This is a genomic window from Pseudoduganella sp. SL102 (genome assembly GCF_027856995.1).
In the GTDB taxonomy this organism is placed as follows: domain Bacteria; phylum Pseudomonadota; class Gammaproteobacteria; order Burkholderiales; family Burkholderiaceae_D; genus Rugamonas; species Rugamonas albidiflava.
The window spans coordinates 5,454,102-5,569,444 of record NZ_CP115554.1; the positions used below are offsets into that span (position 1 = coordinate 5,454,102).

General features: G+C 66.5%; 96 protein-coding genes and 4 tRNA genes (1 of these 100 only partly in view). 26 read left to right on the top strand and 74 right to left on the bottom strand.

Annotation, left to right across the window (positions count from 1 at the left end):
- From OU994_RS22910 to OU994_RS22920, 3 genes are all read right to left on the bottom strand, one after another.
- Positions 1–369, bottom strand: the 5' portion of a protein-coding gene (locus OU994_RS22910) for a PEP-CTERM sorting domain-containing protein (RefSeq protein ID WP_281607830.1). 222 nt of this gene lie to the left of the window's left edge; 369 of the gene's 591 nt are visible here — the first part of the coding sequence; its start codon is at positions 367–369; its stop codon lies off the left edge, out of view.
- A gap of 89 nt (positions 370–458) precedes the next feature.
- Positions 459–2,936 carry a cellulose binding domain-containing protein gene (locus tag OU994_RS22915; protein WP_281607831.1) on the bottom strand — a complete coding sequence of 826 codons (2,478 nt, stop codon included), beginning with the start codon at positions 2,934–2,936 and terminating at the stop codon, positions 459–461.
- Between the two features lie 238 nt (positions 2,937–3,174).
- The gene (locus tag OU994_RS22920; RefSeq protein ID WP_281607832.1) at positions 3,175–4,392 is read right to left on the bottom strand and encodes an AraC family transcriptional regulator; all 1,218 of its coding nucleotides are present in this window, start codon (positions 4,390–4,392) and stop codon (positions 3,175–3,177) included.
- 209 nt (positions 4,393–4,601) lie between these two features.
- Here OU994_RS22920 and OU994_RS22925 point away from each other — a divergent pair, with 209 nt between their 5' ends.
- Positions 4,602–6,770 (top strand): beta-galactosidase, encoded by a 2,169-nt coding sequence (locus tag OU994_RS22925; protein ID WP_281607833.1) that lies wholly within the window; start codon positions 4,602–4,604, stop codon positions 6,768–6,770.
- 116 nt (positions 6,771–6,886) lie between these two features.
- Here the strand turns inward: OU994_RS22925 and OU994_RS22930 are convergent, their stop codons facing one another.
- Both OU994_RS22930 and OU994_RS22935 read right to left on the bottom strand, forming a co-directional pair.
- On the bottom strand, positions 6,887–7,513 hold the full coding sequence (locus OU994_RS22930) for a TetR/AcrR family transcriptional regulator (RefSeq protein ID WP_281607834.1): 627 nt from the start codon (positions 7,511–7,513) through the stop codon (positions 6,887–6,889).
- Positions 7,510–7,875, bottom strand: coding sequence for a DoxX family protein (locus OU994_RS22935; protein WP_281607835.1), 366 nt, complete (start codon positions 7,873–7,875; stop codon positions 7,510–7,512). The genes OU994_RS22930 and OU994_RS22935 overlap by 4 nt, the downstream gene beginning before the upstream one ends.
- A 461-nt stretch (positions 7,876–8,336) precedes the next feature.
- Between OU994_RS22935 and OU994_RS22940 the strand changes: the two genes are divergently transcribed.
- The 4 genes from OU994_RS22940 (at position 8,337) to OU994_RS22955 (ending at position 16,551) form a co-directional block, all read left to right on the top strand.
- Positions 8,337–11,237 carry a TonB-dependent receptor gene (locus OU994_RS22940; RefSeq protein WP_281607836.1) on the top strand — a complete coding sequence of 967 codons (2,901 nt, stop codon included), beginning with the start codon at positions 8,337–8,339 and terminating at the stop codon, positions 11,235–11,237.
- 87 nt (positions 11,238–11,324) lie between these two features.
- Positions 11,325–12,425 carry an amidohydrolase family protein gene (locus OU994_RS22945; protein ID WP_281607837.1) on the top strand — a complete coding sequence of 367 codons (1,101 nt, stop codon included), beginning with the start codon at positions 11,325–11,327 and terminating at the stop codon, positions 12,423–12,425.
- Positions 12,422–15,121, top strand: coding sequence for an alpha-galactosidase (locus tag OU994_RS22950; RefSeq protein WP_281607838.1), 2,700 nt, complete (start codon positions 12,422–12,424; stop codon positions 15,119–15,121). The genes OU994_RS22945 and OU994_RS22950 overlap by 4 nt, the downstream gene beginning before the upstream one ends.
- On the top strand, positions 15,118–16,551 hold the full coding sequence (locus tag OU994_RS22955; protein ID WP_281607839.1) for a DUF4832 domain-containing protein: 1,434 nt from the start codon (positions 15,118–15,120) through the stop codon (positions 16,549–16,551). Before OU994_RS22950 ends, OU994_RS22955 begins: the two co-directional genes overlap by 4 nt.
- A gap of 25 nt (positions 16,552–16,576) precedes the next feature.
- Here the strand turns inward: OU994_RS22955 and agaR are convergent, their stop codons facing one another.
- The 5 genes from agaR to OU994_RS22980 form a co-directional block, all read right to left on the bottom strand.
- A complete protein-coding gene (gene agaR / locus OU994_RS22960) occupies positions 16,577–17,344 on the bottom strand; it encodes a transcriptional repressor AgaR (RefSeq protein ID WP_281607840.1) in 768 nt (255 codons plus the stop codon).
- Between the two features lie 154 nt (positions 17,345–17,498).
- Entirely contained in the window at positions 17,499–18,467 is a 969-nt protein-coding gene (locus OU994_RS22965; protein ID WP_281607841.1) for an N-acetylglucosamine kinase, read from the bottom strand.
- On the bottom strand, positions 18,451–19,647 hold the full coding sequence (locus OU994_RS22970) for an SIS domain-containing protein (protein WP_281607842.1): 1,197 nt from the start codon (positions 19,645–19,647) through the stop codon (positions 18,451–18,453). The genes OU994_RS22965 and OU994_RS22970 overlap by 17 nt, the downstream gene beginning before the upstream one ends.
- Positions 19,641–21,020, bottom strand: coding sequence for a D-tagatose-bisphosphate aldolase, class II, non-catalytic subunit (locus tag OU994_RS22975; protein ID WP_281607843.1), 1,380 nt, complete (start codon positions 21,018–21,020; stop codon positions 19,641–19,643). Before OU994_RS22975 ends, OU994_RS22970 begins: the two co-directional genes overlap by 7 nt.
- 2 nt (positions 21,021–21,022) lie before the next feature.
- A complete protein-coding gene (locus OU994_RS22980; protein WP_281607844.1) occupies positions 21,023–21,955 on the bottom strand; it encodes a DMT family transporter in 933 nt (310 codons plus the stop codon).
- 495 nt (positions 21,956–22,450) lie between these two features.
- Here OU994_RS22980 and OU994_RS22985 point away from each other — a divergent pair, with 495 nt between their 5' ends.
- The gene (locus OU994_RS22985; protein ID WP_281607845.1) at positions 22,451–24,415 is read left to right on the top strand and encodes an NPCBM/NEW2 domain-containing protein; all 1,965 of its coding nucleotides are present in this window, start codon (positions 22,451–22,453) and stop codon (positions 24,413–24,415) included.
- Between the two features lie 72 nt (positions 24,416–24,487).
- The gene (locus OU994_RS22990; RefSeq protein WP_281607846.1) at positions 24,488–24,952 is read left to right on the top strand and encodes a thioesterase family protein; all 465 of its coding nucleotides are present in this window, start codon (positions 24,488–24,490) and stop codon (positions 24,950–24,952) included.
- A gap of 48 nt (positions 24,953–25,000) precedes the next feature.
- Here the strand turns inward: OU994_RS22990 and OU994_RS22995 are convergent, their stop codons facing one another.
- From OU994_RS22995 to OU994_RS23075, 17 genes are all read right to left on the bottom strand, one after another.
- On the bottom strand, positions 25,001–26,323 hold the full coding sequence (locus OU994_RS22995; protein ID WP_281607847.1) for a sugar porter family MFS transporter: 1,323 nt from the start codon (positions 26,321–26,323) through the stop codon (positions 25,001–25,003).
- Entirely contained in the window at positions 26,320–27,966 is a 1,647-nt protein-coding gene (locus tag OU994_RS23000; protein ID WP_281607848.1) for a glycoside hydrolase family 32 protein, read from the bottom strand. Before OU994_RS23000 ends, OU994_RS22995 begins: the two co-directional genes overlap by 4 nt.
- A gap of 93 nt (positions 27,967–28,059) precedes the next feature.
- A complete protein-coding gene (locus OU994_RS23005; RefSeq protein ID WP_281607849.1) occupies positions 28,060–30,942 on the bottom strand; it encodes a TonB-dependent receptor in 2,883 nt (960 codons plus the stop codon).
- A 341-nt stretch (positions 30,943–31,283) separates the two neighbouring features.
- Positions 31,284–32,372: an ABC transporter ATP-binding protein gene (locus OU994_RS23010; protein WP_281607850.1), complete on the bottom strand. Its 1,089-nt coding sequence runs from the start codon at positions 32,370–32,372 to the stop codon at positions 31,284–31,286.
- Positions 32,373–32,507: 135 nt separating this feature from the next.
- A complete protein-coding gene (locus OU994_RS23015; RefSeq protein WP_281607851.1) occupies positions 32,508–33,470 on the bottom strand; it encodes a family 43 glycosylhydrolase in 963 nt (320 codons plus the stop codon).
- A 19-nt stretch (positions 33,471–33,489) separates the two neighbouring features.
- A complete protein-coding gene (locus tag OU994_RS23020) occupies positions 33,490–34,374 on the bottom strand; it encodes a carbohydrate ABC transporter permease (protein ID WP_281607852.1) in 885 nt (294 codons plus the stop codon).
- Entirely contained in the window at positions 34,371–35,426 is a 1,056-nt protein-coding gene (locus OU994_RS23025) for a carbohydrate ABC transporter permease (protein ID WP_281607853.1), read from the bottom strand. The genes OU994_RS23020 and OU994_RS23025 overlap by 4 nt, the downstream gene beginning before the upstream one ends.
- Complete coding sequence (locus OU994_RS23030) at positions 35,423–36,718, bottom strand: extracellular solute-binding protein (protein ID WP_281607854.1); 1,296 nt, start codon at positions 36,716–36,718, stop codon at positions 35,423–35,425. Before OU994_RS23030 ends, OU994_RS23025 begins: the two co-directional genes overlap by 4 nt.
- Positions 36,719–36,738: 20 nt before the next feature.
- Positions 36,739–37,761 carry a LacI family DNA-binding transcriptional regulator gene (locus OU994_RS23035; RefSeq protein ID WP_281607855.1) on the bottom strand — a complete coding sequence of 341 codons (1,023 nt, stop codon included), beginning with the start codon at positions 37,759–37,761 and terminating at the stop codon, positions 36,739–36,741.
- Between the two features lie 320 nt (positions 37,762–38,081).
- Entirely contained in the window at positions 38,082–39,041 is a 960-nt protein-coding gene (locus OU994_RS23040; RefSeq protein ID WP_281607856.1) for a xanthine dehydrogenase family protein subunit M, read from the bottom strand.
- Positions 39,038–39,697 (bottom strand): aldehyde dehydrogenase iron-sulfur subunit PaoA, encoded by a 660-nt coding sequence (gene paoA, locus OU994_RS23045; protein WP_281607857.1) that lies wholly within the window; start codon positions 39,695–39,697, stop codon positions 39,038–39,040. The genes OU994_RS23040 and paoA overlap by 4 nt, the downstream gene beginning before the upstream one ends.
- 71 nt (positions 39,698–39,768) lie before the next feature.
- A complete protein-coding gene (locus OU994_RS23050) occupies positions 39,769–40,227 on the bottom strand; it encodes a carboxymuconolactone decarboxylase family protein (RefSeq protein ID WP_281607858.1) in 459 nt (152 codons plus the stop codon).
- A gap of 26 nt (positions 40,228–40,253) precedes the next feature.
- Positions 40,254–40,742 (bottom strand): cupin domain-containing protein, encoded by a 489-nt coding sequence (locus tag OU994_RS23055; protein ID WP_373922481.1) that lies wholly within the window; start codon positions 40,740–40,742, stop codon positions 40,254–40,256.
- A gap of 99 nt (positions 40,743–40,841) precedes the next feature.
- On the bottom strand, positions 40,842–43,049 hold the full coding sequence (paoC, locus tag OU994_RS23060; protein ID WP_281607859.1) for an aldehyde oxidoreductase molybdenum-binding subunit PaoC: 2,208 nt from the start codon (positions 43,047–43,049) through the stop codon (positions 40,842–40,844).
- Positions 43,050–43,278: 229 nt separating this feature from the next.
- Positions 43,279–44,289, bottom strand: coding sequence for an alpha/beta hydrolase (locus OU994_RS23065; RefSeq protein WP_281607860.1), 1,011 nt, complete (start codon positions 44,287–44,289; stop codon positions 43,279–43,281).
- Positions 44,290–44,338: 49 nt separating this feature from the next.
- A complete protein-coding gene (locus tag OU994_RS23070) occupies positions 44,339–45,496 on the bottom strand; it encodes an aldo/keto reductase (RefSeq protein ID WP_281607861.1) in 1,158 nt (385 codons plus the stop codon).
- 79 nt (positions 45,497–45,575) lie between these two features.
- Positions 45,576–46,553 (bottom strand): aldo/keto reductase, encoded by a 978-nt coding sequence (locus OU994_RS23075; RefSeq protein WP_281607862.1) that lies wholly within the window; start codon positions 46,551–46,553, stop codon positions 45,576–45,578.
- A 132-nt stretch (positions 46,554–46,685) separates the two neighbouring features.
- Here OU994_RS23075 and OU994_RS23080 point away from each other — a divergent pair, with 132 nt between their 5' ends.
- Together OU994_RS23080 and OU994_RS23085 are read left to right on the top strand one after the other, a co-directional pair.
- Entirely contained in the window at positions 46,686–47,579 is an 894-nt protein-coding gene (locus OU994_RS23080) for a LysR family transcriptional regulator (RefSeq protein WP_281611695.1), read from the top strand.
- 593 nt (positions 47,580–48,172) lie between these two features.
- Positions 48,173–49,234: a hypothetical protein gene (locus OU994_RS23085; protein WP_281607863.1), complete on the top strand. Its 1,062-nt coding sequence runs from the start codon at positions 48,173–48,175 to the stop codon at positions 49,232–49,234.
- Positions 49,235–49,298: 64 nt separating this feature from the next.
- Here OU994_RS23085 and OU994_RS23090 read toward each other — a convergent pair whose 3' ends face one another.
- Positions 49,299–49,502, bottom strand: a complete 204-nt coding sequence (locus OU994_RS23090) for a hypothetical protein (protein WP_281607864.1) — start codon at positions 49,500–49,502, stop codon at positions 49,299–49,301.
- Positions 49,503–49,515: 13 nt separating this feature from the next.
- On the bottom strand, positions 49,516–50,826 hold the full coding sequence (locus OU994_RS23095; RefSeq protein ID WP_281607865.1) for a leucine-rich repeat-containing protein kinase family protein: 1,311 nt from the start codon (positions 50,824–50,826) through the stop codon (positions 49,516–49,518).
- A 149-nt stretch (positions 50,827–50,975) separates the two neighbouring features.
- Between OU994_RS23095 and OU994_RS23100 the strand changes: the two genes are divergently transcribed.
- Together OU994_RS23100 and OU994_RS23105 are read left to right on the top strand one after the other, a co-directional pair.
- Positions 50,976–51,335 carry a hypothetical protein gene (locus OU994_RS23100; protein WP_281607866.1) on the top strand — a complete coding sequence of 120 codons (360 nt, stop codon included), beginning with the start codon at positions 50,976–50,978 and terminating at the stop codon, positions 51,333–51,335.
- Positions 51,332–51,514, top strand: coding sequence for a hypothetical protein (locus OU994_RS23105; RefSeq protein ID WP_281607867.1), 183 nt, complete (start codon positions 51,332–51,334; stop codon positions 51,512–51,514). Before OU994_RS23100 ends, OU994_RS23105 begins: the two co-directional genes overlap by 4 nt.
- An 83-nt stretch (positions 51,515–51,597) precedes the next feature.
- Here OU994_RS23105 and OU994_RS23110 read toward each other — a convergent pair whose 3' ends face one another.
- The 32 genes from OU994_RS23110 to OU994_RS23265 all read right to left on the bottom strand — a co-directional run bounded on the left by OU994_RS23110 (position 51,598) and on the right by OU994_RS23265 (position 75,514).
- Positions 51,598–51,873, bottom strand: coding sequence for a hypothetical protein (locus OU994_RS23110; RefSeq protein ID WP_281607868.1), 276 nt, complete (start codon positions 51,871–51,873; stop codon positions 51,598–51,600).
- 2 nt (positions 51,874–51,875) lie between these two features.
- Positions 51,876–52,187 (bottom strand): hypothetical protein, encoded by a 312-nt coding sequence (locus OU994_RS23115; protein ID WP_281607869.1) that lies wholly within the window; start codon positions 52,185–52,187, stop codon positions 51,876–51,878.
- 510 nt (positions 52,188–52,697) lie between these two features.
- Positions 52,698–52,997 carry a hypothetical protein gene (locus OU994_RS23120; RefSeq protein ID WP_281607870.1) on the bottom strand — a complete coding sequence of 100 codons (300 nt, stop codon included), beginning with the start codon at positions 52,995–52,997 and terminating at the stop codon, positions 52,698–52,700.
- Positions 52,998–53,058: 61 nt separating this feature from the next.
- Positions 53,059–53,274, bottom strand: coding sequence for a hypothetical protein (locus OU994_RS23125; protein WP_281607871.1), 216 nt, complete (start codon positions 53,272–53,274; stop codon positions 53,059–53,061).
- A gap of 263 nt (positions 53,275–53,537) precedes the next feature.
- Positions 53,538–53,611, bottom strand: a tRNA-Cys gene (locus OU994_RS23130).
- Positions 53,612–53,666: 55 nt separating this feature from the next.
- A tRNA-Gly gene (locus OU994_RS23135) sits at positions 53,667–53,742 on the bottom strand.
- A gap of 39 nt (positions 53,743–53,781) precedes the next feature.
- Positions 53,782–53,857 (bottom strand) — tRNA-Gly (locus tag OU994_RS23140).
- Positions 53,858–53,939: 82 nt separating this feature from the next.
- Positions 53,940–54,015 (bottom strand) — tRNA-Gly (locus tag OU994_RS23145).
- Between the two features lie 89 nt (positions 54,016–54,104).
- Entirely contained in the window at positions 54,105–54,689 is a 585-nt protein-coding gene (gene pgsA / locus OU994_RS23150) for a CDP-diacylglycerol--glycerol-3-phosphate 3-phosphatidyltransferase (protein ID WP_281607872.1), read from the bottom strand.
- 145 nt (positions 54,690–54,834) lie between these two features.
- On the bottom strand, positions 54,835–56,679 hold the full coding sequence (gene uvrC / locus OU994_RS23155) for an excinuclease ABC subunit UvrC (RefSeq protein ID WP_281611696.1): 1,845 nt from the start codon (positions 56,677–56,679) through the stop codon (positions 54,835–54,837).
- 46 nt (positions 56,680–56,725) lie between these two features.
- On the bottom strand, positions 56,726–57,124 hold the full coding sequence (acpS, locus tag OU994_RS23160) for a holo-ACP synthase (RefSeq protein ID WP_281607873.1): 399 nt from the start codon (positions 57,122–57,124) through the stop codon (positions 56,726–56,728).
- A complete protein-coding gene (gene pdxJ / locus OU994_RS23165; protein WP_281607874.1) occupies positions 57,121–57,879 on the bottom strand; it encodes a pyridoxine 5'-phosphate synthase in 759 nt (252 codons plus the stop codon). Before pdxJ ends, acpS begins: the two co-directional genes overlap by 4 nt.
- 72 nt (positions 57,880–57,951) lie before the next feature.
- Positions 57,952–58,773: a DNA repair protein RecO gene (gene recO / locus OU994_RS23170; protein ID WP_281611697.1), complete on the bottom strand. Its 822-nt coding sequence runs from the start codon at positions 58,771–58,773 to the stop codon at positions 57,952–57,954.
- A gap of 205 nt (positions 58,774–58,978) precedes the next feature.
- Positions 58,979–59,881, bottom strand: coding sequence for a GTPase Era (era, locus tag OU994_RS23175; RefSeq protein ID WP_131144884.1), 903 nt, complete (start codon positions 59,879–59,881; stop codon positions 58,979–58,981).
- Positions 59,882–59,893: 12 nt separating this feature from the next.
- On the bottom strand, positions 59,894–60,682 hold the full coding sequence (gene rnc, locus OU994_RS23180) for a ribonuclease III (RefSeq protein WP_131144883.1): 789 nt from the start codon (positions 60,680–60,682) through the stop codon (positions 59,894–59,896).
- 26 nt (positions 60,683–60,708) lie between these two features.
- The gene (locus OU994_RS23185; RefSeq protein ID WP_281607875.1) at positions 60,709–61,098 is read right to left on the bottom strand and encodes a DUF4845 domain-containing protein; all 390 of its coding nucleotides are present in this window, start codon (positions 61,096–61,098) and stop codon (positions 60,709–60,711) included.
- A gap of 73 nt (positions 61,099–61,171) precedes the next feature.
- Positions 61,172–62,092: a signal peptidase I gene (lepB, locus tag OU994_RS23190; RefSeq protein ID WP_131144882.1), complete on the bottom strand. Its 921-nt coding sequence runs from the start codon at positions 62,090–62,092 to the stop codon at positions 61,172–61,174.
- Entirely contained in the window at positions 62,089–63,882 is a 1,794-nt protein-coding gene (gene lepA / locus OU994_RS23195) for a translation elongation factor 4 (protein WP_281607876.1), read from the bottom strand. Before lepA ends, lepB begins: the two co-directional genes overlap by 4 nt.
- Before the next feature lie 262 nt (positions 63,883–64,144).
- Positions 64,145–64,390 (bottom strand): glutaredoxin family protein, encoded by a 246-nt coding sequence (locus tag OU994_RS23200; RefSeq protein WP_131144880.1) that lies wholly within the window; start codon positions 64,388–64,390, stop codon positions 64,145–64,147.
- A gap of 144 nt (positions 64,391–64,534) precedes the next feature.
- Positions 64,535–66,043 carry a DegQ family serine endoprotease gene (locus OU994_RS23205; protein WP_281607877.1) on the bottom strand — a complete coding sequence of 503 codons (1,509 nt, stop codon included), beginning with the start codon at positions 66,041–66,043 and terminating at the stop codon, positions 64,535–64,537.
- Positions 66,044–66,276: 233 nt separating this feature from the next.
- Positions 66,277–66,621, bottom strand: a complete 345-nt coding sequence (locus OU994_RS23210) for a sigma-E factor negative regulatory protein (RefSeq protein WP_281607878.1) — start codon at positions 66,619–66,621, stop codon at positions 66,277–66,279.
- Between the two features lie 248 nt (positions 66,622–66,869).
- Positions 66,870–67,472, bottom strand: coding sequence for an RNA polymerase sigma factor RpoE (gene rpoE / locus OU994_RS23215; RefSeq protein ID WP_281607879.1), 603 nt, complete (start codon positions 67,470–67,472; stop codon positions 66,870–66,872).
- 86 nt (positions 67,473–67,558) lie between these two features.
- Positions 67,559–68,191 carry a hypothetical protein gene (locus OU994_RS23220; protein WP_281607880.1) on the bottom strand — a complete coding sequence of 211 codons (633 nt, stop codon included), beginning with the start codon at positions 68,189–68,191 and terminating at the stop codon, positions 67,559–67,561.
- Between the two features lie 53 nt (positions 68,192–68,244).
- A complete protein-coding gene (locus OU994_RS23225) occupies positions 68,245–68,508 on the bottom strand; it encodes a hypothetical protein (protein WP_281607881.1) in 264 nt (87 codons plus the stop codon).
- Positions 68,509–68,591: 83 nt separating this feature from the next.
- Positions 68,592–69,836, bottom strand: a complete 1,245-nt coding sequence (fabF, locus tag OU994_RS23230; protein WP_281607882.1) for a beta-ketoacyl-ACP synthase II — start codon at positions 69,834–69,836, stop codon at positions 68,592–68,594.
- Positions 69,837–69,875: 39 nt separating this feature from the next.
- Positions 69,876–70,115 (bottom strand): acyl carrier protein, encoded by a 240-nt coding sequence (acpP, locus tag OU994_RS23235; protein WP_130188465.1) that lies wholly within the window; start codon positions 70,113–70,115, stop codon positions 69,876–69,878.
- 180 nt (positions 70,116–70,295) lie between these two features.
- Positions 70,296–71,042, bottom strand: a complete 747-nt coding sequence (gene fabG, locus OU994_RS23240) for a 3-oxoacyl-ACP reductase FabG (protein WP_281607883.1) — start codon at positions 71,040–71,042, stop codon at positions 70,296–70,298.
- A gap of 29 nt (positions 71,043–71,071) precedes the next feature.
- Positions 71,072–72,022, bottom strand: coding sequence for an ACP S-malonyltransferase (gene fabD, locus OU994_RS23245; RefSeq protein ID WP_281607884.1), 951 nt, complete (start codon positions 72,020–72,022; stop codon positions 71,072–71,074).
- A gap of 241 nt (positions 72,023–72,263) precedes the next feature.
- Positions 72,264–73,250 carry a beta-ketoacyl-ACP synthase III gene (locus OU994_RS23250; RefSeq protein WP_281607885.1) on the bottom strand — a complete coding sequence of 329 codons (987 nt, stop codon included), beginning with the start codon at positions 73,248–73,250 and terminating at the stop codon, positions 72,264–72,266.
- A 6-nt stretch (positions 73,251–73,256) separates the two neighbouring features.
- Complete coding sequence (gene plsX, locus OU994_RS23255) at positions 73,257–74,300, bottom strand: phosphate acyltransferase PlsX (protein WP_131144871.1); 1,044 nt, start codon at positions 74,298–74,300, stop codon at positions 73,257–73,259.
- 248 nt (positions 74,301–74,548) lie between these two features.
- Complete coding sequence (gene rpmF / locus OU994_RS23260) at positions 74,549–74,731, bottom strand: 50S ribosomal protein L32 (protein ID WP_005666806.1); 183 nt, start codon at positions 74,729–74,731, stop codon at positions 74,549–74,551.
- A gap of 288 nt (positions 74,732–75,019) precedes the next feature.
- Positions 75,020–75,514: a DUF177 domain-containing protein gene (locus tag OU994_RS23265; protein WP_281607886.1), complete on the bottom strand. Its 495-nt coding sequence runs from the start codon at positions 75,512–75,514 to the stop codon at positions 75,020–75,022.
- Positions 75,515–75,745: 231 nt separating this feature from the next.
- Between OU994_RS23265 and OU994_RS23270 the strand changes: the two genes are divergently transcribed.
- Together OU994_RS23270 and OU994_RS23275 are read left to right on the top strand one after the other, a co-directional pair.
- Complete coding sequence (locus tag OU994_RS23270) at positions 75,746–76,351, top strand: Maf-like protein (protein ID WP_281607887.1); 606 nt, start codon at positions 75,746–75,748, stop codon at positions 76,349–76,351.
- Positions 76,352–76,353: 2 nt separating this feature from the next.
- Complete coding sequence (locus OU994_RS23275) at positions 76,354–77,094, top strand: SAM-dependent methyltransferase (protein WP_281607888.1); 741 nt, start codon at positions 76,354–76,356, stop codon at positions 77,092–77,094.
- A gap of 51 nt (positions 77,095–77,145) precedes the next feature.
- On the opposite strand, the gene OU994_RS23280 is transcribed toward OU994_RS23275, so the two are convergent.
- The 4 genes from OU994_RS23280 to OU994_RS23295 all read right to left on the bottom strand — a co-directional run bounded on the left by OU994_RS23280 (position 77,146) and on the right by OU994_RS23295 (position 81,316).
- On the bottom strand, positions 77,146–78,393 hold the full coding sequence (locus OU994_RS23280) for an EAL and HDOD domain-containing protein (RefSeq protein WP_281607889.1): 1,248 nt from the start codon (positions 78,391–78,393) through the stop codon (positions 77,146–77,148).
- Between the two features lie 93 nt (positions 78,394–78,486).
- Positions 78,487–79,419 (bottom strand): 23S rRNA (adenine(2030)-N(6))-methyltransferase RlmJ, encoded by a 933-nt coding sequence (locus tag OU994_RS23285; protein ID WP_131144866.1) that lies wholly within the window; start codon positions 79,417–79,419, stop codon positions 78,487–78,489.
- A 121-nt stretch (positions 79,420–79,540) separates the two neighbouring features.
- Positions 79,541–80,071, bottom strand: a complete 531-nt coding sequence (rraA, locus tag OU994_RS23290) for a ribonuclease E activity regulator RraA (RefSeq protein ID WP_281607890.1) — start codon at positions 80,069–80,071, stop codon at positions 79,541–79,543.
- Between the two features lie 33 nt (positions 80,072–80,104).
- A complete protein-coding gene (locus OU994_RS23295) occupies positions 80,105–81,316 on the bottom strand; it encodes an MFS transporter (RefSeq protein ID WP_281607891.1) in 1,212 nt (403 codons plus the stop codon).
- Positions 81,317–81,401: 85 nt separating this feature from the next.
- Between OU994_RS23295 and OU994_RS23300 the strand changes: the two genes are divergently transcribed.
- Positions 81,402–82,193: a helix-turn-helix domain-containing protein gene (locus OU994_RS23300; protein WP_281607892.1), complete on the top strand. Its 792-nt coding sequence runs from the start codon at positions 81,402–81,404 to the stop codon at positions 82,191–82,193.
- Positions 82,194–82,294: 101 nt separating this feature from the next.
- Here OU994_RS23300 and OU994_RS23305 read toward each other — a convergent pair whose 3' ends face one another.
- Positions 82,295–84,187 carry a methyl-accepting chemotaxis protein gene (locus OU994_RS23305; RefSeq protein ID WP_281607893.1) on the bottom strand — a complete coding sequence of 631 codons (1,893 nt, stop codon included), beginning with the start codon at positions 84,185–84,187 and terminating at the stop codon, positions 82,295–82,297.
- Between the two features lie 355 nt (positions 84,188–84,542).
- Between OU994_RS23305 and OU994_RS23310 the strand changes: the two genes are divergently transcribed.
- Together OU994_RS23310 and OU994_RS23315 are read left to right on the top strand one after the other, a co-directional pair.
- The gene (locus OU994_RS23310) at positions 84,543–85,691 is read left to right on the top strand and encodes an AraC family transcriptional regulator (RefSeq protein ID WP_281607894.1); all 1,149 of its coding nucleotides are present in this window, start codon (positions 84,543–84,545) and stop codon (positions 85,689–85,691) included.
- A gap of 149 nt (positions 85,692–85,840) precedes the next feature.
- Positions 85,841–87,436, top strand: a complete 1,596-nt coding sequence (locus tag OU994_RS23315) for a glycoside hydrolase (RefSeq protein WP_281607895.1) — start codon at positions 85,841–85,843, stop codon at positions 87,434–87,436.
- On the opposite strand, the gene OU994_RS23320 is transcribed toward OU994_RS23315, so the two are convergent.
- Positions 87,399–90,257, bottom strand: coding sequence for a winged helix-turn-helix domain-containing protein (locus OU994_RS23320; protein WP_281607896.1), 2,859 nt, complete (start codon positions 90,255–90,257; stop codon positions 87,399–87,401). The two genes, OU994_RS23315 and OU994_RS23320, sit on opposite strands and share 38 nt — an antisense overlap.
- A gap of 132 nt (positions 90,258–90,389) precedes the next feature.
- Between OU994_RS23320 and OU994_RS23325 the strand changes: the two genes are divergently transcribed.
- The 3 genes from OU994_RS23325 to OU994_RS23335 all read left to right on the top strand — a co-directional run bounded on the left by OU994_RS23325 (position 90,390) and on the right by OU994_RS23335 (position 95,025).
- Entirely contained in the window at positions 90,390–91,517 is a 1,128-nt protein-coding gene (locus OU994_RS23325; RefSeq protein ID WP_281607897.1) for a hypothetical protein, read from the top strand.
- Between the two features lie 10 nt (positions 91,518–91,527).
- The gene (locus tag OU994_RS23330; protein WP_281607898.1) at positions 91,528–91,902 is read left to right on the top strand and encodes a hypothetical protein; all 375 of its coding nucleotides are present in this window, start codon (positions 91,528–91,530) and stop codon (positions 91,900–91,902) included.
- A gap of 324 nt (positions 91,903–92,226) precedes the next feature.
- Entirely contained in the window at positions 92,227–95,025 is a 2,799-nt protein-coding gene (locus OU994_RS23335) for a winged helix-turn-helix domain-containing protein (RefSeq protein WP_281607899.1), read from the top strand.
- Here the strand turns inward: OU994_RS23335 and clpB are convergent.
- The 7 genes from clpB to OU994_RS23365 all read right to left on the bottom strand — a co-directional run bounded on the left by clpB (position 95,015) and on the right by OU994_RS23365 (position 105,432).
- A complete protein-coding gene (gene clpB / locus OU994_RS23340) occupies positions 95,015–97,624 on the bottom strand; it encodes an ATP-dependent chaperone ClpB (RefSeq protein WP_281607900.1) in 2,610 nt (869 codons plus the stop codon). The two genes, OU994_RS23335 and clpB, sit on opposite strands and share 11 nt — an antisense overlap.
- Positions 97,625–97,723: 99 nt before the next feature.
- Complete coding sequence (moaE, locus tag OU994_RS23345; protein ID WP_281607901.1) at positions 97,724–98,206, bottom strand: molybdopterin synthase catalytic subunit MoaE; 483 nt, start codon at positions 98,204–98,206, stop codon at positions 97,724–97,726.
- On the bottom strand, positions 98,203–100,944 hold the full coding sequence (locus tag OU994_RS23350) for a DUF349 domain-containing protein (protein ID WP_281607902.1): 2,742 nt from the start codon (positions 100,942–100,944) through the stop codon (positions 98,203–98,205). The genes moaE and OU994_RS23350 overlap by 4 nt, the downstream gene beginning before the upstream one ends.
- A 108-nt stretch (positions 100,945–101,052) precedes the next feature.
- Entirely contained in the window at positions 101,053–101,730 is a 678-nt protein-coding gene (locus OU994_RS23355) for a hypothetical protein (protein ID WP_281607903.1), read from the bottom strand.
- 264 nt (positions 101,731–101,994) lie between these two features.
- Positions 101,995–102,255: a GNAT family N-acetyltransferase gene (locus OU994_RS31670; protein ID WP_307731734.1), complete on the bottom strand. Its 261-nt coding sequence runs from the start codon at positions 102,253–102,255 to the stop codon at positions 101,995–101,997.
- Positions 102,198–104,435, bottom strand: coding sequence for a CoA-binding protein (locus OU994_RS23360; protein ID WP_307731735.1), 2,238 nt, complete (start codon positions 104,433–104,435; stop codon positions 102,198–102,200). Before OU994_RS23360 ends, OU994_RS31670 begins: the two co-directional genes overlap by 58 nt.
- Before the next feature lie 4 nt (positions 104,436–104,439).
- A complete protein-coding gene (locus OU994_RS23365) occupies positions 104,440–105,432 on the bottom strand; it encodes a DUF2804 domain-containing protein (protein WP_281607904.1) in 993 nt (330 codons plus the stop codon).
- A 310-nt stretch (positions 105,433–105,742) separates the two neighbouring features.
- Here OU994_RS23365 and OU994_RS23370 point away from each other — a divergent pair, with 310 nt between their 5' ends.
- The 7 genes from OU994_RS23370 (at position 105,743) to OU994_RS23400 (ending at position 115,319) form a co-directional block, all read left to right on the top strand.
- On the top strand, positions 105,743–107,986 hold the full coding sequence (locus tag OU994_RS23370) for a diguanylate cyclase domain-containing protein (protein WP_281607905.1): 2,244 nt from the start codon (positions 105,743–105,745) through the stop codon (positions 107,984–107,986).
- Between the two features lie 91 nt (positions 107,987–108,077).
- A complete protein-coding gene (locus OU994_RS23375; protein WP_281607906.1) occupies positions 108,078–108,827 on the top strand; it encodes a PEP-CTERM sorting domain-containing protein in 750 nt (249 codons plus the stop codon).
- A 119-nt stretch (positions 108,828–108,946) separates the two neighbouring features.
- A complete protein-coding gene (locus tag OU994_RS23380; RefSeq protein WP_131144851.1) occupies positions 108,947–110,179 on the top strand; it encodes an exonuclease SbcCD subunit D C-terminal domain-containing protein in 1,233 nt (410 codons plus the stop codon).
- A complete protein-coding gene (locus tag OU994_RS23385) occupies positions 110,176–113,364 on the top strand; it encodes an AAA family ATPase (protein WP_281607907.1) in 3,189 nt (1,062 codons plus the stop codon). The genes OU994_RS23380 and OU994_RS23385 overlap by 4 nt, the downstream gene beginning before the upstream one ends.
- Entirely contained in the window at positions 113,298–113,957 is a 660-nt protein-coding gene (locus OU994_RS23390) for an SbcC/MukB-like Walker B domain-containing protein (protein WP_281607908.1), read from the top strand. Before OU994_RS23385 ends, OU994_RS23390 begins: the two co-directional genes overlap by 67 nt.
- A gap of 45 nt (positions 113,958–114,002) precedes the next feature.
- Positions 114,003–114,212, top strand: a complete 210-nt coding sequence (locus OU994_RS23395) for a hypothetical protein (protein WP_281607909.1) — start codon at positions 114,003–114,005, stop codon at positions 114,210–114,212.
- Positions 114,213–114,272: 60 nt separating this feature from the next.
- Positions 114,273–115,319 carry a hypothetical protein gene (locus tag OU994_RS23400; RefSeq protein WP_281607910.1) on the top strand — a complete coding sequence of 349 codons (1,047 nt, stop codon included), beginning with the start codon at positions 114,273–114,275 and terminating at the stop codon, positions 115,317–115,319.
- The last annotated feature ends 24 nt before the right edge of the window (positions 115,320–115,343 follow it).

Here is a 115,343-nt window from a genome sequence, read left to right on the forward strand (position 1 = left end):
GCCGATCAGGAGGCCGGCGCTGTCATAGGCGCTGATGTTGATCCAGCTGGCGTGGGCGCCGTTGGTGGCGGGCGTGGCGAACCAGCCGCCGCCGAAATCGAAGCCGGTCGTGCTGGCGATGGCCAGGTTGTTGACGCCGTAGCCGTTGGTCAGGAAGTTCGTGCCCGAGTGCGCGCCGTTGCCATAGCCGGCCACGGCGGTGTCGCCCAGGTACCAGCTGGAACTCCACGCCAGGCCGGCATAGGGATTGTGCGGGGCGATGCTGGCCAGCTTGCCGCCGGCCTCCAGGTCGTCGAAATTCAGCACGGTGGCATGCGCCGCCGAAGCCAGCACGATGCTGGCGCCCAGAACGGTCAGGAAGATTTTCATGTTGTCCTTGAGTGCGATGATGCGATGGATGTGATGATGGGATTCATGCGGTTGATCCGATCGAGGCGGGGGCGAGGCGCCCCGCCGGTTCATTTGCAGACGTCGCCGCTGATCACGGGGATCGACGAGCCGGTAACCACCATGCCGAAGCTGACGGTCGCGCCCGGGCCGATGTTCGTGTTCCAGGGCTGGTCCGCCGTGGCGGTCCAGGTCGGCGGCGCGCCCGTCACGGCGGCGTTCCACCAGCTGTCCACCGTCGAGTTGTCGCCGTAGGTCCAGCTGACGGTCCAGCCGTGGATGGTGGCGGAGCGGTTGTTGGTGATGCGCAGGTCGGCAATGTGCCCGCCCTCCCAGGCCGTGGTGATCACGTACTCGCACCGGTTGGGTGGTTCGGCCGGACCGGGACCGCTGGTGTCGATGGGCGCCACGATGACGTCGCCGGCATCGCCCGCGGTGGCACCGTAGACGATGCCGCGGCCCGCCGATGTCATGTACACGGTGCCGTAGGTATTGAGGTCGCCGGCGATGGACTGGGTGCCGCCATACTGGTGCGCGTCATCGTTGATGCGCGACCAGCTGGCGCCCTTGTCGATCGAGCGCAGCATGCCGCGCACGCCGTGCACCGTGCCCCACATGTACAGGGCGGGATACGCGGTGCCCGGCGCGGCCTTGCCCAGGGCGACCGCGGTGCAGCTGTCGACGCCGGCGATGGTCTCGAACGTGGCGCCGGCATCGCTGGTATGCGCCAGGCCGCGGCCAGCCAGGCAGACCCAGACGTCGCCGGCCCGCCCTGGCGCGGCGGCCATCGTCTTCAGGCCTTGCGCCGGCAGCTGGCCCCTGGCGGTGAACGTGGCGCCGCCGTCGTCGCTGACCAGCATGCGTCCGTTGACGTTGTCGTACGCGTAGAAGCGGCGCGGATCGACCGCGTCCGCGATCGGGTGCGCGTCGGCCACGGCCAGCCCCGCCGCCACGCTCCAGCTGGTGCCGAAGTCGGTGGAACGGTAGGTCGTCGATGCGCGTTCAGGGCTGTGCAGCAGCAGCTGGCCATCGGCGGACACGGCCAGCTTGCCGTGGCTGCCGTTGATCGCCGCCGCCTTCGCCCAGCTGGCGCCGGTGTCGGTGGAATAGTAGATGCCGCTGCCGGCGCGCGCCAGCACGCGCCCGTCGGTGCTGCCGGCCAGGCTGGTCGTCGTGCCCATCGCGGGACTGTGCCGCACGCCGTACTGCGCCGGGTCGTCCTGCACGAAGCCATCGTAGTCGCCGATCACCGAAACCAGCGGACCGCCGGGCACGCTGAGCATCGCGAACGCCACGGTTTCTTCCAGGCCGCGCACGTCGAAGCCCCAGCGGGTGGTCGGCGCGTCGATGTCGGTGGTGCGGAACACGCCATTGCCGGAGATGACCCAGGCGGTCTTGCTGTCGAAGGGATCGAACTCGATGTCGCCGGCCCAGTGGATCGAGCTGCCGGTGATCCAGTCGATGCCTTTCGGATCGATCGCGAAGCCCCGCTCCACCACGTCGACCCAGTCCCGGCCGGCATTGCGCGTGGTGTAGATGCGGTCGCCCCAGCCACTGCCCTGCTGGCGCCACGTGTTGACGGTGGACGCCACCAGGTGGCGCGGATCGGCGGGATCGATGCTGATGCCGCCGAACGGTCCGCTGGCGCCGGCCGGCGTGATGTCGGCCCAGTTGCCGCCCACCGCGTCGTATTCCCATACCTGGCCACGGTCCATCGGCTCGCCTTCGGTGGGATGCGGTCCCGCACCGTTGGCGTAGGTGAGGTACAGCCGCCCTTCCGGCGACATCACCGCGCCTTGCGGCATCAGGCCGGCGGGGCCGCCTTCCACCGGTTCGAAGCTGGCGCCGGCGTCATGGCTGACATAGAGGTTGGGGCCGGCCGATTCCTGGCGCGACACGCCGACGAAGATGCGCCGGGCGCTGCCGCCCTCGACGCTGGCCGGGTCGAGCAGCACGAAGCTGATGCCGGCGCCGTTCGGCGTGGTGGTCACCGGCAGGGACGCCAGGCGCTCCCACGTGGTGCCCGCGTCGCCGCTCCTGAACAGGCCATCGTACTGGCTGCCCGCGTACAGCACCCGGCCGTCGCCCGGATCGACCTGCAGGCGCTCGCCGTTCTGGCGGCCGATGGCATTGCCATGCACCTTGAAGCGGGCCGTGACATCGATGACGTCGAATGTCCGGCCATAGTCGCTGGAGCGCAGGATGGCGCTCTTGCCGCCGTTGAAGTAGCTGGTACCGGCCATCAGGTAGATCCGGCCGGCGTCCTTCGGGTCGATCGCCAGCGATGCCACGCCCATCAGCCCGACCTGCGCCTCCGGCACCCAGTCCATCATCGATACCCAGCGCTCATCGTGCGCATTCCAGCGGTAGGCGCCGCCCACGTCGGTGCGCGCATAGACCACGCCACGCTCGCTTTTACTCGGGATAATGCCGGATACAAAACCGCCGCCACCCGTGGCGACCGAATCCCATCGATAAGTTTCCGCCTGGGCGAAACCGGTCAGTAATAATGCGGCGGACAGCAGCGCGCAAACCTGGCTTGATATCAAGGTCTCCTCCTTCTATTGATTTTTTTGAATATCGGGGGTGTCGGGGCCGCGTCGCCGCATGCGCCGCTGACGGCACACCGATTCATGCGCACGGCATCGGCGGCGGCAACGTGGCCATGCCCGGAGCATAGGGCTTCGGCCGGCACGGCTTTAACGCCGGTAGCGGGATTTCTAGCACGGTGCCGAAATTGCGATTACTGGTGCGGAGATTGCAAGAAGTGCGAGGAGTGCAAAGGCGCTACTGCGGCGCATCTGCCGGGGGTGCGGGCTGCCTGGCCGGGGGATGGCCGGCGTCGATCGGGTGTTGCGAAGCGTGGGAGCGGAAGGCTTTCGGCGTGCAGCCGTATTCTTCCTTGAACAGCTTGTTGAAATACGAGACATTGCCATAGCCGACCGAATAGGCTATTTCGGCAATGGTTGCCGCGCTTTTATCGGCCAGTAATCGCGCGGCTTCGGTCAGCCGCAATTTATTCAGGTAAGCGGTAAATGTCATGCCGAGTTCCGCTTTCAGCACTTCATTGACTTTGTTCCGGTTGGCACCGGTTCCCGCCACCACGCGTTCCAGGTCCAGTGCGGTGTCGGTGTAATTGGTGGAAATAAAACGCAAGACCGAGGCCTTTTCCTTGTCCTTGTAGGGTTCCAGCGTCAGCTGGCGGTAGGCGACCAGCGGCAAGTCCTTCTTCATGCGCGAATCGAGGCTCGCGGTCAGGGCACGCGTGTGGGCACGGAAAAACCAGACGCCGAAGGCGGCCCATCCCGCCACCAGCAACACCGCCAGCACGGCGATGTAGCGGTAATCCCGGCCGTGCAGCGTGACCTCGCTGATTTCCGCCTGCGAATCTACGCCGCGGGGACTCCGGGGACTGGTGCCGAAGACGATCTTCGATACCTTGTCCAGGGTATAGCCCAGGTTGGAGGGATCGAGGTTCATCGAGAACAGCCACCATTCGGGGATGACGAGCCGGGTCAGGTCGACCGCCACAGGCATGCCCTGCTCGTTGCAGGAGAAGAAGGTGCCGGGCGACCGGTACGTTTGCGGCTCGCCCCGCCGGGAGATCTTTTCATCGAACGTGGCAACCGCCAGCATCATCGAATTGGCGGGCGCGCACCTGGCCACGAAGGTCACCGTGCCGTACTTCGACCAGTCGGCAAAGGCGGGCCGCCCCTTGCCGTCATCCAGCGACAGCTCCGCGGAAGCAAAGGGATAGCGCGCCTTGTCCGTCAGCCTGAAATCGAAACGCAGGCGTTCGCGCCCGGGATCGTGGATGCGGACGGTGGAGGTGCCGCCTTCCGCCACATCCGAGTAATCGACGTAGTGCCACCGCACGCCATCCCTGTCGGCCGGCAGCAGCGCCAGGGTCAGGTGGCTGCGGTGGACGAGGAACGCCGCGCACAGGGCGTCCGCCAGCACGAGGAAGATCAGCGCAAGCAGCGCCTTCTTGTAGAACTGTTGCATTGTCTCCGATGTAATGGGCTGTCCCGGCGCATCACCCTCTGCGGGGTGTGTTGCCGCGATCATAACAGCTCGATCCGGCTGCGGCTACTTGTGGCGGGCCGTCACAAATCATTCGCCGCGCCGAGCATTTTCACCATTGTGCGGCCACCCGGCGAGACCCGACAATCGGCGGCTACCGGAACAGGTTTCCATCACCAGGAAAATATCGCATGCAGAAGCGGAGCATCCTCGCGTACGCGTTGTCGTCCATGATCGCCGGCGCGTGTGCGCCGGCACTCGCCCAGCCACCTGCCGCCAGCACCCCGCCGGCACTGCCGACCGTGCTGTACGGAGCTGCCTACTACCATGAGTACATGCCCTACGAGCGCCTGGAAAAAGACGTGGCGATGATGAAGGCCGCCGGCTTCAACGTGGTGCGGCTGGGCGAATCGACCTGGAGCCTGTGGGAACCCGAGGATGGCCGCTTCGACTATGCGTGGATGGACCGGGTCATCGACGCGATGGGCAAGGCCGGCATCAAGGTAATCATGGGCACGCCGACGTATTCGATCCCGGCCTGGATGGCCAGGCAGAATCCGGAAATCCTCGCCCGCAAGTTCAACGGTGTACAGAACACCTACGGCATGCGCCAGAACATGAACACCGACTCGGCCGCCTATCGCTTCTACGCCGAGCGCCTGATCCGCAAGATCGTCACGCGCTACCGGGACAACCCGCACGTCATCGGCTGGCAGGTCGACAATGAAACGGGCAGCTATGGCGCAGCCAACGACGACGTGTTCGTGCGCTTCCAGCATTACCTCGAAAAGAAATTCGGCACGCCGGAAAACCTCAGCAAGGCATGGTTCCTCAACTACTGGGGCCAGAACCTGCACAGCTGGGTCGACCTGCCCCGCCCGGATGGCGCGCAGAGCACCGGCTACAAGCTCGAATGGTCGCGCTGGGGACAGATGCGCGTCACCGATTTCCTCACCTGGCAGGCCGGCCTGGTGCGCGAATGCGCGTCGGCGCGCCAGTTCGTCACGCACGATTTCGCCGGCGCCCTGCACAGCGATGTCAACGAGGAAGCCGTGTCGCGCGCGCTCGACATGCCGGCCGTGAACATCTATTACTGGGGCCAGCGCGAGTACTACAACGGCGCGGACCAGACGCTGCAGGCGGACTTCACGCGCTCGCTCAAGCGGGGCAATTTCCTCGTCACGGAAACCAATGCGCAATCCACCGACTGGAGCTCCTCGTTCCAATATCCGCCGTACGACGGGCAATTCCGCCAGGACGTCTACACGCACCTGGCCAACGGCGCCAACATGGTCGAATACTGGCACTGGTCGTCGATCCATGCGAACCAGGAAACCTACTGGAAAGGCGTGCTGTCGCACGACCTGGAACCGAACCGTGCCTACGCCGAGATGAGCCGGACGGGCGCCGAACTGAAGAAGATCGGCCCGCGCCTGGTGAACCTGCGCATCAGGAACGACGTGGCGATCCTGTGGAGCCGCGATTCGCTGAACGCCCTCAACGACATGCCGTTCGCCAAGGAGTCGCAATGGGGCGGCACCGCCACCCGGGCCGACTACGGTTCGCTGGTCCGCCAGATCCACCGCGCACTGTACGACCTGAACGTGGGCGCGGACTTCGTCTTCCCCGACACCGCGGATTTTTCCTCCTACAAGCTGCTGGTCGTGCCATCCCTCTACGTGGCCGACGACGCGCTGCTGCGGCGCATCACCGACTACATCCGCAAGGGTGGCCGCGTGGTGATGACCTTCAAGAGCGGCTTCACCAACGAGCACACGGCGGTGCGCTGGTCGATGGCGCCTGGCCCCCTGCGCGAGGCGCTCGGTTTCCACTACCAGGAATTTTCCAACCTGGCCCAGCCGCTCGCGCTGAAGGATGACCCGTACCAGGTGGGCGCGGCCAACAAGGTGCAGCACTGGGCCGAGTTCCTGCAGCTCGACACGGCCACGGCGCTGGCGTGGTACGACCACCCGTTCTTCGGCCGCTGGCCGGCCATCACGTCGAACCAGTACGGCGCGGGCAAGGTCATCTACCAGGGCACCTACCTGACGGACCAGCTGCAGAAGGCGGTGCTCCAGTCCGCGCTACGGGAGCTCGGGCTGACAGGACAAGACCAGCAGCTGCCGGCCAGCGTCCGCACGCGGACCGGCATCAACGGCTCGAACCGGGCGGTGCACTATTACTTCAATTATTCCGCCGCGCCGGTGAGCTTCGCGTATCCGCGCAAGGCCGGTACCGAACTGCTGGCGGGCCGCAAAGTTTCGCCCGCGGAAAAGCTGACGCTGGCGCCTTGGGATGTGGCGATCATCGAGGAGAATGCAGTCATCGAAAAGGATGCTGCGGACAAAGCGGGGCGGTAAGCGCCCGTGCGCGGGCACGCGGCGCGAAAGTTGCCAAGCTTTTGGATGTCAGTATCAGCTTCCGCCACCGCTGGTAACACGGCGGCATGGCCCGCTGGCCGGGCCATCCACGTGGTTCAGCCATACAGGCGGTACAGCAGGTCGACACCCCGCTCGGCGCGCTGGCGGATTTCGCCGGCGCTCAGCGGGCAGCGGATCTTCAGGTTGACCCGCAGGATCGTGTGCCCGTACCAGATGCCGGCCAGTTCTTCCGCGGCCGCCATGGTATCCGGAATACGGAGCGTGCCGCCTTGCGCGGCTTGCCGGAGGATCTCGGCCAGCATCGTGTAGACACGCCCCGGGCCCGCTTCATACAGCCGCGCCGCCAGCTCGGGATACAGGTCGTTCGCGGACGTGATGACCCGGTCCCACGCGGCCAGGCGGTTCTCGTTGGCGAACGACAGGTAGCGCACGCCGAAGCCGACCAGCACCTCCCGGAGATCGCCGCCGATGGCCGCGCGATATTCCTCGTCGCTCATGGTCCGGGCAGACTCCCGCAGCATCACGGCCTCGATGAACGCCTCCTTGTCCTGGAAGTACGTATAGAAGGTGGTCTTGGCCACCTTGGCACGCAGCGCGACGGCATCGACCGTCATGCGCAGGCCATGGCTCAATAGCAGGTCCCTGCCGGCTTCCAGCAGGGTTTCCCGGCACTCCAGCTTGCGCGGCCGGCCCCGGCCGCGTTTCGGTCCGTTCCCGTTCATGCGCGCTTCAGGTACCAGGCGGCCAGCAGCAGCCCGCCGACCACGGTCAGGTGCTCCAGCGCGATGTGCAGTTCGGCCGTCCGGCGCGGCTCGGGAAAATTCCAGAACGCGTGGCCGAAAGGAATCGTCAGCAAGGTGAAGATCGCCAGTGCCACGGCGCCGGCCCAGCCCAGCTTGCCGGCATTGGCGATGACCAGCAATGAACCACCCAGTTGCAGCAAGATCGTGCCGGCGGCGACCGCGCCCGCGAACGGCAGCCCGACCGCCCGCACTTCCTCGACCACCGCGCCGTAGTTGAACAATCCGAACAGCCCGGCGCTCCAGAACAGCACCGTCAACACCGCGCGAAGAATCATGTCCATCAGTCGTACCTCCAGAAGAAAAATCCCAGAATATCGTACTCCCCAGTATGAAAAAAGCGGCGGGCGGGTCAGCCATACGGCCATGGCGAGCGGCGCGGATAGTGGCTTTTAAAACAGAAATGACAAGCACCCTGATCTTTCGAACGAAAGAAAATGTGCGAAAAACACAAATACAACAGCCAAATCGAAAAAACGTAAGAAGTTTTGTATTGCGTTGAGTTTCGCTATAGACTCGATATCACTGTATCCATAAGCGCGCTACCCAGCGCTTTCGTAAATTCGGAACCGAAAGCTCGTCCAGTGCGGATGAGCATCATACGAAATCAAACGAAAGCGCTCGTGACCTCTGACCAGCCCGTGCGGGCCCTGGCTGGCGGAGCTGCTGATCGCCATCGGACAGCCTTCCCGTTTTACCAGCATGCGCCTGCGCTGCTTTAACAACTTATAAAAGGAAGCGTTTCATGAGTTCTCACCTGCACCGCCGCTCGCACGCCGACCATCATTCGCGCCTTGCGCCGAATCCCGCGCTGAATCCCGCCCTGCATCCCGCCCTGAATCCCGCGCAGAATCCCGTCCTCAAGCCGATCACTTCCGCCTGCCTGCTCGCCCTGGCCACGCTCGCAGTGCCGGCCGGCGCCCAGGAAGCCACCGCCGATGCCGACGGACTGGTGCAGGTCGTCGTGACCGGCACCCGCGCCAGCCTGCAGCAGTCGCTGACGCTCAAGCGCAATTCCGCTGTCGTGCAGGACAGCATCAGCGCGACTGAACTCGGCCGCTTCCCGGACAACAACGTGGCCGACTCCCTCAGCCACATCACCGGTGTCTCTATTTCCCGCACGGCCGGCGGCGAGGGCCAGCGCGTCAGCATCCGCGGCCTGGGCCCCGACTACACGATCACCACCTTCAACGGCCGCCTGCTGGGCACCGACAGCGCGGGGCGCTACTTCGCCTACGACGTGCTGCCGGCGGACGTCATCAGTGGCGCCGACGTCGTCAAGTCGACCCAGGCGCAACTGATCGAAGGCGCCATCGGCGGCCTGGTGAACCTGCGCTCCGCCAGCCCGTTCGAGCAGAAAGGCCAGCGCGGCCTGCTGCGCGTGGAGGCCGACCGCAACCAGATGAGCGACCTGAATGGCAGGAAGCTGTCGGGCACGTACAGCAACACCTTCGGCGACAAGGTCGGCGTGCTGCTCGGCGTGGTCTACGCCAAGCGCGACGTGCGCACCGACACGGCCGGCAACGATGGCGGCTGGTCGCGCAACGCCGTGCCGAGCGATCCGAGCCAGTTCTGGGAGTTCGGCAATACCTGGGGCGGCGCCATCGACCCGAACGGCAACGGCGTGCTCGACGCGGACGAGGAAGGCCTGGTCGGGCCGGGCCAGTTCCGCTTCGGGTCCATCATGGAAAAGAAGGAACGCCTGGCGCTGTCGGGCAAGGTGGAATGGCGGCCCACGCGCGACCTGAAAGTCGTCGTCGACGGTTTCAAGACCCGGCTGGACTCGCCGCAGGTGGGCTACCAGCTGTCGTTCTACCCGCTGTACGCGCCGGGCCGCTGGTCCAGCATGCAGGTCGCCAACGGCGTGGTGAACGACCTGACCTTGTCCAGCGACGATCCCGAACTGCGGCTCAATCCCGAGGTACTGAACAAGACCGAGTTCCGCGTGGTGGATACCACGATGGTGGGCGCCAATGCGGACTGGAAGATTTCGCCGACCTTCAAGGTGACCGGCGATCTCTACGAGTCCACGTCGAAGCGCGATTCCGGCGGCAAGGATACCTACGTGGTGCTGCGCATGAACCAGCCGAACGTGACGCGCATCAGGCTCACCGGCGCCGCCGTGCCCGACGTGACAACCACCTTCGCCGATGGCCGCGACCTGCAGAGTGCACTGGCGCAGGGCCAGATCAACGCCAGCGACTTCAATACCCACTTCTACAGCAGGACCGGCGACAACATCGACGACAACATCCGCGGCGCGAACGCGAACGCGGAATGGAAGGTCGACCGCTTCCACGTCGAGCGCCTGAAGTTCGGCCTGGGCCAGACCAACCGCAAGAAATCGCGCGACATGATCAACAACGCGTTCAATGCCGGCCAGGATCACTACTCCGGCGCGAACGCGATCAACGTGGGGACCCTGGGCGGCAATGTCATCAACCAGACCCTGAGCCCGAGCGGCTTCCTGTCGGGCGTGAGCGGCAACTTCCCGCGCAGCTTCCTGGGCTTCGACGTCGACAACTACGCGCAGGCCCTGAAAGCCTACGACGGCAAGGCCCGCCCGGGCGGCGGCGTGTACAGTTCGACCGTGTCGGCACCGGCCTGGAACCCGCTGGAAAGCTACCGCGTGAGCGAGAAGACCACGGCGGCCTTCGTGCAGGCCGACCTGGCCGGCGAGAACTGGAGCGCGGACGTCGGCGTGCGCCTCGTGCGCACCAAGACCACCGCACAGGCCTGGGACGCGAAGATCATCGACATCGTGGAAAACGGCTCGTTCAACTACACGGCCGTGTACGCCGATCCTTCCGCCGTGCGGCAGGAGGCCAGCTACACGTTCGGGCTGCCGTCCTTCAACTTCACCTACTCGATCACGGACAACCTGCAACTGCGGCTCGGCGCCGCCAAGACGATGGCGCGCCCGTCCGTGGACAAGCTGGCGCCGTCCAGCACCACCGCCAGCATTTCCTGGGGCGACTTCACGCAGATCTTCGGCGGCAACGCGGAGCTCAAGCCGTACAGCGCGCGCCAGGCCGACATCTCGCTGGAGTGGTACTACGCCAAGGACTCGGCGCTGACCTTCGCCGTCTACCAGAAGAACATCCGGAACCAGATCACCAACGAATGGCTGACGGGCCAGGATATCGGCGCCCCCGGCGGCCGGCTGTTCAACGTGCAGCGCCCCATCAACGGCGACAGCGCCAAGGCGCGCGGCATGGAGATCGGCCTGCAGCACCTGTTCGACAACGGCTTCGGCGTGCGCGCGCAGTACACGCGCAACCTGTCGAGCAGCTGGGTCAACGGCGTCGAGCGGCCGCTCGAGGGCATCGCGCCGGCCACCGCGTCGTTCGGCGTGCTGTACGAGCGGGGCCCGTGGAGCATGAGCACCACGGCCGACTACACCGACTCCTTCGTCACCGCCACCAATGTGCTCGGCGCCGGCTGGAACGAGACGGCCAAGTCGATGACGTGGCTGACGGCCCAGCTGGCCTACGAGGTGAACAAGTCGCTGCGCATCAGCATCGAAGGCAACAACCTGACCGATGCGGAGCAGGCGCCCCGGCTGGGCAACGGCACCGTCAGCCTGCCCAACGGCTACTATCGCTATGGCCGCTCGATCACCCTGGGGGCGAGCCTGAAGTTCTGATGCAGGAAGGAGAAGCGGGCGGCGGGCGCCGCCCGCCCCGCGCTACCGATAACCGGAATACCGATGCGACTTTATTCAATGCGAACCTTGCTTTCCACATCACTCTCCTCCTTCGCCGCCCTCCTCTCCGGGGCGGTTCTTTTCTCCGCCCACGCCGCGGACGAAGCCAGCTACACGATGGCCGACTACGCCCGCGTCGTGAAGATCGATGCGCACCTGCACCTGCACGACGCGGCGCCGGCCTTCATGGAAGCGGCCCGGCGCCAGAACTTCAAGGCGCTGACGATCAATGTCGACTACCCCGACTTCCCGCCGCTCGACGACCAGCAGCGCGTGGCCATCGCGCTGAAGAAGCAGTTCCCGCAGGACGTGGCGTGGGTGGCCAGCTTCTCCGTCGACGGCTCCGACAGGCCCGCCTGGCTGCCCGCCACGCGCCAGCGCATCGCCGCGTCGATGCGGGCCGGCGCCGTGGGCGTGAAGGTGTGGAAGAATATCGGCATGAGCCTGCGTGACAGGAACCAGCACCTGGTCATGATCGACGACGCCCGCTTCGCGCCGCTGTTCGAGGACTTCGCCCGGCAGGGCATCCCGCTGCTGGGCCACCAGGGCGAGCCGCACAACTGCTGGCTGCCGCTGGAGCGCATGACGGTCAACAACGACCGCCAATACTACAAGGCCCATCCGCAGTACCACATGCACCTGCACCCGGAGATGCCGAGCTGGGAAGCGCAGATGGCCGCGCGCGACCGCATGGTGGCGGCGCACCCGAAGCTGCGTTTCATCGGCGTGCACCTCGCATCGATGGAGCGCGACGTGGACGAACTGGCCGCGTTCCTCGACCGCTTCCCGGGCGCCGTGGTGGACATCGCCGCGCGCATCGGCCAGGTGCAGTACCAGAGCCAGAAGGACCGCGAGCGCGTGCGCCGCTTCTTCATCCAGTACCAGGACCGCATCCTCTACGGCAGCGACATGGCGCAGGCTCCCGGCCAGGACGGCGCCGCGCTGGGCCGCGAAGCCGAAGAGGTCTGGCGCATGCACTGGCGCTACTTCAACACCGCGGAGTCCTTCCAGGTCGCCGATCTCGACGCACCGGTCCAGGGCCTCGCGCTGCCGCGCCAGGTGGTGGACAAACTCTATCGCACGAACGCCCAGCGTGCGTTCCCCGGTGCCTTTGGAGGCCAGCGATGACCGCGCGCCGTGCCTTCCTCCAGTGGCTGGGCGCCGCGCCGCTGGCCACGCAGCTTCCGTTCGCCCGCGCCGCCGAAGGCAAGGGCCATGTGCGCGTGCAGGACGCCGCCGTGTCGCTGCAGTTCGACGAACGGATGCGTTGCCGCATCGTCAGCCTGGCGGGCAAGCAGCCCGTCGCGCTGACCGGCTTCGACACGAGCGAGCACCTGGTCGCCGGCGGCAAGCCGCTCGGCCGCTTCACCCTGCAGAAGGCGGAGCCGGCCCGGGTAGTGACCCCGTTCGGTGCCGGGCAGGCGCTGCGCCTGGCCGGCCGGTCGCTGGAGGGCATCGAGAAGCGCCTCACCGTCACGCTGCTCGACGAGCATCCCGGCGTTGCCCTGCTGGACGTGAGCTATGTAAACACGGGCGACAAGCCGCTCGCCATCGATGCGTGGGTGAACGCCGCGCACCGCCTGGCTGCCACGCCGCGCCACGCCGGCTGCTACTGGACGTATTCCGGTGCCAGCCACGCCGACCGGCGCGACTGGGTGCAGCCCGTCAAGCGCGGCTTCGAGCAGCGCAACTTCCTGGGCATGAACGCGTCGGACTACGGCGGCGGCACGCCGGTCGCCGATGTCTGGCGCCGCGACGTCGGCCTGGCCGTGGGCCACCTGGCCCTGCAGCCGCTGCTCGTCGCGCTGCCCGTGAAGGCGGTCGGCGACCAGGTCGACATTTCGCTGCGCGGCGACATCCCGCAGACGCTGGCGCCGGGCGCCACGTTCGCCACGCCGCCCACCTTCATCGCCGTGCATCGTGGCGACTTCTACGTGCCGCTGGACCGCTACCGCCGGCTGATGGCCGCGCAGGGCCTGGCCGCCCCCGAGCCACCGCAAAGCGCCTACGAGGCGCAGTGGTGCGCCTGGGGCTACGAGCGCGACTTCTCGCTCGACTACGTGCGCGCCACCCTGCCCAAGGTGCAGGAACTGGGCTTCAAGTGGGCGGTGCTGGACGACGGCTGGCAGGTGAAGACCGGCGACTGGACGCCCGACCTCGCCAAGTTCCCGCGCGGCGCGGCGGACATGAAGGCGCTGGTGGCCGACATCCACGCGCGCGACATGAAGGCGCGGCTGTGGATCGCGCCGCTGGCCGTGGCCCCCGGCAGCGACGAACTGCACGACCACACCGACCTGCTGCTTCTCGACAAGGATGGCGCGCCGCAGGACGTCACGTGGTGGAACTGCTTCTACCTCTGCCCCGCTTATGAGAAAACGCAGGCGCGCCTGGCCGAGACGATCCGGATGATCATCGCCGACTGGGGCTTCGACGGCCTGAAGGTCGACGGCCAGCACCTCAACGGCGTGGCGCCGTGCTTCAATCCGAAGCACCGGCACGAGCGGCCGGAGGAATCGGTCGAGGCGGTGGCGGCCTTCTACAAGGTCATGCACGACGTGGCGCATGACGCCAACCCGGAAGCGGTGGTGGAAGTGTGCCCGTGCGGCACCAGCTACGCCTTCCATAACATGCCGTTCATGGACCAGGCGCCGGCGTCGGACCCGCTGTCGAGCTGGCAGGTGCGGCACAAGGGCAAGACGCTGAAGGCGCTGATGGGCCCATGGTCCGCCTATGCGGGCGACCATGTGGAGCTGAGCAGCGGTGGGCAGGACTTCGCGTCCAGCGTGGGCATCGGCGCCGTCGTCGCCACCAAGTTCACCTGGCCGGTCGATCCCAAGCCGAAGGACTCCTTCCTGCTGACGCCCGAACGCGAGGCGCACTGGCGCCAGTGGGTGGACCTGTACAACCGGCAGCGCCTCGCCGAAGGCCGCTACCGCGGCGACCTGTACGACCTGGGCTTCGACAAGCCGGAGACCCACGTCGTCGAACAGGGAGGCGCCCTGCACTACGCGTTCTACGCGGAGCAATGGGACGGCGTGGTGGCATTGCGCGGCCTCGGCCCGGGCACCTGGACGCTGAGCGATGCGCTCAACGGCAAGGCCCTGGGCAGGGTCACGGCCGACAAACCCACGCTTTCGGTGCGCTTCACCCACAGCCTGCTGATCGAAGCGCGCCCCGACGCCCCCGACGCGCTGCCGGTGGCCTTCGCCGGCAAGATCGCGGCGGTGGCGGCGGACGGCTTCCCGCGCGCATCGCAATGGGCCGATGCGCCCGCGACCTTCTTCCGGCACGACTGGCAAGGCAAGCCGCTGGCCGGCCCGCAATCGACCCGGGTGCAACTGCTGCGGGGCGCCGGCCACCTCTACCTGCGCTTCCTCTGCAAGTTCGAGACGCTGAACACCTTCGACCGCGCCAGGGCGGCGACCGATATCTGGCCGCTGTGGGAGCGCGACGTCGTGGAAGTCTTCCTGCAGGCGCCGGAGCGTGCGGGGCTGAAAAGCTACCGCGAGGTGCAGGTGGCGCCCAACGGGCTGCTGCAGGAAATCGCCGTCGAGGTGTCGGGCAAGAAGCGCATCGTGGGCGAGAGCCGTGCCCGGACCCATGTCGATGTGGAGCACAAGGTCTGGACGGCTGAACTGGCCGTGCCGATGCGCGGTGTGGGCGGTGCCGAGGATGGCTGGCGCCTGAACCTGTTCCGCGTGGAGGGCCAGGAAGGGACCGGCAAGCCGCGCGTCCATTCCGCGTGGAGCCCGACCGGCACCGGCAGCGGTACGCCGGACTTCCATGTGCCGGCCGCCTTCGGTCGCTTGCTCACCGCGGCATGACGATGGGAGGCCTGCGCCCGCTCGCCCTGCTCCTGGCGTTCTCGGCGCAGGCCAGCGCCGGGCCATCGCCGCAGCGTGCCGATACGCCGGTGCCCCTATCGGGCTCGGTGGTCGACACCACGTTCCGTGCAACGGACGAGGAAATCGCCAATCCCGAGCGCGGCATGTACGTGTGGGCGGCGGACAACCTGGCCGCCTGGACGCAAGCGCAGGCCCACGCGCAGTTCGCGGCCGGCTACCGCATCGTCTATGCACCGGTGCGGCTGGGCAATCATGCCGGCGGCCCGCTGCCCGGGAGCGTGCTCGCCGGCTTATCGGAAAACTTTGCGACGGCGCGGCGCGCGGGCCTGAAAGTCATTCCCCGTTTTCTCTACAACTACCCTGCGGGCGAGACCGGGTATCAGGCGGCGCGGGATGCGCCGCTCGGCCGCGTTCTCGGCCACATCGCGCAGCTCGGGCCGGCGCTGGCGGCCAACGCGGATGTGATCACGTACCCGCAGGCCGGATTCGTCGGCGCCTGGGGCGAATGGCATACATCGTCCAACAACCTCACCGAACCGGCACCGCGGACGCGGATCCGCGATGCGCTGCTGGGCGCCCTGCCCCCCGGCCGGTTCCTGCAGGTGCGCTATCCACCCTACCTGATGGCATGGGCGCCAAAGGCACCGCGCTGGCGCGACGGTTCGGCCGCCTCGCGCATTGGTGTCCATAACGACTGTTTCCTGGCCTCGAACACGGATGTCGGCACCTACAGCGAGGATGCGGCGGTGCGCCGGCGAGAGCGCGGCTACGTTGCCGCGCTGTCGGCCGTGGCACCGTTCGGCGGCGAAACCTGCAATCCCGCGGACGCGGTCGATCCGACACCGCGCACGGACTGCGACGACATCCTGCGCGAAGGCCGGCAATTCGGCCTGACTTACCTGAACGACAGCTACTACCGGGGTCTCTTCCACGCGCGCTGGGAAGCGCAGGGCTGCATGGCCGAGGTCAGGCGCCGCATGGGCTACCGCTTCGAGCTGGTGACGCTGCGGCACAGCGCCGCCATCGTGGCCGGCCGGTCGGGCGGGTTCGCGCTGACGGTCCGCAACAGCGGCTGGGCACGCGCCTTCAACCCGCGCGGCGTGCAAGTCGTGCTCAGGCACCGCGCCACCGGCGAAGCCGTGCGGATCACCCTGGCGTCGATCGATCCGCGCACCTGGCTGCCGGGCAGGACGAGCAAGATGGCCGCCAGTCTTGCCATACCGCCCGGCACCCCGGCCGGTACCTACGACGTGCTGCTGGCGTTACCGGATGGCGCCCCTTCCCTTGCGGGCGATGTCCGCTACAGCGTGCGCCCCGCCAATGCCGCGGATGCAACCAGGTCGCAGGGATGGGACGAAAAACTGGGAGCGTTCCGCGCTGGAACGACGCTGGCCATTCTTGCTCCGTGATCCGCCGATCCGCGGCCCTGCCTACCTAGCCGGCGATCAGCAGCTCGATGCCGGCGTCCCGCAGGCCATCGCGGTATTGGGGGCCGATGTCCGCGTCGGTGATGATGGTGCTGACGCGATCCAGCTGGACGATGCGATGCAGGCTGATGAAGCCGAACTTCGAGGCGTCGGCGAGGACGATGACTGTCCTGGCGCGTTCGACCATCTTGTGGTTCAGGCTTGCTTCGGCTTCGTGGTGGGTGGTCACGCCGAACTGCAGGTCGAGGCCGTCGACGCCGAGGAACAGCTTGTCGAAGCTGTAGGCCTGCAGGCATGCCTCGGCCTGCAATCCCTGGATCGACAGCGACTGCTTGCGCAGCAGGCCGCCCGTGAGGATCAGGTCGACGCCGGGCGCGTTGACCAGTTCCCACGCGATGTTCAGGCCATTGGTCATCACCGTCACGTTCTGGGCATCGCACAGGTGGCGCGCCAGCGACAGCGTGGTGGTGCCCGAATCGATGATGATATTCTCGCCCGGCTTCACCAGGCTCGCGGCCAGGGCGCCGATGCGCTCCTTCTGTTCGTGATTGAGCGCGTCTTTCTGCGAGACCGTGTGTTCGGTCGGCGGCATGCGGGCCAGCGTGGCGCCGCCGTGGCTGCGAACGGCAAGACCCTGCGCCTCGAGTGCGGTGAGATCGCTGCGGATCGTCACCGCCGACACGTTCAGCCGCTTCACGAGCTCATTGACTTGTACCGACCCGTGTTCGGCAAGTGCTTGCAGGATGATGTCGCGGCGCTGGCCGGTTTGCCCCATGGTCGGACGAAGAGTGTCAGTAGAAGAGCAGCTTACCAGATTGAGACTGTTTATCAGATCGGGGCTGTTTATTGGATTGCAGGGCCGGCACCACACCGCGCCGGGCGCCGCCGTGGCGTCGCCCGTGCAGCCGGCCCTGGTGCCCGGCGGCTTGTCACTGCGCGCCCGCCAGCCGTTCCAGCGCGGCGGGATCGAGCGGCGTGCCGGCGTTCAGCGCCGCATACAGCGCGGCACCGAGCACCGGCGGCAGGCGTGGCGCCACCAGGCGATACGGGCCCGCGCCGCTGCCGGTCAGCGCCCGCGCGAACGGCGCGCGCAGCGGCCCTTCCGCGCCGAACAGGCCGCCGGAATAGGACACCGCCACTTCCGTACCGGGGCCGGCGCCGAGCTGGCGCCGTACCGCATCGACCAGCGCGGCCACCTCCACGGCGGCCGACTCGAGGATCGTGGCCGCCTGGAAGTCGCCCTGCGCGGCCGCTTCGGAGACGAGCCGCGACAGCGCGGCCACCTTGCTGCGCTCCCCTTTCAGCTCGCCGTAGACCACCTGGCACAGGTCGAGATCGTCGCGCAGCGCCAGGCGCGTGCGCATCAGCGCATGCAGCGGCCCGCGTGGCGCGCGGCCATCGCTCATGCGCGAGAACAGCGCCAGCCCGGCGCGGGCGATCCAGTAGGCCGAGCCTTCGTCGCTGAACAGCTCGCCCCAGCCGCCGGCCCGCGCGCGCTGCCCGTTGAATTCGCCATACGCCATCGAACCGGTGCCGGCGATGACGCTGATGCCATCGGCGCAGGCCAGCGATCCGGCCCAGCTGCACACCATGTCGTTGCCGCACAGGTAGCGCCCGTGGCCCAGTACGGCGCGCGGCAGCGCATCGAGCTGCGGCTGCACGGCGCGGTCCTCGCCGTACGCCGGCAAGCCGAAGAAGGCGAATGCCACATCGCCCGCGGTGACGCCGGCACTGGCGAACAGCGCCGCGCAGCCGCGCGCCAGCACGGCCGCGGCACCGTCCATGCCCACTTCGAGGTAGTAGGCGCTGCTCTCCTCGTGGCGCGCGAGGACGTGCCCGTGCCGGTCCACCAGCGCGAACGCCGTCTTGGTACCGCCGCCGTCAACCCCGAGGAACATGGCCGTCTCCCGTCAGCGGATAGATGGTGACACCGCGCACCACGCGGTTGACGGTGCCCGACACGCTCGGCGTATCCGGGCGCAGGCCCAGCGCCAGTGACTGCAGCAGCGCGAAGGCCTGGCAGAACAGGATGTACGGCAGCGCCAGTGCCAGGTCGGCGGCCAGCCCGGCGCCGTGCAGCGTGACGCAATCGCCGCCCAGTTCCGGTTCGTCGCGCCCGCTCAGCGCCAGCACGCGGCCGGCGCGGCCATCGTTGCGCAGCTCGCGCAGCAGGTCCAGGTCGTAGCGGCGCGCCTGGGCGTCGTTCGACAGCAGCACCACCACGAGGGTGTCGGCATCGACGATGGTCTTGGGGCCGTGGCGGAAGCCCAGCGGAGAATCGAACAATGCGACCACCTGGCCGTCCGTCAGTTCCAGCAGCTTGAGCGAGGCTTCGCGGGCCAGCCCGCGCAAGGCGTTGCTGCCGAGGTAGACCACGCGGCGGAAGCGGCGCTCCACCAATTCTTCCAGCAGCGGCACCATCGTGTCCAGCACGCGCGCTGCCGCGGCCGATGGCTCGGCGGTGGCACCAGGCGGCAGCACGCCGAACGCACTGGCGGCAGCCAGCAGCATCGACGTGAAACTGGTGGTCATCGCGAAGCCGAGGTCGTGCGTGGCGTCCGGCAGCAGGATCGAATAGACGTTGGCGCGGCCTTGCGCCATCTGGCACAAGGCGCCGTCGGCATTGCAGGTGATCACCAGGTGATAGACCTCGTCGACCAGCTGGTCGGCCAGCGCGACTGCGGCCACGCTTTCCGGGCTGCTGCCCGAGCGGCCGAACGACACCAGCAGCGTCGGTACCTTCGGCTGCAGGAACTGCTGCGGGCCGGAGACCAGGTCGGTGGTCGGCACGGCTTCGGCGCGCCAGCCGCCGCCCAGCATGGCCGGCGCCAGGCATTCGCCGATGAAGGCCGAGGTGCCGGCGCCGGTGAGCACGATGCGCAGGTCGCCGCGCGCCAGCAGCGGGCCGAGGAACGCGTCCAGCGCGTCGCGCTGGCCCGTGACCAGCGCCTCGATCTCGGGCCAGATGGCGGGTTGCTGCGCGATTTCCCGCGCGGTGAGGCCGGCGCCGGCGGCATCGAGCCGCTCCGCGCCGATGCCGAGGATCTGCGTGTTCTTGTTGCTGTCTGCGACTAGCATGCTTCCAACTCCCTTGTTGCGGCGCCTGGCGGGCAGGCGTCCTTGTTACCGGCGTCCCTGTTACAAGCTTCCCTGTTACAAGCTTCCCTGTTACAAGCGTCCATATACTGGCGCAGCACCCTGGCCACGCCCTCTTTCAGCAATTCCACCGGGCGATTGCGTACCCGCCCCTCGCGCACCGCTTCGTACTGGGCCGGCAGGTACTGGCTCAGCAGCGTGAGCGGCGGCGCGTCCCGTTCCAGGCTTTCCAGCAGGCGCGCCTGCGCCGCCTGGATGGCCGGATGCGGCCAGTAGTAGCGGATCCGGTCGCTCAGGCTGTACTGCTGGTCGAAGCGCGCGCGGCGCGGATCGCGCGGGTCGTCGCTGTAGTACTTGCGCCAGTATTCCGGCTCGGCGCGCATCACTTCCAGCACCGTGTCCTTGAAGCCCGACCCCTTGCCGTCGCCGGCCATCGCCGCTTCGATATCGGCCAGCGCCCACAGCGTTTCGCGCAACGCAAAGGTGGCGCCGGGGCCGACCTTCAGGATCGCGAAATGGCCGGCCACCAGCGCGGCCAGGTTGGCCGGCGTCTGGTAGTCGGTCGAATGGGCTTCATAGACCAGCGTGGGCACATCCTCGATCATGCGGCTGAGGTCCACCGCGCGCTCGGGACGGAAGTCGATCACCTTGTGGTGGTCGAACTCGACGCCGGGCTGCACCACCAGTCCGATCACGCGCGGCCAAGCCGCATCGAGCCCCGCGGCGACAAACGCACTGCGGTGCGCGGCGATCGTCTGCGCCGCCGCCTCGGGCGTCGTCACGCTCAGTTCCGCCAGGTCCTCGTGCGCGCCGCCGGGCACCGGTACCTCGGTGCCGACCACGTAGACGGGCGCCTCGCCGCCAGCGGCCTGCCATGCCCGTTCGGCGACGGCGCACAGCCGCGCGGCACGCGCGGCCACCACGTCGTCCTGCAGCGGCACCGGGTCGCCGGCGCACGACATCGAGCAATCCAGGTGGATCTTGCGGAATCCCGCGGTGACGTACTGCTCGATCAGCACTTCGGCCTTCGCCAGGGCGGCATCGGCGCTCTCGCCTTGCCAGGCATTCGGCCCCAGGTGGTCGCCGCCGAGCAGCACGCGCTCGCGCGCCAGGCCGACGCGGTCGGCGATGCCGTGCACGAAATCGCGGAAAGCTGCCGGCGTCATGCCGGTATAGCCGCCATCCTGGTTCACCTGGTTCGACGTGGCCTCGATCAGCACCGGCTGATCCGGCCCCGCCGCTGCCGCCACTTCCATCGCCGCCTCGATCACCAGCGGATGCGCCGAGCACACCGCGTGGATGCCGACCGGCTCGCCGGCCTTGTGGCGGCGCACCAGATTCAACATGTATTCCATTGTCAGACTCCTTCGGTTGATTCGGGGGGCGCGGCGCCGTCGTCCGCCTGCAGCGCGAGGAACAGCGCGGCCGCCAGCGACAGGCCGATGCCGGCCAGCCGGTAGCCGCCCGGTACCGTGCCGGCCAGCGCCATCGCGATGACAGTGGTCAGCAGCGGCGCGCCGGCGTTCACCAGCGGCGACACCGTCAGCGCCTTGCCGTGCCGGAAGGCATACACCAGCGTCAGCGCACCGACCGCGTTCAGGACCTGCGTGGCGGCGGCCAGCCACGGACCGGACAGGCCGTAGTTGATCGGCTGCGAAAAATCGGTCATCGCCAGCGCCACCGGAATGCACAGCAGCGCACTCGCGGTCATGTAGAAGAAGATGCTCCCGGCATCCATGCGCGCATTGGCCAGCTTGATGAAGTAGGCCTGCAGGCCCCATGCCACCAGCACCGCCAGCGCCAGCACGAACCACAATCCATACTGCTGCGGCGCGCCGGCCGGGTTGAAGTCGAACAGCGGCAGCGCGCAAATGGCCAGCACGATGCCGGCCAGGCCCATGCGGCCGGTGCGTTCGTGCAGGAACAGGAACGACAGCACGATCGTGATGACCGGCGAAAGGGAAATCAGCGGGAAGATCAGGTAGGCCGGCCCGGCCTTTACCGCGTAGAACAGCACCATCTGCCCGCCGGCGCCGAGCAGGCCGATGGCGAGGCCGTAGGCCAGCGCGGTGCGGTCGCGGCGCACTTTCCAGCCCGAGCGCGCCAGCACGAACAGCGCCGGCGGCACCATGGTCAGCGCCCACACCACGTACACCAGCGTCTCGGGGAAGCCGTGCTGGGTGGGCAGACCGGCAAACGCGCCCCACACGCCCCACAGCAGCGCGGTCGCCAGCGCGTAGCCGAGCCAGCGCGGCCGGCGCGCAGCCGTGGCGCCTCGTTCATGCGGCATCGCGGTCGTCTCCATGGCGGTCGTCGTCTCCGCGGCGGTCGTTGTCTCCAGGCGGCCCATCAGAACGTCACGCTCGCTGGCACAACGCTGACTGGAGCCGTGGCGTCCTGAGGTGCAATGCTGCTGCTTGTCATTCCGGTTTTCCCCTCGATCATGGCGCGGTCGTTGTGGATGTTGCGTTGCAGTTTGCGTTACGAACAGTTTCGATCGTAATTAATTATCGAACGAAATGCAAAGAACTTTCATTTTATTTTCGTTTGCTGGCTTTTTTCTGCCACAGGACGCATCTTCTCTTTTCGAATTCTTTCGCTTATCATCCGCAACCAGGACTTCGGCCCCTTGCGAAGTCCCGCCTTCCTTGCCCTGTCATCCGCCCGCGTACCCGCACTTTCGAATTGTCCCGGCTTGCCAGCGAGAAGATCGCAAGCATCGAAAGCGCCGGCGGACGCGGCACCGGCGATCGAAGCGACCTTTCACGACAAACAGGAGATACGCATGCAAGACCGCTGGTCCAGGATGAGCAAACAACGACAAGGTACCTTCCTCCGCAGCGTTGTCGTTGCAGCGGCCGCCTTGCTGGCCACGCAGGCGCATGGGAGTCCGTCGGCAGATCCGCTGGCCCCGGCAGGTCGATGGGAAGGCAACATGCGCGGCAGCGCCAGCACGCCGCCGATGGGCTGGAACAGCTGGAATGCGTTCCGGACCGAAGTCGACGAAGACAAGGTGATGGGCGCCGCGCGGGTGCTGGTCGACAGCGGGCTCGCGAAACTCGGCTACACGCAGGTCAACCTCGACGACGGCTGGTGGCTGAAGCGCCGCACCGGCGATGGCCGCCTGCAGATCCGCACCGGCATCTTCCCCTCGGCGGCTACCGGCGGGCCGGACGGCACCAGCTTCAAGCCCTTCACCGACAGGCTGCACGCCATGGGCCTGAAGGCCGGCATCTACACGGACATCGGCCGCAACGCCTGTTCGCAAGCCTACGACCTGCATTCGCCCAACCTGCCTCAGGGCACGACCGCCGAGCGCGAGGTGGGGCTGGACGGCCACGTCACGCAGGACATCAACCTGTATTTCAGGGAATGGGGTTTCGACTACATCAAGATCGACGCCTGCGGGCTGGCCGATTTCGTGCCGGGTTCCGAGCTGGTGAAAAAGCAGGATTACCGTGCGATGGCACCGCTGATCGAACGTAATTCGATCAACCGCACCGATATCGCGGCGGTGCGCGCCCGCTACGAAGCCGTGGCCGCGGCGCTGAAGGCGGCCCGGCCGGCCAACGACTACGTGCTGTCGATCTGCGCCTGGGGCATGGCCAATGTACGCACCTGGGGCAAGGACGTCGGCAACCTGTGGCGCACCAGCAGCGACATCACGCCAAGCTGGACCAGCATGCTGCATAACTTCGACAGCGCGGCGAAACGCCCGCTGTACGCGGGCCCCGGCCACTGGAACGATCCGGACATCCTGCACATCGGCCATGGCGACTTCGACGCCGCCCACCCGGTCGAGGTGCGTTCGCATTTCTCCTTGTGGGCGATGATCAATGCGCCGATGCTGGTCAGCTACGACCTGCGCAATGGCCCGGCAGCGTTCCTCGCGGTGCTGGGCAACGCGGACGTGGTACGCCTGAACCAGGACAAGGCGGGACACCAGGGCGTGGTGACCTACGATTCCGACGATGCGCAGATCATCGTCAAGACGCTGGGCGATGGCCAGCGCAAGGCGGTGGCGCTGTTCAACCGCGGCGCATCCCCCGCCCCGGTGACACTGCTGGCCAGGCACCTGAAGCTGTCGGACAGCGCGCCGGTGACGCTGCGCGACCTGTGGTCGAAGCAACGCGTGACGTTCACCGGCGAGAAGGCGTTCACGCTGGCGCCGCGCGAGACGCTGGTATTCGAGGCGACCGGCACGCGGCAGCTGGAGAACGGCGTGTACCTTTCCGAGATTCCCGGATCGATCAACGTCGCCGTCGACGGCACGCGGCAGCCGCAACCCGATCCGACCATCCACCGCATGATCGACCCCTGGTCGAATACCCGCTCGGGCGGCTCGCGGCCGCAATATGCCGGCTGGGGCGGCGCGCAGGCCGATACCACGCCATTCGGCCAGACCTTGCAGGTGGCCGGGCAGGCGTTCGACTCGGGCATCGGCATCCTGGCCAACTCGCGGCTCCAGGTGAAGAACGATGCCGGCCATGCGGTGCTGACGGCCTCGGTCGGCGTGGATGACTCGACCGAGGACACGAAGCAGCCGGTGCGCTTCCACGTGTATGGCGATGGAAAACTGCTGGCCGAAAGCCCGCCGGTGGCCTTCGGCGCCAGGGCGCATCGGTTGAGGGCGGACATCCGGGGCGTGAAAGTCATCGAGCTGGTGGTACGGGGAGCGGCATCGGACGGTGCGGCGCCTGTCGTGGCGACCTGGGGAGATGTGCAGCTGGTGCGTGCCGCAGGCCGCTGAGAAGCCAGGCAGCCCTGGCCGGGCTGCCCTCTCCGGCGGGCGCTACAATGCTGCCTTTGCCGTGGAGCCGCCGTGAACTGGGATTACCCCGAGCCGCATGTTTTTCCCGTCAGCCCCGCCGCCGGCGATATCGACGGGCTGGACCATACCAACAACGCCGTGTACGTGCGCTGGTGCGAGCAGGCCGGCTGGTCGCACTCGGTCGCGCTGGGCCTCGACCTGGGCGACTACCGCCGGCTGAACCGGGCGATGGCGATCGCCAGCGCGGCCTACGACTACCTGCTGCCGACCGGCCTGGGCGACGGGCTGCTGCTGGGCACCTGGCTGGTCGCCACGGATGGCCGCCTGACAATGGAGCGCCGCTTCCAGCTGGTGCGCGCGGCGGATGGCGCCACCGTGATGCGCGGGCGCTGGCAGCTGGTGTGCATCGAGATCGACAGCGGAAAACCAAGGCGCATGCCGCCGGAGTTCTGCGCTGCCTATTTGCCGGCGGTGGTGGGCCAGGGTGAGCAAGGGCCGGCCAAAGGGGATTCTTGAAACCGCAGGCGAGCAAGCGCCTGCGGTGACATCGAACCTGCTGCCAGGCTAGGCGACTTTTGCCGGCGCGTTCGCCATCACGCCCGCCATGTCTTCCAGCTTGACGCCGCGCGTTTCGGTGAAGTACCGCGCCACCACCACGAACTGCAGCACCATCGCGACGGCGAAGAACACGAACGGCAGCCCGCTCGATCCCGCCGCCATCAAGGGGAACACGCCGGCGATGATGGCGTCCATCAGCCAGTGGGTCGAGGCGCCGAGGCTCTGGCCGCGCGCCCGCACCTCGGTCGGAAAGATCTCGGAGATATACACCCACACGACCGCGCCCTGGGAGAAGGCGAACGAAGCGATGAACAGGATGAGCGCCCACAGCAGCAGATCGCGGCCGCTGCCGGACAGCTGGATGGCCGCGGTGGCGGAGAGCGCCGCCACCATCCCGATCGAGCCGATCAGCAGCAGCGTCCTGCGCCCCACCCGGTCGATGACCGTCAGCGCCAGCAGGGTAAAGACCAGGTTGGTGGCCCCGATCATCACCGATTGCAGGTCCGCGGACATCTTGCCGAAGCCGGCCGCGGCGAAGATATCGTTCGAGTAGTAGAGAATCGCGTTGATGCCCGACAGCTGGTTGAACGCGGCGATGGTCACGGCCAGGAGCATCGGCTTGCGGTGCCGCGCCCATGACAGGCGCGCACCGCCCGCGCGCTGGCCTTGCGCATACTGCCTCAGCTCTTCTTCCACGTCCGCCACCCCGATCTGGCGCAGCACGGCGGCCGCTTCGGCGCGCCGCCCTTTCAGCGCCAGCCAGCGCGGGCTGTTCGGAATGATGAACACCAGTGCGAACAGCAGCAGCGACGGCAGCGCGGCGACCCCGAACTTCCAGCGCCATTCGTCCGCCCCCAGCGCCAGCATGCCGACCAGGTAATTGCTCAGGTATGCCAGCAGGATGCCCAGCACGATATTGAACTGGAAGGCGCCGACCATCATGCCGCGCCGGTTCGCCGGCGCGATCTCGGCCAGGTAGATCGGCGCCAGCACCGAGGAGGCGCCGATGGCGATCCCGCCCAGCACGCGCGCGCCGACCAGCACCGCCAGGTTCGGCGCCAGCCAGCAGCCCAGCGCCGACACGACGTACAGCAGCGCGATGGCGCGCAGGCAGTCGCGCGCGCCGAAGCGGTCGCCCGGACGGCCGGCGAACAGTGCCCCCAGCAGGGTGCCCCACAGCGCGCTGGACACGGTCATGCCGAGTGCCGCCGGAGCGAGATCGAATGCGGCGGACAAGCCTTGCGTGGTACCGGCGATGACGGCCGTATCGAAGCCGAACAGCAGGCCCGCCAGGCCGCCGACCAGGATTCCCTTCAGCAGTGTGTTCATCGGCCCGCGCCCTCCGTTGCGTTGGCGGGCTTGAGCTGGACCGGCTTCATCGACCAGGCCGACAGGCCTGTCACGCCGGCCGTGCCGCCTTCGCTGAACAGGGCCATGTCTTTCGAAGTACGGCCGGGGAATACCTGGTCGGTCAGCACGGCCTCGCCCTGGCCGGCGAACACCGTCACCGATCCGCCATCGACCAGGATGCGCAACGGCAGCTGGCCGCTGCGCAGCGCCACGGGCGCATGGTGGCGCGCTGCGAAGTCCGCGTGAAAGCCGGCCTGCCCGGCGCGACTGCGGTCGAGATAGACGGTGCCCTTCTCGCGGTCGTAGCCGACCTCGGTGTACTGGCCGCCGTGCGCCCGCACGCGAATGCCGGAATAGCGGGCGCTGCCGGGCTGCAGGCGCAGCTCGATTTCCAGCGCATCACCCGCCGCGGACGAGGATTGCACCGGCAGCACGCCGGGCGCCACCTGCGCCGAGGCCAATTCGGCCACGCGCTGTGCGCGCTGGCGCTTCAGTTCCGCCAGCGGCTGCTGCACCAGCCTGATCTTGCCATCCACCGTGGCCAGGCTCAGCTCACGCGGCACCGACTGGGCGCCGCGCCAGGGCGTGGTCGGCACTTGCTGGCCGTAGAGCCAGTTGTTCATCCAGCCGACCAGAAGCCGACGCCCGTCCGGCACGCCGTTGTAGGTCACGCCGGCGTAGAAGTCGGCGCCGTAGTCGAGCCACTGGACCTGTCCGTCCGAGGCGGCGCGGTCCCAGGTGAAGCGGGTGCCGTCGAAGTCGCCCACGAAATACTGGGTGCCGGAGCCGCCAGCCGGATGGCCGGGGTTCTGGCTCATGACGAGCACCCACTTGCGGCGCGCCGGGTCGCCGTCGACCGGCAGCTCGAACAGGTCCGGGCACTCCCAGATACCGCTGACCGAACCGGCCGGGCCGAACTCGCTCATCAACTCCCATTTGAGCAGATCGCGCGAGCTGTAGAACAAGGCCTTGTGCAGGTTGGGCAGCACCGCCACCATCACCCACTTCTTCTGCGGCGCATGCCAGAACAGCTTGGGATCACGGAAGTCCCGGTATTCGGCGGCGTAGGGCGCGGGCGGCAGCTCGATCACCGGGTTACCCGGGTACTGGGTCCAGCTGCGCCCGCGGTCCAGGCTGTATGCCAGCGACTGCGCCTGGGTACCGGCCTGGATGGTCTTGCCGGCCAAGGTGCGCGCCTGGGGGAACATCGCGGTGTACAGCGCCACCATGGCCGGCTTGCCGGGCTGTCCCAGGCCGCTGGCATTGGCATGGTCGACCACCGCGCTCCCGGAGAAGAACATCTGCGTGATCGCACCCTTGGCGTCCTTCTCGACCGGCAGCGCTGGCGGCAGCTCGGACCAGTTCAGCAGGTCCGGGCTGACCGCATGGCCCCAGGACATGTCGCCCCAGGCGTTGCCGCTGGGGTTGAACTGATAGAACAGGTGGTATTCGCCGTCGTGGTACACCAGCCCGTTGGGGTCGTTCATCCAGTTGCGCTCGGGGCTGAAGGAAAGCTGGGGACGGTGATGCTCGCGGTAGACGGCATCCGGAGGCGGCGTGGCGCAGCCGCACAGCAGCAAGGCGCCCAGGCCCAGCACGGGCAAAGCGGTTTTGAAAGTCATGACAAGGATCCCTTGATAAATCACAGTGGCGAAACATGGGCGGCGCGCCGGACCGGCCGGGCGCCACCCGAAGGAAAGCAATGCGGGAGCGTCTCAGAAGCGGTAGTTGACGCTGAAGCGGATGGTGCGGCCGAACAGTGGCCGGGCCGCACCGCGGTTACGCGTGCCGTCCGGCGTCAGCAGGTCCGCGACCAGCGCATCGCCTTCGGTGAACGACAGCTGGTTCGTGACGTTGGCCACGAACAGCTGGGTCGACAGGCGCTCGTTCACCTGGTACTGCGCTCCCAGGTTCAGCATGTAATACGCCGGCAGCAGCGTCACGTTGCGGTCGGTGGAATCGGAGAAACGCGAGCCGGTGACCTGGTACTGGCCATACACGGTGAGCGGGATGCCGGTGGCATGCGACAGGTCGTACGACGGCATGAAATTGAGCATGTGCCTGGCCAGGCGGCGCGAACGCCTGCCATCCTCGCTGACCTGCTTGAACTCGTAGCCGCTGATAACGCCCTGCGCATCGCGCACACTGTCCACCACCGTGAAGCGGGCGCCGTTGATCTTGGGGTTCTGCAGCACCACGCTTCCCTTGAGTTCCAGCCCTTCGACGGCGGCCGGACGCCAGCTCAGTTCCACCTCGGCGCCGACGTTTTCCACGCCGCGCTTGTACAGCTGCGCGACCCGCGGGCAGGTCGATATCTGCGGCACCCCGCCCAGCGACACGCACTGCGGCGACTGGAAGTCGTCGTACTGGTTGATCTGGCTCCGCGGCGAGAAGTCGTTGTAGAACACCGCCACCGCCGCGCCGACGCCGCGCGTCAGGTAGCGCAGGCCCGCCTCGTACTGCTTGATCGTTTCCACCGCGTCGACTTCGATGGTGCGCCCCTCCACCACGACCGGCCGGGCCATGGCGAGGTTGTTCAGGTCTTCCACGCTTGGCAGCCGGAACGAATGCGATGCCAGCGCATACACGGCCAGGGGCTTGCCGAGGCTGTAGTTGGCGCCGATCGACCAGCCGAACGCGTGATACTTCTTGTCCAGCAGGTTGGGCTTGCCCGGGAACTGGACAGCATCGTCGGCAACGGTGTCCTCCAGGGAGCCGGGGACCACATTGGCCGGGGTCAGGTTGGTGATGACCTCGCGCTCGCGCCGGTTCGCCTTCCCGTGGACGTTCTGCCAGCGCACGCCGGCGTCCACCTTCAGCCGGCTGCCCATGGTCTCCCAGTGATCGAGCAGATAGGCGGCGCTGCCCGCGGCCTTGACGTCGCTGTTCCAGCCGAACGAGCCCGGCAGCAGTGCCGCGCCGGTGGTCAGGCTCGGGCCAACCCGGTTACCGCTGGCGTCGACCACCGCCAGGTCGACCATGCGCGCATTCTCGGCACTTTCGACGACCAGCAGCGATGACTGGAACTGCGGCGAGAACGCATAGCGGCTCTTGTACAGGCCGAACGTCATGTCGTGGGTACCGGCCAGTACAAAGGTCTTCTGCGCCTTCAGGTCGAGCGACGTGCTGTGCGCCTTGGACTGGGTCACGAACGGCAGCAGGAAATTCAGCAGCGCGTTCGGTTGCACGCGGCTGCCATCGTTGAGGTACGTGCCGACCACGCCGGTGCCCCTGGCGTAGTTCTGGAGGAAGGCGTCGCGGCTGATGCCGGCGAACTGCGCACACGGATTGACCGCCGGGACGTTGAAGTAGCCGATCAGCTTGGCGTTTTTCAGGTCGCAGGCCAGGGCCGCGTTATGCGCCGGCGAGACCACGTCGTTCTGGTAGCGCGCCGCCAGGAAGTTGGTGGCCGAAGTGGTGTCATTGCCCGTGAAGGTCGCATTGAATCCGCTGGTGCCCCAGGTATGGCGCAGGCCCGACGACAGGCGCCAGCCGTTCTGCAGTTCGTGCGACAGCTTCAAGGTCAGCATCCTGAAATTCGGATGGATGCCGTCGGCCTGGTCGATGGTGCGCTGTCCGTACTCACCCAGCATCTGGAACTTGCGGTTGTAGGGCGATGCGGTGGTGCCGTGCGCGAACGGAATGCCGAGCGGCTCGATGCTGTCCTGCTCGAGCACGGTCGGCCTGGCCGGCGTGCCGCTCTCCGTAAAGCGCGGCACCGAGATCGGCAGGTTCTGGTAGAAGGCGGTGCGGTCGTTCAGCAGCAGGGCGTCGACGCGCGCCTGGGTCTTGCGGTCATCGCTGGTCCAGACCAGGTTGCCGCGAATCTGGCCGCCCTTGTCGGCGGTGTAGCCGGTATCGCGGATGCCATCGCTCTTGCGAACGAAGCCGCCCACGGCATAGGTCAGGTTGCTGTTGATTGGACCGGACAGGTAGGCGTCGTGGCGGAAGAAGCCGTAGTCGGCGTACTCGAACTTGTAGCCGCCTTCGAGCTTGTCGCCGCCGGTGCGGGTGACGTAGTTCACGGCCGCGCCCAGGCCGTTCGAATACAGGATGCCGCCGGTGCCGCCCTTGACGACTTCGACGTTCTCGGTCATCAAGTCGGTACGGATGAACACGTCGTTGTTCATGAACGGCACTTCCGGGTCTTCGTACGCCGGCAAGCCGTCGATCAGCTGCGGCGAGAAGCGGTAGCCGCCGATCACCGGCAAGCCGCGCACGGTAATGTTGTTGCTGGCCTCGCCGGCGGTGCTGCCCTCGGCGTAGATGCCGGGAATGTTATTGAGCAGGTCGGCGGTGCTCATCGGCGCGAGCTTGAGGATCTCTTCCGAGCTGAGGGTATTGATCGAGAACGTGGCATTTTTCTTGGTGGTGACACGGGTGACGCCCGTGACGATCACCACGTTCTTCGGCTCGGTGCCCTGATTCCCCGCTTGATCCGTGCCCTGCTCCGCCGGGGCGGCGGCAAGCTGTTCGGCATTCGGCCCGGACCCAGGTTCCTGCGCGGCGGCCTGCTCCTGTGCGAACACGGCGGCCGGAAACAGGCAGATGGCCAGTGCGGCGGAACGTCCCAGATAACGTGCAATCGAATAACGCATAGATGTTGTCTCCTTCATTGTTTTTTGATGTCGCCCTGCGTGGTGGTTTCAGCGCCGGCGTTCCGCCATCCGTCCGAACCTGCCGTGTTGTTGTTTTCCGTTGTGAGCCATCCTCCATATCGAAGCGAACCAAATGTCCACCGTTGTCATCGTAGCCACGGATTCTTGATTTGTCTATCGTTGTCATTTGCCTGGACAATCATGATGTCCAACGTGCGACATTTTCGCAACGCTACCCTGTTCGAGTGGAGTGCGCAACGCCCGGCCGCGCCATGCCGGCGGCCAGGTTGAACGGCGTGCCGCCGATGCGGGCCGGCCGTTCGCCACAGGCGCCAATCAAGCTATTCCTGGCCATCGGCCGGCTGCGTAGCGTCGATGCGCGAGCCCTGTTCATCGAAGACGTGGAGTTCTCCCGCGACCGGGCCGACCGCCCAGGTGCTGTCCACGCGCGGCGGCTCGCCGCGCATCGCCACCACCAGCGGCCGGGCGATGCCGGGCACGCCGATGTGCACATGGGATTCGGCGCCCAGGCGCTCGACCAGCAATACCGTGCCGCGCAGCGGACCGTCCGGATTGGGCGCCAGGTGCTCGGGACGCAGGCCCACCGTGACCTTGCGCCCGCCCGCGCCCGCATGGGGCCATGCCAGCCGGCTTGCCGTGCCGAGTGTCACGCAACCGGCGCCCGCCACGCCATCGATCAGGTTCATCCTGGGGCTGCCGATGAAGCCGGCAACGAACACGTTGGCAGGCCGCTGGTACAGATGCATCGGGCTGCCGACCTGCTGCACGCCGCCGGGACCCAGGACCACGATTCGGTCGGCCAGCGTCATCGCCTCTACCTGGTCGTGCGTCACGTATACCTTGGTCGCCTTCAGTTTCTGGTGCAGGCGTTCTATCTCGACGCGCATTTCGGCGCGCAGGGCCGCATCCAGGTTCGACAGCGGTTCGTCGAACAGGAAGGCGCGCGGCTTTCGCACGATGGCGCGGCCGATCGCCACGCGCTGGCGCTGCCCTCCCGAGAGCTGCGGCGGGCGGCGTTCCAGCAAGTGCTCGAGCTGCAACAGCTTCGCCACCGCGCGCACCGCTGCCTGGATCTCCGCCTTCGGCGTCCTGGCCAGGCGCAGGCCGAACGCGATGTTCTCGAACACGCTCATGTGCGCATACAAGGCGTAGTTCTGGAATACCATCGACAGGCCGCGCCTGGCGGGCGGCGTTTCATTGATGCGTTCCCCATCGATGCGGATCTCGCCGCCGCTGATCTCCTCCAGTCCGGCGATCATGCGCAGCAAGGTGGACTTGCCGCAGCCGGACGGACCGACCAGCACGACGAACTCGCCGTCCTCGATGGTGAAGCTGATGCCTTGGAGGATCGGGGTATTTTCCTGTCCCGGGTATGCCTTGGCAACATCCTGGAGGACGATCGATGCCATGCCTGTCTCCTTGTTTGCAGTGAACCGCGAACGCCGGAACGGTCAGGCCGTGGTCAAGCCGGATGCTGCCATCCGCTCGTTCCAGGGCTGCATGACCGGTCTCCGCCGCGCTCTGTCAATCGTTGTCATTTCAGCTCAAGTCACCAGCGCGTAGCGGCCGTCTTCCAGCGCGAGCGCGATCGGATCGCCGATCCCGCCCACGAAGCCGCCGTCCGGGCCCGTGTCCTCGAAGGCCAGCAGGCAGTCGCTGCCGGTGACGGGGTCGGCCAGGATCTTGCCGGCATAGCGTCGGCATGGTACATCGCCATCCAGGAAGCGCTCGGCGGGACGCCATGGCCCGAGCGGATCGCCGGCCACCAGGTACGAAGTACCGGACACCCCGCCGCCGTGCTGTGCGCGCAGTGCTGGCGCCCAGTGCTCGCGGGCATTGCAGAAAGTGCAGAACCACTGGCCGCCGCGCTCGAATACCTGCGGCACTTCCAGCTGGCCGTAATGCCCGCCGTCATACACCGGCGCGGTGGCTTCCCAGGTGACCAGGTCGTCCGATACCGCATGCCCGATCACGCCGCGTTCGAACTTCCCGCCCTGCCTGCGGCGCGCGGTGAAGAACATGTGGTATTTGCCGTCGATCTTCTCGGCCAGCACGTACGGGTCGCGCAGGGCGCGGTCGTGCCAGCCGCCTTCCTCGTGTTCTTCGTAGAAGCGCTCGTCCAGGTCCAGCGCCAGGCCGTTGCCCACGCGCGTCCAGGGGCCATCGATCGATACCGCGGTGGCGTGCCCGATGCGCTGGCGCAGGCCGTTCTCGGCACGGCAGGTGCCGGTATAGAACAGGTGGTAGCAGCCTTCGGCCTTGATCACCGAACCGGTCCAGGTGGTGTAGTCGTCCCATGCGGGCGTCGCCGCCGGGCCGAACACCCTGCCCTTCACGCTCCAGTTGCGCAGGTCGGTCGAAACGGCGTGCCCGATCGATACATGCCAGTGGCGCAGGTCGGGATTGCCGATGCTCCGGTCGGCCTGCAGGAAGAACAGGTGCTGCATGCCGTCTTCGGCGTAATGCCAGAAGTCCCAGACGTATTTGTCGTCGAGTTTGAGTGCCATGTCGAGGTAGGAGTGAGGGTTAGCCTTTGATGCCGGAGCCTGCCACCGAGGCCACGAACTGCCGCTGGAATGCCAGGAACACCGCGAGTACCGGCAGGGTGATCACCGATGCGTAGGCCATGATCTGCCCCCACGAATTGGTGCGGCCGAAGAATTGCTGGATGCCTGGCTGGACCGGCCGGAACGCTTCCGACTGGATCACCATGATGGGCCACAGGTACTGGTTCCAGGCACCGACGAAGAGAATGATGGCGGCGGTGGCGATCACCGGTCCGCTGTTGGGCATGATGATGCGCAGGTAGACCGTCCAGGGGCCGGCGCCGTCCATCTTGGCGGCTTCGTCCAGCTCGGCCGGGATGTCGCGGAAGAACTGGTAGAACAGGAAGGTGCAGAACGCATTGGCGACGAACGGAATGATCTGCACGTGCAGGCTGTTGAACCAGCCGATCCGGAAGCCCGGCCCGCCCGGCCCGATGACCGGCCAGGGCAAGTGCGCCACCAGCGACAGCAGCGGTATGGCGATCACTTCGAACGGCACGATCACCAGCGCCACCACCACGCCCAGCACGACATGGCGGCCGCCCCAGCGCATGCGCGCAAGGGCGAAGGCGAGCATGCTGTTGAGGAACACGCCGGCGACCACGGTGCACGCCGCAACGATGGTCGAATTGAGCAGGAAGCGCGGCAGGTCGCTCTTCCGGAAAATGGCGCGGTAGTTGTCCAGCGACCAGCCGGGGCCGGGAACATAGGTCGACCAGTGGGCCAGGTTCTCGAATACCGCCGTGTCGCCCTTGAAGGAGGCGGCGAACATGAAGGCCAGCGGCATCGCGAAAACCAGGCCAAGGCCGGCCATGATCGCCAGCAGCAGCGCCTTGCGCAACAGGGTCCGCAGGGGTTGGTTCATCGGGCCGCTCCCTTCACGGCCAGCATGCGCTGGAGCGCCGATACGCCCAGCACGATCATGAAGAACACCAGGGCGATGGTCGAACCGTAGCCGATATCCTGCTCGTGGAAGCCCTTGCGCACCGCGTGGTACACCACGGTCGAGGTGGCATCCAGCGGACCGCCCAGCGTCATCACATCCACCTGGGTAAACAGGCCGAAGGCCAGCAGCGTGGTCGACACCAGCACGAAGACGATGGTGTTGCGCAGGCCCGGCAGCGTGACATGCACGAAGCGCTGCCAGGCGTTCGCGCCCATCAGCGTGGCGGCTTCGTACTGCTCGGGCGGAATCGACTGCAGGCCGGCCAGGAACACCAGCATCTGGAAGCCGGCGCCCTGCCAGGCCGACATCAGCGCGATCGAGGCCAGCGCCAGGCGCGGATCGCCCAGCCAGTCGGGTCCGGCGCCGGGATCGTCCATCAGCGCGCGCAGCAGCTCGTTGACCAGGCCACGGTCGGTGTTGAGGAGGAACGACCAGACGATCGACGCCACCACCATCGAGGTCACCACCGGCGCGAAGTAGACGGTGCGAAAGAACATCCGGCCGCGCAGGCGCTGGTTGACCAGGATCGCCAGCCCGAGCGCGGCACCGCACTGCAGCGGCAGCACCAGCAAGGCGAACAGGAACGTGTTGACCAGCGAACGGACAAACAGCGGATCGCGCGCGGCCAGTACGTAGCGGGTGGCGCCCAGGTCGACATGGAAGGCGGGACGGTAGCCGGCCAGTCCAGGACGCGCCTGCCGGCTCTGGCGCCAGGTCGGAAACCGCGCGCCCTCCTCTCCGGCCTGGCGCTGGCCGGCCTGCACCGTCAGCATTGTCACCGACAGCAGGCGCGCGTAGTTGTCCAGGCCGATGAAGCGTGTCGGCTCCGGGGAGACCAGCCGGTGGTTGGTGAAGGTGGCCCCCGCCGCCAGCAGCAGCGGCAGCAGGATGAAGGCGAAGAACAGCAGTATGGCTGGCGCGGCGAAGGAGCCGGCTGCCCAGATGCTGTCCCGGCCAAGCCTGGCCGTCATCGCGCCGCTCCCACCTGATTGGCTGAAGAGAAACCATAACCGTTGTTGCGCGTGATATCGTGCTCGATCGCTTCGACGGCCTCGTCCAGCGCCTCGGCCGGATCCTTCCCGGCGCGCAGGTCCGACAGGGTTTTCTCGAACACGGCCGACATCGCGGGATAGGCCGGCGTGGCGGGCCGCGGCTGCGCATAGCGTTGGGCAAACTCGAAATAGATGCGGCGCGCACCGCCTTCACGATAATGCCCGGTGAGCGCGGCCGCCTCGCGGCTGACCGGCACGTGGCCGGTGGCGCGCGACATGGCTGCCATCTCTCCGGTGCCGATCAGGTGCGCCAGCACGGCGGCGGCGCCCTCGGGATGCCGGCAATCGCGGGAGATGGCCCATTGCCACGATGCCGCGCCGATGCGCGGACCGCGGCCGAAGTCGGGTGGCGGCATCACCACCAGGTCGGATCCGAACAGGCGGTCGTAGTCGTCGGCCTTCCAGGAGCCCGTGTAGTGGAACAGCGCCCGGCCCTGTTCGAAGGCGCGCTCGTCGGCCGGATTTCGCTCGACCAGGCCTTCCGCGTACAGCGACGCGTAATAGCGCGCCACGCCAAGCGCGGACGGACCATTGAGCACCCCATCCGCCCGCAGGTAGCTGGAACGATCGATCAGGTCGGCCCCGGCGCTTTGCAGCCAGGGCAGGAACGCATAGCTCGGCCACTCGGCGCGCGAGCGGCCGTTCACGTCGAAGGGAAAGCGGGCAATCTTGCTCTGCTTGGCCTTCACCAGGATATCGTGGAACTCGCGGGCACTATAGGGCCGGTCGATGGTGGCGATGCGCACGCCCAGCGCCGCCAGTTGCGCGCGGCGCGAAAACAGCGCCAGCGTCACGTCGAACTGGCCCACGCTGTACAGCTTTCCGCGGTAGGTGCCGCGACCGCCGGGCAACAGGCGCGCCACCGCGTCGCGCGGCAGCAGCGAGTCGAGCGCGCGCACGTGACCGGCCCAGGCGAAATTGGGCACGGTGGGCTGGTCGATCGCGAGCACGCAGGGCAATTGCCTGACCATCGACGCCGCCGTGATGGCGCTGGTGTAGGTCGATTGCGGCATGGCCTCGACCACCACCTTCCATCTGTCCTGGCTGGCGTTGAAGCGCGCCACGGCGGCGCGCCCGGCGGCCATTTCGGCGTCGCCGGTATCGTGGCGCCACATGCGGATCTCGAGCGGCGCGGCGGCGCCCGGCGCGCTGTATATTGCCGTCCATGCCGCCAACGCTGCCAGCAGAGCACCCGGAGCCAGCCGGCTCATGTGCGCTCTCATTTGCGCTCTCATTTGCGCTTCGTCTTGGCTGGCCTGGTGACGGTACCGCGTTCCACGCCAAGGCACGGCACCCGCACCGTGCCCGCGACGGCGTCGCCGGAGAACGCGCAGCGCGCGGCCAGCGCACCCATCTCGCGGTACGGAAGGGACACCGTGCTCAAGCCTGGATCGAGCGCCTCCGAGATGAGACGAAAGTCGTCGAAGCCGACCACCGATACATCGTCCGGCACGCGCAATCCGCGCCGTTGCAGGATGAAGATGGCGCGCATGGCCATCTTGTCATTGCCGCACAAGATGGCGGTGGGCCGATGCGCGCTGGCGAACAGCCGGTCGATGGCGTCTTCCAGGTGGCTGAACTCGGCGTCGGGAATCGGCAGCGCGCCGTGCAGCATCCACTCTTCGCGTGGCGTGACCCCATGCTCGCGCATGGCACGCAGAAAACCCTGGAGGCGCAGCCTGGTCGCCACCATGTCATCGATCAGCTGCAGCAGGGCGATTTTCTTGTGGCCCGCCTTGAGCACCAGCTGGGCGGCCGCGTACCCGCCGCCCTCGTCGTCGGGCACGATCTGCGGAAAGCGCGCCGGGCTCTCGAAGCAGTTGACCAGCACGGTCGGTGTCGCGCCCAGGGCAGGCCCGATCGTCACGTGCGCGTGGTGCGGCGTGGCGAACATGATCGCTTCGACGCGGCGCTCGCGCATGTCGGCCACCAGCCGGCCGGCCGTGCCGGGGTGGCCGCCGGTTTCGCCGATCAGCAGCATCTTGCCGAACTCTTCGCAGACGGACTGGATGCCCTTGATGATCTCGGACGAATCGGGCGTGGTGGTCAGCTGTTCGGCGATCACCGACACCAGATCGGTCGGCCGGCCGCGCAGCATGCGCGCCGCCGCCGACGGTGCGAAGTCGAGCGCCTGCATGGCCTGCTCGATCTTCGCGCGGGTCTTGTCGGACACCGACGAGGCATCGTTGAGCACCCGCGACACCGTCTTGATCGACACCCCGGCCTTCTCGGCCACGTCATGAATTGTTGACACTTGTCTCCCATCCCGGCGGCGAACGACATTCTTGCCGCGCGTTGTCTATCGTTGTCATTTTGGGCATGGTAGAACTTATTAAGGACCTGGTCAATAAGTTCCGTGGAGACCGAGCTGGTTGGCGCTTTAAGCACTGTACCGGCCGTGCGCGAAGGCACAATCGACATCACGCGGCCAGGCACGCTGCCGGGGTTGCCGCGCATCTCATCCGAGAGGAGATGGTGAGACGCGGTCCTACAAGGATCCACCGCCCCAGCCGGCCGGCTTGCCGACAACCAGAAGGCGGTCGATCGGATTGATGGTGGCCGCGACAGTGCATTTCACGCCTTCAAGCCTCCCCGTGCTTCGGCCAATACCGCATCGATCGTGCGCTGCACGAGCACCACCTTGAACGCGTTTTCCTCGGTCGTGCGCGCTCCGGCAAGCAGCTGGTCTGTCACTGCCTTGCCGCCGCGCGGCAGAGCGTGTTCGGCGGCCGGCACGCGCCATGGCCGGTGCGCCACCCCGCCCAGGGCCACGCGGCCACTGCCATCAGGCTGCACCACTGCCGCCACCGAAATCAATGCAAAGGCATACGACGCGCGGTCCCGCACCTTGTGATAGAAGTGCTTGCCGCCGAGTGGCTTGGGCAGCGTCACCGCGGTAATCAGTTCGCCCGGCTGCAGCACGTGCTCGACATGCGGCGTATTGCCCGGCAGACGGTAAAAATCGGCAATCGGAATCGTGCGCACCTTGCCGTCCGGGTTGACGGTTTCGATCCCGGCGTCGAGCAGTTGCATGGCCACGGCCATGTCGCTCGGATGCGTCGCAATGCAGGCATCGCTCTGGCCGACGATCGCATGGCCCCGTGTAAAACCGCCGATCGCCGCGCAACCGCTGCCGGGCGCGCGCTTGTTGCATGCCATGTTGGTGTCGTAGAAGTACGGGCAGCGCGTGCGCTGGAGCAGGTTCCCGGCCGTGGTGGCCTTGTTGCGCAGCTGGGCCGAAGCACCGGCCAGCAGCGCGCGCGACAGCACGCCGTAGAACTTGCGCACGCGGATGTCCGCGGCCAGGTCCGTGTTGCGTACCAGGGCGCCAACGCGCAAGCCGCCCTCCGGCGTGGACTCGATCTGGTCGAGGCCGAGGCCATTGACGTCCACCAGGTGGGCCGGCGTCTCGATCTCGAGCTTCATCAGGTCCAGCAGGTTCGTGCCGCCGGCGATGAAGCGCGTGCCTGGCTTTTGCGCCGCGGCGGCCGCTTCGGCGGGAGTCTTTGCACGCTGGTAAGTAAATGCCTTCATGCCTTGCCCTCCGCTACCTCGGTGATCGCATCGACGATATTGGAATAGGCGCCGCAGCGGCAGATGTTGCCGCTCATGCGCTCGCGGATTTCGGCCGCCGACAGCAGTGGTCTCACGCTCAGATCGGCGCTGGCGTGGCTGGGGATGCCGCGCCGCACCTCGTCGAGTACCGCCACGGCCGAGCAGATCTGGCCCGGCGTGCAGTAGCCGCACTGGTAGCCATCGTGCTTGATGAAGGCGGCCTGCATCGGGTGCAGCTTGCCGGGCTGGCCCAGGCCTTCGATCGTCGTGACGTCGGCCCCTTCGTGCATCACCGCCAGGCTGAGGCAGGAATTGATGCGGCGGCCGTCGGCGATCACGGTGCAGGCACCGCATTGCCCCTGGTCGCAGCCCTTCTTCGTGCCGGTCAGGTGCATGTGCTCGCGCAGCAGGTCGAGCAGCGTGGTGCGCGTATCGACGTCCAGCTCGACGCGCTGGCCGTTGACGCGCAAGGCGACCTTGCTGGTCACCGGTACAGGGGTCGATACCCCCGCAGCCCCGGCGTCGGCCAATGCCTGCGCCTGGCCCGCGGCTGGCAGCACGGCCGCGGTGGCGGACAGGGCTCCCGTGATCAGCACGTCGCGGCGCGTCCGGTTGATGTCATGTGTCTGGTCCATCGGCTTGTTCCTTTGATTCGGGGATTCATGGTGTGCATCGCCATCGCGTGAAGCGGGGCGACCGGACGGCCTCACGGTTCCTTGAAGACTTCCTTGGCAATGAGGATCGCGCCGACGCCGTTTGGCCAGCCCGAGTAAAACGCTAGATGGGTGATGGCTTCCACCAGCTCCGCCTCCGTCAAGCCGTTCTGGCGCGCCAGCCGCAGGTGCGAACGAAGCTGGTCGGGCCGGTTCATCGCCACCAGCGCGCTGACGGTGACGAGGCTGCGGTCCCGCTTGGACAACCCCGGGCGTTCCCACACGTCCCCGAACAGCACCTTGTCCGTCAGGTCCGCCAGTTTCGGCGAGATGTCGCCAAACATCTGCTGCGCCCTGCTTGTTGGGGCACCAGTGGCCGTGGCCCCGGCGGGCGGTGGTTTGAGTGGCGCCGCGGGCGGTGCCAAATTCGTCTGCGCACTTGCGGGCGCAGAGACCGCGACAAGGATGGCCGTCACGGCGACGGCAAGGTTGTTTCTGGCCAGGTGGTTCATAGGGGATTCCTGTCGATGGCGATGCTTCAAGGTTGATACTGCGCGTCGCTGACCTTCTCCATCCAGTCCGTCGATTTGCCGTCCAGCGATTCGGTGATCGCGACGTGGCTCATCCCGGTAGAGGGGGTTGCACCGTGCCAGTGCTTGGCGCCCGGCGGAATCCAGACGACATCGCCGGGGCGGATTTCCTGCTGCGCCCCGCCCCATTGCTGCACGCGCCCGAAGCCGGCGGTCACGATCAGTGTCTGCCCCAGCGGATGGACATGCCATGCCGTGCGCGCACCGGGCTCGAAGGTGACGATGCCCCCGGACACGCGGCCAGGCGCAGAGGCCTGGAACGGCGAATCGACCCGCACCGCACCCGTAAAATTCTGGGCCGGTCCGGCACTGGATGGCTGGGAGCCGGCTCGCGTTACCGTCACATTCACTTGCGCTTGCACTTGCGCCTGGCCCGCAGCGAAGGCGGCGCCAAACGCACACGACAGGGTCATGGTTGCCAGGGCGGTTTTCATCATGGGTGTTCTCTTCGTATGAGCAGTGCAAAGGCCTGAGTATGGGCGCGTGCCGGCGGCAAGCAGCCATGCCGTCCACGCCATTCAGGCCACTCAGGCTATTCAGGCCATGCCTGGCAAGCGGTCCAGCAGCTTGTCCAGGGTGACGGGATAATCGCGCACGCGGATGCCTGTCGCGTTGTAGACAGCGTTGGCAATGGCGGCGGGTACGCCGCTGATCCCCAGCTCGCCGACGCCCTTGGCCTTCAACGGTCCGGCGGTGGGGTCCACCTCGTCAAGGAAGACCACTTCCTGGTGGGGGATGTCGGCATGCACGGGCACCTCATAGCCAGCCAGGTCGTGGTTGACGAAGAAGCCCAGGCGCTTGTCGACGACGAGGTCCTCCATCAGCGCCGCACCGGCTCCCATCGTCATTGCGCCGATCATCTGGCTGCGCGCCGCCAGCGGGTTCAGGATGCGCCCCGCGGCGAATACACCCAGCATCCGGCGAATGCGGATTTCACCAGTCGCCGAGTCGACGGCCACCTCGACGAAATGGGCGCCGAAGGTCTGCTGCGCAAAGCGCTTCGACAACGTGCCGTACTCCATCGCATCTTCGGCAACCAGGTCCCCGGCCACCACCGCATCGGCAAGCGGCCGGCTGGCGCCGCCGGCTCGCACGCGGCCACCGGTGAATTCAATATCGACGGCCGTCATGCCAAGGCGCTGTGCGACCAGTTCGCGCAGCTTCACGCAGGCTGCGTAGACGCCCGCGGTGCAGGATGCGGCGCCGAACTGCCCGCCCGATCCGGCGCCTTCCGGAAAACGTGAATCGCCCAGGCGCACGATCACCTTGTCCAGCGACACGCCGAGCATTTCGGCGGCCGTCTGGGCAATGATCGTGTAGCTGCCGGTGCCGATATCGGTCATGTCCGTTTCCACCGTCACCATGCCGCCGCGATCGAGCTTGACGCTGGCGGCGGACTTGATCACCGGCGCGCCGCGGATCGCCGCCGCCATGCCGGTGCCGACCAGCCAGCGCCCTTCGCGCCGCTGCGCCGGCGTGGCGCTGCGTCGCTCCCAGCCGAAGCGGGCCGCGCCGGTCTTCATGCATTCGACCAGCTGCCGTGTCGAGAACGGCCTGGCCGGATTTTCCGGATCGACCTGGGTGTCGTTCAGGATGCGGAACGCCACCGGGTCCATGCCGAGCTTTTCGGCCATCTCGTCCATCGCGATTTCCAGCGCCATCATGCCGGGGGCTTCGCCCGGCGCGCGCATGGCGCTCGCTTCCGGCAGGTCGAGGTGGGCGACGCGCAAGCGCGTCATCCGGTTCGGCCCCGCATACAGCAGCCGTGTCGGCGCGGTGGCGGTCTCGGGCCGGTCGCCCAGGTTGCCCGACCAGCTTTCATGGCCGATCGCCGAGATCTTGCCGTCCTTGCCGGCGCCGATGCGGATGCGCTGGATCGTCGCGGCGCGGTGCGTGGTGTTGTTGAACATCAGGGCACGCTGCAGCGTCACCTTGACCGGCCGGCCCAGCTGCCTGGCGGCGACGGCGGCCAGCACGGCATCCGACAGTGCCGATCCCTTGCCGCCGAAACCACCGCCGATATAAGGCGAAACGATGCGGATGTTTTCTTTCGGGATGCCGAGTGTTTTCGACATGTCGCGCACGGCCCAGCTCACCAGCTGGACGGCGGTCCACAACGTCAGCCTGTCGCCCTCCCATGCGGCGATCGTGGCATGCGGCTCCATCATCGCGTGCCCCTGGTCGGGTGTCGTGTACGTCGCATCCAGGGTCACCGGCGCGGCGGCATAGGCACGATCGAAATCGCCCACGGCGGAATCACGCGACGGGTTCGGCTGCAGGGGCTGCTGCACTGGCGCCCTGCCCTTCGCCTCCTCCAGATCGAAGCTGCCCTTCGCTCGTTCGTAACGCACCCGCACCAGCGCTGCCGCCGCGCGCGCCTGCTCGAAGGTTTCGGCGACCACGATGGCCACCGCCTGGTGGTAGTGATCCACCTCCGGCCCGGCCAGCGCCCGCGCGACATAGAAGGCGCCGACACCGAGTTTTCCTGCATTGTCGGCCGTGACGATGCCAAGCACGCCGGGTGCCGCCTTCGCGCGCGTGGGATCCATCGATGCGATGCGCCCCTTGGCAATGGCTGCCCCCACGATGTAGCCATAGGCTGCGTTGGGCGCGGCGGCATGCTGCTCGTAGGCATACGTGGCGGTACCCGTCGTTTTGAGGGGGCCATCGATCCGCTCGGTCGGCTTGCCGACCACTTTCAGGCGGTCGATCGGATTGCGGCTTGCGGGGGTGTCGAATTTCATCGGATGTCTGTCCTCTCGTCGATCATGGTCATGCCGAAGCTCTGCCGAGCCAAGCGCCTGGCCGTGCTTCTACAGCGCGAGCACGGCCTGCGGCATGGATCACTCTTGCATTTTATTTACTGTACCGGACACGATTGAAATTGATTAGATAGCAAATATCGCAAGGGCTTATTAGCTGGGCTAATCAATCAGGAGTGCCGCGAAGCGATGTGCCATCGTCCGGCCGACGCTACCGAATGGCCTTTCTCCAGAACTGCATGGCATCACCGATCCAGCCTTCGGCACTCGTCCCGACGCCAGTACCGAAGCCATGCGCGATACCGGGATACACGCGGAATTCAACCGCTGTGCCCTGTTTTTCCAGCGCGGCGACCCGTCGTCGCATGACCTCTGGGGGAGCAATGCGATCGTGCTCTCCGACGACGACGAACGTGGGCGGCTCGCTGGCGGCGAGGTCGGAGTGGCCGGTGTATGCCATCACCACGGTCGCAGGCTTCGGCAGTGCGGCCCCGCCGAATCGGGCCGCGCCGTGCGAACCGATCGCCGCGGCCATCCTCGCGCCGGCCGAGCTGCCCCACAACGAATAGCCGCGCGTATCGACACCCAGTTCCGCGGCATGCCGGAAGATGTACGTCAGCGCGGCAGCCAGGTCTTCGTTGGCCTTGCTGCCGCCAGCGCCAACGCGGTAACGCAGCACGAAAGCGTTGTAGCAGCGGCGCGCGATCTCGGCAGCATACGGAAAGCCCTCGTGCAGGGAACCGACGTACTCGAAGCCGCCGCCCGGTGCGATCACCGCGAACGGCGCTCCCGGTTTGCCCCGCAGGAAAAACAGGCCAGTCTGCGCAAGTTCCGGGTCGGCCCGCCGCTGCGCTTCGCTGTAGAAATGGTAGAACACGGTCTTGCCGGCGTTGGCATCGCCGATCATGCGGTTCAGCGCGGAGACTACCGTCGCCGGATCGACATGGGTGTGATACGGCATCAGCTTGCCGGCGTCCTTCAGCGGCAGTGTCTCATCGACCTCGCGGCCGACCCAGGGCAACAGCAACGGGCCGAACCCGGCGAACGCGGGATGGCGCAGCATGTCGCCGATCCGGGTATCCGCCGACAAGGCCTGCGAGTCCTGTCGCGTGAGGACAGCGCTGGCGCTCCCGGGCCGTTCCTGCGCCTTCGCATCGAACATCACCAGCGCAAGGGAAAACAGGAGACAGGCCGGTGCGGCAATCGTTATCGGGGTATGCATGCAAGGCTCCTGTTCAGATGCCAACCGTTGTGGTCACGCTATCCACCATTCAGGGCCTGAGCGGCGCTTCGACACCGGAGAACGCGAGCACGGCATCGGGCAGCCGTGCGCCGCGGACCTGGATCGCCGCCACGGCAAGGTTCAGCTCCGCGATTTCCGCCGCCGCGAAACTGAGGCTTGCCGCACCATTGTTTTCCAGCATATGGGCCATTTGCGTGGTGCCGGGAATCGGCACGATCCACGGCTTCTGCGCCAGCAGCCAGGCCAGTGCAATCTGTCCGGAAGTGGCCTGCTTGCGCTCGGCCCAGCTTTTCAGCAAGGCCACCAGCGCCAGGTTGGCCGGCAGGTTGTCCGGTGCGAAGCGCGATTCGATCTTGCGGATGTCGCCATCGGCGAAGCGCGTATTGGCGTCGATGGCGCCGGTGAGGAACCCCACGCCAAGAGGACTCCATGGCACGAAACCGATGCCGAGCTCCTGGCACAGCGGCAGCACGCTGTCCTCCGGTCCGCGCCACAGCATCGAGTATTCGTTCTGCACCGCCGTGACGGGCAACGCCGCATGGGCGCGCCGCAAGGTCTTGAGGCCCATCTCGGAGAGGCCCCAATGCAGCACCTTGCCTTCTTTCATCAGGTCGCCGACGGCGCCGGCCACGTCCTCGATCGGCACCTGCGGATCCACCCGGTGCTGGTACAGCAAGTCGATGCGGTCGGTGCGCAGGCGCTTGAGCATGCCTTCGACGGCTTGCCGGATATGCGCGGGCCGGCTGTTCAGGCCTGGGCGGCGCGTCCCCGTCTCGAGGTCGATGTTCCAGCCGAACTTGGACGCGATCACGACCTTGTCGCGGAACGGCGCCACGCCCTCGCCGAGAATCCGCTCCACTTCGTGCGGCCCGTAGGCCTCGGCCGCGTCGAAGAAGGTGACGCCCCTGTCGAAAGCGGTGCGGATGATGTTGTGCATCCCGGCCCGGTTCGGCACCGTGGTCTGGTAAGTCCGGCTCATGTTCTGCACGCCAATGCCGATGCTGGACACTTCCAGCGCACCGAGCTTGCGGCGGCCGGTCACGGTACCTGGCGCAGCGTTGACGTTCGCGGCCAGCGGGGCCGCGCTGCCCACCAGGGGTACCGCCGCCAGCGGCGCGGCTGCCAGGGTGCCGGCGGCCAGCATGAAACCGCGCCGGCCAGCGGTATGTCGTTCGTTCGTTGCCATATCGAATTCCTCTCAATGCAGCGCACTCTCGCGCCGTGATAAACGAGTTGCCGGGGTCGGCGAAACGATGCTTGACGCGTTACCGGTCGACCATCTGTTGCGAGGCAGGGGCATACCGCTCGCCGTGCACCGGCACCTGGGCGATCGCCTTGCCGATGTCGTCCAGCTCTTCCGGTGCCAGCGTCACCGCTGCCGCCCCGAGGTTTTCATGGAGGCGATGCAGTTTGGTGGTGCCGGGGATCGGCACGATCCACGGCTTTTGTGCCAGCAGCCATGCCAGCGCAATCTGCGCAGGCGTGACATTCCGGGCGGTGGCGAGCGCGCTGACGATATCGACCAGCGCCTGGTTCGCCGCGCGCGCCTCGGCCGAGAAGCGCGGCACGGTATTGCGGAAGTCGGTGGCATCGAACCGGGTCGCCGCATCGATGCCGCCGGTGAGAAAGCCCTTGCCCAGTGGGCTGAACGGAACGAAACCGATGCCCAGCTCGTCGAGTACCGGCAGGATGTGCTCTTCCGGTTCGCGCCACCACAGCGAGTACTCGCTCTGCAGGGCAGCGACCGGCTGCACCGCATGCGCGCGGCGGATCGTCTGCACGCCCGCCTCCGACAAACCGAAATGCTTGACCTTGCCTTCGCGGATCAGGTCCCGCACCGTGCCGGCCACCTCTTCGACCGGCACCGACGGATCGGCGCGGTGCTGGTAGAACAGGTCGATCCGGTCGGTCTTCAGGCGCCGCAGCGACTGCTCGGCGACTTCGCGGATACGCTCCGGGCGGCTGTCGAGGCCTTGTTTCGGATCGCCGTTGCGGAAGCCGAACTTGGTAGCGATGACGACCTGGTCGCGAAACGGCGCAAGCGCCTCGCCCACGAGTTCCTCGTTGGCGCCGTAGGCTTCGGCGGTATCGAACAGTGTCACGCCCTGTTCGACGGCCGAGCGGATGACGGCGATCGCATCCTGGTGGCCGGTGACCGGACCGTAGCCGAAACTCAGACCCATGCAGCCGAAGCCGATGGCCGATACGCGCAGGCCGCTGTTGCCGAGTTCACGTTGTTGCATCGATGTTCCTTCCATATCTGAGATCACAAACCCGGAGAGTCCGCCGGGCCGATCGATGGAAGTACTGTAATCCGCACGGCACGATTTGATTAGCCGGTACAATGCGCTTGTCGTTATTAGCGGAGCTAATGAATCGTGAGAGATAACCTCAATGACTTCGCCGCGTTCGTGACGGTCGCGCGCGAAGGCAGTTTCACCCGCGCGGCGGCACAGTTGGGCGTTTCGCAGTCGGCATTGAGCCAGACGATCCGCGGGCTGGAAGAACGGCTGGGACTGCGCCTGTTCACGAGGACGACGCGCCGGGTCGCACCAACCGACGCGGGAGAACGCCTGCTGGCGACGATCGGGCCCCGGCTCGACGGCATCGAGTCGGACCTTGCGGCATTGCGCGAACTACGGGACAAGCCGGCCGGCAGCATTCGCATCACGGCATCGGAACACGCGGCCGACACGTTGTTGCTGCCCAAGCTGGTGAAGCTGCTCCCCGAGCATCCGGACATCAAGGTCGAGATCAGCACGGATTACCGGATGGTCGACATCGTCGAGCAGCGCTTCGATGCTGGCGTACGGCTGGGCGAATACATCGCCAAGGACATGATTGCGGCGCGGATCGGGCCGGACGTGCGGATGGCGGTGGTCGGCGCGCCCGCTTATTTCGCCAGGCGGCCGATACCGAAAAAGCCACAGGACTTGATGGAACACGACTGCATCAACGTGCGCCTGCCAACGCACGGCGGTTTGCTGCCGTGGGATTTCAAGAAGGGCCGGCACCAGCTCAATGTGCGTGTCGACGGCACGCTGATCTTCAATGGCTACCCGCAGGTCATCAAGGCCGTGCTGGCCGGCATGGGCCTCGCCTTCGCGCTGGAGGAGGCGGTCCAGCAGCATATTGCCGAAGGCCGCCTCGTGCGCGTGCTGGAGGACTGGTGCCATGTGTTCCCGGGCTATCACCTGTATTACCCGAGCCGGCGGCAGCCGTCGTCGGCGTTTGCGCTGGTGGTGGAGGCGCTGCGTTACCACGGATAACGCGACGATACGCTGGCGAGAAAACCCGGACGCGTAGCACAGGGGCTGGGAAGTCAACGCGGTCGGGCCATATCGGGCCGAACTGGTCAATTCTTGGAGGCGAGGACGGAAGTCGAACCCGTCTAGACGGCTTTGCAGGGTGTATCTCATCCATACAAATCAGGGGCTTTTGCAAAACGGCAGATATGACCGCTTTAGTTGCCGACATAATACAGTCCTGGTGCACAAAATGCGGGCTTAACTGAGCAAAGTCCCGAATGTTTATTGATGAGAAAGAACGGTTTGAATAGCCGTCCGGAGACGAGACTCCGACGGTATCAGCAATATCCTCCCATGAAAAGCGCCTCGTCGATTTTTGTACTTCTCTTCCTCCCCCTGCCACGACAAGCCGTTATTGGCGCTCTTTGGATAAGCTTGGACGGAGACGACCTTGGGGGCAATAATGAAAATCAATCGAAATCTGCCAATCTCGTGTCGCCCACCGTGAGTTTTGGTGAGACTCCAGCACTGCCCTTCGTTGCACAATAGCTTAACCGCGCGTGATGTCGCCATGACGGTCCGCGGGTAGAAGGCACCACTCCGAAAGGGACAGGATGGGATCAATTTATTGGCTGCCCGCAGTGCTGATTGGTGCCATCGCACTCACTTCCAAGATGACACGCTCACCAGCATGGATGGACGCATTATTTGCCGTTTTGGCTGCATCGTCGGGGCTGTGGCTCATGTATCGATGTTTTCTTGATCGTCGTGCAGTCACCGTACCATTAACGGACTGGAGAACGAAATCGATACGCGCACTGGCATCCTCGATCAAGAGCAGGCCTTCGTTTAGATTCTTCCTGTTATTCGGCATGGCACTTGGCTCCTTCGGCGTCGCTTGCAAACTCGCCAACTGGGAAGTTGCCGGTGACGGGCTGTATGGAGCCAGTGCGTCAACACTGGTACTGGCCGGCGCTCTTGACGTGTGCCATATCGGGCGAAGGATGCTTTCGAAGGCATGGGCGCCTGCGGCTGGGAAACTTCTTTCCATAACGATCGGCATTGCGCTTGCCTGCCTGGCATTGTCACTTGCGAAAAGCGCTACGCACTCGATCACCCGAATCGATCCAAAGTACTTCTCCGAATTCACTACTGCACTCACCGCAATCATCCTCCCCTTGGTCTATGCCATGGCGGGAGCAATTCTGCTTGCAGCTTTCGCGTGCATTCAATGGTTGAAGCTTGCCTTGCTCTTGACACTCGTTGGCCGTGATCGTCACTTGTGGTATTCCGCCGTGGAGGCCCCTCGCGGCAGCTTAGGCGACTGGCAAAATGGCGGCATCAACTCATCCGCGGGCCCAGATGCAACCTTGACACATGACATCAGGCTTTTCAACGACGTAACGCACATGGTGAGACCATTTGCACTCGTTACAGTCGCACTGGTGTTCGCAGCGATTTCTGGGCAAACGCTTGATCTGTGGCCGACCGTGAAGCCTTCTTTAACGACGCTGCTAGTCAAGATGGAGTACCGAAGCAACAGCGCGTGTCCCAACGCGCCAACGTACCCGGTTGCATATATGGACGACGACAACATATCTGTAGCTATTCAGGCCGACGGTAAGTACCGGTTTGAAATAAGACCTTGCGGATTGCAAAAACAGGAGCAGAGCTGATGGATCTTCGGCTCTCGTGCTGTGCGAGTCAAGCCATCGCACTTGTCAATACAAGGTTGGGGCCTCACTTCAACCCATGGCGTACGATCCCCCTCCTCACCATTTCCGCATCGTACATCCAGAAGTCGGCTTGCTTGATCAGCTCCTCCGACTGTACTTTGCCACCGGCATATTCTTGAAAGAGCCATGCACTGACCGCAGCCACCTGGCTGGAGAGATGAGCGGCAAATGTCATCTGCGCAATGACATTCCGGTTCGGGCTGCGCATCACATCGGTGTGCTCAGAAGCGCTGCAAGACCGTATCGAACAAGGGGCGCGCGCCCGGGTGTGGCTGGGTGCAGTCGCGCTGGAGAGCGGCCAGGCGCGCGAACGCCTCGCGACAAGGACCGGCCGCATCGCACCTCGCCATCAATTCACCGAGCAGCAAGCCGAAGGCGCGCACTTCCAGCCGCTGCAGCGCCCTGGCTTCGCGGCTGTGCGGCGCAAACAGCGACGCGGCACCGAAGTCGCCCAGCAAGGCTTCTCCTGCGTCCGTATGCAAGATGTTGTGCGCATACAGGTCGCCGTGCATGATGCCGCCGCTGTGCAAATGTTGCGCCACCGAGGCAATGCCACGCGTGAGCCGCAGCAGGCTGTCGAACGAAAAGCGCTTTGCATCCGGGTAGACGTCGCGCGTGCAGCTCTCCAGGCTGGGGGGCCCGGCAAGGTTGTGGAACGCGGGCTCAATCAGGGCCATGACACACCCATGGATGCCATCGGGATGATCGTCGATCTTGCCCAGGACCGGAATCAGGGTCGGATGGCTGCCGGCGCCGATGCAGGCCGCCAGCTCGCACCCGGGCAGGCCATCGCTCGTGATCGCACCCTTGAACAGCTTCACCGCGACGGCCGTTTTACCTGTCCCGGACTGCCGCAACTGCGCCGCGTAGATAATGCCGGATGCACCTTCACCCAATTGGTGTCCGATCTCCAGTTGCTGCCATGCGATGCAAGCCCGATGCGCTTCAGACACCGCTGCCGCTTCGTCCGATGCGGTGAAAGGGTTGCCGGCAAACGCCAGCCAGGCCAGCCTGGGCATCTCGAGCAGCCACGCCGGCAGACTGGTGAGCCGGTTCGCGGCAATGCGCAGCAATTCCAGGTTCACACAGTCTGCCAGCTCCTCGGGCAATGCGCTCAGCCGGTTACCCGCGAGCATCAGCTTTTGCAACCGCGCGCAGTGGCCGATCGACGCGGGCAGGACATCGATCTGGTTGTCGGTCAGGATCAGCCAGCGCAGCGAAGGGGGCAGCGCTTCTGCCGGCACGGCGCTGATACGGTTGCTCTTGAAACCAATCATGGTCAGTTGCCTGCAGGCGCCCAGGACGGCAGGCAACTCGGTGAACTGATTGACCGAGCAAAACAGGACACGCAGCCTGGTCAGGCGGGGCAGGTCGTCGGGCAGCGTCGACAGCGCGTTGCCGGACAGGTCGAGTATTTCCAGTGTGTTCGCCAGATCGAAGATCTCGCGCGGGAATTCAGTGAGGCCGCACGACAACTGAAGCCGGACAGTGCCGGCCAGCGCGCCGCTTTGTAATTGTTCCAGGGTATGCATGAGGGCTGGGTCGCCAGTCGAAACGGAGACGGTTTGCGCGAGGCGATATTCTACTGCACGGACAGCATCATTCATTGCAGGCAGTGCGCCGTGCCGCTGTCGGTTCGCCTGGTTGAGCAGTTCGACGCCAAGCCTGCTGGTTGAATCGAGTGCACAATGCAAAAAGGGCAGCCACATCGGCTGCCCTCGGTATTGGAGCGGGAAAGAGTCTCGAACTCGATCCTGACGCCGGCGCAACTCGCCGCCGCGCTGGCGGCCGCCCGGCAGGCGCAGGAATAAAGCAGCGCTACTTCCAGAAGCCGAACGGCGAGCAAATCAACCAGCGCGTCCAAGCGGTCGTGTTCGATGATAGCGGCGCGTGGTCGATCGACAAGAATGGCAATCGGACGCGTGGTGCCGGCTGGCCCCTGCGCAACGCACCTAGTTCGGTCGAGTCCGGGCATTGGGTGGAGCGGCGCGAGAGCGACGAGCCAGCGAGCCTGCCCGAGCTGAAAGGCAGCGCCTGGTGAGCCGCTACTTCACCCGCAACTGCCTGGAGCTGCACTTCCCCAACGATTGCAGCCATATCGAGGTCACGGATGACGGGCGCTACCTGCACCACAAGGACGACGGCAGCATCCGCCAGAACGCCGACCTGAAGGTGTCGGCGATCGACTGCTGCCTGCGCTACGTGGCGAACGGCCACTGATCGAGATCGACGCCCAGCGTCGCCCTCTGGCGCCGACAGGCTCATACATTGGCGCCGATCATTGGTAGCGCACGCAACATACCTTAATGCGGTAGTTTCGGGAAAAAGTAGAGCAAAGCGGCAACGGACAGCGCAGTGAGAATAGCGCCAACCGCATGGTCGCTAACCATTCTAATAACGTATTTGCAGGCTCGCACGAGCCAACTGCGTTGCGGCGCTGGTGTTGCCGCAGGGGCTCCAGTTTCGTTATCCTTGGCGACAAAGTCATCGACCTCTCGCCCTTTGTAGAGGGTGTCGGACTGAGTTTTGTTATTGGTCAGCTCAACGTTTTTTACTTTATCAATTTCGAACATGGCCATAGTCAGCCCTTCTTGGAGAGATTTTTAACCGCTGCCGCAAGGACGCTTTTACCTGGCTGTATCTGAATTACGGGGAACCCTGGCAAGCGGCGTGCTGCCGGCGGCCGCCCATTCGGAAAATGTTCGTTTCCTGTCCCTGTCAGCTTCTCGACCTGATCCGCTTTAACCAAGACTGGCGTATCTCCACTATTCCTATTCACCGTCACGCTGCCGCACTGAATGATTTCAATCATCGACTTCAGTGCAGGCGAATTTTCGACGTAGTTGTCACTTACGTCATAGTCACCGTACGCCACGGTAATTAAGCTATTCATTGGAACACCCTCCATTCACGACATAATAGTCGAGTTTCGTTGAGGGTGGACAGTTTGCCGATTTCGCGCGCTAGCCGACAAAGGTAAGCAGTTATTCACAGTCTCGACTTGGACGGACCAGCCATACCTGCTCGCCATGCACCTTTTCCCCAGTGCGAGAATCGATCTCGTACCCGCAAAGTACGAACCCGCGCTCATCCACCTGCTCGACGGCGGGGTTGAACAATGGCTTGCATAAAGATCCCATCTGGAGAGCGCCAGTCTGCAAGAGGTCCGCCATGTGCGTCGCGCCACCGCCGCTCTGCCATTTGTCGGTTGATTTCAGGACTAATCTGCCGATCATCGGGCCTGTGGCCCGGGGTTCTTCGCCGGTGTCGCGCTCACCGTCCCGCCGGAGAAGGACGACAGAAACTGGCAGGCCCAGCGGACGCTCCGTCCGCGGTAGCCCGCTCATAAGATGGCTGGTGCCGGGCATAGGGCGAGATCGAACAGCAGTCTGGTGCTTCAGCTCTATAGGCCGCTCCTTGCCGCGGGCTTGACGCAATTGAGGATCTGACGGATGCGCGCCTCTTCATCCCTTTCCAGGCGCCGATCACGCTCGTCATCCGTGCGGCGCTCGTAGTCGGGGTCGTGTGCCTGGGCCACCGACTTGTCCTTCTCCGTGTACTGCGCGTACCGATTCGGCAACTGCCGTATCGGATTGATGACGAGCGCCGTGATGTTGCGCCGGCCGCCGTAGTCTAGGCACCGCCTCAGCGCGCCGACGTGGTGCCAGATCGTTCCCGGTGCCAGGTTCAGCTCGGTCTTCATTTTGAAAATCCAGTCTTCGACCCATTGGTAGTTACTCTCTTGCAACCGTGCCGATGCGGCCTTAGATCATGTTCAGGATCTTCATGTCCGAGTCGGCGACAGCGTTGTTGCTAAGGTATGGGCGGATCAGTTCGGCCAGGAGCGTCGGCTGGTCCTTGGCAGTGGTCAGCTCGGTCGGCACGATGCCTAGATCGAGCAGCGCCTTCAGTTTCGCCACATAAGCGTCGGCCTCGACTTCCTGGTCGGCGTCGTAAGTTAAGTAGATAGGCTTGGGCAACAGCTTGGCCCGTTTGATGTTGTATTCCAGCTTCCCATTGCGTAGCCGTTAGTCAGCATGATATCCCTCGTTATCCCTATACTAAAACTGGCGTTGACGGCCAACACACACTTTAAACGGGTGGATGGGCCACCCGTTCGGGTAGATACAACGGGATTCAACGGGATCTAACCGCACTCAAACAAGTCACGGCTGACAAAAGAAAAAGCCCACCGAAGTGGGCTGAGTCTTTGTTTCTTCAGGCATTTGCCTGTCACTGATCTTGGAGGCGAGGACGGGAGTCGAACCCGTCTAGACGGCTTTGCAGGCCGCTGCATAACCGCTTTGCTACCTCGCCAGAGGGAACTTTTACTGAAGACGTCAGCCGGTTATGAGCTGAAATCCTGGAAACCTGGAGCGGGAGAAGAGTCTCGAACTCTCGACCTCAACCTTGGCAAGGTTGCGCTCTACCAACTGAGCTACTCCCGCATGGAGTTACTACTTTTGATGCTGCCCCGGTCTTTCGACTGGAGCGGGAGAAGAGTCTCGAACTCTCGACCTCAACCTTGGCAAGGTTGCGCTCTACCAACTGAGCTACTCCCGCATTTCAGGAACCGCATTATCGCAGAAACATCAAACGATGCACAGCGAATTGTTGACTCAACACTAAACGCCTCAAGCACATTTGGAGCGGGAGAAGAGTCTCGAACTCTCGACCTCAACCTTGGCAAGGTTGCGCTCTACCAACTGAGCTACTCCCGCTTCGTGCTTGCTGCTGCGTCGTCATCAACAACAGGCCAGCATTATAGAGGATCGGAACGGGCTGTCAAGGGAGAAACTAAAAATACTGTTTAGCTCAAATTGCCCGAGCGTTCCTTGATCAGCGGCCAGGCCTTTTTCAGGTAGTAGAACATCGACCACACCGTCAGCACGCTGGCCAGCCAGAGGAGCTTTTCACCCCAGAAGCGGGTGTCGACGGCACCGAAGATCACGTCGTAGTACAGCAGCGCCGGCAGCGCCGTCATCTGCGCGGCCGTCTTGATCTTGCCGATGGAATTGACCGCCACCGATTTCGATGCGCCGATCTGGGCCATCCATTCGCGCAGCGCGGAGATGGTGATCTCGCGGCCGATGATGATGAAGGCGAGGATCGCGTTGCAGCGGTCCAGCTGCACCAGCACCAGCAGCGCGCCGGCCACCATCAGCTTGTCCGCCACCGGGTCGAGGAAGGCGCCGAAGGCCGAGGTCTGGTTCCAGCGGCGCGCCAGGAAGCCGTCGAACCAGTCGGTGATGGCGGCCACGATGAAGACGACGGTGGCGGCCAGGTTGCGATCCTCCAGCGGCAGCCAGGCGGGAGGGAGGTAGAACACGCCCACGACCAGGGGGATCAGCGCAACGCGCAGCCAGGTCAGCAGGATCGGTATGTTGAATGGCATAAGTGAGGCAAAAGCGGCGGGTAAAGGCGGCGACTGTAGGAATAGTGATAACGCGCCGCTAGTCTACCTTGCCGACCGGGGTAATGCCAGCAAGCACGGTTCAGCAGGACACCGGCCAAGGTCCGTCCTGCTATCGCGCGGCCGCTCAATGCAGGCGGCGGTAGATTTCTTCGGCCAGTTTTGCCGATATGCCTTCCACCGACATCAGGTCCTCGACGCTGGCATTCGTGACGCCGCGCAGGCCGCCGAAGCGCGCCAGCAGGCGCTGGCGGCGCTTGGCGCCGATGCCTTCGATCTCTTCCAGCGTGGACGTCTGGCGCGTCTTGGCGCGCTTGGCGCGCATGCCGGTGATGGCGAAGCGGTGCGCCTCGTCGCGGATCATCGCCACCAGCATCAGGGCGGCCGATTCCTTGCCCAGTTCCTGCGGCGCACGGCCGTCGACGAACATCAGCGTTTCCAAGCCCACTCTCCTGCCCTCGCCTTTCGCCACGCCGACGATCAGGCCGATGTCGAGCCCCAGTTCGACGAACACCTGGCGCGCCATCTCGACCTGGCCCTTGCCGCCGTCGATCAGTACCACGTCCGGCATCACGCCATCGCCGTTGGCCACCTTCTCGTAGCGGCGCATCAGCACCTGGCGCATCGCCGCGTAATCGTCGCCGGGCGTGATGTCGTTGATGTTGTAGCGGCGGTATTCGCTGTTCTGCATCTGGTGGTGGTGGAACACCACGCAGGAGGCTTGCGTGGCTTCGCCCATCGTGTGGCTGATGTCGAAGCATTCCACGCGCAGCGTTTCCAGGTCCTCGTTTTCCAGGCCCAGCACGTCGGCCAGGGCGCGCGTGCGCGATTGCTGCGAACCCTGTTCGGACAGCAGCCGCGCCAGCGCGATCTCGGCGCCCTTCTGCGCCAGCTCGAGCCACTGGCGGCGCTGGCCCTGCGGCTGGAACAGCAGGTTGATGCGGTGGCCGCACTGCTCCTGCAAGGCCAGGATCAGTTCCGGCTGGTCGAACTCGATGTTCAGGATCAGCACGCCGGGGATGGTCTTTTCCGTGTAGTGCTGGACCAGGAAGGCCGACAGCACCTCGACATCCATCGGCTGTTCGGCCACGGTCTCGGCATCCATCACATGCGTGGGGAAGTAGGCGCGATCGCCCAGGTGGCGGCCGCCGCGCACCATGGCGAGGTTGACGCAGGCGCGGCCGCCCTGCACCACCACGGCGATGATGTCGACGTCGGAGTCCGAGGTTTCCATGCTTTGCTGGTGCAGCACCTTCGACAGCGACTGGATCTGGTTGCGCACCGCGGCGGCCTGCTCGAATTTCAGGTCGGCGGCGAAGCCGTGCATCTTCTGCTCCAGCTCCTCCATCACTTCGGTGGTGCGGCCGCGCAGAAAGCGCGCGGCATTGTTCACGTCGACCCGGTAGTCCTCGGCGCTGATCGCGCCCACGCAGGGCGCGCTGCAGCGGCCGATCTGGTTCAGCAGGCAGGGCCGCGTCCGGTTCTGGTAGACGCTGTCCTCGCAGGTGCGCAGCATGAACACGCGCTGCAGGATCTGCATCGATTCCTTGACCGCCCACGCGGACGGGAACGGGCCGAAGTACTGGTTCTTCTTGTCGACTGCGCCGCGGTAGTACACCATGCGCGGCACCGCGTCGCCCGTCAGCTTCAGGTAGGGGTACGATTTATCGTCGCGGAACAGGATGTTGAAGCGCGGCTGCAGCGTCTTGATCAGGTTGTTCTCGAGGATCAGCGCTTCGGCTTCGCTGCGCGTCACCGTCGTTTCCAGCCTGGCGATGCGCTCGACCATCATGGCGATGCGCGGGCTGGACAGGTTTTTCTGGAAGTAGTTCGACACGCGCTTCTTCAGGTCGCGCGCCTTGCCCACGTAGAGCACCTTGTCTTCCGCATCGAAATAGCGGTACACGCCGGGCAGGTTGGGCAGCTTGGCCACGGTGGCCAGGACCTGCTCGCGCGCCGACGGCGCCGCCATCGTCTCCGGTGCCGCTGCCACTGCCGCCGTGTTCTCCACTTTCATCTCACTCATCAAGCTTCTCCACGATCACGAACGCGACCGCGTATTCCTCTTCATCGCTGACGGTGACCTGCGCCGCCAGCCGGTTGTGCTCCATGTATTGTTTCAGATCGCCGCTGCAGACGATGCACGGCTTGCCCAGCGCATCGTTGAGCAGCTGCGCGGCGGGCCATGTCATGGGCGGACGCAGGCCCAGGCCCAGCGCTTTCGAGAACGCTTCCTTGGCGGCGAAGCGGGTGGCCAGGTAGCGCACGCCGCGCACCGCGTTGCGTTCGCTGCGGGCGCGGAACACCGCCAGTTCGTCGGGACCGAGCACGCGGCGCGCGAAGCGTTCACCCTGGCGCGCCAGCGCTTCGCCGATGCGGGGAACCTTGCAGATGTCGGTGCCGATCCCGTGGATCATCGCGCTCCCAGGCGCGTGGAGACCATGATGGCCTTCATCTCGCGCACGGCGTTTTCCCAGCCGACGAACACCGAATGGGCGACGATCGCGTGGCCGATGTTCAGTTCCTCGATCTGCGGGATGGCGGCGATGGCCTGCACGTTGGTGTAGTGCAGGCCGTGGCCGGCATTGACCTTCAGGCCATGCCGCACGCCCCATTGCACGCCGTTGCGCACGCGTTCCAGTTCACGCTGCTGCTCCTCGCCCTGCGCATCGGCGTAGGCACCGGTATGCAGTTCGATGACGGGCGCGCCGACATCGGCCGCGGCCTGGATCTGCGCTTCGTCGGCATCGATGAACAGGCTGACGCGGATGTTCTCGCCTTGCAGCTGCTTCACCGCGGCGGCCACTTCCTTGTGGAAGCGCACCACGTCCAGCCCGCCCTCGGTGGTGATCTCGGTGCGCTTTTCCGGCACCAGGCACACGTCCGCCGGCTTGATGCGGCAGGCGAAATCGATCATCTCCTGCGTGACCGCCGCTTCCAGGTTCATCCGCGTGACCAGTTGCGGCGCCATGCGGATCACGTCTTCATCCTTGATGTGGCGGCGGTCTTCGCGCAGGTGCAGCGTGATGCAGTCGGCGCCGGCCTGTTCGGCCAGCAGCGCGGCGCGCACCGGGTCGGGGTATTGGGTGCCGCGCGCGTTGCGCAGCGTGGCCACGTGGTCGATATTGACGCCCAGGTCGATCATCGGGCCGGAGGGGTGCAGGAAGCTCATGGTCTCTTCTTTTTACGGTTGCTATGAGGTTTGCTATGACATTTGCCATTGCGGCCGCTATTGCGGTCGCCACTACAGTTGCATCAGGTCGATCAGGATCTGGCGCGTGTTCAGCGGCGCGCCGTTCAGCTGGTGCGCCAGCAGGAAGCGCATCAGCTGCTTGCTCTGCGCCTGCGTGGCCGGATCGGTGTATTCCTCGCGCTGCATGTCGAGCAGCGTCTTGCCGGCCACGCGGGGCGCCGTGTCGTCGTCGCGGGCGGGCCGCGGGCCGCGCTCGGGATCGACCACGTACTGCACGGCCGCCTTGACCTTGCCGCGCGTGTCCGCGCAGCGCGTGAGGTCCGCCGCCACCCCGGTCTCTTTAAGTAAGGCCGTTTCGAACTTTCGCAAGACGATCGGCGGCGGCTCGTTGTGGGCCAGCTGGTTCAGCGTCGACACGTAGTGGTCGAACAGCGCCGGGTGCGCGTCGTCGCGCGCCAGCAGCTTGACCAGCAGCTCGTTGAGGTAGAAGCCGCACAGCAGCGCGGTCTTTTCCAGCGGCAGCAGGCCACCGACCCAGTCGGCATCGGTCAGCGTGCGCAGCTCGTTCTTGCCGGTCCAGCCGGTGGACAGCGGCTGGAACGTCTGCAGCACGCCGCGCAGTTGCGAGTGCGGGCGCTTGGCGCCTTTCGCGATCAGCGCCACGCGGCCGAAATCGCGCGTCAGCAGCTCGACGATCAGGCTGGTTTCCTTGTACGGATAACTGTGGAGGACGAAGGCGGGCTGTCCGCTGACGCGGGTGCCCACGGTGCGGGGCGCGGTGCGCTTGCGGGCCTGCTGGGGTCGCGCCGCGGCCGGGGCCGGCGCCGGGACCGATTTCAGCAGATAGGCGACGGCGTTGTCGCGCACTTCCATGGCCGGGCTCGCGCTTGCGCTGGCGGTCGTTTCATTGCCCGGCACGGTGGCGGGGACTTGTTCGCTGGTAGCGGTATCGATGGCGTTTTCGGCCAGCCCGGAATCCGTGTCCGGGACCGGAAGCGACGGGCTGGTGTCCGCGTCCAGGCTTGCCCCGGAGCTGGACACGAGCCCGGCCGTGGGCTGGCGCTTAGCCATGGCCGGATTACTCGTAGCCGTAGGCGCGCAGGCCGGCTTCGTTGTCGGCCCAGCCGGACTTCACCTTGACCCAGATTTCCAGGTACACCGGGCCGCCGAACAGCTTTTCCATGTCCAGGCGGGCCTGGGTGGAGACTTCCTTCAGGCGGGCACCCTTGTTACCGATGATCATGGACTTGTGGCCATCGCGCTCGACGAGGATGGCGGCGAAGATGCGCCGCAGGTTGCCCTCCTGTTCGAACTTCTCGATCAGCACGGTGCTGGTGTACGGCAGCTCGTCGCCGACGAAGCGGAACAGCTTTTCGCGCACGATCTCGGAAGCGAGGAATTTCTCGCTGCGGTCGGTGATGTCGTCCTCGCCGAAGATCGGCGGGTTTTCCGGCAGCAGGCGCTTGATCTCGTTTTGCAGGCCATCGAGCTGGAAGCGCAGCTTGGCCGAGACCGGCACCACGGCGGCGAAGTCGAATTTCGACGCGACCTGCTGCGCGAACGGCAGCAGCACGGCCTTGTCCTTGACGCGGTCGGACTTGTTAATCACCAGCACCACGGGCACGTCTTTCGGCAGCAGGTCGATGACTTGCTGGTCGGCCTCGCCGAAGGTGCCGGCTTCCACCAGGAACAGGATCACGTCCGACGAATCGAGCGTGCCGGTGACGGTCTTGTTCAGCGTCTTGTTCAGCGCGTTCGAGTGGCGGGTCTGGAAGCCCGGCGTATCGACATAGATGAATTGCGCATCGGACAGCGTCTGGATGCCGGTGATGCGGTGGCGCGTGGTTTGCGCCTTGCGCGACGTGATGCTGACCTTGGCGCCGATCAGGGTATTCATCAGCGTCGACTTGCCCACGTTGGGGCGGCCGACGATGGCAATGTAGCCGCAGCGAAAATCCGCGGGCGTGGTGGGGTCGGTCATGATGTTTCTCGGTTATTTGTTGGCGAGCTTTGTTTCCGCCGGGTCGTCGCCCTGCACGGTGGCGATGCCCGCCAGTTTCAGCTGCGCGGCGCGCGGCTTGGCCCGGCGCGCGGCGGCCGGTGCTTTCTGCAGGGCCTGCTCGGCCACTTCCAGCGCCAGCTTGGCGGCTGCCTGTTCGCCGGCACGGCGGCTGCCGCCACGGCCATACACCTGGATGCCCAGCTTGGGCACCAGGCACTCGATTTCGAATTCCTGGCTGTGCGCGGCACCATGCGTGGCGACCACGTTGTACAGCGGCAGTGAAATCTTTTTGCTCTGCAAGAATTCCTGCAGCAGCGTCTTGGCATCCTTGCCCAGCGTGCGGGGATCGACGGTATCCAGGATCGGGATATAGAACGCCCGGATCACGCGTGCCGCGGCATCGAAGCCGGCATCGAGGAAGATCGCGCCCAGCAGCGCCTCGAGGGTGTCGGCCAGGATCGACGGCCGGCGGAAGCCGCCCGATTTCAGCTCGCCCTCGCCCAGCCGCAGGAACTGCGACAGTTCCAGCTTCTGGGCGATTTCATACAGCGATTGCTGCTTCACCAGGTTGGCGCGCAGCCGCGACAGGTCGCCTTCGTCGATCTGCAGGTATCGATCGTAGAGGATCGAGGCCACGACGCAGTTCAGGATCGAATCGCCGAGGAATTCCAGGCGTTCGTTATGCAAACTGCTGTGGCTGCGGTGCGTCAGGGCCTGCTGCAGCAATCCAGCATCCCCGAAACTGTGGCCCAGCTTGGCTTGCAATAACTGTAGATTCATCGTCCTGTCTTGTCCTGTCTGTCGTGTTACTCGGGTTTGGCGGCTGGGCCGGCCTTCGCGGTCGAGCCGCTGTATTCGAGCAGCACGCTGGCCGGCCCGGCCAGGTGGATTTTCTTGTCGTAGGCGAACGAGACTTCCAGTTCGCCATCGACACGCTCGATCGTCAGGTCGCGGCCGCTGATCGAGCTGATGTAGTTTACCTCGGCGCTCCGGTCGAACGAGGCACGGATTTCCTGCGGCGTGCCGCCGGCCGTCTTGGCCTTGGCGATCGCCGCGCTGACCGAGCGGTATTCGCTGTAGGTGGGCAGGATCTTCATCGCCAGCACGCCGATCACGCCGATCAGCGCCAGCACCACGATCAGGCCGGTCAGCGAGATGCCACGCTGCCTGTTGGCCGGAAAATGCATTCCCCGCATCGACACTCCCTTGCTGCTGGTTACTGTAGTTGGCGTACTGCGTATGGCTCAATGGTGCCGGTTGCCCGGCTGCTTACTGGATGCCGCCGATGCGGCGCAGGTTCGACAGGTTCATCCAGACCGCCACGGCCTTGCCGACGATGTTGCGGTCAGGCACGAAGCCCCAGTAGCGGCTGTCCGCGCTATTGTCGCGGTTGTCGCCCATCATGAAGTAGTTGCCGGCCGGTACCGTGCAGGTGAATCCGTCATACGTGTACGTGCACGCTTCCTTGCCGGGGAAATCGCCCACGTCCGACAGGTTCAGGGTGCCGGCGCGATCGTCGTTCAGGATGCGGTGCTCGGTGCCGGACAGGTTTTCCTTGAACTGCTTCTTGTAGTTCAGCGACTCTTCTTCGAGATAGTCTTCCAGCGGCGCATAGCTGATCGGCTTGCCGTTCACTGTCAGGCGCTTGTTTTCATAAGTGATCTTATCACCCGGCACCCCGACCACGCGCTTGATGTAATCCTGGCTCATGTCCTTCGGGTACTTGAACACCATCACGTCGCCCCGCTGCGGATCGTTGAGCTGGATGATCTTCTTGTTGACGATCGGCAGGCGGATGCCGTACGTAAACTTGTTCACCAGGATCAGGTCGCCCACCAGCAGGGTCGGCACCATCGACGACGAAGGGATCTTGAACGGCTCGAACAGGAACGAGCGCAGCACGAACACCAGCGCGATCACCGGGAAGAAGCTGCCCGAGTATTCGATCCAGGTGGGCTGGCGCAGGTGCTCGGCCTCGATCTTCTCGCGCGCGTTCTGGTGGCTGTCCAGGCGGATGCCGTCGGCGGTCAGCTTCGCGGTGCGGGCGTCGTACTCGGCCAGCGCCCGGTCGGCGGCGGCGCGGCGCTGCTTGGCAAGATAGAACACGTCCAGGACCCAGATGATCCCGGTTACCACCATCAACACGAACAGGATCAGCGCGAAATTGCCGAGGATGCTTTGCAGTGTCATTTCTCTTCCACTTGGAGGATTGCCAGGAATGCTTCTTGCGGGATCTCAACCGAGCCGACCTGCTTCATGCGCTTCTTGCCGGCCTTCTGCTTTTCCAGCAGTTTCTTTTTCCGCGAAATGTCGCCGCCGTAGCACTTGGCCAGCACGTTCTTGCGCAATGCCTTGACGTTTTCGCGCGAGATGATGTTGGAGCCGATCGCGGCCTGGATCGCCACGTCGAACATCTGCCGGGGGATCAGTTCGCGCATCTTGGCCGCCACCTGGCGGCCGCGGTATGGCGCGTTGGCGCGGTGCACGATGATGGCCAGCGCGTCGACCTTTTCGCTGTTGATCAGCATGTCGACCTTGACCACGTCGGCCGAACGGTATTCCTTGAACTCGTAGTCCATCGACGCATAGCCGCGCGAGGTGGACTTGAGCTTGTCGAAGAAGTCCAGCACGATCTCGGCCATCGGCATCTCGTACACCAGCTTCACCTGGCGGCCGTGGTAGGCCATGTCCAGCTGGATGCCGCGCTTGGCGATGCACAGCGTGATGACGGAACCGACATACTCCTGCGGCATGTACAGGTTGACCGTGACGATCGGCTCGCGCACATCGTTGATGTGCGACGGATCGGGCATGCGCGAAGGATTGTCGACCTTCAGGATGGAGCCGTCGCGCTGCTCGACTTCATACACCACGGTCGGCGCCGTGGTGATCAGGTCCATGTCGAATTCGCGTTCCAGGCGTTCCTGCACGATTTCCATGTGCAGCAGGCCCAGGAAGCCGCAGCGGAAGCCGAAGCCCAGCGCCTGCGACACTTCCGGCTCGTACATCAGCGCGGCATCGTTCAGTTTCAGTTTTTCCAGCGAGTCGCGCAGCGCATCGTACTGGTTCGCTTCCACCGGGAACAGGCCGGCGAACACCTGCGGCTGCACTTCCTTGAAGCCCGGGAGCGGCGCTTCGGCCGGCTTGACGGCGGTCGTGATCGTGTCGCCCACGCGGGCCACTTTCAGTTCCTTGATGCCGGCGATGACGAAGCCCACCTGGCCCGCCGACAGCTGCGGCAGCGACACGGAACGGGGCGAGAAGATACCGATGTCTTCCACCAGCTGCACGGAATCCGTGGCCATCAGCAGGATCTTTTCCTTCGGCTTGAGCGTGCCGTTGACCGCGCGCACCAGCATCACGACGCCGACATACGGGTCGTACCACGAGTCGATGATCAGCGCCTGCAGCGGCGCGGCGGGATCGCCCTTCGGCGGCGGCACCTTGGCGATGATCGACTCCAGCACGTCTTCGACGCCCAGGCCGGTCTTGGCCGAGCAGTGCACGGCGTCGCCCGCCTCGATGCCGATCACGTCCTCGATCTCGGCGATCGCCGATGGCGGATCGGCATTCGGCAAGTCGATCTTGTTCAGCACCGGCACCACTTCCACGCCGAGATCGAGCGCGGTGTAGCAGTTCGCCACCGTTTGTGCCTCGACACCCTGCGAGGCGTCGACGACCAGCAGCGCACCTTCGCAGGCCGACAGCGAGCGCGAGACTTCATACGAGAAGTCGACGTGGCCCGGCGTGTCGATCAGGTTCAGGTTGTAGATTTCGCCATCGCGGGCCTTGTACTTCAGCGCCGCCGTCTGGGCCTTGATGGTGATGCCACGTTCGCGCTCGAGGTCCATCGAATCGAGCACCTGGGCTTCCATCTCGCGGTCCGACAGGCCGCCGCACAGCTGGATGATGCGATCCGCCAGCGTGGATTTGCCATGGTCGATGTGGGCGATGATGGAAAAATTGCGAATGTTGTTCATTTATAAAGCGGCGATAAAAACGGCGATGAATACAGCGAAAAGCGCAGCGAAAAGCACAGCGAAAAGCACAGCAAAAAGCACAGCAACAGCATGGCGTGAGCCCGAATGAGCCGGCCAATACAAAAAAGCGCCCTGGGCGGAAAGCCCTGCCGAGCGCCTTTCGAGAAAACGTGCAAGGAAAAACCCCCCGCATTTTACCGGATTTCAGAGGGGAAAGCCCAAAATCCGGCGTACCGGTCAAAGGAGGTGGCCGTGACAGCCGTCAGCGGCGATGACCGCCGAGCACGGCAAGCACCTTCGGGGCATCGAGGAAGTAATGGCACAGCTGTTCGTCGCCGGCATACAGCACCGGCACGAGCTCGTCGAAACGGGCCACCAGCGCCGGATCGGCGTCCACGTCGATCACGTCGACGGAGAACGGTTGCGCAGGCGTGCGCAGGGCCAGCAAGGCGTCGAGCATGTCCTGGCACAGGTGGCAATAGCTGCGCGAATACAAAGTAAAGGTCATTGCAGGGTAAAGGTCATCGCGGCGTAGAGGTCATCGCGGCGTAAAGGTCATCGCTGATCCGGCATCCGGACGGCGGGCGGCGGCGCGGTGGCTTGCCCGGCAACGGATCGTTGCAGGCACACCGCCGGCCGCCGCCCTGCCCGCTTACTTCGGTGCCGGGGCCGGGGCCGGACGCAGCGTCAGGAAGCGTGCCACGTCGCCGCGGCGCACCAGTACGACGGCGTTGCGCTTCGGATCGAGCTTCGACACCAGCGCGGCAAACTGTTTCGCATCCGTGATCGGCGAGTTATTCAGCTGCAGCAGCACGTCGTCCGGCTGGATGCCGGCGCCAGCGGCCACGCCTTCGGCCGCATCCACCTTCACGCCGCCCGGCACGCCCAGCTCCTTGCGCTCGGCGGCCGACAGGTCCGACACCTTCAGGCCCAGCGCGTTCGAGGCGCCTTCGCCGCTCGGCTTGCTGCGCTCGCCCCGTGCGCCTTTCGATTGTTCGGATTCCAGCTCGGCCACGGTGACCGGCAGGTCGACCGCCTTGCCCTGGCGCCAGACGGTGATGGTGGCCCGGGTATTCGGCGCGGTGTTGCCGACCAGGCGGCGCAGGTCGGACGAGCGCTCGATGTCCTTGCCGTTGAACTTGGTGACGATATCGCCCGGCTTCAGGCCCGCCTTGGCTGCCGGGCCGCCCTCTTCCACCATCGACACCTCGGCGCCGCGCGCATCCTTCAGGCCCAGCGATTCGGCCACGTCGCGCGTGACTTCGCCGATCTGCACACCGATGCGCCCGCGGGTCACCTTGCCGCTCTTCTTCAGCTGGTCGGCCACGCGCATCGCCTCGTCGATCGGGATGGCGAAGGAGATGCCGTTGTAGGCGCCGGACAGCGTGGCGATCTGCGAATTGATGCCGATCACTTCGCCGCGCATGTTGATCAGCGGGCCGCCCGAGTTGCCGGGATTGACCGCCACGTCGCTCTGGATCAGCGGCAGGTATTCGCCCGTATCGCGCGCCTTGGCCGAGATGATGCCGGCCGTGACGGTGTTCTCCAGGTTGAATGGCGAACCGATCGCCACGACCCATTCGCCGACGCGGATCTTGTTCGAATCGCCCATCGTCAGCACGGGCAGGCGCGAGCCGTCGATCTTCAGCACGGCCACGTCGGTACCGGCGTCGGCACCCAGCACCTTGGCCTTGAACTCGCGCTTGTCGGTCAGGGTGACGTACACCTCGTCGGCGCCGGCGACCACGTGGGCATTGGTCAGCACGTAGCCGTCGGCGGAAATGATGAAGCCCGAACCCACGCCCCGCTGCACTTCGCGCTCCGCCGGCGCCTGCTGCTGCTGCCGGCCGCGCGGCTGCTGGCCTTCGCGGCGCGGAGTCGGCACCTGGCCGCCGAAGAAGCGGCGGAAGAACTCCTGCATTTCATCCTCGTCCGTCATGCCCGGCGTGCGCATGCGCAGGCGCTCGGTGGTGCGGATGTTGACGACGGCCGGACCGACTTTGTCCACCATGTCGGCGAAATCGGGCAAACCGGCCACGGCGCCGGTGGCCGGCGCGGCATGGACGGAAGCCAACCCCAGCGCGGCGGGCGCGAACAGGATACCCGCGCTGACCAGCAGCGCCGACAGGGTTTTATTACCAGCAGAGATTTTGGTTTTCATAGGTTGTCTGTTTTCGGTATGGGTCAGGACGCAACGCAAGCCAGAGGCTTCGCCGTATGGTAAGCGAAAAGCTGGAGTTGCAGCACGCACAAGATGTTGCAACAGATAACAAATTTCAAGGGGAGATTTGTAGCGTGCTGTATCGCCGCGCTAGCGGATGTAACCACGCATGAATGGCCTGGCGGGCATGGGCGGCCCGGCGGGTGTGACCGGGCAGGAGGCGGGATCGCGGGTCACGGAAGCGTGGCGGTAGCGATGGTGGTGGCTGTGATGGTCGTGGTGGTCGTGGTGGTGGTGGCGGTCGCGGTGGCCGAACCTTCGCGCGGGGCCGTGTCGGCGGGCCGCCCCGGCATTTCTTCAGCTGCCAGGCGCTCGGCGAGCCGCGCCGCGAAACCGGCGGACAGCCCGGCCTCCGGCTGGTGCGCGCGCAGGACGTCGCCAGCCAGGTGGTAGAGGCGCCAGGCGGCGAGCCCTTCGGGTTCGGACAGCGCGGCCAAGGTCAGTTCCACTTCGGATGCCGGCAATTCCTTGTCCACCAGCGCCGAGATGTTTTCCTGGAGGCGGTTCGGAGTTTCCATGACATATCCCTGCGCAGCAAAAGTAAGCAACGGGTTTACAAGCTGAACTACATTCGGAACCACAAGCGGAACTGAACTACAAGCTGCACTGCAAGCTGAACTACAGGTTGCACCGCAAGCTCGCTTGCAACCATGTTGCAAGCTGAGCTGCGACCTGAGTTATAACGTGCGTTATAACCTGCGTTATAACCTGAGCCATAACCTGGGCCATAACCTGGGCTATAACCTGAGTTGCCAGTGTCGGAGCCTCACCAGCGCTTGTCAACCGGCAGGTCCAATAGGGGCCGCAGTTTGTCGGCGATCACTTCGCGGGCGCGAAAAATACGGCTGCGCACGGTTCCGATGGGGCACGACATGATTTCCGAAATCTCGTCATAGCTCAAGCCTTCGATCTCGCGCAGCAGGATCGCCGTGCGCAAGTCGACAGGCAGCGACTCCATCGCGGCATTGACCGTTTCCGCGATCTGCTTGGTGGCCAGCATGGACTCGGGCGTGTTGATGTCGCGCAGGCCGTTTCCTTCATCGGCCCCTTCCGCGCTTGCCGCATCGACGTCGGTGGACGCAGGGGTGCGCCGGCTCTGGGTCACGAGGAAGTTCTTGGCGGTGTTGATGCCGATCCGATACAGCCACGTGTAGAAGGCGGAATCGCCACGGAAATGGCGCAGGCCGCGAAAAGCCTTGATGAAGCTTTCCTGGACGACGTCTTCCGCCTCGGCGGGATCGTGCACGATGCGCGATACCAGCCGCATCAGCCTGCGCTGATACTTCGACACGAGCAAGTCGAATGCTTGCCGTTCACCTGCCTGGACTCGCTCGACCAGCAGCTGATCGCTTTCACGGTCCGTTGTCACACCACGGTCTGTTGTCACACCTTGGCCCTCGGTGGTCCCAGCACCGGCTCTCCATATGCCTATAGAGGCCACGCGGGGTAATTGGTTCAGGGGTTTTGCGGATTTTTTTTCGCGCCGCCGGTGCCGCCGGCGGCGATCGCGCGCGCCGCCAGTGCCAGCCTGCGCCGTACGTCCGGCGCGGCACTATCCGGCAGCACGGCCAGCCAGTGCACCCGCCCGGCCCCGCGCCCGCCACGCCGTGCACCGGCGTCCTCTCCGGTGCCGTCCGCGATGCTCCCCGCAGTGTCTTCAGCGGCGGGTTCGGCAGCATCTTCCGGAACGGTTTCAGCGGCATCCAACCGCAATCGCAACAGCAGCAAACCGGGCCACAGCGTGGAGCCCGGCAGCAGCCGCACGCTTTGCCCCAAGCCCGCGTGCCGTGCGTCCTTCTGGTGGTATACCGCCAGGCGCACCTGGCCGACAGCCGAAATATCAATCCGCGCAAGCTTGACAAGCCCGCGCTGGCGGACGCCCCCCGCCACGCCTGCCGCGACCAGCAGCGCGCCGGCCAGGCTGGCCCCGCACCAGGCGCCACAAGCCAGCACCGCCACGCACAGGGCCGCGTGCGCCGCGCGCAGCATGGGCGATGGATGGATGACGGCGGACACGGCGATGGACATCGTGGAACCCGTCGAAAAGTGGTGGAACGCGCCCTGCGGCAGGGCTGCGATGCGGTTCATACCGGGCGCTGAATCCGGGCGCTGAAACCGGGCGGTAAAACCGTGCTGCGAAATCAACCGCAAAGTCGGCTGCAAAACTCGGCATTGACATTCTGTCGCGGAAAATCACCTGCATGAACTGCCGGGAAACGCCGCCGCAGAACGCTGCTGCAATGAGCGATGATGATGCCGACGATGACGACGACGATGACGACGACGATGACGACGACGATGACGACGACGATGACGACGATGATGCCGATGATGTTCCCGACTAGGGGGAATGCTGGAAGCGCCGGCCTCTTGCCGGGCGATGATGTGCCGAAGAATGCCGGCACCGTGGACCGCGGCGGTCAACGTTCAAGTCAACCGCCGGGCCTTTGGCGCTCACTCCGTTAAGACCGGAGTGAGCCGGGAAAGTTCACATTTTTCCGAACACGAGGCTGCCGTTCGTTCCGCCGAAGCCGAACGAGTTCTTCACGGCATACTGGATGGCCATCGGGCGGGCGACGTTGGCGCAGAAGTCCAGGTCGCATGCCGGGTCCTGATCGAACAGGTTGATCGTGGGCGGGGCCACCTGGTGGTGGATCGCCAGCACGGTGAACACGGCTTCGAGGCCGCCGGCGCCACCGAGCAGGTGGCCGGTCATCGACTTCGTCGAACTCACGACCAGGCTCTTGGCGTGGTCACCGAACGCATACTTGATGCCGGTGACTTCGGCCACGTCGCCCAGCGGCGTCGAGGTGCCGTGTGCGTTCAGGTACTGCACCTGGTCGGGATTGATGCCGGCATTCTTCATTGCCGAGATCGCCGACTTGGCGCCGCCGCTGCCATCTTCCAGCGGCGAGGTCATGTGATACGCGTCGGCGCTCATGCCGAAGCCGAGCAGTTCCGCGTAAATCTTGGCGCCGCGTGCCTTGGCGTGCTCGTATTCTTCGAGCACCATCACGCCGGCGCCCTCGCCCAGCACGAAACCGTCGCGGTCCTTGTCCCACGGGCGGGACGCGGTCGCGGGATCGTCGTTGCGCGAGGACAGCGCACGGGCGGAGGCAAAGCCGCCCAGGCCCAGCGGCGACACGGTGGATTCGGCACCGCCGGCCACCATGATGTCGGCATCGCCGTATTCGATCAGGCGGGCCGCCGCGCCGATGCTGTGCAGGCCGGTGGTGCAGGCAGTCACGATCGCCAGGTTGGGACCGCGCATGCCGTATTTGATCGAGAGGTTACCGGAGATCATGTTGATGATCGAGGCCGGCACGAAGAACGGCGAGATACGGCGCGGACCGCGCTTGTCGTAATCGGCCTTCTGTTCTTCGATCATCGGCAGGCCGCCGATGCCGGAGCCGATGATCACGCCGATGCGATCGGCGTTCTCTTCGGTGACGACCAGACCGGAATCCTGGATCGCCTGGATACCCGCAGCCATGCCGTAATGGATGAAGGCATCCATATGGCGGGCTTCCTTGACGTCGAGATAGCTTTCGACGTTGAAGTTCTTGACCTCGCCGGCGAAGCGGGTCGAGAACGCGCTGGCATCAAACTTGGTGATGTTGGCGATACCGGATTTGCTTTCGGTAATCGCGTTCCACGCTTCGGCAATCGTATTGCCGATCGGGGACACGACGCCGAGGCCGGTAACCACCACACGACGGTTTTTGGAACTCAAGCGATTCTCCTGGAGTCGATCTTTGCTGCTGCTGCGAACTTAGGCCTTGACGTGGTTCGTCGCGTAGTCGATAGCCTGCTGCACGGTGGTGATCTTTTCAGCCTGTTCGTCAGGGATTTCCATTTCGAACTCGTCTTCCAGTGCCATTACCAGTTCAACGGTGTCGAGGGAGTCGGCGCCCAGGTCATCGACGAAGGACGATTCGTTCTTGATGTCGGCTTCGGCGACGCCCAGTTGTTCGGCGACGATCTTCTTAACGCGTTGTTCGATATCGGACATGTTATGGCTCCATTGTGTGTATGTTACGGAAAGCGCGCATTTTATCAGGTTTGCGCACTGAAAAACTAATTTCGGCTTCTGTGCTCAGCTTTACCGAAATCACTGCTAAAAAACGGCTTTACCCACATAAATCGTGCGCAAAGCCGCTTAATTCCTCATTCATTCCCGGCTTATTCGCCATCACCCCATGTACATGCCACCGTTCACGTGCAACGTGGTACCGGTGATGTACGCGCCGCTCGGCGATGCCAGGAAAGCCACCGCCGCGGCAATGTCTTCCGGCTTGCCGAGACGGCCCAGCGGGATCTGCGTGAGCAGGGCCGCATGCTGGTCCTCGCCCAGCACCTTGGTCATGTCCGTGTCGATGAAGCCCGGTGCGACACAATTGACGGTGATGTTTCGGCTGCCGATTTCACGGGCCAGCGCGCGGGACATGCCCTCCACGCCGGCCTTGGCCGCCGCATAATTCATCTGGCCAGGATTGCCGGACGACGCCACCACCGAAGTGATGTTAATGATACGCCCTGCTTTGGCTTTCATCATGCCACGCAGGACTGCGCGCGACAGGCGGCCCACCGCGCTCAGGTTGGTGGCGATGACCTTGTCCCATTCATCGTCCTTCATGCGCATCGCCAGCTGGTCGGCGGTGATGCCGGCATTGTTGACGAGGATGCCGATCGCGCCGAAGCTCTTGCCGATTTCATCGATCACGGCGGCGCAGCGCTCCGCATCCGTCACGTCCAGCGCCAGGCCCTTGCCGGCATCGGCGCCGATCTCGGCCAGGTAAGCGGAAATCGCTTCGGCGCCGGCTTCGGTGGTGGCCGTGCCGATCACTTTCGCGCCCTGGCGCGCCAGCTCGGTGGCAATGGCCTTGCCGATGCCGCGCGAAGCGCCCGTGACGAGTGCGACTTGGTTGGACAGGTTCATGGTGTTTCCTTCGAATTCTTCAGTCAGGTTCAGCCGGCCGGCTTCAGCGCGGCCAGCAGGCGTTCCAGCGACGCCTGGTCGGTGATGGCGTCGCCGGCCAGGTTCGCATCGATCCGCTTGGTCAAGCCCATCAGCACCTTGCCGGGGCCGCATTCGATGACCTGGGTGATGCCGCCCGCGGCCACCTTCTGCATCGTTTCCACCCAGCGCACCGGGCTGGCGGCCTGGCGTACCAGCGCATCCTTGATGCTTGCAGGATCATGCAGTACAGCAACATCGACGTTGTTGATCAAATCGATCTGCGGTGCGTTGAAATGGAGGTTTTCCATGTAGTCGCGCAAGCGGTCCGAGGCGGGCTTGAGCAGCGACGAGTGGAACGGCGCCGATACCGGCAGGCGCATCGCGCGCTTGGCACCCTTGGCCTTGGCGATCTCGCAGGCCTTGTCGACACCGGCGGCGTGGCCGGCGATCACGACCTGGGCCGGCGCGTTGTAGTTGACGGCTTCCACCACCTGGCCCGGCGCGGCGGCCACGGCTTCGGCGCAGGCGGCGCGCACGTCTTCGTCCGACAGGCCCAGCACCACGGCCATCGTGCCCTGCCCGACCGGCACGGCTTCCTGCATCGCCTGGGCGCGGAAGCGCACCAGCGGCACGGCATCCTTGAACGGGATCACGCCGGCGGCGACCAGCGCCGAGTATTCACCGAGGCTGTGGCCCGCGACGATGGCCGGCAGCGGGCCGCCGGCGGCGATCCATGCGCGATACACGGCGACCGCGGCGGTCAGCATCACCGGCTGCGTATTGGTGGTCAGGTCGAGGTCTTCCTTCGGGCCTTCGGCGATCAGCTTGCCGAGGTCGAACTGCAGCGCGTCCGACGCTTCGGCGATCGTTTGCTCGACGACCGGGTTGCCGTTGAAGCCGGCCATCATGGCCACGGCCTGGGACCCCTGGCCGGGGAATACAAAAGCGAATTGGGTCATATGTGTTCTCGTTATGAAAAGCGGACGCGCGAGGCGCATCCGCATTTAGAGCACTGCTTCTAAAACGGCGCGCATTGTACACCGCCGTTCGCATTCCAACCTAAAACTTGCATTCCCGCCACATTTGGCGAGCAGGTAAAGCTTCTATTTATTACATCCTCGCCAAGTCCTGGCGAGCAGGTAAAGCTTTTATTTCCTACATCCTCGCCAAGTCCTGGCGAGCACGTAAAGCTTTTTGTAGTCACATCCTCGCCAGGACGGCCCCCCACGTAAATCCGCCGCCGACGCCTTCCATCATGACGACGTCGCCCTTCTTCACGCGGCCATCGCGCACGGCGGTGTCCAGTGCCAGCGGGATCGACGCGGCCGACGTGTTGCCGTGCTGGTCGACGGTGACGACCATCTTGTCCAGCGCCAGGCCGAGCTTCTTGGCGGTGCCGTTCATGATGCGGATATTGGCCTGGTGCGGAATCAGCCAGTCAATCTGGCTGCTCGTCATGCCGGCCGCGTCCAGCGCTTCGTGCGCCACCTTTTCCAGCACGGTGACGGCCAGCTTGAAGACGGCCTGGCCATCCATGTACAGGAAGGCGCTGCCCGCCACGGCGCCGCCGGCCACGTTGCCGGGCACCGACAGGATGTCGGAATGGCGGCCGTCCGCGTGCAGCTTGCAGGCCAGCACGCCCGGCTCTTCGGAAGCACTCATCACCACGGCGCCGGCGCCGTCGCCGAACAGCACGCAGGTGGTGCGGTCTTCGAAGTTCAGGATGCGCGAAAACACTTCGGAACCGATCACCAGCACGTTCTTGTGCATGCCCGACTTGATGAAACTGTCCGCCGACGCCATCGCATACACGAAGCCGCTGCAAACAGCCTGCACATCGACGGCCGCGCTGGTATTGGTCATGCCCAGCTTGCGCTGCACGATGCAGGCGGTGCTGGGGAAGCTGCCGAAGAAGTCCGGCGTGGAACTGGCAACGATGATGAGGTCGATGTCGTTCGGCTGCAGCTGCGCCATTTCCAGCGCGCGCTGGGCCGCGATCACGGCCAGGTCGGAGGAATTCTGTTCCGGCGCCGCATAGTGGCGCGCCGAGATACCGCTACGGGAGGAAATCCACTCGTCGGACGTTTCGATGCCCTTGGCCGCAAGCTGCTCGGTCAGTGCCTGGTTCGTCACGCGTTGTTCCGGCAGGTAGCTGCCGGTGCCGATGATTTTGCTGTACAGGGTCATGCCGTCTCATCCAATGGTTGTATTTTCGCGCGGCATCAGTTCGGCGATGAGATCCGCCAGCTGCTGCTGCACATCGTTCTTCGCAGCATCGTAGGCCCGGCGGATGGCCCATTCATAGGCTTCCGCTTCGGCACTGCCGTGGCTCTTGAACACGAGACCGCGCAGGCCCAGCAGGCTGGCACCGTTATAGCGCGCGGGATTGAGCCGCTGGCGGATCCGCTTCAACGCACTGTTGGCGATCGCGGCACCCAGCATGGTAATGGGATTGCGCTTGAGTTCGGTCGTCAGCACCATCTTGAAGAAGCCCGCCACGCCTTCAACGGCCTTGAGGGCGACATTGCCGACAAAGCCGTCGCACACGACCACATCGGTCGTGCCCTTGAAGATATCGTTGCCTTCCACGTTGCCGTAGAAGTTCAGCTTGCCGCGCTCATGGTCGGCCTGCAGCAGCGCGGACGTGGCCTTGACCACCTCGTTGCCCTTGATATCCTCGGTGCCCACATTGAGCAGGCCGATCGTGGGCCGCGCGATGCCTTCCATCGCATGCACGAGCACGGAGCCCATGATGGCGAACTGGTGCAGGTGGTGCGGTTCGCAATCCACGTTGGCGCCCAGGTCCATCACATACGTGGGGCCATCCTTCTGGTTCGGCATGATGCCGCAGATGGCCGGTCGGTCGACGCCGGCCATGGTCTTCAGCACATAGCGGGAAACGGCCATCAGCGCGCCGGTATTGCCGGCGGAAACGCAGGCCTGGGCCTTGCCATCCTTGACCTGTTCGATGGCCACGCGCATCGACGAATCCTTCTTGCGGCGCAGCGCCACTTCGAGCGGATCGTCCATCATGACCTGCTCGGAGGCATGCAGCACGGTAATACGGGGATGGTCTCCGGCGCGATGCTTCTTCAGTTCGGCGCGGAGCACGTCTTCGAGGCCAACCAGGATCAGTTCGGCATCGGATTCGCGGTTCAGGAAGGAAATTGCGGCAGGAACGGTGACCGACGGGCCGTGGTCGCCGCCCATGCAGTCGATAGAAATTTTAATTGTCATTGCGGGCAAGATGCAATCCCGGCGCGAGCGCCGGAGCCTGCGGTTTCAAGACACATCAGTTCCCGGCAGGCCGGGGAGCAGCATGGCGGCACAGCATATGGCACAACATATCGCAGAACATATGGCACAACAATGGGTGGCGCGCTGGATGCTGGAAAGTGCTCGGGGTCGACGAAAAGAAAAAGCGGCGCCACGACAAAACTTTCGCGTGCACCGCTTTTGGTCTTTGGCCGAAACCAAAACGCCGATTACTCGTCGTTTTTGGTCTTCAGCACCTTGCGACCACGATAAAAGCCGTTCGGGCTGATATGGTGACGCAGGTGGGTTTCGCCGGTGGTCGGCTCGACTGCCAGGTTAGGGGCGGTCAGGAAATCGTGCGAACGGTGCATGCCGCGCTTCGACGGGGACTTCTTGTTCTGTTGAACAGCCATGATGACTCCTAATACTAAGTTCTAAAATTTTAACACAATCGACTGGCAAATACATGCAAATCGAGTATCCCAGCGGCACCACACTTGCGCGAGGCACCATGCTGCATTACTACTCAATGCCAATACTCGCAGCCCGATTGGCATGTTCTTTCAACTACTCGGTGAATCCCGATAACGCGGCAGGCGGCGTGCAATAACGGCCGCGAAGGCCTGTCAACCGGGCGCATGTCGCTGCGCCGGCCGCTGCAAACCGCCGGCTGGCGCCGCGCGGTAACGGATCGGAATTCCTTATTTTTTCAGCGCCTTCAGCGCATCGAATGGCGATTTCTTTTCGCTGCGCACCGACTCGAGCAGCGCCGTATCGGGGCAGACATCGTGCTTCGGTGCTTGCGGCAAGGCCAGCAGGGCCTCGTCTTCAATCAGGTCCATCAGGTTCATCGACCGCGTACCGACGATCACGTCGATCGTCTCGTCATCGACCACCTCTTCGATTTCATCGGCCTTGGCGTCGTCCTCGCCCAGCATCAGCACGGTCGAGGAATCGATCTCGTAGGCGAACGGCGCGAGGCAGCGCTGGCAAGCCAGCTGCACGGTGCCGCTGACGGCCAGGTGCATTTGCGGGAAGCCTTGCCGGCTCGTGCCGCCCTCGGCGCGCCAGGCAATCTCGCCATCGGACGATGCGCAATCGCGCACCAGGCGTTCCATGGCAGCCACCGGCGTCACGCCTTCACGGCTGGCGCCCGTACGACAGAATTCAAAAGCGTCGATCAGCTGGGTGGTCATTGCAGCGCTCATCGGCTAAAACTTCCCTCGAAAACCTGAGATAATAACAGGGTTTTCAACGGCCGGTCAAAGACTTGCGCGCCGCGCTGCACTTTTCGGGGCCAATTCCGCAGATGATCGGCTGATGATGCAGTGAATTCGCAACATCGATACAACACCGCCACCTCACCGCTCCGACGGCGCCCAGAGCATATAACAATTCAAAGCGCGTCGCCACAAGAAAATGTTTCCATGAACCAAAGACATTCCCCTCCCCCTCCGCTGATCCTCGCATCGAGCTCCACCTACCGCCGCGAACTGCTCGAACGGCTGCGGCTGCCATTCACCGTCGACGTGCCGGCGATCGATGAAGCGCCGCTGGCGGGCGAGTCGCCATCGGCCACCGCGCTGCGCCTGGCGCGCGAGAAAGCGCGGGCCGTCGCGGCGCGCCACCCCGGCAGCCTCGTGATCGGTTCCGACCAGGTCGCCACGCTGGACGACGGACAGATCGGCAAGCCCGGCACGCACGCGGCGGCCCTCGACCAGTTGCGCAGAATGCGCGGGCGCGAAGTGATCTTCCATACCGCGCTGTGCCTGTGGGATGGCCGTACCGGCAACTGCATGCTGGAAGATATCCGCACCGCCGTCACGTTCCGCGACCTGCCCGACGCCGAACTCGATGCCTACCTGCGCATCGAGCAGCCCTACGATTGTGCCGGCAGCGCCAAGAACGAAGGCCTCGGCATCGCCATCCTGGAACGCATCGATTCGTCCGATCCCACCGCCCTGACCGGCCTGCCGCTGATCGCCCTGACCGGCATGCTGCGCGCGGCCGGCGTCACCTTCTTCCAGGACTGAACATGCCCGGCACCCTTTACCTGATTCCCAATACGCTGGGCGAGACCGCGGCGCTGGACCACGTCATTCCCGACCATGTGCAGGCGACGACGGCGCAACTGGCGCATTTCGTGGCGGAAAACGCAAAGACGGCGCGCGCATTCCTGAAACGCGTGCACGCCGTGCACCCGCTGGCGCGGCCCTTGCAGGAAATCGCCATCACCGAGCTGAACGTTAATACCAGGGCGGATGCGCTGGCCGGCCTGCTGGCTCCGCTGCGGGACGGCCACGATGCCGGCCTGCTGTCGGAGGCCGGCGTGCCTGCCGTGGCCGACCCGGGTGCCGACCTGGTCCGCCTGGCCCACAAGGAAGGCATCCCCGTGAAGCCGCTGGTCGGCCCGTCGTCGCTGCTGCTGGCCGTGATGGCCAGCGGGCTGAATGGCCAGAGCTTCGCCTTCAACGGCTACCTGCCCACCGATGCCGCCGCGCGCGCCAAGCGCCTGAAGGACCTGGAACAGCGCTCGCGGGCCGAAAAGCAGACGCAGCTGTTCATTGAAACGCCGTACCGCAACGGCGCCCTGCTGGAAGCGCTGGCGACCAGCTGCCAGCCGGCCACGCTGGTCTGCGTGGCCACGGACATCAGCTTGCCGACGGAAAGCATCCGCACGCAGACGGCGGCGCAATGGAAGAGCGCACTGGCGGCGAACCGGGGGCCGGACTTCCACAAGAAGCCGACGGTCTTCCTGTTGCTGGCGGCCGGCTAGAAGAAGAAGGAAACCAGAAGACGCGGCGGTGGGCGCCGCGGGGCGCCCGTGTCAGCGCACCGGCGCGGCACTCACGCCGCTGGTGTATTGATTGATCCATTCGTACGCCGCCACCTGGCTCGCATACAGCGTGGAAGGCGCCAGGTCCAGCCGGTGCAGCAAGCCCGTCAATTCAGGACCTTCGCGCGCCTCTTCGACCAGTTCGATCAGCTTCAGCACGTCGCCGTAGTCGCCCGTGCGGTGCAGCAGGGCCGCGCGCACGTCGTCCAGCACGTTGACGCTGTCGAGGATTTCCGGCATCGCCACCGAGAACAGCGTATCCATCAGCGACATGATGCCGACCGTAAAGCCGATGTCGGCGCCGATACGCTCGCCCGGGCGCAGGTGCTCCATCAGGTTTTCCATCGTCTTGCCGCGCGTCGTCGCCAGCTGCAGCAGCGGCGAATCGTATTGATGGCCTTTCACGTACAGCAGGATCTGCAGCCAGCGCTGCAACTGCTGCCGGCCCAGCACCACCAGCGCGTGGCCGACCGAATTGATGCGGAACCGGGCACCGACCGCCGGCGTATTCACCAGGCGCAACAGGTTCAGCGTGATCAGCGGGTCGAGCTTGATGGCCCGCTCGATGTCGCGCTGGTCCGCATCGGCCGCCAGCAACTCCAGCAACTGCATCACGGCCATCTGGGATGGCGCAATCTTCTTGCCGGAGAGGATCACCGGGCGGGCGAAATAATATCCCTGGAAATATTCAAAACCCAGGTCCATGCAATGGCGGAATTCTTCCTGCGTTTCGACTTTTTCCGCCAGCAGTTTCTGGCGCGGGTTCTTCAGCGAACGGGTCAGTTCAGCCAGCGAATCGCGGGCCATGCCCTTGATGTCGATCTTGATAACGTCCATCAGCGATTGCAGCTTGGACAGGCTGTCCGAAGCGCCCACCACGTCGTCCAGGGCAAACTTGTAGCCGGCACGCTTCAATTCCGTGACGCGCGCTACCACGTCGGGCGTCGCATCGACCGATTCGAGCACTTCCAGGATGACTTTGTCGTTGGGCAGGAAGTGGATGAAGTCGCTCATCAGGCCGGCCGTGTCCACGTTCACATAGGCCAATTGTTCGCCGACCACCTTCTGCATGCCCAGTTCGGAAGCATGGGCGATCACGGAAGCGGTGGCCGCCGCGCCGTCCGTGACTTCGACGTCATGGCTGTTGGCGTTGCGGTACAGCAGCTCATAGGCAACGAGCCGCTGGGAACGATTGAGGATGGGTTGCCGCGCCAGGAAAAAATGATTGGCGTATGGCATCGGAATATCCGGGCTTACTGCCAGCGTCATGGAGGGACCTGCTAGAAAACGATGGCGCTACCTTAACCCGTCAATAACGATATGGCAACCAGTTTATGACCGCCGCGTGACATTCCGGTTGTCCTGGACGCGCCCCGCCGACTGCTCGCCACTGTCGAGCGTGAAACCCGCGCCCTTGTCGCGCCCGAGCACCTGCACGAGGTACGGCATGACGGTTTTCAGCGTTCCCGCCAGCGTGTAGGGCGGGTTCAGCACGAACATGCCGCTGGTGTGCAAGGCGATGCCGTCCGGCGTCGGCCCGGAGACCGACAGTGTCACATTCAGCCAGCTCTGCGCCGGCAGGTGCTTGAGCTTTTCGGCGAAATTGCGCGCTTCGATGCGCTGCAGCACCGGGTACCAGATCGCATACGTACCGCTCGGGAAGCGCTTCAGCGCATCGCCCAGCATGTCGACCACCTTGCGGTAATCCTGCTTGTCCTCGTACGGCGGGTCGCACAGCACCAGCGCCCGGCGCGACGGCGGCGGCAGCAATGCGCGCACGCCGAGGAAGCCATCGGCCTTGTTGACGATCACGCGCTTGCCGCGCACGGTGCTGCGCACGCCCTGGGCCGCCTTGTGCTGCTCCAGCTTGATGAAATTGTCGGACAGCAGCCGCACATCGGCCGGATGCAGTTCGAACAGGCGCAGGCGGTCCATCTCGCGTGCCACCTGCTCGGCCACATACGGCGAACCCGGGTAGTGGCGCATCTTGCCGCTCGGATTCATGCCGCGCACCAGGTTCACGTACTCGGCCAGCGGTGCCGGCAAGTCGGTGCGCTCCCACAGCGGCGCGATGCCCGTTTCGAACTCGGCGGTCTTGGTGGCCTGCATGCTGTCCAGCGCGTACACGCCGGCCCCGGCATGGGTATCGATGTAGGTGTACGCCACGTCCTTCTGGTTCAGGTATTGCAGCAGCTGGATCTGAACGAAATGCTTCAGGACATCGGCATGATTGCCGGCATGGAAGGCGTGGCGGTAACTGAACATGGTCTTCTAGGGGATGATTCGAGCCGCCATTATCCCAGAGAACCGCGCGGAACCCCAAAAAGCTCACTTTGGAGAAGCAGGCGGCGCCACGTTTTTCGGTGCCGTCGCAGCCAATGCCGCTTCAGGCCAGCCGCTGCTGGGCCACCAGGATACCGTCCGCATCCGCATACAGCCAGTCGCCCGGATTGACGGGCACGCCGGCGATCTGCACGCGCACATTGCGCTCGCCGGCGCCTTTCTTGGCGCCGCGCTGCGGGTGGGTGGCCAGTGCGCGGATGCCGATATCGCAACTGTCGATTTCCACGCTGTCGCGCACGCAGCCATCGACGACCACGCCGGCCCAGCCATTGTCCTGCGCCAGCAGCGCCAGCTGGCCACCGACCAGCGCACGCCGCAGGCTGCCGCCGCCATCGACCACCAGCACCTGCCCGTCGCCCGGCGTTTCCAGCATGGCGCGCACCAGCGCGTTATCCTCGAACACTTTCAGCGTGACCACGCGTCCGGCGAAACGGGTGCGCTTGCCGAAATGGCGCAGCACGGGCGGCAGCACCGCCAGCCGGCCATCCTCGAGCAGCATGGCATTGTCGTCGCACAGGTCGGCGGTGGCGAAATCGGTCACGAACGGAGCAATGCTGGGCGTGGCGTGGCTCATGGAAATTCCCGGGCAAGTTGGATTGCCCCGATTCTAGACGTTTTTCAGCGCCACGGCACGGGTGCTGCCACCCACGCCGACCGCCGTGCCGATGGCCAGCGCCTGGAACAGCGCGATGCCGGCAAACAGCCAGCCCGGATGGCCGGCATCCATCACCGCGCCGAAAATCAGCGGGCCCACCGAGAGGCCGGTATCGAGGCCCGAATACACGACACCGTACACGCGGCCGGTGGCGTTCTTCGGCGCGGCGGCGCGGATCATCAGGTCGCGCGACGGCCCGGCCACGCCGGAGCAGAAGCCGATCAGCGCCATCAGCGGCAGCGCCAGCCAGCCCGGCACCACGGCCATGCCCAGTACCAGCGCCAGCGCGGCGGCGATCGCGAACGCAATCGCGATATTGCGGTCATGGCTGCCGGAACCGGCGCCGACGAAACCGCCCACCACCATGCCTGCTGCCGAGGCCAGCATGTAGGCGGTATAGGAACTGGTCGCCAGCTCGCGCGAGATGCCGTACAGCTGCTCCAGCCCGATCGAGGAAAATGCCTGGATGCCGCCCAGCGACACGGCGGTCAGGAAAAAGAACGCAAAGCACATCCACACGGAAGGCAGCCGCAGAAAGGCCAGCGTGCCCTCGCCCGCCTGCTGCGCGCCGGCGTGCTGCGGCGGGTTCGGCCGCAGCACATGGCGGTTCAGCACCAGCACGGCCAGCACGGCGAACGGCAGCAGCGCGGCCAGCGCCAGCGCGGTACGCCAGCTGGCCAGTGCCGCCACGGTCGTCATGAACAGCGGCGACGCCGCCCAGCCCAGGTTGCCGCTGATGCCGTGCACCGAAAAGCCGTGCGCCAGCCGCTCGCGCGAAACGCGCTGGTTGAGCAGCGTGTAGTCGGCCGGATGGAAGATGCTGTTGCCGATGCCGGCCAGCAGCGCGCCCGCCATCAGCGCGGCATAGCTGCCGGCCACCGACAGCACCAGTGCCGACACGCCCAGCATGCCGACGCCGAAGAACAGCACGCGCCGCGCGCCGACCCGGTCGACCACGAAGCCGGCGCATGCCTGCCCCACGCCGGAGACGACGAAGAAGACCGTCATCAGCAGCCCCAGCTGCGAATAGCTGAGGTCGAAGGCGGGCTTCAGCCACGGAAACAGCGCGGCCAGAATCAAATGGTAGAAGTGCGACGTGCCGTGCGCGAGCCCGACCAGGCCAATCACGCGGGCGTCCTGGCGGAAGGTTGGTTCGTTTTTCATGTCAGCCCATGTTCAAAAGGCCAGTGTAAGAAAAACGGCGGCGCCTGTTTTAAAATAGGATGTCAACATTTGTCGAAATCCTGCCATGTCGGTCCCTGTCGTCCGCCACACCCTGCCTTATCCGGATGGCTTCGAGCCCACCGTGGAGCGTCCGATCACGCTGATCGCCCGCGACCTCGACCGCAGCGATTCGATGCTGCCGCACCGCCATGCCTGGGGCCAGCTGACACACGCGCTCGATGGCGTGCTGCGCGTGACGGCGGCCGGCAGCACGTGGATCGTGCCGCCGTCGCGCGCGGTGTGGATCGCGCCCGGCGTGGAACATGCGGTGACGGTGATGCAGGCGATCCGGCTGCGGCCGGTGCGCATCCTGGCCGAACGGGCACCGTTCCCGGACGAGGCATGCCGGGTGCTGGAGGTGTCCACGCTGCTGCGCGAACTGATCCTGGGGCTGGAGCAGCTGCCGCCGCTGGCGCCGTCGCCGCGGGCCACGCTGCTGTCGGAACTGATGCTCGATGAAATGGCCCGCTGTGAAACCCGGCCGATCCGCGTGCCGCTGCCGCGCGACAAGCGGCTGCAAAGCCTGTGCACGCGCCTGATCGAAGCACCCGGCGCCCCGTTGACGCTGGCCGACTGGGCGCGCCAGGCCGGCGCGTCGGAACGCACGCTGGCGCGCCTGTTCGAGCGGGAGCTCGGCATGAGCTTCGGCCAATGGCGCCAGCAGGTGCGCCTGGCCCATGCCGCGCCAATGATCGCCGGCGGCATGCCGCTGGCGCGGGTCGCCGAAGAACTGGGCTATGCCAGCCAGTCGGCGTTTTCGCAGATGTTCCGCAAGACCTTCGGCACCACGCCCAGCGCGTTTTTCAGCGAACGCTGAACACGTGAGGTTGACTGCCTGAGCCTGACTACCTGACGCTGGCTGCGTGAAGTTGACTACCTGACGCTGGCTGATTGTCACTCGCCATCCGCCGCTGTCCCTCACGAAGACCTGGCAAGGCGTGCCATCGGCGCCGCCGGCCGGCTGGCCGGCGCCGGGTCCGGTGCCGCGAGCCGGAAGGTGCCGACCACCTGCTCCAGCGCGGCCGCCTGCATGCGCAGCGATTCGGCCGCGGCGGCCGCCTCTTCGACCAGCGCCGCATTCTGCTGCGTGGCATTGTCCATCTCGCCGATCGCCCCGTTCACCTGGCCGATGCCCTGGCTTTGCTCGTGGCTCGCGGTGGAGATCTGCGCCACCAGGTCGGCCACCTGCTGCACCGACCGCACGATGTCCGCCATCGCCCCACCGGCGCCATCGGCCAGCCTGCTGCCGGCGTCGACCTGGTCGACCGAGGCCAGGATCAGGTCCTTGATTTCCTTGGCGGCGGTGGCCGAACGCTGCGCCAGGTTGCGCACCTCGGAGGCGACGACGGCGAAGCCGCGGCCCTGTTCGCCCGCGCGCGCCGCTTCCACGGCGGCATTCAGTGCCAGGATATTGGTCTGGAACGCGATGCCGTCGATGACGCCGATGATATCGGCGATGCGCCGCGAGCTGCCGGTGATCGCGCCCATCATGTCGACCACCTGCGCCACCACGGTACCGCCCTTGCGCGCCGCCTCCGCGGTAGTGGCCATCAGCGCATTGGCCTGCGCCGCGTTATCGGCATTGCTGCGCACGGTGCCCGTCAATTCTTCCATCGCTGCGGCGGTTTCCTCCAGGCTCGAGGCCTGCGCTTCCGTGCGGTTCGACAGGTCGAGGTTGCCCGTGGCGATCTCGCCGGTGGCGGTGGCGATCTGGTGCGCGCTTTCCCGTACCTGCAGGATCGTGCCGTTCAGCGAAGAAATGAACCGGTTGAAGGCGCCGGCCAGCGCGCCGATCTCGTCCTCCGACTCCACGCGCATCCGGCGGCTCAGGTCGCCGTTACCGTCGGCGATCTCGCCCAGCATCGTCGCGGCCCGCATCACCGGTGCGGCGATGGCGCGGCTGATCAGCCAGATACCGGCCAGGCCCACGCCGCCGCCCACCAGGCCGGCGATCAGCGCGGCGATCGTGGCCGAGCGCGCGATATCGCCCAGCACTTCGCTTTCCGGCACGCGCGCCAGCACGTACAGGTTCAGTTCGCGGATATACGAGGAGGCCACCAGCACCCTGCCCTGCGGGCCGTCGATGGCCGCGTGCGCGAAAGGCTGGCCGCCGAACAGCGCCTTCACCACCGCGGCACCGAAGCCCGGCTGGTCCTGCAGCAAGTGCTTGCCGTCGGCCAGTTGCGGATCGCGGTCGATCAGCAGCACGCCGTTCGGGCGCACCAGCGAAACCGAACCCGTTTCGCCCAGCCGGAAGTTGCGCACCGTGTTGGCCAGGTCGTTCACGGCCAGGCCGATGCCGGCGACGGCCAGCTTGCCGCCCGCCGTCTGCACGCGATTGTTAATGAACAGCATGTAGCTGTTCGCGCGGGTGTCCCTGTCGATGTCCAGGCGATACGGCACGTTGCTGGACAAGAAACCATAGAACCATTCGTCGCTCGCCTTTCCCGGCGCCAGCGTGCGGTCGTAGCCCTCTTCGGTGAAGTACTTGCCGGTTTCCTTCGATACCCAGAATACCGCGGCGGCCTGGTTCTTCTCCTTCAGGTGGCGCGCGTAGGTCTGCCACGCGGCGGTTCCTTCGTCCGGCAGGCCGGCATCTTCCCAGGCATGGACATAGGTGTCGTTGGCCAGCGTTTCCGACACGGCCAGCGTGCGGCCGATCTGGCGCAGCACGTCGTTGCGGATTTCGCCTACCTGCGCCGGCAACTCTTGCGTCAATGCACGCGAGCGTGCGCGTTCGCCGTTCATCGCCACGCTCATCACGGAAGAGATGGCCATGAAGACCAGCAGGCACATGCCCATGCTCAGCATGAGCTTCTTCTGGATTGACAATTTTTTAATGAGCTTCATCATTAATTTCCAAGAGGTAATTTCTTCTTTAGAGTGTATGCACTTGCAAGCTGCACGCTACAGAAATATTCCACAAGGAAATATCACTATTTCCTGCTGATTCATATACGCAACAAGCTATTGACTCTTTCGAAACAATGCCCTGGCTGCCGGCCCCCGGCCAGGCGAAAAGATGGCGAAAAGGCAGGCGGGAGGCGGCGTGCGGCCACTGCGGCCGGGAAACGGCAAGTGTCTTCGAAGGCGGCGGGCGATGCGAAAGGATGACGGGCGGCTCCTTGCACCAAGCCCCGCCCGCCTCTATGATTGCGCTCACATCATGGGCGCCTTCTACCGAAAAACACTGGCCGCGCTACTCTGCCTGCTGGCCGGCAGCCTGTTGCTGGGCTATGCCTGCGTCGACCGCAGCTACCTGCACACGCCGCTGCTGCCGGCCCGCGACGGCGTGCTGCCCTGGCATGCGGGCACCAGCCTGGACCACAAAGGGGCCGCCACGACCATCGCGATCCATGAAGACCGGCAGCGGCTGCGCTTCGGTTTCCGCCTCGTGCCCTCCTCGGCCTACCCGTTCGCGGCGGCGGACCTGCTGTTCGAAGACCGCCACGGCAAGCCGGCGCACATCGACCTGTCGCGTTACGATTCGCTCACCTTCGGCGCCCGCTGCACCCCCGCCAACACGCTGATGGTGAGCGTGCCGACCTTCGACGACCGCGTTTCGCGGCGCAACGACCTGCTGAGCTACCGCACGCCGACCGCCTTCTTCGCCTGCACCGTGGCGGGCACGCGGGTGGAAATCGACCTGACGCGGCTGGAAACACCGCAATGGTGGTTCGACATGTTCAAGCTCGACCTTTCCCACCAGGCCTATAAACTCGACCGGGTGCCGAAAATCGCCATCGGCAGCACCTTTCAAAGTCCGGTGAATATCGCCTCGACGGTCGTCATCGATGCGCTGGTTTTGAATGGCCGCGATTTCCGCTACCTGTACGCGCTGGCCGCGATATTGACCGTGGCCTGGTCCGGATTCGCGGTATGGTTTTTCCGCCAGCATGCCGCCGCACTGGTGGCGGACGTGCGGGAAAAACTGCAAAAGGATTTGCCATTCGTCGCCTACCAGCAGCTTTCGCTGGAACCGCATCGCGACCGGGAAAAGGCGGCGGTATTGCGCTTTATCGCCACCCATTATGCCGATGCGGGAATGGAACTCGACAAGGTAGTGGCGGCAACGGGCGTGAACCGCAACAAGCTGAACGACATTTTGAAGGCTGAACTGGGGTTTACCTTCACCGCCTACCTGAACAAGCTGCGCCTGACGGAAGCGGCCCGGCTGCTGTCGGAAAACGATGCGCTGGCGGTGGCGGAAATCGCCTATTCGGTCGGCTATGCCAATGTGTCCTACTTCAACAAGCTCTTCAAGGAAGAATACGGTTGCACGCCGAAGGCGTTCCGCACCGCGTGCGCAAACTGACATTCGCGCACGAATTTCTTCAACTATCCGCATTCCGCCAGGGTTTGCGCGCCGCGTGCTAACGGCTTTCCGCCCCTCGCCCGCACACTGCGCGGCAGTGCGCCGGCTGCCGGCCGGCGCCGTTCAACCATCCGGAGCGAGACAGATTCATGCAACAACCTGACAAAGCAACACTCCTCACCGCGGCCTTGCTGGGCGCCGTGCTGTCCTGGTCGCAGGCCGCAACCGCGCAGCAACGCGATATCGACGTGCATGTCGGCCAGGTGGCCGGCAAGCTCGACAAGACATTCAACGAAGTCATCGGCGCCGGCCGCGCCAATGAGGGATTGCGCGCCGACTGGCAGCAGCAACTCGCCGAAATAAAGCGTGACACCGGTTTCCGCTATATCCGCATGCATGGCCTGCTGTCGGATGACATGGGCGTCTATAAAATCGATGCGCAGGGAAAAGAACACTACAATTTCCAGTATATCGATGCACTGTACGATTATCTGCTGAGTATCGGCGTAAAACCTTTCGTCGAACTGGGTTTCATGCCCTCCGCAATGGCCAGTGGCGACAAAACCATTTTCTGGTGGCGCGGCAATGTCACGCCGCCACGCGATTATGCGAAATGGGGCGAGCTCGTCAAAAAGCTGACGGAGCACTGGACCGAGCGTTATGGGCAAGCCGAGGTGGCCACCTGGTATTTCGAAGTCTGGAATGAACCGAACCTCGATGGTTTCTGGGCCGGCACGCAGGCCGAGTATTTCCGGCTGTACGACCACGCGGCCCGGGCGATCAAGAGTGTCAGCCCGGCTTACCGGGTCGGCGGGCCGGCCACCGCCGGCGCGGCCTGGATCCCGGAGATGATCGCGCATGCCACCACGAACAAGGTGCCGCTCGATTTCGTCAGCACGCACACGTATGGCGTGAACCAGGGTTTCCTCGACGAATTCGGTACCACCGGTACCGTGCTGAGCAAGGATGATGGCGCCATCGTCAACGACGTGCTGAAGAACCGCCGCGAGATCGCCGCGTCGGCCCTGCCGAAGCTGCCGCTGCATTACACGGAATGGAGTTCCTCGTACACGCCGTCCGACCCCACGCACGACAGCTACCACCAGGCCGCCTACATCCTGCAGAAGCTGAAGCAGACGGGCAATGCCGCGCAGTCGATGTCGTACTGGGTATTCACCGATATCTTCGAGGAAGCCGGCCCCCGTTTCGAGGCCTTCCATGGGGGCTTCGGCCTGATGAACACCCAGGGCATCAAGAAGCCCGCCTACTTCGCCTACCAGTTCCTGAACCAGCTCGGCAGCCAGGAATTGCGCAACGGCGACGCGAAGTCGATCGCCACCGTCGACGGCAATGGCGACGTCGGCATGCTGCTGTGGGACTACACGCACACGCTGCCCGCAAACATCAACAACCAGCAGTACTTCATCAAGGACCTGCCGCCCAAGGCCAAGGGCGAGGTACGGGTCACGCTGCGCGGCGTGAAGCCGGGCGCCTACACGCTGGCCATCTCGCAGGCCGGCTATCGCCGGAACGACGCCTTCACGGCCTATATCGGCATGGGCTCGCCGGCGCAGCTGACGCGCCAGCAAGTCGCGGAACTGAAGGCGCAGGCCACCGGCGCGCCATCGGAGCAGCGTACGGTGCGGGTCGGCGGCGACGGCAAGTTCAGCGTGGCGCTGCCGCTGCGCGAAAACGATGTGGTCCTGCTCAAGCTGAGCAGCGCTCCAGGCAAGCCTGCGCAGTGATCACGTCGCGCGAGGCACCGCCTTCGCGGTAGCGCGCCAGCACCGGCGCCAGCACGGCGGCCGCATCGCCGCCATGCCCGTCCACGCTGCCGCTGGCATGCTGGCGCGACAGCAGTCCCGCCAGGCTGGTGCCGGCACGCAGTTCCCAGGCCAGCGCGCCCTGGCGATGCGCCAGCGCCAGCGCCTGGCGGAATACCCGTCCAGCCTGCGCACCGGCGCCCACCCGTGCGAGCTGTTCGCCCCAGCAGCGCAACAGCTCCGGCGCGGCCCAGCCGGCCCGGCCATCGCAGGCACGCGCCAGCGATGCCGGCGTCATCAACCCGGCGTGCAGCGTGGGCAGCATGTCCAGGTGCAGGCCGGTGCACGATGGATGGCGCAGCAGCGCATCGGCCGGTTCGGCCGTGTTGACCGAGATGGCCGAGAGGGCCATTTCCGCACCCATGCCATCCGTCCCGCCATCGTGCCGCTGCAGCGCGGCACGGAACGCGCGGGCCCAGAACGCCCAGTGGGCCAGGCGGTCGCGCGCCGCGCGCTCGGCCATCATGGCGATGCAGCGCCGCGCCATCGGCAGGTCGCCGCTCCACAGGGCCACCGGTATCGCCAGCACCAGCGCGAAGCACAGCGACACCGAATGATCCAGCCGCAGCGCCTCGTCGACGCCCTCGCGCGCGGCAAGCAAGGCCTGCTCCGGCATGCCTTGCAGCCACAGCACGCGGCCATGGATCGCCAGCGACGACACGCGCTGGTCGAACTGGAACCCGGCGGCACCAGGGGCGCGGCGCGCCGGGTGCACCACCGCGTCCGCATGCGCGCGCGCCGCGTGCTGGTCGCCGAGGTAGTGCCTGGCCCGGGCCAGCAGCCGCTGCTGCGCCTGGCCGCCGTCGTCCATGCCGGCGGCGCGGGCCAGCGGGCCGAAGCGGCGGGCCAGCTCGAACGCCCGGGCGTAGTCGCCCTGCAGCAGCGCATCGGCATAGCAGCCCCACAGCGCGCGCACCGCGGCGCCGTGGTCGCCCAGCCGCTCGGCCAGCGCCAGCGCCCGGCCAAAGGCCTCGGCGCGCGGTGCGGCCACCTCGCCCGCATGCAGCAATGTGTGGCCGAGCGCCAGGTTCAGCGCCGCCGCCAGCGGCAGGCCGGCCGATCCGGCCGCGGTGGCGCAGGCCAGGGCCGGACCGAGGCGGGCGCGGTAATCCTCCATCATCGAATGGCGGTACCACAGCGGCGCCGAGGCGGCGGCCAGGCGCGCCCCCAGCAGCGGCGCGCCGCCCGGACCGAAGGCCCAGTCGAGGGCGGCGCGCACGTCATCCAGGCGCAGCTCCTGCACCACCGCGTCCAGTGCGCCCGCATCACGGTCGGCGCGGGCCAGCAGCATGCAGCAGTAACGCAGGTGGCGCTCGGCCACGGCGCCCTCCTCGCCGGCCGCGCGCAACTGCTCGAGCGCATAGGCGCGGGTGGTATCGAGCAGGCGGTAGCACCCGTCCGTGTCGGCGGCGAGCATCGATTTCGCCGCCAGCTGCCCCATGTGGCCGGCCAGCGCGGGTGTGCCGAAGTCGCCGCAGCCGGCGACCGCCGCGGCACCTTCGGCCGTGAAGCTGCCGCGGAACACGGCCAGGCGCCGCAGCACGGCCTGCTCGGCGGGCGCCAGCAGCGCATGGCTCCAGTCGAGGGTGGCGCGCAAGGTCTGGTGGCGCGGCAGTGCCGTGCGGCGACCGCGCGTCAGCACGGCGAAGCGGTCGGACAGCCGGCGCGCCAGTTCCTGCACGCCGAAGAAGGCTGCGCGGCCGGCCGCCAGTTCGAGCGCCAGCGGAATGCCGTCGAGCCGGCGGCAGATCTCGGCCACGGCAGCCGCGTTGTGCGCATCGAGCACGAAGCCGCCATCGGCGCTGGCGCGTTCGACGAACAGCTGCACCGATGGGTAGGTGCCCAGTGCCGCAGGGTCGGAAAACTGCGTGGGCGGCTGCGTGGTCAAATGCGCGGAAACCGGCGCGGCCGGTACCGCCAGCGGTGGCAGCCGGAACACGCGTTCGCCGTCGGCGCGCAACGGTTCCCGGCTGGTGGCGAGAAGATGCAGCTCGCGCGTCTGCCCCAGCAGGGCGGTGGCCAGCGCGCGCGCCGCATCGATCAGGTGTTCGCAGCCATCCAGCACGAGCAGCCCGCGGCCGGTGCGCAAGGCCTGCGGCAGGGAGCCGGCCAGCGCCTCGGCGGACAGCGGCGCGGCCAGCCCGAATGCCCGCGCCACCGCGCCCGGCAGCAGCGCCGGATCGGCCAGCGGCGCCAGGTCCGCCACATATACGTGCCGGCCGAAGCGTGCCGCGGCGCGCCCGGCAAGCGCCTGCGCCACCGATGTCTTGCCCATGCCGCCCGGGCCGGCGATCGTCAGCAGGCGCGTGCCGGCCAGCTCGCGCACCAGATGGTCGAGCACCTGGGCGCGGCCCACCAGCCGGGGCTGCGCCGGCAGGAGCGCGCAATGCGGCGCCACGATCGCCGGCTCGCGTGCCGGGTGCAGGGGCGCGACGAAGCTGTAGCCCCGGCCCACCACGTTCTCCACATAGGGCTGGTCGTTGCCCAGCGCCTTGCGCAGCGCGCCGATGTGCACGCGCAGGTTGCCTTCCTCGACCACCGTGCGCGGCCATACGCAGGCGATCAGTTCGTCCTTGCCGACCACCGTGCCGGCCCGCTCGACGAGCGCGACCAGCAGGTCGAAGGCGCGCCCCGTCAGGCGCACCGGCATGCCGTGCCGGTACAGCGCGCGTTCGTGCGGCACCAGGCGGAATGCGCCGAAGGCCACCTCGCCGATCGGAGGCCGCCACTGCTGTCGGTCCATGTTCCCTTACCTCGAAAGCCGGATTGATTTCCGGCCCGGCTGATTTTAACGTAACGCTTACCCGGCGTTCATCATCCGCCATCGTGAATCATTCGTCATCGTTAGCCATCCACCACCTGAAAGAGGGATCCCATGATGTACACGTCCGCCACATTGCCGCTGGCGCAGGCGGGCGCCGAGCAGCGCGCCCGCCTGCTCGACGGCCTGGGCGCCGGGCTGGACGGCGTGCGGCACCGCCTGCCGCGCCAGGCCGCGTTCGATGCGGGCGTCGAACCCGCCATCGCGCTGCGCCAGCACGACATGCTGCGCGAGTGGCTGCGCACCCTGGCCCTTGCCCTGCGCGCCGACACGGGCGGCCCGCGCACCGTCCCGCTGGGGCCCGTGGCGGCGGTGGGCGCGCATGGCAGCGCCTACGGGCTCGCCGGCAGCTATGCGATGGCAGCACTGGCGGCGGGCTGCCCGGTGCTGGCGCGCGCGGCGCCGGCGCCCAGCTGCACCGAGCTGGCCGGATTGATCGCGGTCGCCGCGGCGGCGGCCCGGCTGCCGGACACGCTGTTCGAACTGGTCGTCGACGACGATGCGCTGCTCGCCCGGCGCACCTTGCGCGGCGTGATCTGCCGCGCCGGCGCGCGCCCGGTGCCCCGGCTGCTGCCGGCCCTGGCAGAACTGGACGGCAGCGAAGCCGCCTTCGTGCTGCCGTCAGCGCTGAACGGCCGCGCCGAATACCTGGGCCAGCAGTTGCTGGCGCAGCCCGGGGCATGCCCGGTGGTCGTGGCGATCGACGGCGACGGCTTCATCGACCTGCGCGAAACCATCATCGACCAGCTGGCCGCCGGCGCGACCTGCACCCGCCATGCCGGCGGTGCCGCCTTGCCCGCCGCCGGCGAGGTCCGCATGCTGGGCGATGCGCGCGACGGCCGCGCAGCCGCTTTCGCCGAAGTGCCGGCCGCGGCGCTGATCGCCAATCCGGCCCTGTGCGGCGCGCGCCACGCCGGGTTGCTGGTGCGCTGCGCCGATGCGGCCGAACTGCTGGCGCTGGCGTGGGCGCTCGGTCCGCTGGCCTGCGCCAGCCTGCACGTGGCATCCGGCGACGCAGCGTTGTCGGCCCAGCTGCTGCCGGTGCTGGAGCTGGCCGCGCGGCACATCCACGTCAACCGCTTCGGCAGCGCGCTGCGGCCCACGCGCGCCGCGGCGCTGGATGCGTTCGGCCGCTTCCGCCGTCCGTTCTTCCACCATGCCGACGCGCCGCATGCCGCCTGAGCCGCCCTCCATGACAAAGCCCACGATGGAAACTCACCCGTTCGCGCGGGCCGAAAAGGTCGGCGTCGCGCAAATCCGCATCCGCAAGGCCGAGCACAGCACCGCCGTGCTGGGTTCCTTCATCGCCGCCGACAAGCTGCTCAAGGCCTGGGCCGCGGCGCACGACTGCAGCGAATGCGAGTTTGAAATCCGCTACCTGGACGGCTACCGCCTGTCCGGCCGCTATCCCATGTGGCAGAAGAGCACCAGCCGCCAGTCGCTGGGCGCCCACGTGCGGCGCCTGCTCGTCGGCCCGCGCATACCCGCCACGCTGCACTTCGCCCCCGGCAGCGGGCCCGACCGGTTCCTCGACCAGTACGAGGTCGAAGACTTCGCCGAACCGTGAAACCGTAGCAATTTCGCCACATCTGCCACCGGGGACTGTCCCCGATTTTTGGCAACAAAATACTCCATCGCAATCTAATTGTCGGAAACCCGACATGCGGCGCACCGCTGGCTGATACGTAGCAGGCCCCGTATTCGGATGGGTGTAAGAACCACAAAATTGTTGCCAGAATTCGGGGACTGTCCCCGAATATGGGAAATGTTTCCAAAAATCGGGGTCTGACCCCGGTTTGGGGAAATATTGCCGGGTTGGTGTCAGGCTGTTGTAAAGATAGCCACTTACCATGCGGCGATGACGGCGATCCGCCGTGCCAACGAGAATGCCATGACACTCCCAGCCCCCGAGTGGTCGGTTGCGCATGCGTCGTTCGGGCCCTTCCGCCTCTATCCGGCGCAGCGCGTGCTGCTCGAAGATGGCCGGCCGCTGAAGCTGGGCTCGCGTGCGTTCGACATCCTTGCCGTGCTTGCCGAGCGCGCCGGCGCGCCGGTGTCGAAGAGCGACCTGATCGCGCGCGCCTGGCCCGATACCATCGTCGAGGAAGCGAACCTGCGCGTGCACGTGGCGGCGCTGCGCAAGGCGCTGCGTGAAACGCCCGAGCGCCGCTACATCGGCAACCTGGCCGGCCACGGCTATACGCTGCTCGCCGCCGTCCAGTGGCCCGCCCCCGCCGGCGATCCTCCGTATTACACTTTGTCCGATCGCGGCGCGCTGGCCGATTCGCTGGCGGCGCTGGCCCAGCAACACCTGCTGGTCACGCTGACGGGCACCGCCGGCGTCGGCAAGAGCACCATGGCGCACGCGCTGGCACGCCAGCTGGCGGCGCAGTTCCGCACCTGGAGCATCGACCTGGCCGATGCGGCCGATCCCTGGGCCGCGCTGGCCGGGGCCATGGGCCTGTCCCGCGGCACCGATCCGGTTTCCGCCTTGCTGGCGCACGTGCGCGAATGCCCGGTGCTGCTGGTGCTCGACAATTGCGACCGCATCGTCACGGCCGCCGCCGCGCTGGCCGAACAGCTGCTGCGCGACGTGCCGGGCCTGTGCATCGTGGCGACCTGCCGCGAAGCGCTGCGCGCCGCCGGCGAGCGCGTGCAGCGCGTGGCACCGCTCGACTGCCCGCCACCCGGCACCGTGCCGCTATCGGCCGCGGCGGCGCTGGCCTACCCGGCCGTTGCGCTGTTCGCCGCGCGTGCCGCCGCCCTGCACGGCGGTTTCACATTGACCGATGCCGATGCGCCGGCCGTGGCGGAACTGTGCCGCCGCCTCGACGGCGTGCCGCTGGCGATCGAGCTGGCGGCCGGCCGGCTGGACCTGTTCCACCCGCGCGAACTGCTGGCCCGCATCGGCGAGCGCCTGGAGATCCTGAAGGGCGGCCGCCGCACCGCGCCGCCGCGCCACCGCTCGCTACGCGCATCGCTGGAATGGAGCATCGACACGCTGTCGCCGGTGGAGCGCACGGTGCTGTGCCGCGTGGCCATATTCACCGGCCCGTTCACGCTGGCGCGCGCGGTCCGCGTGGCGGCAGGCGAAGCGGTGACCGGCCAGGAAGTGGAAGACGCCCTCGCCACGCTGGCCGCCCGGTCCCTGCTCGTCCCGCACCGCGCGGACAGCACGCCCCAATGCCTGCTGTACGACAGCGTGCGCACCTGTGCGCTGTCGCTGCTGGTGCCGGACGATGCGGCGTTCGCCCGCTTCACCGCCGATTGCGCGGCGCTGGCCGGCGTGGACAGCGATCCGCGCCACTTGCCCGATGTCCGCGCCGCGCTGGCATGGGGCTTCGGTCCGCACGGCGACCCGCAAGCCGCCGCCGCGCTGCTGGCCGCGTCCATCCCGATGTGGTGGGAAGCCGCCGAACTGGCCGAACTGCGCGACTGGCTCGCCATGGCGACGACGCGCGGCACCGGACCAGCCGAACCCGCGATGCGGCGCATGCCGGGGCAGGCGCCGCTTCCCTCCTTGCCGCCATCGCTACAACCAGTGCTGCACACCGCCCTGGGCACGGTCAGCGTCTACCTGGAAGGCGCCGGCGCCGGGCAGGCCGCCTATGCCCGCGGCTTCGCGCTGGCCGAGGCCTGCGCCGACACCGAACGGCTGGCCGACGCCTTTTCCGGCCTGGTGCTGGAACACGTGCTGACCGGCGATTACCCGGCCGCGGTGGCGCTGGCGCAGCGCTTCCGGCATGACATCCGCCACGCCGGTTCGCGCCCCGCGCAACTGGTGCATGACCGCTTCGCCGCCCTCGCCCTGCACCTGTCGGGCGAGCAGGCACTGGCCGCGCCGCTGGCGCACGCCGTGCAGAACGGCACGGTGCCGGCCGTGTGCACCCGGCGCCGCACTGCCCTGCACACCGATGAAAACGTTGCCGCGAGCGCCGTGCTGGCCCGCGCGCGCTGGCTGCTCGGCTACCCGGACGAGGCCCTGCGCCTGGCCCGCAACGGCGTGCTGCGCGCCCGCGCGGTGGGGGCCGACGCGCCGCTGTGCCAGGTGCTCGCATTCGCCATGTTCCCCGTGGCGTGGTGGTGCGGCGACCGGCCGGCCGCGCTGGCCGCGCTGGCGGAACTGGAAGACGCCGCGCGCCGCTTCCCGCACTGGGAAACGCTGGCACGCCAGTACCGGCATGGCATCGTCGAGGATGGGCCCGGCGGCTGGCTGGCACAGGCCCCCGCCACCGGGCCGCACCGCGAAACACTGGCCACGCTGCACCCGCGCTACCTGGACGAGACCCTGCTGCTGCGCGCCGACCAGGGCGGCGCGCGCTGGTGCGCCCCCGAGCTGCGCCGCCTGCAGGGCGAACGCCTGCTGGCCACCGGCGGCCCGGCCGCCCGCGATGGCGCCGAACGGCAGTTCCGCGCCGCGCTGCTGCTGGCCCGCAACCAGGGTGCGCTGGCCTGGGAACTGCGTGCCGCCACCAGCCTGGCGCGCCTGTGGCACGGCCACGGCGCGACCTCCGGCGCCGAGGCGCTGCTGGAACTGGTGCTGGCCCGCTTCACGGCGGGACACGGCACGGCCGACCTGCTGGCCGCCACCCGCCTGCTGGGTCAATGGCGGCTGCGAAAAAAAACCGGCGCGGCGTCCGTGGACGCAGCGCCGGTTCTGGAACCGGGGATGCCGGTGCTTACTGCTTGACGATGTCGACCTTGCCGTCGGCGCCGAACACCAGGGCGCCATCGCGCGCATCGATGCGGATCGTGTCCTTCGGCCCGAAGCGGCCCTCCAAAATCAGCTTCGACAGCGGATTCTCGATCTGCTGCTGGATCGCCCGCTTCAGCGGCCGCGCGCCGTACACCGGGTCGTAGCCCGCCTCGGCGATCTTCTGCAGCGCCGCGTCGCTGACCTGCAAGTCCATCTCCATCCGGCGCAGCCGGTTTTCCAGGATCTGCAGCTGGATCTTCGCGATCGCGCCGATGTTTTTCTCGTCCAGGCCATGGAACACCACGATCTCGTCGATCCGGTTGATGAACTCGGGGCGGAAGTGGCCGCGCACTTCGGCCATCACGGCCAGCTTCGTCACCGCCGGATCGGAATCCTCCATCGACTGGATCTTCTGCGAACCCAAGTTCGAGGTCATGATGATCACCGTGTTCTTGAAGTCCACGGTGCGGCCCTGGCCATCGGTCATGCGGCCATCGTCGAGCACCTGCAGCAGCACGTTGAAGACGTCGTGGTGCGCCTTTTCCACCTCGTCGAGCAGGATCACGCTGTACGGCTTGCGGCGCACCGCCTCGGTCAGGTAGCCGCCTTCGTCGTAGCCCACGTAGCCCGGCGGCGCGCCGATCAGGCGGGCCACCGAATGCTTCTCCATGAATTCGCTCATGTCGATGCGGATCATCGATTCCTCGGTATCGAACAGGAACGCGGCCAGCGCCTTCGACAGTTCGGTCTTGCCCACGCCGGTCGGACCGAGGAACATGAACGAGCCGTACGGCCGGTTCGGGTCCGCCAGGCCGGCGCGCGAACGGCGGATCGCGTCGGCCACGGCGTTGATCGCCTCGTCCTGCCCCACCACGCGCTCGTGCAGCTTTTCCTCGATGTGCAGCAGCTTGTCGCGCTCGCCCTGCATCATGCGCGACACGGGGATGCCGGTGGCGCGCGACACCACCTCGGCGATCTCCTCGGCGCCCACCTGCGTGCGCAGCAGCTTCGGCTTGTCCTTCGCTTCATCGCCGTTCGAGGATTCCGCCTGCTTCAGCTGCGCTTCCAGCTCGGGCAGGCGGCCATACTGCAGCTCGGAGACGCGCTGCCAGTTCGACGCGCGCGTGGCTTCCTCCATCTCCTGGCGGATGCGCTCGATCTCTTCCTTGATGTGCGTGGTGCCCTGCACATTGGCCTTCTCGGCCTTCAGCACTTCCTCGAAGTCGTTGTACTCGCGCTGCAGCTTGGCGATTTCCTCGTCGATCAGGTCGAGCCGCTTGCGCGAACCTTCGTCCTTCTCGCGCTTGACGGCTTCCTTCTCGATCTTCAGCTGGATCAGCCGGCGTTCCAGCTTGTCCATCACCTCGGGCTTGGAATCGATCTCGATCTTGATCTTCGACGCGGCTTCGTCGATCAGGTCGATCGCCTTGTCGGGCAGGAAGCGGTCGGTGATATAGCGGTGCGACAGCTCGGCCGCCGCGATGATGGCCGGGTCGGTGATCTCCACCTTGTGGTGCAGCTCGTACTTGTCCTGCAGGCCGCGCAGGATGGCGATGGTGGCTTCCACGGTGGGCTCGTCGACCAGGATCTTCTGGAAGCGGCGCTCCAGCGCGGCATCCTTCTCGATGTACTTGCGGTACTCGTCCAGCGTGGTGGCGCCCACGCAGTGCAGCTCGCCGCGCGCCAGCGCGGGCTTGAGCATGTTGCCCGCATCCATCGCGCCCTCGGCCTTGCCGGCGCCGACCATGGTGTGCAGCTCGTCGATGAAGACGATGGTCTGGCCCTCGTCCTTGGCCAATTCATTCAGCACCGATTTCAGCCGCTCCTCGAACTCGCCGCGGTACTTGGCACCGGCCAGCAGCGCCGCCATGTCGAGCGACAGCACGCGCTTGCCGCGCAGCGAATCGGGCACCTCGTTGTTGACGATGCGCTGGGCCAGGCCCTCGACGATCGCGGTCTTGCCGACGCCGGGTTCGCCGATCAGCACCGGATTGTTCTTGGTGCGCCGCTGCAGCACCTGGATCGCGCGGCGGATCTCGTCGTCGCGGCCGATCACCGGGTCGAGCTTGCCCTGGCGCGCCCGCTCGGTAAGGTCCATCGTGTACTTCTTCAGCGCCTCGCGCTGGCCTTCCGCTTCCTGCGAATCGACCTTGCCGCCGCCGCGCACGGCCTCGATCGCCGTTTCGAGGGATTTGCGCGACAGGCCGTTCTCGCGGGCCAGCCGGCCGGCGTCGGACTTGTCGTCCGCCAGCGCCAGCAGCACCATTTCGCTGGACACGAACTGGTCGCCGCGCTTCTGCGCCTCGCGGTCGGCCAGGTTCAGCATGTTGACGAATTCGCGGCTGACCTGCACGTTGCCGCCGGTGCCGGACACCTTCGGCAAGCGCTCGATGGCGCCTTTCAGCGCCGCGGCCAGGCCGCCGACGTTGACGCCGGCGCGCTGCAGCAGCGAGCGCGTGCTGCTGTCGTCCTGGTTGAGCAGGGCCGTCAGCAGGTGCACGGGTTCGATATAGGGGTTGTCGCTGCCGACGGCCAGGCTCTGGGCGTCGGCGAGTGCTTCCTGAAGTTTTGTAGTAAGTTTGTCTTGACGCATGGCGCTTCGCTCCAAATTTTATCTTCCGATAAGATGCGGCTGCGCAATCGCTATTTCAAGACGCCCTGCGAAGTGGCTGGGTTCCGGCTGCGGCCGGGATCATTTCTCCCACTTGTCCAGCGCCTGGTCGTCGCTGACCCGCGCATCGACCCAGCGTGCCCCTTCCGGCGTCTGTTCCTTTTTCCAGAACGGCGCCTCGGTCTTCAGGTAGTCGATGACGAACTCGCAGGCCGCGAACGCGTCGCCGCGATGCGCGGACGTGACCGCCACCAGCACGATCTGGTCGCGCGGCAGCAGCGGGCCGACGCGGTGGATCACCAGCGCATCGTGCACCGGCCAGCGCGCGCAGGCCTGGTCGACGATGCGCTCGATCGACTCTTCCGTCATGCCCGGATAATGCTCCAGTTCCATCGACGCCACCTGCGAACCTTCGTTCAGGTCGCGCACGGTGCCCACGAAGCTGACGATGGCGCCGGTTTTCGGCTGGTCTGCGCGCAGCCGCGCCACTTCGGTGGAGAGGTCGAAATCCTCGTGCTGGACGCGCACCCGCGCCACCGCGCCATGGTTCGGCCGCAGACTCATCGCCCCTCCGCGCCGATGCGGCGGAACAGCGCCTCGATGCGGCTGGCCGTGCGGTCGTCCAGCAGCGCCGGCAGCGCGCACAGCTGCACGAACTGGGCCGCCTGCGAACCCGCCGCGCCGGATTTCTGGCCGGACTTCAGGGAATCCTGCAGCACTTCGACCTGCATCTTCAGGCGGTCGCGCGCGAATTCCGGGCCGCTGTCGATGCCGGCCACGATTTCCTGGCGCAAGACTTCGGCCAGCAGCCGCGAACGGTTCGCTTCCAGCGTGCCGGCATACGCGCCGCGCGCGCCGGCATCCGCCGCGGCGGCCTGCAACGCGGCATGGAAGCGGCCATGCAGGGTGCGCTCGTGCTCGGCCGGCAGCGCTGGCAGCGCGGCCCAGCGGCCCTTCCACTCCTCGCCATCGACCGGACCAGGCGCTGCCACGGCATGTTCCAGCGCCTGCACCAGGCGCAGCTTGTCGCGCAGCGCGTTGGCCTGCGCCGTACCGGCACGCTTGCGCACCGCATCGGCTTCGCCCTGCAGCTTCGCCACGGCGGCGCGATAGCGGCCTTCGATGCGCGCCTCGGCCGCGCGCGGCACGGGTCCGCTCGCATGCCACGCGGCCGCGGCATCGCGCAGCGCCTTGCCGATCGCCCCCTGGCGGGCCTTGTCGTCGCCCTCCGGCGCGAACGCTTCGAGCTGCGCGCAGATCGCCTCGCGGGCATGGAGGTGCGCCTTGCGCTCATGGTCGGCCGCATGGGCCGATTCCTTGCGCTTGGCAAAAATCGTGTCGCAGGCGCTACGGAATTTCTGCCACAGTGCCTGCTCCTGCCGGCGCTCCAGCGGCAGCGCCTTGGCATGGCCCTGCCAGGCTTCCTGCAGGCCGCGCAGCGTGTCCACCGTGTGCCGGTCGGCCGGGTCGAGCTTGTAGACTTCCTCGATCAGCTGCTCGCGGCGCGCCACCTCGATCGCGCGCTGCTCCTCGAGCGGCGCCATCAGCGTTTCCATGGCCTTGCCGAACGCGGTATCGAGGCGCTTCTTGTCCTTGCGGTCGATCGTGCCCAGCCGGCTCCAGGCCTGGCGCAGCCGCTGCGACGCGGAAGCCAGGCCGCGCCAGTCCTCGCGCGTGGCCGGCGAATCGGCCACCAGCGCGTTGACTTCGTCGACCATGGCCTGCGCCTTGGCGGCGTTGGCGTGGCGCTCGTCCGCCAGGTGGCGGAAGTGCGCGGCGGCCGGCGCATACGCGGCGGTGCAGGCGGCATCGAACTTTTCCCACAAGCTCTTCGGCGCGGCGCCGGAAACGCTGTCCAGCGCCTTCCAGCGCTCGCGCATGGCGCTGACCTTCCTGGCCAGCTCGCTCATCGGCAGGTTCTGTGCGGGCAATTCCTCGACGGCATGCACCAGTTCTTCACGGGATACATTGCCGCCCCAGCGGGCCCAGGCGGACAGCCGCTTGTACTCGGCGCGCACGTGCGCCAGGCGCTCCGATTGCTGGGCCGTCAGGCGGCCCGTCTTGCTGTCCTTCAGGGTCTTGTCGTGTTCGGCGGCGGTGTGCAACTGGCCCTGGGCCAGTGCCGCGTCCATGGCCTCGACCAGCGCCATGAAGCGCTCGTTCGCCTCGCGGTCGGCCGGCGTGACCTTCTTTTCCTTCGGCGGCCGGGCCGGCGCGGCACCCGGCTGAGCTGGCTGGCCATCCACGGCAGCCCCAGGATCGCCCGGCGCCTGGCGGTTCGCCTCGCCGGCCCCCTCGCTGGCTCCCTCGCTGGCCGCCTTGCCGTCCTGCCCGTCTCCGCCACCTTGCGCCGTGGCATTGGACTGATCCGCTGTGCCGCCCTGCGCCGTTGCGCCGGCCGGCCCCGTTCCGCTCTTCTGCTGATTTCCGCTGTCCGGCGCCATGGCTTGCCCCTCTTCCTGTTGCGCCGCTGGTCCGGCGGGTGCCGGGGTTGCGGGGGCGGGCGGTTCGGCAGCGGCGGCCGTACGGGCCAGCGCGGCGCGTGCCGCCTCCAGCGCCGCTTCCACGTCCGTCAACAGGTGCCGCGGCAGCGTGCCATGCTCGGGCCCGGCCAGCCGTGCGGCGTGCTCGGCAGCGAGCCGTTCCAGTTCCTGCATCGAGTCCTCTCCGGCGGGAGCGGCGGCCAGTTTGCGCAGCGCCGCCAGCGCATCGATCGTGGCGCGCTGCAGATCCACCTGCGCTTCCAGGCGCGCGCGCAAGGCCGCGCGCAGGCGGTCGAACTCGGCAGCCAGTTGCGGCGGCGCATCGATCACCTTCCACAGGCGGTCCAGGTCGGCCACCTGGTTCGGCGCCAGCTTTTCTTCCTGCAGCAGGCGCTGTGCCTGCGCGATGGTGGCCTCGGCCTGGCGCTGTTCCATCTGCCGGTGGCGGATCGCATCGAGCCGGCCCTGCATCAGCTTGGCCACGCGGCGGTCCGTGTTGCGCACCGCGGCCTGCACCTGCTCGAGCGCCGCTTGCGACACGACATGCTCGGCCGCGGCCAGCCGCACATCGGCGAACTCGCTCTGCAGGATCAGCGCAACGGCGGCGGCTTCGTCGCCGGCCAGCGACCTGGCCAGCGCGGCCTGTTCGGCACGGCGCGCTTCCTTGCCGTCGGCGCCACCTTGCGGGCCGCCCTTGGCGGCGGGGCCGTTGCCCTGGCCACCGCCCTTGTCGCCCCGCCCGGCCTCCGCGTGTTGCCCCTGCGCGGCCTGCGATTCGGTGCCCTTGTCGCCGGGCCGCTTGAAGAGGAATTCAAACATGATGTGCCATGGATGGATCAAAACCGCCATCATAGCGCAGCACCGGTTTTCGCGGCGTCGCATCCTGCGGCCGCGACCGGCAGAACCACAGGCAAGGCCGGCAACGGCTCAGTCGGCGCCGGCGACGCGCGGCAAGGCCCGGGCGCGCGCCCTCACCGCGGGCATGCGCACGTCGATCGCATCTACCGGCTCGGCCGGCGGCGCCAGCCGCGGCACGAGGGAGATCACGGTGGCGTCGTCCGCCCCGCTGCGGCGGGCCTCGGCAACCTGGGCATCGTGCGCCAGGAGCTTGTTGGCGATGGCAAACCACGCATCGCCGCAGATCGCACTGCGGGCGATGGCGAACAATTCCTTCTCTTCCTTTTCCAGCCTTTGCAGCAGGGTCGTGCAAAAGCTGTCGATCGCCTCGCAAAACGTGGCGACATGGGCGATCTGCGGGTCCTGGCCCGGGTCCCCGCCCTCCTCGTGGCGCGGCGCCGCCCGGTCTTTCAGGCGGCGCACCACGTCGAGCGCGAGGCCGTTCAGGCGCGACAGTTCGTCCAGCAACTGGTCGGCGCGCTGGGTAGCCTGGCGCAGCGCGGGGATCAGGTACAGCTCCACCTTGCGCCAGCTGCAGGCCTGGTACAGGCGCTCCAGCGTTTCGCATGCGTATTCAAGCTGGGCCAGCGTGAGGCTCTGCTGGCGGGTCAGCGTCGATTGCACGTATTTCTGGAAAGAAAGCACACTGAGCCGAACATTGGCTTGTTCGACAGAAAGCGCGACCAGCGTATAAGTGGCGGTTAACATTGTCGCTCCCGGTTTTATAGGTTTATGCGATCGCTATGTCACCTTCATTTATGTCACCTTTATTTATGTCACCTTTATGTCACTTCTATGTGACCTCCACGTGACCTTCATGTGACCTTCATGTGACCTTCATTTGACAGTAAGCGATCGCCGGTTGTCTCCATGCGATGCCGTCGCTCGACAAATCGCAAAACCAAAGTGTAAAGAACAGCGACATGGACACTTTGACACAGCGCAAGGTTGGCTGCGGAGTTTCCGAGCGGACTAAGATGAATTCCCATGCAATGGGACGACCAGCGCCACGGTGCCCGCCTCGTTCCCCGGCTGTACCGTGCCGCCGAACCGGCGCACCAGTTTCTGAACTCCAACATTTTCAGCCAGCGCGTCGCCTGTCAGGCTGCCGGTGCCCCGCGCGCGGAAATAGTCGACCAGCTTGCGGAACAGGATCACACCCAGTCCCTTGCCCTTCAAATCCGAGCGCACCACGATCGCGAACTCGGCGCGGCGCTCGTCCGGATCGGCCACCGCGCGCACCACGCCGAGCGTTTCGGCGGTGCCATCGGCGCCCGGCCGCGTGGCGATGAACGCCATCGCGCGGTCATAGTCGATCTGCGTAAGCCGCGCCAGCTGCGCCGGCGGCAGTTCACGCAACGCGGAAAAAAGCGCAGCCGCACGTCTTCCGGATCGAGCGCGGCGAAGAAGCGCACATGGGCCGGCGCATCCTCGGGCCGGATCGGCCGCAGCACCAGCGGGGCGCCCTGCCAGTCCACTGTTTCGGCCAGCGCCTGCGGGTAGGGCCGGATCGCCAGCGCGGATTCGGGGCGCGGCGGGCCGAGCACGATGCGGGCACCCAGTGCGGCCAGCGTGGCGCCGCGCGGATCGCCCGCCGCCAGCACCTGCACCGGATCCAGTTCCAGTTCGACCACGTCGGCCAGGTCCGTCACCAGGTCGGCCACCTGTACCAGCGCCCGGCACACGGCTTCCGTGCCGCCCAGCGCGGCTCCGGCGCGGGTGCGCGCCACGATATCGCGCGCCAGTACCATGTTCAACGGCGGCAGGCCGGCGGCCCGGTCGCGCGCCACGCGGCCGGCGGCGCCGCCCAGCCCGAATTCGAGGGCCGGGCCGAATACGGGGTCCGTGTGCACCGCGATGCGCAGCAGCGGTGCCTCGCCGGCCGAAGGGTCGCCGGACGGCAGGCCCGGTTGTCCGCCACCTTGCCCGCCGCATTGCACCCCGCCCTGCACGCCATAGGCAGACAGCACGCTGGCGCATTCGCCATCGTCCAGCGTGGCGCGGCCGGCATGGCGGGCGGCGGCCACGATGGCGCGCGCCGCCGCCCGCTCCGCTTCGCCGGCGGCCGGCACTCCGGCCGGCACCTCGATCAGCAAGGCCTGGTTGCGCCGGTACTGCACGATCTGCCGGAATGCCCGTACCGCCTTTTCCGGCGTGTCGTAAGTGGCCAGCCCGGCATCGGCGAACACGGCCCGCGCATCGGCCGCCTCGTCGCCGCCCAGCCAGCATGACAGCACGGTCTGCCGCGCCGCGCGCACCAGCGGCACCAGCGCGCGCGCCACGTCGCTGCTGCCGGCGGCCGGCGTGGGCACGTGCACCAGCAGCAACGCGTCGGCCTGCGGTTCGTCGAGCAGCGCACGCACCGCCGCGACGTGCCCGGCGGTGTCGGCGCGGGCGCCGATATCGAGCGGGTTGGCGGCCGCCACGCCTTCCGCCGCCACCGGTTTCAGCGCGCGCAGCGTGGCCGGGGACAGCGGCGCCAGCTGGCCGCCGGTCCACGCCAGCGCGTCGGTGGCCAGCAGGCCCAGGCTGGCCGCGTTGCTGACGACGGCCAGCCGTTCGCCGCCCAGCGGGCGGGCGCGCGCCACTGTCTGCACCGCGTCGAACAGGTCGGCCGACGAATACACGCGCAGCATGCCGGCGCGGCGGATCGCCGCATCCACCACCAGGTCTTCGCGCCCGTCCCCGCGGCCCGACTTGAGCACCACGACCGGCTTGCCGCGCGCGGCGATGCGGGCGGCCGACATGAACTTGCGTGCGCCATTGCGTGCCCCGCCGATACTCTCGATGTGCAGCACGATGGCCTGCGTGTCGGCATCGCCGGCCAGCCAGTCGAGCAGGTCGGCCACGTCGACATCGCCGCCCTCGCCCACCGAGACCACGCGTGAAAAACCGATCTGGTGCTGCCGCGCCCAGTCCAGCACGGCCGTCATCAGCATGCCCGATTGCGACACGAAGGCGGTGCGGCCCGGCCGCGCGCCGGTGTGCGCGACGCTGGCGTTGACACCCGCCGCCGGGCCGATCAGCCCGATGCCGCCCGGGCCGAGGATGCGCAGCAGGTGCGGCCGCGCGGCCTTCAGCATGGCCGTGCGCAGCTGCGGCGGCAGCGCCGTCAGCACGATCGCCGCGCGGGTGCCGCGCGCGCCCAGTTCCGCCACCAGGCCCGGCACCGTCTCGGGCGGCGTGCAGATAACGGCGAGATCCGGCGCGGCCGGCAGCGCCGCCACCCTGGCATGGCAGGGGATGCCGAGCAGCGTGTCGTACTTGGGATTGACGGGCCACAGCGCGCCGGCGAAGCCGCTGCCGGCCATGTTGTCCAGCACCGTGGTGCCGAGCCGCCCTGGCCGCCGCGATGCGCCGATGATGGCCACGGAGCGCGGTTCGAACAGGCGGTCGAGGTGGCGGATGCTCATGGCGTCACCAGCGCGCGAAGTGCTGTTCGGTGACGCCGGCCAGGTTGCTCACCATGCGCTTCGGCGCCTCGGGCGCGCTGCGCACCCAGCCGGAGAACGTGCCGAGCGGCTGCACATAGCGGTTCGCGGCGATGCGCAGGTTGCGCTGGTCGCGCCGCGCGGCGACGGGCGTGAACACGAGGTCGAGGCAGTCATCCTCGGTAAACACGCGCCACGGTTCCATCGGATCGTCGGCGGCATGGATGAAGCGGGCCGGCCCCAGCGGAAACAGGCCGCCGTCCAGCCACAGCGCATTTTCGTGGGCGCCGAAGAAGCCGGCCTGCAGGTTGAAGCCTACGCCGGCGCCGTGGCCGGAAGCCCAGCGCCAGGCCGTGCGCCGCGCCAGCAATCCATTCGAATAGTCGATGCTGGCGGTGCCGCCGTGCAGCGGGTACTCGCCGCGCCACGTGCGCGCCTCGCCTTCCAGCGGCAGGCCACCGGTCTTCTGGGTGGCATGCACGGCACCGCCCTTGACAAGGCCCGAAGCGACCAGCGCCGGCGCCGGCGCGGTGCCGAAGCAGGCATCGATTTCCAGCCAGGGACTGCGCAGCGACAGCCCGGCCGGCCCCAGTTCGATGAACACGCCGCGGCGCGAGAAGGTGCTGGTGCCGCCCGCGTCGGCGGCCAGCGTGGCCGAGAAGCGCCCGGGCCAGCCATCCTGCGCGAAGTTGGCCAGCATGTCGCCGTCGCCGCGCTCGAATGCGTAGGCGAAACAGCTGGTCATCCAGCCCAGGTCGGCGATGGCGACGGCGCAGAACATCTGCTCGGCCGCCAGCGCCACGTAGTGCCAGCGCTTGTGGTGCAGCCGGCGCCACAGGGCACTGCGTGCGTAAGGCGGCGCCAGGCGCTCCCAGTCGCAGCCGCGCAGGATGCCGGCATGGCGGCCCAGCACGGGCTGGCCGTCGGCACCGACGATGCGTTCCGGCGCGGGCGGCAGCATGGCGGGCACGGCATTCATGCTCCGCGCTCCGCGGCCGGCAAATCACATGGCCAGCGCGCACATGGCCAGCACGGCAACATGGGGTTCAATTCTGTCAAGGCGATGGTTCCTCTGGTGAGCAGCTCATTCTAAGGGATGTTGGCGGTGCGCCGCACCGTTCCTGCCGAACGCGGCGATTCCGGGCAAAATACTGGCGGGTAAGCAATCATCAGCCAGCAGCGCAGCAGCCAGCCGAACGATCAGCCCGACGATCAGCGCGACAATCAGCCCGGCAATCAGCCCGGCAAGCAGCCAAACAATCAGCGGAGAACCGGTGGGGAAGGATGGAATGAGCGCATGGCGCGAGCTGTACCGGGCGGCGCTGCTGCCGGCATTCGAGGCCGTGGTACTGGCGGCGATGTGGGCCGCGGTGTACTGGCAGGTGCGCCAGGAACGGGCCGCGGCACGCCACGAGGCGGTGTTGCAGAGCCACGCGCAGGCCCGCACCCTGGCCGAGAACACCGGCTTCCTGCTGCGCCAGGTCGATCACGCGACGCATCTGTTCAAGCTCAAGTTCGAGGAAACCGAAGGCGCGTTGCGCGTGCAGGATTTCGGACGCCGCGACGGCCTGCTGGCGTCGCTGCTGCCGCGCAGGCTGGCGCTGCCGGTCGCACTGTACGGACCGGATGGCCGGCTCGCCGCCAGCCTGCATGGCAGGTTCGCCGCGCAAGCCGGAGCCGAAGGCTGGTTCCGCGCCGTGGCCGGATCGCACAGCGACATGGCGCAGTTTTCCAATCCGGCCGCCGGCGCTTCCCATGCATGGCACATCCGCATCGCCCGCCGCCTCGACGGCGCGGACGGGCGCTTTGCCGGCGCCGTCGTGATCTTGGTCGACCCGGCGCTGTTCGTCGACGACTACGATCGCCTGGAGCCCGGACCGGGCGGCTATGTCGGCCTGCTGAGCAGGGATACCGGCCTGTCCACCAATCGCATCGACGAGCGCGTGTTCAATGACGGCACGCTGGCGTTCACCGCGGCGCGCGGCGATGCGGCTGGCGGTACCGAGGAAGCCGTGGCGCGGCGCCCGGTCGACGGCACCGAACGCATCTACGCCTTCCGCGACATGCCCCGCTTCGCGCTGACGGCTGTCGTCGGCCATGCGAAGGCGCATGCGCTGGCCCGCTTCGAGCGGCGCCGCGCGATCTACGTGGCCGCCGCCGCCATCGCTTCGGCCGTCGTGCTGGCCTTCGTGGCGGCCCTGATGCAGCAGGCGCGGCGCCTGCGCGACAGCACGCAGGCGGCGCACGAAGCGCAGCGCCAGCTGCGCGCCGCGGCCGATGCCAGCCTCGATGCGGTATTCCTGCTCAAGGCTTGCCGCGAAGCCTGCGGCGGCGACTTCATCCTGGTCGACGTCAACGAGCGGGGCGCCGCCATCCTCGGCCACCCGCGCGCCGCGCTGCTGGGCCACCGCATCGGCGCGCTGGTGCCGGCGTGGCGCGCCGAAGGCTTCCTCGACAAGTACCGCCGCGTGCTCGACACGGGCCAGCCGCTGGAAGAGGAATTCGAAACCCGCACCGGCACGCCACGCTGGCTGCAGCACCAGATCGTGGCGATCGACGACGGCGTGGCCGTCACCACGCGCGACATCACGGCCCGCAAGCAGGCCGAGCTGGCAAGCCGGCAGCAGCAGGCGCGCCTGCGCATGCTGGCCGACATGATGCCCGCCATGATCGCCTACGTCGACACCGACGAGGTGTACCGCTTCCAGAACCTGGTCTACGAACAGGAATTCACGCGCATGGGCGTGCAGGCGATCGGCCGGCGCGCGCGCGACATCATCGGCGAGCGGCGCTATGCGAGCTTGCAGCCATGGGTGCGGCGGGTACTGGCCGGCGAGACCGTCGCGTTCGAGGAAGTCGAGGACGCGCAGCCGGACGGCAGTGCGCGCAGCTTCGAGGTACGCTACATACCGCAGCGGGACGACGAGCACGGCGCCGTGGTCGGCTTCCACGTGGTGCGCACCGACGTTACCGCGCTGCGGCGCGAGAAGCAGCACCTGCTGCGCCTGTCCACCATCGATGCGCTGACGGGCCTGACGAACCGTGCCGGCTTCATGGACCGGCTGGGTGCCGCGATGGAACACAGCCGTGCGAACGGTTCCCTGATGGCCGTGATGTACATGGATATCGACCGTTTCAAGCCCGTCAACGATACCCACGGCCATGCGGTGGGCGATGCGCTGCTGAAGGCATTCGCCGGCCGCCTGACCCATGCGCTGCGCGATACCGACACGGTGGCACGGCTGGGCGGCGACGAATTCACCGTCATCCTGGAACGCCTGCACCGCTGCGAAGATGCCGAGCGCACCGCGGCCAAGCTGGTGGCCGCGGTGGCCGCACCTTTCGACCTGGATGGCGTGCGGGCCGATATCTCGACCAGCATCGGCGTCGCCTTCCATGCTGGCGGCGACCTCGACCCGGCCGGGCTGCTGGCGCGCGCCGACGCGCTGCTGTACGAAGCCAAGCAGGCCGGCCGCAATACTTTCCGCACCGGCGGCACGCTGGCCGGGCTGCGGCCGGGCGCCGTGGCGTGACGAACGGCCTTAACAGTGCGCCCCGGAAACGCTCATCCATGTATATTTTTCGCAGTTGCCGTCCGCGGCCAGACTTTCAGGAGCCCTAACGATGAATGCCTTCCTCGATCACCCTTCGCTGCCGCGGCGCCGTATGCCGGCGGCACTGCGCGGCACCGCGGCCCTGCTGGCCGCGCTGGCCTGCTCCTCGGCAATGGCCGATATCTACACGATCACCACGCACACCGCCGGGTCGACCGCGGCATTCAACTTGCCGGGCCTGTTCCCGGAAGGCGATATCGTCGGCAGCCGTGCGTTCGACCTGACGGTGACGAGCGTCTTCGACAGCGCCAATGTGATGACCAGCGTGGACAACACCTGGATGCAAGCCACCGATGCGGACCTGCAGATCTCGCTGCGGCTGGACGGGCAGGTGTACAGCCTGGACGCGATCGGCCAGGTCAGCTCGCAGATCCTGTCGGACACGGATGGTGCCGGCCGCACCACGAAGCGCTTCTACCAGAGCATCAGTTTCGATCCCGACACGTACGGCGACCTGGCCACCATCCAGCAATACGTGTTCACGGCGGCCGACCAGTTCGGCATCAAGTCGGTCCTGGAGCCGGCCACCGCCTATTACGCGGACCCGCTGACGAAAGGCTTTTCGATCTTTGACTGGAAAGTGGCGCCGGACATGGATCCGACCCTGCTGGGCGATGGCACCGGGCTGGCCCAGCGATTCGACTACAACCTGGTCGTGACCGTGCCGGAACCGTCCACGTACGCGATGCTGGGCGCCGGCATGGTACTGCTGGCGGCCGCGGCGCGCCGGCGCAGCAAGGCAGCCGCGACACCCGGCTGATCCGGCGCCCGGCTGCCAGCCACGGCGGAGGCGGCGCTATCCGCCACGGCCGGGATGCGCTACACTGTCGCGCTTCCGGCCCACCCCTCCATCGAGCCTTCGCTTCGTCTGGTACCTTCATGCGCCTGCTGCACACTTCCGACTGGCACCTCGGCCAGTCGCTCCACAGTTTCGACCGCCACTACGAACACCAGTGCTTCCTCGACTGGCTCCTCGATACGATCGTTGCCGAACAGGCTGACGCGCTGCTGATCGCCGGCGACGTGTTCGACAATGCCAATCCGTCCGCCGCGTCGCAGCGCCAGCTGTACCACTTCCTGCGCCAGGCCAGGGCCGCCGCGCCCGGGCTGGACATCATGCTGGTGGCCGGCAACCACGACTCGCCCGGCCGCATCGACGCTCCCGGCCCGCTGCTCGAGGAACTGGGCACGCGCGTGGTCGGCAATGTCGAGCGCACGGCCGATGGCGCGATCGACGTGGCCCGCCTGGTGCACCCGCTGACCAACCGCGACGGCGCGGTGGCCGCCTGGTGCCTGGCGGTGCCGTTCCTGCGGCCGTCCGACGTGCCGCGCGTGGAAGGCGGCGGCGACCCGTACCTGGCCGGCATCGCCGAACTGTACCAGCGGGCGCTGGCCCATGCCGAGGCGCTGCGCCAGCCCGGCCAGGCCATCGTGGCGATGGGCCACTGCCACATGGTCGATGGCCAGATGTCGGCCGATTCGGAACGCCGCATCGTCATCGGCGGCACCGAGATGCTGCCGGCCGGGATCTTCGGGCCGTCGATCGCCTATGCGGCGCTGGGGCACCTGCACCTGGCCCAGCAGATCGGCCGCCACGCCCACATCCGCTATTGCGGCAGCCCGCTGCCGCTGTCGTTCTCCGAAGTGCATTACCAGCACCAGGTGCTGCGCGTCGACCTCGACGGCGGTGCCCTGCGCGAAACGGTGGCCGTTCCGGTACCGCGCGCGGTCCACCTGCTGCGCGTGCCGACCAGGCCCGCGCCACTCGACCAGGTGCTCGACGAACTGGAAGCGCTCGACTTCCCGCTGGCGCCAGCGTATGCGCAGCCTTACCTGGAGGTGCGCGTGCTCCTGGACGCCCCCGAGCCCGGCCTGCGTGCCCGCATCGAGGCGGCCCTGGAAGGCAAGCATGTGCGGCTGGCGAAGATCGAGACCAGCAGCGCGCGGCGCGGCGGCTCGCTGGACGAAGCGGCAGTCTCGCTGGACCAGCTCGCGCAACTGCAGCCGGCCGACGTGTTCTCGCGGCTGTACCGGCAAAAATTCGGCAGCGATGCGCCGGACGAGCAGATGGCCGCGTTTGCCGAACTGCTGCTGGCGGAGCCGGCGCGATGAGGATCCTGCGTATCGGCGGCCGCAACCTGGCCTCACTGGCCGATGAATTCTCGGTCGATTTCGGCAGCGACCCGCTGGCTTCGGCCGGCCTGTTCGCGATCAGCGGCCCCACCGGCGCCGGCAAGAGCACGCTGCTCGACGCGCTGTGCCTGGCCCTGTACGACCGCACGCCGCGCCTGGTGCATGCGCGCGGCAAGACGCCCGACGTGGGCGACCCGATCGGCTCGGACGACTCGCGCACCCTGCTGCGCCGCGGTACCCCGGAAGGCCATGCGGAAGTCGATTTCGTGGGCAGCGACGGTATCGCCTATCGGGCGCGCTGGAGCGTGCGGCGCTCGCGCACCAAGGCCACCGGCGCGCTGCAGCCGACCGCGATGACGCTGCACCGCCTGCCCGAACTGCAGCCGATCGGCGGCACCAAGACCGAGGTGAAGGCCGAGATCGAACCACGCATCGGCCTGAACTTCGACCAGTTCACGCGCGCCGTGCTGCTGGCGCAAAACGAGTTCGCCACCTTCCTGAAGGCGCAGGACGACGAGCGTGGCCTGCTGCTGGAAACGCTGACCGGCAGCACGATCTATAGCGACCTGTCGCGCCGCGCGCACGAGCGCCACAAGAGCGAGGCGCAGGCGCTGCAGCAGATGCTGGCACGCCTGGCGGACCAGAAGCCGCTGTCCGGTGAAGAGCGCGCGGAAACGGAAGCGCAGGCGCGGCAGGCGGAAGCGGCCCTGGCCGTGCTCGACACCCGCAAGGCCGCGCTGGAAACGGACTTGCGCTGGCACGAGGGCGCGGCGCGGCTGGCCGAGGGCATCGCGCAGGCCGAGGCCACGCGGCAGGCGCGCATTGCCGACGTGGCGGCGGCCGCACCGCGCCGCGCGGCACTCGACAAGCTCGATGCGGTACAGGAAGCGCGGCCGCTGCACGACGCGGTCCAGCGGGTGGCGCTCGACACGGCCGGCGCACGTGCCGCCATCGAGCGCTGCCGCCAGGAGGCGGGACAGGCCGAACTGGCGCAGGCTGCCGCCGCGGCCGCGCAGCAGCAGGCGGCGCAGGGCGTGGATGCCGCCGAAGCCGCCCGGCGCGACGCCGGCCCGCAGCTGGACCGGGCCAAGGCGCTCGACGCCCGCATCGAGGCCATGCAGCCGCAGCACGCGCAAGCCCGTGCCGCGCGCGACGCCGCCGTGGCGGCCGTGACGGCGGCGGCGGCCGCGCTGTCGGACAAGCGCAATGAACGCCGCGGCCTCGTCGCCGCGCAGGAATACGGCCACACCTGGCTGGAATCGCACCGGCACTGGGCCGTGCTGGCGCAGCAGTGGCCGCGCTGGGAAGAACTGTTCACGCAGGCAGGCCGCGCCGCCCATCACGGCGCGGCGATCGCCACGAAACTGGCCGACGCGCAGCGCCGCGCCGCGCATCACCGCGACGAGGAGATGGCGGCCCAGGCCGGCCTGGCAGGCGCGGCGGAAAAGCTGCGCGCGGCCGAGGTGGAACGTGCCGCCGCGGTGACGGCATTGGCCGCCTTCGATGCCGACGCGCTGGGCGCGCAACGCGAGGCACTGCAAGCGCGCCGCACCGCGCTGCAGGATGGCGAACGGCTGTGGCTCGACCTGGCCGCGCGCAACGACCGCCATGCGGCGCTGGTGGCGCAGGCCGGGCAGCTGGAGGGGGCGCGCGCCGCGGCGCAGGTGCTGGCCGACGCAGCCCGCACCGACCTCGCCGCCGGCAAGGCCGCGCTGGCGCAGGCCGAACGGTCGCTGGCGCTGGCCGAGGCGGCATGCGGCGAAAGCGTCGAGCAGCTGCGCGCCACGCTGGAAGACGGCGCGCCCTGCCCGGTGTGCGGCTCGGCCGACCATCCGTACCACGGCAACGACCAGCTGCGCGGCATGCTTGCCGCGTTGCGGGCCGACGTGGCGCAGTGGCGCACGGCGCAGGAACGCACCATCGAACAGGAGGCCACGCAGCGGGCACTGGCGGCATCGAACGCGGCGCGGCTGGCGCAGGTGCGCGAGGAGCTGGCGTCGCTGGCGCCGGCGCTCGCGGCGCTGGCGCAACGCTGGAACGCCGCGCTGGCAACGCTCGACGACGGCACCGCGGTCGGCGACGGCGAGCGAGCCGCCTGGCTGTCCGGCCGTCTCGCCGCCGCCACCGCGGCGCTGCAGGAGGTGGCGCGGCAAGAGCAGGCGATGCGCCAGGCCTCCGCCGTGCGCGACCGCGCGCAAGGTGCCTGCGAACGGGCGGCCGCGGAACAGGCGCGCAGCCAGGCCGCCCTGTCGGCCGCCGCGACCGCGCTGGCCCAGGCACAGGCCCAGGCCGAAGCGCTGCGCTCGCAGCACATCGACGCGGTCCACCATCTCGATGCGCTGCTCGACGATCTCGATGCCGCCTTTGCCGATGCGCCGGAAGCCGGCGCCGATGGCTGGAAGGACCACTGGAAACAGAACCCCGAGCACTTCCATGCGCTGCGCCAGGCCGAAAGCCGCCAATGGCAGAAGCAGCACGCCGACCTGGACGAACGGGCCGCGAAGATCGCCGCGCTGGACATCGAACTGGCGGCCCTGCAGGAAGCGCACGCGAAAGTGGCCGCCGACGAGCATGCCGCGCGCGCCGCCTTCCTGGCGGCGGACGAAGCGCTGCAGGCGGCGCGTGCCCAGCGCGTGGCATTGTGGAATGGCGCGCCCGTGGGCGAAGTGGAAACGCGGCTGCGCACCGCCTGCGAAGCGGCCCATGCCGCCCTGCGCGCGCAGCAGGACGCGGGCCAGCAGGCCGCCCAGGCAAGGGTCCGCTGCGACGAGGCGCTGGTGCACGCGCAGCGCCGCCTCGCCGAACTGGACGAAGCGGCCGGCATCGCGCACCGCGACCTGGCCGCGTGGCTGGAAACGTTCCGGCACGCCCATGCCGAGCCGGACCTGTTCGCCCCCCGGTGGACGGCGTCGCCTCGATGGACGAGCTGCTGGCATTGCTGGCGCATCCGCAGGAAGCGATCCGCGCCGAACGCCACGCCTTGCAGGCGCTCGATGGCGCGGTGGCGCAGGCAGTGGCGGTGCTGCGCGAGCGCGAAGCCCAGCTGGAACAGCATCGCGCCACGGCGCCGGCCGGAGCCGAATCTGGTCCGCAGCCCTTGCGTGAAGGACTCGACGCGCTGGCCGCCGAACGCCGCGCCGCCCAGGAAGGCGTGTCCGCCCTGAAGGTGGCGCTGGCGCAGGACGACGAGCGGCGCCGCCGCGCCAGCGCCATGCTGGCAGGCCTGGAGCGGCAGGAAGCCAGCGAGCGGCGCTGGGCCCGGCTGGCTGAGCTGATCGGTTCGGCCGATGGCAAGAAGTTCCGCAACTACGCCCAGCAATTCACGCTCGACGTGCTGCTCGGCTATGCCAATGCCCACCTGCGCCAGCTGGCGCCCCGCTACCAGCTGCTGCGCATCGACAACCCGTCGCAGCCGTCGCTGGGTTTGCTGGTGCGCGACCTGCACATGGGCGACGACCTGCGTTCGGTGCACTCGCTGTCGGGCGGCGAATCGTTCCTCGTGTCGCTGGCGCTGGCGCTGGGGCTGGCCTCGCTGTCGTCGAACCGGGTGCGCGTGGAATCGCTGTTCATCGACGAAGGCTTCGGCAGCCTCGATGCGGAAACGCTGCGGGTAGCGATGGACGCGCTCGACAACCTGCAGGCGATGGGCCGCAAGGTAGGCGTGATTTCGCACGTGCAGGAGATGACGGAGCGGATCGCGACGCGGATCATCGTGCAACCCGGTGCAGGCGGCCGCAGCCACGTGAGCGTAGCCTGATAAAATGGCTCCCTACCCTAAACCGTTGTTGGCGTTGTTGAAAACATGTTGAAAGCACCACGTACCCTGACGTTCAAGTGCGCGAAATGCGCGAAGGCGGTCAAAGTCGCCGTCCAGAAAGTATCCGCCTGCTCGCACATCACGCCGTATTCCGGCGTGTGCGCCTGCGGCGAAGTGAAGCTGCATGCCATCGGGCAGCCGGATGCCGTGCAGGCATACCTGGCCTCGAACGGCCTGTGGACCCACCATCACTGATTTCCTCAAGTAATCGGCGCGCATGCCGATGTAGAGGGACATTGTAAAAAGAGGCCAGCCATGTCTTCGCTCTCTCCACTCGGCACCCGCCAGTACCAGAACACCGCCCTGTCCGGCTCGACCCAGCAGCCGGCGCGCGGCAACAATACCGTGCAGCAGCCGGCGGCCACCAAGGCCAGCAGCAATGTCGCCTTGTCGTCCGGCGCGGTCGACCTGCAGCAGCGCATCGATGCGCTCGGCAACAACACGATCGACCTGGCGCAGAACCTGCTCGGCAAGTTTGCCCAGCAACTGCTGGGCGACAGCGCGAAAGGCGCGACGATCGACTTCGATTCGGTGGCGCTCGACACGTCGTCGACGCTGGCGGCCGGCACCCTGCGCAGCGAGGGCGCCAATGGCATCGGCAAGGCTTCCGCCTTCAGCCTGAATGAAAGCTCCCATTTCATGGGCAAGGGCACCATCACGCTGGCCGATGGCAGCAAGTACGATTTCGAAGTGGAAGTGCAATACGAGGCGTCGATGACGGCCGGTTTCGCGTCCGACGAGAAAGTGGCCGGACAGGATACGGCGAAGTCGCTCCCGTCGTTCGACTTCCCGGACATCGACTGGCCGGGCGGCCTGGGCGACCTGTTCAAGCTGATGGACAAGCGCATCTCCGGCGACGTGAAGAACGGCGAAAACGGCGACGTGCTGGGCAACCTGTCGATGCGGCTGATGCAGCTCGTCAAGAATACCCAGTCGCTCGATACCTATGCCCCGCCCTCGCCCGTGAAGGCCTACCTGCCCGATCCGGCGACGGAAGCGACTGACAAGATCAAGTCGCCCATCAAGGTACCCATGACGGAATTGCCGGCTCAAGCCCCGGCGGCCGACCAGGCTACGGACAAGACCCAGGCACCGATCAAGGTACCCATGACGGAATTGCCGGCCCAGGGCCCGGCGGCCGACCAGGCGACGCAAAAGACCCGGGCGCCGATCAAGGTGCCCATGACGGAATTGCCGGCTGCGCCGCCGTCCTCCGGCCCTGTCGACGTGCCGCTCGTCAAGACGGCCGGCGACATCCCGCTGACCATCTCGACCACGCCACCGAAGGACGACGCGGCCTGACCCGCTATAATAGGTGCCACAGTC

Bases quoted from the DNA above. Each gene is read 5' to 3' on its own strand.
- OU994_RS22920 (WP_281607832.1), bottom strand. From the start codon at position 4,392: ATGCAACAGTTCTACAAGAAGGCGCTGCTTGCGCTGATCTTCCTCGTG.
- OU994_RS22925 (WP_281607833.1), top strand. From the start codon at position 4,602: ATGCAGAAGCGGAGCATCCTCGCGTACGCGTTGTCGTCCATGATCGCC.
- OU994_RS22930 (WP_281607834.1), bottom strand. From the start codon at position 7,513: ATGAACGGGAACGGACCGAAACGCGGCCGGGGCCGGCCGCGCAAGCTG.
- OU994_RS22935 (WP_281607835.1), bottom strand. From the start codon at position 7,875: ATGGACATGATTCTTCGCGCGGTGTTGACGGTGCTGTTCTGGAGCGCC.
- OU994_RS22940 (WP_281607836.1), top strand. From the start codon at position 8,337: ATGAGTTCTCACCTGCACCGCCGCTCGCACGCCGACCATCATTCGCGC.
- OU994_RS22950 (WP_281607838.1), top strand. From the start codon at position 12,422: ATGACCGCGCGCCGTGCCTTCCTCCAGTGGCTGGGCGCCGCGCCGCTG.
- OU994_RS22955 (WP_281607839.1), top strand. From the start codon at position 15,118: ATGACGATGGGAGGCCTGCGCCCGCTCGCCCTGCTCCTGGCGTTCTCG.
- agaR (WP_281607840.1), bottom strand. From the start codon at position 17,344: ATGGGGCAAACCGGCCAGCGCCGCGACATCATCCTGCAAGCACTTGCC.
- OU994_RS22965 (WP_281607841.1), bottom strand. From the start codon at position 18,467: ATGTTCCTCGGGGTTGACGGCGGCGGTACCAAGACGGCGTTCGCGCTG.
- OU994_RS22970 (WP_281607842.1), bottom strand. From the start codon at position 19,647: ATGCTAGTCGCAGACAGCAACAAGAACACGCAGATCCTCGGCATCGGC.
- OU994_RS22975 (WP_281607843.1), bottom strand. From the start codon at position 21,020: ATGGAATACATGTTGAATCTGGTGCGCCGCCACAAGGCCGGCGAGCCG.
- OU994_RS22980 (WP_281607844.1), bottom strand. From the start codon at position 21,955: ATGCCGCATGAACGAGGCGCCACGGCTGCGCGCCGGCCGCGCTGGCTC.
- OU994_RS22985 (WP_281607845.1), top strand. From the start codon at position 22,451: ATGCAAGACCGCTGGTCCAGGATGAGCAAACAACGACAAGGTACCTTC.
- OU994_RS22995 (WP_281607847.1), bottom strand. From the start codon at position 26,323: ATGAACACACTGCTGAAGGGAATCCTGGTCGGCGGCCTGGCGGGCCTG.
- OU994_RS23000 (WP_281607848.1), bottom strand. From the start codon at position 27,966: ATGACTTTCAAAACCGCTTTGCCCGTGCTGGGCCTGGGCGCCTTGCTG.
- OU994_RS23005 (WP_281607849.1), bottom strand. From the start codon at position 30,942: ATGCGTTATTCGATTGCACGTTATCTGGGACGTTCCGCCGCACTGGCC.
- OU994_RS23010 (WP_281607850.1), bottom strand. From the start codon at position 32,372: ATGGCATCGATCGTCCTCCAGGATGTTGCCAAGGCATACCCGGGACAG.
- OU994_RS23015 (WP_281607851.1), bottom strand. From the start codon at position 33,470: ATGGCACTCAAACTCGACGACAAATACGTCTGGGACTTCTGGCATTAC.
- OU994_RS23020 (WP_281607852.1), bottom strand. From the start codon at position 34,374: ATGAACCAACCCCTGCGGACCCTGTTGCGCAAGGCGCTGCTGCTGGCG.
- OU994_RS23025 (WP_281607853.1), bottom strand. From the start codon at position 35,426: ATGACGGCCAGGCTTGGCCGGGACAGCATCTGGGCAGCCGGCTCCTTC.
- OU994_RS23030 (WP_281607854.1), bottom strand. From the start codon at position 36,718: ATGAGCCGGCTGGCTCCGGGTGCTCTGCTGGCAGCGTTGGCGGCATGG.
- OU994_RS23040 (WP_281607856.1), bottom strand. From the start codon at position 39,041: ATGAAGGCATTTACTTACCAGCGTGCAAAGACTCCCGCCGAAGCGGCC.
- paoA (WP_281607857.1), bottom strand. From the start codon at position 39,697: ATGGACCAGACACATGACATCAACCGGACGCGCCGCGACGTGCTGATC.
- OU994_RS23050 (WP_281607858.1), bottom strand. From the start codon at position 40,227: ATGAACCACCTGGCCAGAAACAACCTTGCCGTCGCCGTGACGGCCATC.
- OU994_RS23055 (WP_373922481.1), bottom strand. From the start codon at position 40,742: ATGATGAAAACCGCCCTGGCAACCATGACCCTGTCGTGTGCGTTTGGC.
- paoC (WP_281607859.1), bottom strand. From the start codon at position 43,049: ATGAAATTCGACACCCCCGCAAGCCGCAATCCGATCGACCGCCTGAAA.
- OU994_RS23065 (WP_281607860.1), bottom strand. From the start codon at position 44,289: ATGCATACCCCGATAACGATTGCCGCACCGGCCTGTCTCCTGTTTTCC.
- OU994_RS23070 (WP_281607861.1), bottom strand. From the start codon at position 45,496: ATGGCAACGAACGAACGACATACCGCTGGCCGGCGCGGTTTCATGCTG.
- OU994_RS23075 (WP_281607862.1), bottom strand. From the start codon at position 46,553: ATGCAACAACGTGAACTCGGCAACAGCGGCCTGCGCGTATCGGCCATC.
- OU994_RS23085 (WP_281607863.1), top strand. From the start codon at position 48,173: ATGGGATCAATTTATTGGCTGCCCGCAGTGCTGATTGGTGCCATCGCA.
- OU994_RS23090 (WP_281607864.1), bottom strand. From the start codon at position 49,502: ATGCGCAGCCCGAACCGGAATGTCATTGCGCAGATGACATTTGCCGCT.
- OU994_RS23095 (WP_281607865.1), bottom strand. From the start codon at position 50,826: ATGCATACCCTGGAACAATTACAAAGCGGCGCGCTGGCCGGCACTGTC.
- OU994_RS23110 (WP_281607868.1), bottom strand. From the start codon at position 51,873: ATGGCCATGTTCGAAATTGATAAAGTAAAAAACGTTGAGCTGACCAAT.
- OU994_RS23115 (WP_281607869.1), bottom strand. From the start codon at position 52,187: ATGAATAGCTTAATTACCGTGGCGTACGGTGACTATGACGTAAGTGAC.
- OU994_RS23120 (WP_281607870.1), bottom strand. From the start codon at position 52,997: ATGAAGACCGAGCTGAACCTGGCACCGGGAACGATCTGGCACCACGTC.
- pgsA (WP_281607872.1), bottom strand. From the start codon at position 54,689: ATGCCATTCAACATACCGATCCTGCTGACCTGGCTGCGCGTTGCGCTG.
- uvrC (WP_281611696.1), bottom strand. From the start codon at position 56,679: ATGGCGGCGCCGTCGGCGCGCGAGCAGGTCCTGGCCACCGTGGCCAAG.
- acpS (WP_281607873.1), bottom strand. From the start codon at position 57,124: ATGATCCACGGGATCGGCACCGACATCTGCAAGGTTCCCCGCATCGGC.
- pdxJ (WP_281607874.1), bottom strand. From the start codon at position 57,879: ATGAGCTTCCTGCACCCCTCCGGCCCGATGATCGACCTGGGCGTCAAT.
- recO (WP_281611697.1), bottom strand. From the start codon at position 58,773: ATGGAAGTGCGCGACAACGCCGTCGCCTATCTGCTGAAATCGGTCCCG.
- era (WP_131144884.1), bottom strand. From the start codon at position 59,881: ATGACCGACCCCACCACGCCCGCGGATTTTCGCTGCGGCTACATTGCC.
- rnc (WP_131144883.1), bottom strand. From the start codon at position 60,682: ATGAATCTACAGTTATTGCAAGCCAAGCTGGGCCACAGTTTCGGGGAT.
- OU994_RS23185 (WP_281607875.1), bottom strand. From the start codon at position 61,098: ATGCGGGGAATGCATTTTCCGGCCAACAGGCAGCGTGGCATCTCGCTG.
- lepB (WP_131144882.1), bottom strand. From the start codon at position 62,092: ATGACACTGCAAAGCATCCTCGGCAATTTCGCGCTGATCCTGTTCGTG.
- lepA (WP_281607876.1), bottom strand. From the start codon at position 63,882: ATGAACAACATTCGCAATTTTTCCATCATCGCCCACATCGACCATGGC.
- OU994_RS23200 (WP_131144880.1), bottom strand. From the start codon at position 64,390: ATGACCTTTACTTTGTATTCGCGCAGCTATTGCCACCTGTGCCAGGAC.
- OU994_RS23205 (WP_281607877.1), bottom strand. From the start codon at position 66,043: ATGAAAACCAAAATCTCTGCTGGTAATAAAACCCTGTCGGCGCTGCTG.
- OU994_RS23210 (WP_281607878.1), bottom strand. From the start codon at position 66,621: ATGGAAACTCCGAACCGCCTCCAGGAAAACATCTCGGCGCTGGTGGAC.
- OU994_RS23220 (WP_281607880.1), bottom strand. From the start codon at position 68,191: ATGAACCGCATCGCAGCCCTGCCGCAGGGCGCGTTCCACCACTTTTCG.
- acpP (WP_130188465.1), bottom strand. From the start codon at position 70,115: ATGTCCGATATCGAACAACGCGTTAAGAAGATCGTCGCCGAACAACTG.
- fabG (WP_281607883.1), bottom strand. From the start codon at position 71,042: ATGAACCTGTCCAACCAAGTCGCACTCGTCACGGGCGCTTCGCGCGGC.
- fabD (WP_281607884.1), bottom strand. From the start codon at position 72,022: ATGACCCAATTCGCTTTTGTATTCCCCGGCCAGGGGTCCCAGGCCGTG.
- OU994_RS23250 (WP_281607885.1), bottom strand. From the start codon at position 73,250: ATGACCCTGTACAGCAAAATCATCGGCACCGGCAGCTACCTGCCGGAA.
- plsX (WP_131144871.1), bottom strand. From the start codon at position 74,300: ATGACAATTAAAATTTCTATCGACTGCATGGGCGGCGACCACGGCCCG.
- rpmF (WP_005666806.1), bottom strand. From the start codon at position 74,731: ATGGCTGTTCAACAGAACAAGAAGTCCCCGTCGAAGCGCGGCATGCAC.
- OU994_RS23265 (WP_281607886.1), bottom strand. From the start codon at position 75,514: ATGACCACCCAGCTGATCGACGCTTTTGAATTCTGTCGTACGGGCGCC.
- OU994_RS23270 (WP_281607887.1), top strand. From the start codon at position 75,746: ATGAACCAAAGACATTCCCCTCCCCCTCCGCTGATCCTCGCATCGAGC.
- OU994_RS23275 (WP_281607888.1), top strand. From the start codon at position 76,354: ATGCCCGGCACCCTTTACCTGATTCCCAATACGCTGGGCGAGACCGCG.
- OU994_RS23280 (WP_281607889.1), bottom strand. From the start codon at position 78,393: ATGCCATACGCCAATCATTTTTTCCTGGCGCGGCAACCCATCCTCAAT.
- OU994_RS23285 (WP_131144866.1), bottom strand. From the start codon at position 79,419: ATGTTCAGTTACCGCCACGCCTTCCATGCCGGCAATCATGCCGATGTC.
- rraA (WP_281607890.1), bottom strand. From the start codon at position 80,071: ATGAGCCACGCCACGCCCAGCATTGCTCCGTTCGTGACCGATTTCGCC.
- OU994_RS23295 (WP_281607891.1), bottom strand. From the start codon at position 81,316: ATGAAAAACGAACCAACCTTCCGCCAGGACGCCCGCGTGATTGGCCTG.
- OU994_RS23300 (WP_281607892.1), top strand. From the start codon at position 81,402: ATGTCGGTCCCTGTCGTCCGCCACACCCTGCCTTATCCGGATGGCTTC.
- OU994_RS23305 (WP_281607893.1), bottom strand. From the start codon at position 84,187: ATGCTGAGCATGGGCATGTGCCTGCTGGTCTTCATGGCCATCTCTTCC.
- OU994_RS23310 (WP_281607894.1), top strand. From the start codon at position 84,543: ATGGGCGCCTTCTACCGAAAAACACTGGCCGCGCTACTCTGCCTGCTG.
- OU994_RS23315 (WP_281607895.1), top strand. From the start codon at position 85,841: ATGCAACAACCTGACAAAGCAACACTCCTCACCGCGGCCTTGCTGGGC.
- OU994_RS23320 (WP_281607896.1), bottom strand. From the start codon at position 90,257: ATGGACCGACAGCAGTGGCGGCCTCCGATCGGCGAGGTGGCCTTCGGC.
- OU994_RS23325 (WP_281607897.1), top strand. From the start codon at position 90,390: ATGATGTACACGTCCGCCACATTGCCGCTGGCGCAGGCGGGCGCCGAG.
- OU994_RS23330 (WP_281607898.1), top strand. From the start codon at position 91,528: ATGACAAAGCCCACGATGGAAACTCACCCGTTCGCGCGGGCCGAAAAG.
- OU994_RS23335 (WP_281607899.1), top strand. From the start codon at position 92,227: ATGACACTCCCAGCCCCCGAGTGGTCGGTTGCGCATGCGTCGTTCGGG.
- clpB (WP_281607900.1), bottom strand. From the start codon at position 97,624: ATGCGTCAAGACAAACTTACTACAAAACTTCAGGAAGCACTCGCCGAC.
- moaE (WP_281607901.1), bottom strand. From the start codon at position 98,206: ATGAGTCTGCGGCCGAACCATGGCGCGGTGGCGCGGGTGCGCGTCCAG.
- OU994_RS23350 (WP_281607902.1), bottom strand. From the start codon at position 100,944: ATGTTTGAATTCCTCTTCAAGCGGCCCGGCGACAAGGGCACCGAATCG.
- OU994_RS23355 (WP_281607903.1), bottom strand. From the start codon at position 101,730: ATGTTAACCGCCACTTATACGCTGGTCGCGCTTTCTGTCGAACAAGCC.
- OU994_RS23360 (WP_307731735.1), bottom strand. From the start codon at position 104,435: ATGAGCATCCGCCACCTCGACCGCCTGTTCGAACCGCGCTCCGTGGCC.
- OU994_RS23365 (WP_281607904.1), bottom strand. From the start codon at position 105,432: ATGAATGCCGTGCCCGCCATGCTGCCGCCCGCGCCGGAACGCATCGTC.
- OU994_RS23370 (WP_281607905.1), top strand. From the start codon at position 105,743: ATGAGCGCATGGCGCGAGCTGTACCGGGCGGCGCTGCTGCCGGCATTC.
- OU994_RS23375 (WP_281607906.1), top strand. From the start codon at position 108,078: ATGAATGCCTTCCTCGATCACCCTTCGCTGCCGCGGCGCCGTATGCCG.
- OU994_RS23380 (WP_131144851.1), top strand. From the start codon at position 108,947: ATGCGCCTGCTGCACACTTCCGACTGGCACCTCGGCCAGTCGCTCCAC.
- OU994_RS23385 (WP_281607907.1), top strand. From the start codon at position 110,176: ATGAGGATCCTGCGTATCGGCGGCCGCAACCTGGCCTCACTGGCCGAT.
- OU994_RS23395 (WP_281607909.1), top strand. From the start codon at position 114,003: ATGTTGAAAGCACCACGTACCCTGACGTTCAAGTGCGCGAAATGCGCG.
- OU994_RS23400 (WP_281607910.1), top strand. From the start codon at position 114,273: ATGTCTTCGCTCTCTCCACTCGGCACCCGCCAGTACCAGAACACCGCC.